Source organism: Carnobacterium inhibens subsp. inhibens DSM 13024 (assembly GCF_000746825.1).
Lineage (GTDB): Bacteria > Bacillota > Bacilli > Lactobacillales > Carnobacteriaceae > Carnobacterium_B > Carnobacterium_B inhibens.
Genome location: NZ_JQIV01000006.1, coordinates 403,700 through 519,042, shown reverse-complemented (window position 1 = coordinate 519,042; position 115,343 = coordinate 403,700). Strand labels below are relative to the sequence as shown.

Below are 115,343 nucleotides of genomic sequence, written 5' to 3'. Positions count from 1 at the left end.
CTAATTAGTTGTTTGTTAATTTGAAAGAACGGAGGAGTTGATGTGGACGAATTAATTCCTGAAATTAATTCTTACTTAGTAACGATATTTAATGAAATTATGACAATTGAAGAAGGTGCTCTTCAAAGCAGCACATTTAAAGATATCTCAATAAAAGAAATGCATACGATTGAAGCTATTGGAATGTATGGAGTTCATACGACAACGGAAGTTTCAAAAAAACTTTCGGTGACTGTAGGAACATTAACGGTTTCTGTTAATAATTTAGTCAAAAAAGGTTATGTTGAACGTATTCGTAACGATGATGATCGTCGAGTAGTTAAGTTAGGATTAACGAAAAAAGGTCGATTATTGTATCGTCTCCATAATAAATTTCACCGAGACATGGTTAAAGAAACACTTGAGGGATTAAATAAAGAAGAAGCAGAAATGCTGATCAAAGGGTTACAAAATTTACATGTTTTCTTGGACCGCACGAAAAATAACTTATAAGAACAGGGTTGGATACAATGAAAGCTAAAATTATGGGTGCTGGAAGTTATACTCCATCAAAAAAAGTTTCCAACGCTATGTTAGAGAAAATGATGGATACTAATGATGAATGGATCAGAACACGTACCGGTATAAAAACACGACACATTAGTGAAGGTGAAAACACCTCCGTTTTATGTGGCAAAGCTGCACTAGATATTCTTGAAAAGGCTGGGATTTCTGCTAAAGAAATTGATTTCATCATTGTTGCTACAATGACCCCAGATGGATTAAGTCCTTCAACGGCTTGTTTAGTTCAAGACTATATCGGAGCAAATCCTGTAATGGCTTTTGATGTAAATGCAGCATGTTCTGGTTTCATTTATGCATTATCGATTGCGGAAAAATTAATCCAAAGCGGTTCGTTTAACTATGGATTAGTTCTTGGCGGAGAGGTCATGTCAAAAATCATTGATTGGCAAGATCGTAGTACTGCTGTTTTGTTTGGTGATGGAGCTGGCGGTGTCTTGCTAGGTGCATCAGAAACTGAAAGCAGCTTTTTAGGAGAAGATATCCATTCTGACGGAAGTCGTGGAGAATCGCTTACAGCTGGCAGCCGATTCGTTTCAAATTTTCAAATAGAAAATGAAATGAAAGATAGTTATCTACAAATGGATGGAAGGTCAATTTTTGATTTTGGCATTCGTAGTGTCCCTGAAAGCATTCGAACAGTTATAGCATCTTCAAACAGCACGTTAGAAGAAATTGACTGTATCGTCGCACATCAAGCCAATTACCGTATATTAAAGGCAATTGCAAAAAAACTGAAAATTCCAGTTGAAAAATTTGCAACCAATATTGCCGAATACGGAAACACTTCTGCTGCCAGTATTCCGATTTTGTTAGATGAACTTTTAACAAACGGAGAGTTAGTTTTAGGCAGCAAGAAAAAAATCGTTCTAACTGGATTTGGTGGAGGACTCACATGGGGCTCCATGCTTATTCAACTTTAAAGAGGTTATACCAGCTTCGCTTAGGCTTAAAAAAATAAGCAAAAAAAACAACTATAATGGAGGAAATACAAAATGACATTCGAAAAAATTCAAGCAATTATCGTGGAACAATTAGACAAAGAGGAAGAAGAAGTACAATTAGAAACAAACTTCCGTGAAGATCTAGAAGCAGACAGCTTAGACTTATTCCAAATCATCAATGATATTGAAGACGAATTTGATATTAAAATTGAATCTGAAGAAGGTTTAACAACTGTTCAAGATATCGTAACTTTTGTTGAAGTTGAATTAGCTAAAAAATAAGCACTCATAAGAAAGCAGGTACTGTATGCAGTCTGAATTAATTAAAAAACTTGGAATCAAATACCCAATTATACAAGGCGCAATGTCTTGGGTTGCTAATCCTAGTTTAGTGAGTGCAGTTTCAAATGCTGGCGGTCTAGGAATATTAGCTTGTGGATATGCTTCAAGTGAAATTGTGCGAGAACTGATTAGAGAAACGAAAAGTTTAACAGATAAACCTTTCGGTATCAACGTTCTATTAACATCTCCTAACGTAGATGATGTTGTAAAAGTTGTCTGTGAAGAAAAAGTAAAAGTAGTAACTACTGGTGCGGGTAGTCCAGGAAGATACATGAATCAATTTAAAAGTGTCGGTACAGTCGTTATTCCAGTTGTGGCTTCAGTAGCATTAGCTCGAAGAATGGAAAATGAAGGCGCAGATGCGATTATTTGTGAAGGTATGGAAGCTGGAGGACACATCGGAAAAACGACCACTATGAACTTAGTGCCGCAAGTTGTCGATGCTGTTTCTGTTCCCGTTATTGCTGCAGGAGGTATTGCTGATGGACGTGGTGTTGCAGCTGCGTTTATGTTAGGCGCTTCAGCTGTCCAATTAGGAACACGTTTTGTTGTTGCACACGAAAGTACTGTTCATCAAAATTTCAAAGATGCCATATTAAAAGCAAAAGATATTGATACTGTAGTTACTGGTCAGATTACTGGTCATCCAGTACGTGTCCTACGTAACAAACTAACTCGTCAATACTTAAAAGTTGAAAAAGACATCACAAGTGACGAAAACCCAGATTTTAATCGTTTAGAAGAACTTGGAAAAGGTGCTTTGAGACGAGCTGTCATAGATGGCGATAAAGAAACTGGATCATTTATGTCTGGCCAAAGTGCCGGTTTAGTTTATAAAGAACAAAGTTGTCATGAGATCATCCAAGAATTAATGCATGAATACAAAGAAGTAATTACAGAACAAGCCAACCTAATGTCAAAATAAGGTGAACTTAAGTGAAAAATAACTAGAAAGCTAAAAGGAGTTCTTTTTGCTTCAAATGGTTTTCTAGTTATTTTTTCGATTATTTCTCTTATTTATGTTTATTAAATGGATGGTTTTTTTAATAGCCATATTACCGGTATAAAGGAGATTGAATGTGTATGAAAATAGCCTTTGTGTATAGTGGACAAGGAGCTCAATACTTTGGTATGGGACAAGAACTGTATGAAAATTACAGTGTGGTCCGAGACATTTTTAATCAAGCTGGTGAGTCTCTAGATTTAGATATGACTAAACTATGTTTTGAAGAAAATGACTTATTGCATCAAACAACCTACACTCAGCCTGCTATCTTAACGGTTAGCCTAGCTATTGATGTATTGCTAAAAGAAAAAGGGATTCAACCTGATATTGTAGCTGGTTTGAGCTTAGGTGAATACAGTGCATTTGTTAAAGCTGATGTTCTTTCTTTTAAAGATGCGGTTAGATTAGTTAAAAAACGCGGACAGTACATGACAGATGCTGTTCCTTTAGGTGAAGGCGCTATGAGTGCGGTAATGGGATTAGATCGTCAAACAATTAAAGCAGCATGTGATGAAGCTAGTGTATTAGGTGTCGTTTCTCCAGCTAATTATAATATGCCTGGACAGATTGCAATCGCAGGTGTCAAAGAGGCTGTTGAAAAAGCAGGAGAGCTTTTACTCGAAAGAGGAGCTAAAAGAGTTGTTCCATTGCAAGTTAGTGGACCGTTTCATACACAGTTATTAGAACCTGCTTCTCTTCAATTAGAAGAAGCACTGAAATTTGTTTCTGTTAATGAACCTTCATTACCAGTTGTGAGCAACACAATTGCAGAGGTGTTCAAAGACAAAGAACAGATCAAAAATATGATGGTCAAACAAGTGATGTCTCCCGTGTATTGGGAAGACAGTGTACGAACAATGGTTGATTTAGGTGTGGATACATTTATTGAAGTTGGTCCTGGAAAGACATTAAGTAGTTTTATCAAAAAAATCGATAAAACAGTTACCACTTTAAATGTTGAAAATGAAAAAACTTTAAAAAAAACATTAAAAAAACTGGCAGAGCTAAAAGCTTTAGCCTAATACATTAAAAGGAATGAGCACATGACTTTAAAAAATCAAACGGTTATTGTCACAGGGAGTTCAAGAGGTATTGGAAAAGCGGTTGCTGTAGAATTTGCAAAAGCTGGTGCGAATATCATTTTAAATGCTCGTAAACCTTTTTCAGATGAGCTTATTAGTGAATTAGAAGGTTACGGAGTTAAAACGCACACTATTTTAGGCGATGTTAGTGATTTTGACTTTGCCAAACAATTGATCGAAGAATCAAAAGAAGTTTTTGGAAGCGTCGATATCTTAGTGAACAATGCCGGTATCACAAATGACATGCTTTTAATGCGGATGTCGGAAGAAGACTTTGATCAAACGATTTCAGTTAATCTAAAAGGAACCTTTAATACGACCCGTCATGCATCTAAAGTTATGTTAAAACAAAAAAGTGGCACTATTATTAATATGGCCAGTGTGGTCGGTCTTGTTGGAAACGTCGGACAAGCCAACTATGCAGCTAGTAAGGCTGGTGTTGTTGGGTTAACAAAATCCGCAGCTAGAGAATTAGCTGCTAGAGGTATAACAGTCAATGCGATTGCTCCAGGATTTATCGATACAGAAATGACAGATGTGTTATCTGATAAGATGAAAGAACAAGCGGTTAGTCAGATACCTTTGAAACATTTAGGTAACGTAGAAGATGTTGCAAGAGCAGCAGTTTTCTTAAGCGAAAATAAATACATTACAGGTCAAGTCATCAATGTAGATGGCGGAATGGTTATGAATGGTTAAAAAGGAGGAAAAACAATGACGAATCGTGTAGTTATTACTGGAATGGGTGCAGTTACGCCTTTAGGAAATACAGTAGACGAATTTTGGGATGGGCTTAAAGCTGGAAAAAACGGTATTGCTCCTATTACAAAATTTGATGCAACTGAAACTGGCATTACTGTTGCTGGTGAATTGAAAGATTTTGATGCAACAAACTATATGCAACGTAAAATTTCAAAACGAATGGACGAATTTTCAAGATATGGTGTTGCAGCAGCTGTTCAAGCTGTAGAAGAAAGCGGCATTGATCGTGAAAAAACAGACATGAACCGTTTTGGTGTCATCGTTGGTTCTGGTATTGGTGGATTGAATGCTATGCAAGAACAAATCATTAAGATGAACACAAAAGGACCTCAACGTGTAGCACCTTTCTTCGTGCCAATGGCGATCGGAAATATGGCCGCTGGAAATATTTCAATTGCGATTGGAACTAAAGGGATCAATACGTCTATCGTAACAGCTTGTGCTTCTGGAAATAATTCTATTGGTGAAGCATACCGTAACATCAAACATGGATATTCAGATGTGATTCTTGCTGGAGGAGCAGAAGGTACGATCAATGAGATCGGTATTTCTGGTTTTGCTGCATTAACGGCTCTATCAACGAGTACAGATCCTGACCGTGCTTCAATTCCTTTCGACAAAGAACGTACTGGTTTTGTTATGGGTGAAGGCGCAGCTGTCTTAATGCTTGAAAGTCTAGACCATGCATTAGAACGTGGAGCAACAATCTACGCTGAAATAGTTGGTTACGGTTCTACAGGTGACGGTTATCATATGACTGCGCCAACACCAGATGGTAGTGGGGCAGGTCGTGCAATGCAAGACGCAATGGCTGAAGCTGGTATAACACCTGCTGATGTGGGCTATATCAATGCTCATGGAACAAGTACTGGAGCAAACGATTCTGCTGAAACAATGGCAATTAAATATGCATTTGGTGATGAAGCTAAAAACGTTGCGATTTCAAGTACGAAAAGTATGACAGGACACTTATTAGGTGCTGCAGGAGCAATTGAAGCAGTAGCATGTGTGAAAGCTCTTCAAGACGGATTTTTACCACCTACTATTGGCCTTCAAGTACCGGATGAAGCGTGCGATTTAGATTACATTCCAAATGTTGGACGTAAAGCAGATATTAAATACACACTAAACAATTCTTTAGGTTTTGGCGGACACAATGCCGTAACCTGCTTTAAGAAATGGGAGGGTCAGTAATAATGGATTTCAATCAAGTTAAGGAAATTCTAGATCTAGTAAATAAATCAGAATTAACTGAATTCGATTTGCAAATGGATAATGTTAATTTACGAATGAGTAAAAATACATCTAGCCAACAAATCAGCAATCAAACTGTTCTTACTGATTCAGATACAAGATTTAACGAACCTGTTCGTAAAGAGAATCTACAAACTTCTTCTCCTGTTTTCGAAGAAATTTCCAATTCAGCTCCAATTGCTGAAACTGTTGCCGATGGTGCATTAGTTCACTCTCCAATTGTGGGAGTAATCTACACTTCGCCTTCACCAGATCAACCTGCCTTCAAAAAAGTTGGCGATAAAGTAACGGTTGGAGAAACACTTTGTATTGTAGAAGCCATGAAATTGATGAATGAAATTAAAAGTGAAGTAGATGGAACGATTACTGAAATACTAATAGAAGATGAACAAGTCGTTGAATTTAATCAACCGTTGTTCAGAATTGCCTAGGAGGAAACACCAATGACAAAAATGAATATTAAAGAAATTCAAGAATTGATCCCGAATCGCTACCCAATCTACTTTATTGATCGTGTAGACGAAATGATTCCTGGTGAACATGTTGTAGCACTTAAAAATGTAACAATCAACGAAGAAGTATTCCAAGGTCACTTCCCAGGAGAACCCGTATTGCCCGGAGTATACATTCTAGAGGCTTTAGCTCAAGCAGGATCGATTCCTTTATTGACGCTAGACCGTTTTAAAGGGCAAACAGCTTATTTAGGTGGAATGAATAAGGTGAAATTCCGTAAAAAAGTTGTTCCTGGTGACCAATTAATGTTACAAGTTGATATTGTTAAATTAAAAGATTATGCTGGTATCGGAAAAGGCGTAGCTTACGTAGATGGAAAAAAAGTTTGTGAAGCTGAATTAACTTTCATCATTGGTAGATAAGCCTATGTTTAATAAGATATTAATTGCCAATCGAGGAGAAATCGCTGTTCGCATTATTCGAGCTTGTCGTGAGATGGGAATCAAAACAGTTGCTGTTTATTCTGAAGCGGATCGTGATGCGTTGCATATGCAATTAGCTGATGAGGCCATTTGTATTGGCCCGGCAAAAGCTACAGATTCTTATTTGAATATGCAAAGTATTTTAAGTGCAGCCGTTGTGACGAATGCACAAGCTATTCACCCAGGTTTTGGTTTCTTATCTGAAAATAGTACGTTTGCCACTATGTGTAAAGAAATGAATGTTACTTTCATAGGACCAGATGCGGATACTATTGATCAAATGGGAAATAAAGCGAATGCACGTGCTCTTATGATTGAAGCAAACGTACCAGTTATTCCGGGAAGTGAAGGCTTTATTACCGATACTAATGAAGCTAAACAACTGGCAGATAAATTAGGTTATCCAGTCATGGTTAAAGCCTCAGCTGGCGGAGGCGGAAAAGGAATGCGAAAAGTTCTTAAAAGCGACGATTTAGTTGCTGCATTCAACAGCGCCAAAAGTGAAGCTAAAGCGGCTTTTGGCGATGACCAAATGTATATGGAAAAAATCATTGAACATGCACGACACATTGAAGTACAATTACTAGGTGATCACTATGGAAATGTTATCCATTTGGGAGAACGTGATTGTTCTTTACAACGAAATAACCAAAAAGTTATTGAAGAATCTCCTTCTGTTGCCATCAATGAAGAACAACGCAAAGCGCTTGGAGAAACAGCCGTACGTGCAGCAAAGTATGTTGGATATAAAAATGCAGGTACGATTGAATTTTTATTGGATCAAAATGGACAGTTTTATTTTATGGAAATGAATACGCGTATTCAAGTTGAACATCCAGTAACGGAGATGGCTACGGAGTTTGATATCGTAAAAGAACAATTGTTAATTGCAAGTGGAGAAAAGTTATCTATTAAACAAAGTGATGTTCGTTTAACTGGACACACGATCGAATGCCGAATAAACGCTGAAAATCCTGCTTTTAATTTTGCGCCTTCACCTGGAACCATTAATTATTTATTGATGCCTAGCGGAGGAAATGGATTACGAGTAGATAGTGCGATGTTTGCTGGAGCGGATATTCCGCCTTATTATGATGCGATGATTGCGAAGATTATTACAAAAGGCGCTAATCGTGCTGAAGCAATCGCTAAAATGCAGCGTGCTTTAGGTGAAATGGTTATTGATGGTATCATTAGCAATCAATTTTTCCAAGAAGATTTATTAATGGATAAACGATTTGTTAATGGTGAATACGATACAAGCTTTTTACAAGATGTTTTTCTTAAAGAATGGAAACCACGTGTTGAATAAGTTTGTTTTGGATTAACAAAAACATCTCACTAAAAAAGCCGCAAATAAAAGAGGTGACAAGGTGCAGTTATTTAAAAAAAGAGCGTATATACCCATTACCAAACACACACATATTAATGAAGAAAATGATGCCCCTATGGTACCAGATGGCATGTTTGCACAATGTCCAAGTTGTAAAAAGGCTATTTATACCAAAGATTTAGGAGCGGAAAAAATCTGTCCTCAATGCGGCTATTCATTTAGAATACGGGCACAAAAGCGGATTGAATTAACGGTTGATGAAGGCAGCTTTGAAGAATGGAATCAAGATATTCCTTTTGAAAATCCTTTGAACTTTCCAGATTATGATAAAAAAATAGAACAAGCTAAGAAGAAAACAAACCTTCATGAAGCTGTTTTAACTGGAAAAGGATTAATTGATGGACTAGAAACAGCTATTTGTGTGATGGACTCTCATTTTATTATGGGAAGCATGGGAAAAGTAGTCGGTGAAAAAATTACCAGAACATTTGAAAAAGCAATTGAAGAAAAACTACCTGTCATTATTTTTACTGCCTCAGGTGGAGCTCGCATGCATGAAAGTATTTTATCGCTTATGCAAATGGCTAAAATCAGTGGAGCTGTTGCTCGTCATAGTGACGCTGGTCTATTGTACATTACCGTATTAACCGATCCAACAACTGGTGGTGTAACAGCCAGTTTTGCCATGCAAGGGGATATTATCTTATCTGAACCTCAAGCTTTAGTTGGATTTGCAGGCAGACGGGTTATCGAACAAACTATTAATGAAAAGTTGCCTGATGATTTTCAACTTGCTGAGTCTGTTTTAGAAAATGGATTTATCGATAAGATCGTTTCAAGAAAAGAATTGAAACAGACACTGAGTCATATCTTACGCATTCATCAGTAAAAAACAGGCAGGTAAGTATTTTTATAAAGAAGGTGAACAAGTTGAAAGAAGCTATGGAAATCGTTGCTTTATCAAGAAAAACATCACGATTATCAACTTTAGAAATAATGGAATCTGTTTTTGACGGTTTTATTGAATTCCATGGCGATCGATCTTTTCATGATGACAAAGCTATTGTAGGTGGAATAGCAACCTTAAATGGACAACCTGTAACGGTTATAGGGAATCAAAAAGGACACGAAGTACAAGAAAATGTTCTTCGTAATTTTGGTTCTCCTCATCCAGAAGGGTACCGAAAAGCATTGCGTTTAATGAAACAAGCAGAAAAATTTCATAGGCCTGTAATAACCTTTGTCAATACTTCTGGTGCTTATTGTGGCGTAGAGGCTGAAAATAGAGGACAAGGTGAAGCTATTGCACGCAACCTAATAGAAATGAGCAAGTTAAAAGTACCTATTCTTTCTATCATTATAGGAGAAGGCGGTAGTGGTGGAGCATTAGCTTTAGCTATGGGAAACCAAGTCTGGATGATGGAACACACCATGTATTCTGTTCTTTCACCTGAAGGTTTTTCTTCTATTTTGTGGAAAGATGCTTCGAGAGCGAAAGAAGCCGCAGAACTGATGAAATTAACTGCGCAAGATTTATTTGGGCTTGATGTGATTGATTACATCCTACCAGAAACAAATTCAGAAGGATTACTCTCTCATGAGCACATCTTGGAAGAGTTGAAAAAAAATATCGGTTCGACAATAAAAGAACTCTCAAAAAAAACACCTGAACAACTTGTTGAAGAACGCTATCAACGCTTTAGAAAATTCTAAATGTTATTAAAAAAGATAGAAAAGCAGCTAGATTTTTTACATCTAAAGCTTTCCTATCTTTTTTTATTCAGGTAAATTGATTTCAGGTATCTTAACTGTAGAAGATTGATAAAGATATTTGCTGTCATTTGTTTCAATTAAAATATTATAGCGATGTTCATCTAAAAGTAGCGCTCCTAACATTTCTCTAGAATAGATCCGGCCCAATGGAAATTTGTCCGGCAAAGCGGCAGTTACTTTTTTTAATTCATAGAAACCATTGGCTATAGTTTCCACAAAAATAATATTTGCTATAGATTGTAATTCAGTTTGTTCTTCAGTTGTAAGATCTTTTACATAACCTTGGTTCATTACGGATCCTCCTTAAATAGTCAACGATTGTTTTAAATTAAACATAACAAAAATAGTTTACCATATGTTTGTATAATCTAATACAAAATTTTTTTTGAATCGTGATTATTTATGCCGTTTATTGTATAAATTAATTTTTTAGTTTTGAATCTTCTTTAAGTTAAAAAGGAAAGCGTATTCTCTATTTTAATAGACTTTAATAAATAAATGTATGCTAAAATAGATACCGAGCACAAAAAAAGAATGGACTAGTTAACGTTGAACGACATGAATGCAGGAGAGTGACACCATGGGAGAAACAGTACCCTTTCCAAAAAATTATGAGTGGTACAAAAAAGAAGCGATGGAATGTTTTCTATCCGGTAGAATGGAAGACTCCATTCCGTTTTTTGAGGAAGCTTACCGATTGGAACAAGATGAGTTGCTTAATACAAATTATACAACTGCTTTATACCAAATTGGGGAGTATGAAAAAGCTAAAGAGATTGCAGATGATAAATACTCTTTTTATGAAAGTGAAGAATCGTTAGCCCTTTTTTATACCGCAATTTTGATAAAGTGCCATCTATTTCTTCAGGCTGAGCAAGCTTTATTGTTCCGCAAGAAGAAATATCCACTAACAGATACATCTGAAGCAAATTGGACAGCTGTTCAATCGTTGTTAGAAGAAGAACAAGCTAAAATTGAATTAGAAAAACAACAAAGGATTCAATATCTTTTAAAAGAGTCTTATTCCTTAGGCGACAAAAGTTTTGCTAAGCAATCGGCTATTATGAAAGAACTAGAAGAAATTCCATTAGAACTATTCATAGAAGCAGTAAGACCCATATTGGCAAATCCATATGTAAACGGGATCGTTAAAGCAACTGCTATCGAACGTTTAGCGTTTGAGAAAGTACAGGGGTCTTTCGATATTTATTGGATGAAAGAAAAAAGATCTATCCAACCTTGCACCCTTACTTCTATTAAGAAGCATAAAATTGTTCAAGAAGTCATGTTTTTGCTATCTGAACGCATTGAACAAACAAATCCTTCATTATATCAAGCAATGGTACAAGAAGTTTCGCTTCATTTCTTTATGTTATATCCTTTTATTGAAGAAGTTATCACTTCTCCAACAGAGTGGGTTGGTCTTTATCAAAAACGTTATAGTGAATCCAATCAGATAGAAGAATCTGATTATGAGACCAATGAAATGAATCGATGGATGCAAAAAGTTGAACAAGAATTGATGGATCTAACTTAAATGTTCATTCGTTACTTAATATAAAATGAAGTGAAAGACAATCTGTTTTACCTTTAATTCGTTGTTTTTATTTACAAATTTATGCCTTTAGTGTACTATTAATGAGTATGCAATTGCTTTTTTATTGCGAAAAATAGAGTGTTTCGGAGGGAAATATAACATGACTGCTAATTGGGAAAAAAAAGGCACAAATGATGGTGTCTTAACATTTGAAATTTCAGAAGAAAAAATTAAAGAAGGTTTAGATACTGCTTTTAACAAAGTGAAATCTACACTAAGCGTACCAGGATTCCGTAAAGGAAAAGTTCCTCGTGCTATTTTCAACAAACAATTTGGTGAAGAAGCTTTATATGAAGATGCATTGAATGCTGTATTACCTGAAGCATATGACGCTGCAGTAGTAGAAGCTGGAATCGATCCAGTTGCTCAACCAAAAATTGACGTTAAATCTATGGAAAAAGGCGAAGCTTGGGTTATTGAAGCTGAAGTTACTGTAAAACCTGAAGTTGAACTAGGGGAATACAAAGGCTTAACAGTTGAAAAACAAGACCGTGAAGTAACAGATGAAGATGTTGAAAAAAATATTGAAGAAAAACGTGCTGCACAAGCTGAATTAGTATTGAAAGAAGATGCTGCAGTTGAAGGCGACACAGTTGTTATCGATTATGAAGGATTTAAAGATGGCGTTGCTTTCGAAGGCGGAAAAGGCGAAAACCATTCATTAGAATTAGGTTCAAACTCATTCATCCCAGGTTTCGAAGAAAAACTTGTTGGCGTTAAAGCTGAAGATGAATTAGACGTTGATTTAACTTTCCCTGAAGATTACCATGCTGAAGACTTAAAAGGTGCTGCTGTTACATTTAAAGTAAAAGTACACGAAGTTAAAGCTAAAGAATTACCAGCATTAGATGATGAATTCGCTAAAGACGTTGATGAAGAAGTTGAAACATTAGCTGAATTAAAAGAAAAAATCAAAACTCAATTAACAGATGCTAAAGTTGCATCTGCTGAAGAAGCGGTTGAAGAAGCAGCTATCCGTCAAGCGGTAGATAATGCTAAAATCGAAGATCTTCCATGGGCAATGGTTCACGACGAAGTTCACCGTCAAATGGATGTATTCTTAAATGATATGCAACGTCAAGGTGTTTCTCCTGAAATGTACTACCAAATTACTGGTACAACAGAACAAGACTTACACAAACAAATGGAAGCTGATGCTGACTTAAGAACACGTACAAACTTAGTTCTTGAAGCTATCGTTGAAGCTGAATCTTTTGAAACTTCTGAAGATGAAGTTAATGAAGAAGTCAAAAACTTAGCAGAACAATATGGTATGGACGAAAAAGCTGTTCGTGCTGCATTGACTCCAGAAATGTTGAAACATGACATTTCAATGAAAAAAGCAATTGATCTAATTACTGAAACAGCTAAAGAACAATAATTGCTGATTTGTTAAGCATAAATTAAAACAAACAAAAAAGGACTTCAAAAGTTATTCTTTTTGGAGTCCTTTTTTGGCTAAATGAGAAGCGGTTTAAATTCTAGCTTTAGAGCATAAATTATGCTATGCTATTTAAGATTTGAACGATTCTCATTGTAATATGAGCGGCAAATCTGCTACTATTATAAGTGGTACGAATGAGAATAGAGGTGGACAGGAATGTTTAATGATGAAGAAACAAAAGGACCTGTGAGCTGCTCTTTTTGCGGCAAGTCTCAAGACCAAGTGAAAAAAATTGTTGCTGGTCCAGGTGTATATATATGTAATGAATGTATCGATTTATGTAAAGAGATTATTGACGAAGAATTTAGTGATGCGGGATATGGCGAGTTTTTAGAAGTGCCTAAACCTCAAGAAATTAGAGGCATCTTAAATGATTACGTCATTGGACAAGAACAAGCTAAAAAATCTTTATCTGTAGCCGTATATAACCATTATAAACGTGTAAATCAAATTGGTGGCGAAGAAAAAGACGGTGTCGAATTGCAAAAAAGTAATATTTGTTTAATTGGACCAACAGGATCTGGGAAAACGTTCCTTGCTCAAAGTTTGGCTCGTATTCTAAATGTTCCATTTGCTATTGCTGACGCTACAAGCTTAACAGAAGCTGGATATGTTGGAGAAGATGTTGAAAATATCCTTCTAAAACTAATGCAAGCAGCTGATTACGATGTAGAACGTGCTCAAAAAGGAATTATTTATATCGATGAGATCGATAAAATCGCTCGCAAAGGTGAGAATGTTTCCATTACACGTGATGTTAGTGGAGAAGGGGTTCAACAAGCCTTGCTTAAGATTTTAGAAGGTACTGTTGCTAATGTTCCTCCACAAGGTGGAAGAAAGCACCCACATCAAGAATTTATCCAATTAGATACAAGCAATATTCTTTTTATCGTTGGTGGAGCTTTTGATGGAATCGAAACGATCGTTAAGAATCGTATGGGCGAAAAAGTCATTGGTTTTGGTTCTGCTAAGAAAAAAATAGAAGAAGGCCAAAGCATTATGCAACAAATCATTCCTGAAGACTTATTGAAATTTGGATTGATCCCAGAATTCATCGGACGTCTTCCAGTTATGGCTGCTTTAGAAAAATTAACTGAAGATGATTTGGTTCATATTTTAACGAAACCTAAAAATGCTCTTGTAAAACAATACAAAAAATTATTAGCATTAGATGAAGTTGAATTAGAATTTGAAGACGAATCTTTAACAGAGATTGCAAAGAAAGCAATAGAACGCAATACTGGTGCACGTGGATTACGTTCTATCATAGAATCTATTATGTTAGAAATCATGTTTGATTTGCCAAGCCGTCCAGAGATCGCTAAGTGCTTGATTACAAAAGAAACCGTAAGCGGCTCAGGGTTACCAGAATTCTTTGATACTAAAGGTAATAAAATCAGCTAGAGTGAGATAACAATAGTCTTAATAGAATAAGTAAACGATAGGAGGCTGGGACAAAAATCCCAGCCTCTTCTTTTTATACGAATATTTATTCTAAAACGTGCTCCAAAAAGCAGACCTAACGCCTAAGTGCATTTATTCAATGCTCGATGGTCGATGACCATACTGCGCTTATTCGTTCCAGTTGCCCTAGCTCTTGCGGCTTTAACTCTCTTTTTAGCTTATTTGAGTAATAATTATGTAATAGTTTCATTAGACCTTAAGAATAAACTAAAGAAGGTTTTAAAATTGGAATGTTATTGGTTGCTTTAATATGTTAGAATGGTAAAAGAATTTATAATTAGAGATGGAGATTAAAGTATGAAAGTAAATAAAGCTGATATTGTGATCAGTGCGGTTTCGCCTGCTCAATATCCAAGTACTGGACTCCCTGAGATAGCTTTAGCAGGACGCTCAAATGTAGGGAAATCATCTTTTATCAATACGATGATCAATCGAAACGGACTAGCTAGAACTTCAGGAAAACCAGGAAAAACACAAACGTTAAATTATTACATTATCGAAGATACTTTTTATTTTGTAGATGTTCCAGGATACGGTTATGCTAAGGTATCAAAAACTGAACGCGCAAAATGGGGTCAAATGCTTGAAACGTATTTTACTCAAAGAGAAACATTAAAAGTAGCTCTTTCTGTAGTAGATCTAAGACATCCGCCAACAGAAGATGATGTACAAATGTATGAGTTTTTAAAATATCATTCTATTCCTGTAATTGTTATTGCTACAAAAGCAGATAAAATCCCACGAGGTAAATGGAATAAACACATAAAAATTGTAAAAGATAAGTTGAATTTAAGAGAAGAAGATGATTTCGTTCTTTTTTCTTCCGAAACTGGCGAAGGAAAAGAACAAGCATGGAAATTGATTGAGTCTTACATTAAAAACTAACTTCTTTTTAGAATAAATGAGTAAATCAAGAATAATTGATAGATTTAAAGAATAGAAAGGGTAGAAGAACGATGGATTCTATCTTTTTTCTATTTATTTACAATTATAATGATGAAAATAAGAGGATGGTAGTAGTGAAAATCTTATTATATGGGGTAAGTCATAAAACGACACCGATAGAAATTAGAGAGAATTATACAATTGAAGAACAAAAAGTACCTGAACAGCTCGCTGTGATCAAATCCTTTTCGGGAGTTGAAGAAGCAGTCATTCTTTCGACTTGCAATCGAACTGAATATTATCTTTACATTGATCAAGATGAATTTAAGCATGGGGATATGCTTCATTACCTTTCAAAACATACAGGATACGAGATTTCTGAAGTTATCTCAACAAGCTACGGAAAATCAAATCAGGATGCTGTTGATCACCTTTTTAAAGTGGCTACTGGACTTGATTCATTGATCATTGGAGAGACACAGATCTTAAGCCAAGTTAAACAAGCCTTTGCGTTAGCAATTGAGCAAAAAACATCCGGACCGATCCTAAACTCGTTATTTAATAAAGCCATTTCTTTTTCTAAAAAAATGCATACGAAAACGAATTTAGATCAATTGTCTTATAATCCCGGAACTGCTGCGGTTAAACTATGTAAAGAGGAATGGGAAACGATAACAGATAAGCGATTCCTTTTAATAGGGACCGGAAAAATGATCCGTTTAACAGCTAAAACCTTATTTTATCAAGGAGTTACCCATATTACTTTAACGGGCCGCAATGAACAAAAAGTGAATGATCTGGCACATGAACTAAATCTATGGGCACAGAATGCGAAAAAAGCGGATCAATTGACTCGTTATTTCTTTACAGCTGATTTTAATCACTTGCCAATGTCCTTGGCAGTGGCTGATGGAATTATTGCAGCTACAAAAGCACAGCACTATCTTGTAACGGAGAGAATAATTGAGGAAGTAGCTACGATTCGTTTAACGAAGAAAAGACAATTGTTTATGGATCTAGCTGTTCCAAGAAATATTGAACCTAGTATTCAATATAGGGAAGATATCCAAGTTTTTGATATGGATCAAATTAGTTTCAGACTAGATGAGGTAGATGCTGACAAAGATAAAATCGTGAAAAAAATCTTAGCAGATTTGAGTGAAGAAGTTGCAGACTTTAAACAGTGGTACCAAGAAAGAAAAGCTGTTCCGTATTTGCAAGAATTGGCTCTTCAAACGATAGAAATCAAAGAAGATACTCTAGCTAGCTTAGAGAGGAAATTGCCTGAATTAACGGAACATCAACTTCTTTTAATTGGTAAACACTTGCAAAGTGTCATTAATCAAATGAAACGAAAACCAATTGATTCATTAAAAGAGTTTGCCCGGAAAAAAAGTTCAAACGATCCAAAAGACACGAAAAATGAACTGAAGTCATTTGCACGAGCTTTAGGTTTTTCTGTTGAAATAGAAAATACAGAAGAATCTCCAGAAGTACTTGCAATCGAAAGTGAGGAGATCAGCATTGAGAGAAACTAGACAATCTGAACAAGCTTTTGAAAAAGCACAGCAATTAATGCCTGGAGGAGTAAATAGTCCTGTAAGGGCCTTTAAATCGGTAGATGTGCCTCCTGTATTTATTCAAAAAGGAAAAGGCAGCCACGTATATGATATTGACGGAAATGAATACATTGACTATGTTTTAGGATGGGGCCCTTTAATTCTAGGTCATGCTAATGATGTAGTGATCCACGATATCCAAAGTACGGCTAGTTTAGGCACGAGTTTTGGTATGCCAACTCTTATGGAGAATCAATTAGCTGAACTAGTAATCCAACGTGTACCATCTGTAGAAATGGTTCGTTTTGTAAACTCGGGTACCGAAGCTACCATGAGTGCATTGCGTTTAGCAAGAGGGTTTACGGGTAGAGATAAGATCATAAAATTAGAAGGAAGTTATCATGGTCATGATGATGCATTGTTAGTAAAAGTAGGATCTGGAGTTGCGACTTTAGGATTACCTGATTCACCAGGCGTTCCGAAAAGTACAACATCTAATACTTTAGTTGCTCCTTATAACGATTTAGAAGCCATTCAAGAGCTATTCCGAAAATTCCCAGGCGAGATTGCAGCCGTGATTATGGAACCTGTAGCAGGAAATATGGGCGTTATACCGCCATTGAAAGGATTTTTAGAAGGAGTACGGACGTTGACTGAAAAAGATGGAGCTTTATTGATATTTGATGAAGTTATGTCTGGATTTAGAGTTGGCTACTATAGTGCTCAAGGTCACTATAATGTCATGCCTGATTTAACTTGTCTAGGTAAAGTTATCGGGGGCGGTGTTCCCGTAGGAGCTTATGGCGGAAGAAGAGAGATCATGGAAAATATTGCTCCAGCTGGCAGTGTCTATCAGGCAGGTACGTTATCTGGAAATCCTATTGCCATGTCCGCTGGAATTGCTACACTATCTCAATTGACTGAAAAGCATTACGCTCATTTTGAAGCTTTAGGTGATGAATTAGAAAAAGGGATTCTTTCATTAAGTGCCTTATTTGATATCCCAATTACAATCAATCGAGCTGGCAGTATGATTGGCTTATTCTTTAATGAAGGACCGGTAACCAATTACCAACAAAGTAAGGCAAGTGATACAGCTTTTTTTGCTGAGTATTATAAAGAAATGATCAATCATGGCATATTGTTGCCTCCTTCTCAATTTGAAGGAATCTTCTTATCCACTACTCATACCCTAGAAGATGTTGAGCGTACTTTAGATGCTATGGAAGCTAGTTTTAATGCCTTGAGAAATAGAGAATAGAGACTAAAGGAGTTATTTTCAAAATGGAATTTAATGAATATCAAAAATTAGCCAGCCGTACTTTATACGGAAATGAACAAGTTTTGACTAATTGCGCATTAGGATTAGCTAGTGAATCCGGTGAGTTAGTGGATCTAATTAAAAAATATACTTTTCATGGTCATGATTTAGATAAAAAGGAATTAACCAAAGAACTTGGGGATGTCCTTTGGTACTTATCTCAAATTGCGGAATGGGCTGACATTCCTTTTGAAGAAGCAGCAGTACAAAATATAGAGAAGTTAAAACGACGTTATCCAGACGGGTTTTCTGCTGAAAGAAGCCGTAATCGAATCGAATAAAAAAATAGAAACGCTGAATGCTGATTAGCTATTCAACGTTTCTATTTTTTTTATTATTTTTAGCTAAAAGAGCTTCTTTTTCATCTTCATCTATAAAAAATTTTTCTTCAGGGTCAGGAAAAAGAGTTTCTTCTTCAGGATCAATAGCAAACTGGCTAAATAAATCGTCCAAGCTTGTCTCCGTTTTATGAATTTGTCCCATACTCAACCTCCTTTTTATGTAATCCAATAGTAGACTGAATAGACAAAGAAAACAAGACTTTCTCGAAAAAAATATTTTTAATATTCATATATACATTTAAAATGCATAAAAGGGGAGCAAAAGACTAATTTAATTAATATTACTGAAATATATTGTATAAATATTCTTAATCTGTTATGATATTTTATAAGTAAAAAAGTAGCGTTGACTAGAAAAGGGGAAGAAGTATGAGAAAGAAATCATTTTATTTGATTGTATTAAGTTTAGTAACTGTACTTAGTTTGTTTATACCAATAGATTCGGTATTTGCAGCTGATACAGCTTTAGAGGATATTCAAGAAAAAGGAACACTAGTGATTGGTACGAGCGCAGATTTTCCGCCTTATGAATTTCATAGTACAGTAAACGGTAAAGATACTATAGTGGGAATGGATATTTCTATTGCTCAAAAAATCGCTGAAGATTTAGGAGTAGAATTAAAAATTGAAGACATCGGTTTTGACAGTCTTCTGCCAGCTTTAGAATCAGAAAAAGTTGATATGGTTATTTCTGGTATGAGCCCTACTGAAGAACGTAGACAAAGTGTTGATTTTTCCGATGTTTACTATACAGGTGGTCAAAATATCGTTGTAAGAGAAACAGACAAAGAAATTTATACAAATACGGATGATTTAACAGGTCTGAAAGTTGGCGTCCAAACAGGTTCATTACAAGAAACACTCGCTCAAGAACAAATGCCTGATTCAGAGATATTGAGTTTGACAAAAACAACCGATCTGCTTTTAGCTTTAAAGACAAATAAAATTGAAGCTATCTTAATGGAAAAACCTAGTGCAGAAGCTTACGTAGGAAATGACAATCAAATCGTAACGTTTGATGGTGGTTTTCTTTTAGAAGAAGGAGAACAAGGTAGTGCCATTGCTTTTAAAAAAGACACACAGTCTTTAGTAGAAGTGGTAAATGCTTCTTTAACAGAGATTAATGAGCAAGATTTAATTCCTAGTTATCTAGAAGAAGCTGGATCTCATTTGAAAGCTGCGCAAACTGGGACAGATGAAGAAACTGAGAGCAGCAACAGTATTTTTAATTATTGGAAATACTTTTTAAATGGGACAGGATATACGATTCTGATTTCAGTTGTGAGTGTCTTCTTTGGGTCAATACTTGGAGTTGGATTATCCTTTATGAGAATGAGCAAAAATAAAATTATGCATTATGCTTCTACCGCTTATGTTGAATTTGTTCGTGGAACACCTATGATGATTCAAGTCATGTTCATTTACTTTGCAGTGGGTTACTTAGTTAATATTCCAGCTTTAGCATCTGGTATTATTGCCGTTTCACTAAATAGTGCAGCTTATATTTGTGAAATTATTCGTTCAGGTTTAAATTCAGTACCTAAAGGCCAAGCTGAGGCAGCAAGAAGTTTAGGAATGAGTAAAAATATCGCTATGCGTCAAATTATTTTCCCTCAAGCACTTAAGAACATTTGGCCAGCATTAGGAAATGAATTTATAACGGTTATTAAAGAAAGTTCAATTGTTTCAATTGTTGGTGTAAGTGATTTAATCTTCCAAACAAGAGTTGTGACTTCTGTTTCATATAGAGGAATTGCTCCTTTAGTGGTTACAATGATCATCTACTTTATTTTAACATTTAGTTTAACTAAGCTATTAAATCATTATGAAGGGAAGATGAATCATGATTAAAATCAATCATTTAAAGAAAACATTTGGCACTAATGAAGTTTTAACAGATATCAATCAAGAAGTTAAAAAAGGAGAAGTAGTGGTGATCATAGGTCCATCGGGATCTGGAAAAAGTACATTGCTTCGCTGCTTAAACTTATTGGAAACACCAACGAGTGGTGAAATTATTTTTGAAGGAACTGCTTTAACTGGTTTAAATGAAACAAAAATGAATCAATTGCGTGAAAAAATGGGAATGGTTTTCCAAAACTTTAATTTGTTTCCTCATATGACAGTGTTAGAAAATTTAAAAGTAGCACCTATAAAAGTTAAAGGTATTCCAGAATCTGAAGCGCATCAAACAGCTATCAAATTATTAGAACAAGTTGGTTTATCTGACAAAGCGGAAGCTTATCCTTCTAATTTATCAGGCGGTCAACAACAACGGGTTGCAATTGCTCGTGCTTTAGCTATGAATCCTGATGTTATGTTGTTTGATGAACCTACTTCTGCCTTGGATCCTGAAATGGTGGGTGAGGTGCTTAAAGTTATGCAAGATTTAGCTGAAATTGGTATGACGATGGTTGTCGTAACACATGAAATGGGATTTGCAAAAGAAGTGGCTGATCGTGTGATTTTTATGGATGGTGGCTATATTGTTGAAGAAGGCGAACCAGAAGCTGTTTTTGATAATCCTCAACACGAAAGAACGCAAGATTTTTTAGCAAAAATATTATAATAAAGTATTGGGATTAGTTCATATAACCTAACTTATTAAAAAAGAAGGGCCTACAGTATTTTCTGTAGGTCCTTTTCATAATAAGAATAGAATCTAGTTTATCTATAATCCATTTAACTAACCAGTAGTTAGTTATTTAGATACAAAAAAAGCTTATGGAAGTAATAAATCCCATAAGCTTTTTTGATTAGTAGATCAATTAGTCATTTGTAACTGGTTTTCTCCAAAGACCAAGAATAACAGCTGAGATGACAGCACCGATAGCTAATGCTCCTAAGAACAAGAAAGGATGATTTGAGAGTGTTACAACGAAAATACCGCCATGTGGAGCAGGAATCGTAACATCCCATAACTGAGTTAATCCACCAGCTATAGCAGCTCCAACGACTGAAGATCCAATTGTACGAAGAGGATCAGCAGCAGCGAAAGGAATAGCTCCTTCAGTAATAAACGATAATCCCATAACATAGTTCGTAATAGCCGATTTTCTTTCATCTTCATTAAATTTATTTTTGAAGAATGTGCTAGCTAATGCGATTGCTAATGGTGGAATCATACCACCGGCCATAACAGCAGCCATCAAGCTACCATCACCTGTATCAGTAAAGATCCCAATTGAAAAGGCATAAGCCGCTTTATTAAAAGGACCACCCATATCAATAGACATCATTCCACCTAATAATGCACCTAAAAGGACTGCATTACCTGTACCAAGATTTTCTAAGAAAGTAATCATTGCAAGGTTGATTGTTGCGAAGATTGGTCCAACAATAAAGAACATCAATGCACCAGTAACTAATAAACCAAGAATAGGATAAAGTAGAATAGATTTTAAACCGTTAAGTGATTGAGGCAATCCTTTTAAGCCTTTTTTCAATGCTAGAATCGTGTAACCAGCTAAGAAACCAGCTGCAAGACCACCAAGGAAACCGGCGTTGCTGTTTACAGCAATGAGTCCACCAACCATACCAGGCATTAAACCAGGACGATCAGCAATACTTAACGCAATGTAACCAGCTAAAATAGGGATTAAGAAATTAAATGCGTTATTTCCGACAGTATTTAAAAATAGATAAATGGCATTTGTATCACCTAACGTTCTTTCTAATAGGAAAGAAATAGCCATTAATATTCCGCCACCTACAACAAAAGGCAACATAGTTGAAATACCATTCATTAAGTCTTTATAAACTCGATTAATCCATGAACCAGATTCATCATTATCAGCTGATTCGTCTTTTTGTCCATCTGATGAGTAAATAGGTGCTTGTTTGTTCATTGCTTTTGTAATGAGTTCTTCAGATTTACGGATACCGTCACTAACAGGGCGTTGCAACATAGGTTTTCCATCAAAACGAGCTAATTCAACTTTTTTATCGGCAGCTATAATAACGCCACTTGCTCTTTTAATATCCTCAGCAGTTAAACGGTTTTTGATTCCGTCAGAACCATTAGTTTCAACTTTTATATCAACACCCATTTCAGCTGCTTTTTTCTTTAATGAATCTTCAGCCATGTAAGTGTGGGCAATACCTGTAGGACAAGCTGTGACTGCGATAACAAAAGGTCTATCGGAATGATCAGTTGAACTTTCTACAGTTGCAATCGTTTTGTTTTCTTCTTCAGCCTCTTTTTCTTGTACTTCTTGAGCAGCTGCAAAAAGTGAACGAACTTCTTCAGGTGTTTTAGCTTCTTTTAAAGATAAAACAAAATCAGGATGGATCAATAAGCGAGAAAGGTTTGCCAAAGCTTGTAAATGTGTGTCGTTTGCGCCTTCTGGAGCAGCAATCATAAAGAATAAGAAAGCAGGTTGACCATCTAATGAATCATAGTCGACACCTTTTGCACTTTTAGCAAATAAAACAGTAGGGTGGTTGACTGCAGTTGTTTTAGAATGCGGCATCGCAATTCCATCACCTAAACCTGTAGAAGTAAGCGATTCGCGATGCATAATACCTTCTTTAAATAAAACAGCATCGTTAATACGATCGTTTTCTTTTAAACTAGCGATCATTTCATCAATAACGCCTTCTTTAGTTGTTGATTTTAAATCCATGATCATGACTTCTTTAACCAATAAATCATTAATATTCATTATCTTTCCTCCTAATACGATTTTATAAAGCTATTTCAGTTACGATAACTTCTTTTAATAATGCGTTGATTTCGGCTTGAGTTGCTAAATCGTCAGAAAAAGCCGTGGCACTTCCAGTAGCTACACTTTTTTGGAAAGCTTTTAACGGATCTTTAGTATCGACTAGAGCACCGATAAAACCAGCGATCATTGAGTCACCAGCTCCTACTGAATTTTTCACAGTACCTTTAGGAACAGTAGCTTGATAAACTTTTTCGCCTGTAAAGAATAGAGCTCCATCACCAGCCATTGAAACAAGTGCATGTTGAGCGCCTAAAGCAATAAGTTTTTTACCATAAGGAATAATATCTTCAACAGACTCGAATGTTGCATCGAAAAGTTCAGCTAATTCATGATGGTTTGGTTTAACCAATAATGGTTTATGAACTAAAGCGTTCTTCAATTCTGGTCCAGTTGTATCGATCACGAAGTCAGCATTACGTGAAACAATTTTTCCAATCATATTTTGATAAAAATCTTCAGGTAGAGAAGGGGGCTTGTTTCCAGAAAGAACTACAATATCCTCATCTGTCATTAAATCCATTTGTTTCATTAATTGATTTGCTTCAACATCTGTAATAGCAGGGCCTTGGCCATTTATTTCAGTTTCTGAATCAGATTTCAATTTTACATTGATTCGTGTGTCGCCTTTAATTGAGACAAATTGTGTATGAACACCTTCTTTTTCCAACCAATCAGAGATAAAGTTTCCAGTAAAACCACCTAGAAAACCTAAAGCTGTAGAAGGCTGACCGATATGGTTTAGAACACGAGAAACGTTAATACCTTTACCACCTGGAAGTTTAATATCTTTATTCATCCGATTCAATTCACCTAGTTGTACGGATGAAACGTGTACAATATAGTCGATTGATGGATTTAATGTTACCGTGTAAATCATTTTTTTGCCTCCAATATTGTTGTTTTAGTAAAATAGCTTTCATAATTTTTAGGATTTAGATGATCTGTAATAATAACAGCATCTTCTATATTACATACCTTTACAAAAGTGACTTTATTAAATTTTGTTTCATCAGCTAATACATAAACTTTTGAACTATTTGCAAAAGCTTGTTGCTTAACTGTCGCTTCTTCTGGATCAGGAGTGGTAAATCCATACTCTCGATCAATACCGTTCATACCTAGAAAGGCTTTCGTAAAACGATAACGGGATAATTGCTCTAAACTTGTAGCGCCTACAATAGCTTGAGTTGTATTTTTCAACTTTCCACCTATTAATAAAACGTCATTATCTTGATCAGCAAGTAAAAGAGCATGCTGTACAGCATTTGTTACAATGCGTACATTCTTACCTTTTAAGAAAGGGACCATAAAAAAGGTAGTAGACCCTGCATCTAAGAAAATGACATCATCTTCTTTAACTAAAGATGCTGCTAATTCTGCGACTTTTTTCTTGTCGTGAACGTTTTTGACTGATTTCTCACTAAGGGTTTGTTCCTGTTCAATTGTATAAACTCGTTTAGCGCCGCCATGGACACGAACAAGTTTTCCTTGTTCTTCTAAAGTTGCTAAATCACGTCTGATAGTGGATTCTGAACAATTCATTTCTAACATGAGTTCTTGGGATTTGATTACTCCATTAGTAGTTAACTGTTCTAATATGAAATTATAGCGTTCTTCAGTAAGCATACCATCCCTCCATTAACGCTACTTTACCACCAAAAACAGTCAAAAGCAATCAAAAGTAAACCGATTTCATCGTTTTTTAATTGCATGAGAAAAGAGATAAAAGAGAATAAAAAAACGAAATGGACTGTACCAATTTATTCAAGGAAAATAAAAGTTCTTTATTTGCAAAAAAGTAGGTGCTATACCACTTTTCACTCTAACAGATACAAGATACAAAAGGGTTTCCATTAAAAAAAAGTAGATTAAATAAAAATAAGAAAGAAGTCATTTTGACTTCTTTCTTATTTTTATTAATCGTTAGGTAAACTAATAAGATGAGTTGATTACTTCTATTGATTCTATTGTAATCTCTTGTAATGGTTTATTGTTTTGGTCAGTTTCTGTTTTACTAATAGCATCTACAATATCCATCCCTTCAATAACTTGGCCAAAGACCGTATAGTTTTGGTCTAGAGAAGGGTATCCGCCGTTTTTGTACGCTTCGATGATCTCTTTTGGAGTAATAGTAGGGTCTGCAGTTTCACTCATATCTGCAGGGTTCTGGACAATGTAAAATTGACTTCCGATTGAAACAGGTGCATTTGTTTTAGCCATAGCGATTGCGCCGCGTATATGGAACAGTTGATTTGAGATCTCAGTTTCAAATGGTTCACCCCAAATACTTTCGCCTCCAGTGCCATCGCCTTCAGGGTCACCAGCTTGTATCATGAAATTAGGAATAACACGATGAAAGACAGTTCCATTATAGTAGCCTTCACTCCCATGAGTGAGGAAATTTTCAACAGCTTTAGGTGCCAATTCAGGAAAAACTTTCGCACGAATCGTTCCTAAAGAAGTCGTTATTCTAACTTCTTTTTCATTTTCCTTCACTTCTTTAGTCAGCTGTGGTAAATTTGTTGGTTCCTCATCAAGAGTAGAAGATTGAATTAAAGAACTTTCAGGAGTAAACACTGTACTGAGGCTTGCTCCAGTACTTTTTGATAATAAATGAACGCCAAAAATCATTAATCCCATAGCTATAAAAAATAATATACTGCCAATAACAATATTTTTCTTTCTTTTCACGGTGCACGTCCTTGTAATTTATAAGCAATATTGCTTAATTATTATCATTCATTTTTCTACGTTATTGTATAACTTAATAGAAAAAGTTCCTTGTAAATTATACTGCAAATGAGAAAATAATTAAATAGTTAAAATGAAATGATGGTATAATGAGTGAAAGGAATTTATTGACTATTTAAAATCATACTCTTATAAAAGTGACATTATCCTCTTAAAAAAATAGACAAATACATCAAATAGACGTACAATAGATAATGGACTAAAATGGGGTATACTGAACGTATGTCATTTTTAGAGGATATGTGATAATTTGGCTTTCTTGTTTACATCTTGGAACAAATGTAATATGAAAATAAAGTGCCAGATCCATTAAGTAACCTAGAAAATAGTTGAATCTCATACACTCAAAAATGAGGAGGAAAATATAAATGTCAATGTTTTTAGATCAAGTGTCAATCAATGTAAAAGCGGGAGATGGCGGAAATGGAATGGTCGCTTTCCGTCGCGAAAAATTCGTACCAGATGGTGGCCCAGCTGGTGGAGATGGTGGAAAAGGTGGAGATGTCGTTTTTATCGTAGACGAAGGTCTTCGTACGTTAATGGATTTCCGATTTAACCGTCACTTTAAAGCTGAAGACGGCGAAAACGGTATGAGTAAAAACATGCATGGCCGTGGAGCTGGAGACAATGTTATCAAAGTTCCGCCAGGCACTACCGTTATCGATTCTGAAACAGGTAAAGTATTAGGTGATTTAGTTCATCATGGACATAAACTGGTTGTGGCTAAAGGAGGACGTGGTGGTCGAGGAAACAGCCGTTTTGCGACACCTAGAAATCCAGCTCCAGAAATTGCTGAAAATGGTGAACCCGGAGAAGAACATAAAATTGAAATGGAATTAAAAGTTCTAGCTGACGTTGGATTAGTTGGCTTTCCTTCAGTAGGAAAATCAACCTTGCTTTCAGTTGTTTCTGCTGCTCGTCCTAAAATTGGTGCTTATCATTTTACGACTTTAGTGCCTAATTTAGGTATGGTTCAAACACCAGATGGCCGCAGTTTCGTTATGGCTGACTTGCCAGGATTGATTGAAGGGGCATCTCAAGGAATTGGTTTAGGAACACAGTTCTTACGTCATATTGAGCGTACTCGTGTTATCTTGCATGTCATTGATATGAGCGGAAGCGAAGGACGTGATCCTTTTGAGGATTATGTGGCTATCAATAAAGAATTAGAAACGCATAATCTACGTTTATTGGAACGTCCTCAAATTATTGTGGCCAATAAAATGGATATGCCGGATGCTGAAGCAAATCTTGTTGCCTTCAAAGAAAAAATTCAAGCTCTTAAAGAGAATGAATTTGAAGAAGACATCCAAATCTTTGCAATCTCAGCTATTACTCATCAAGGTACTGCTAATCTATTGAATGCAACAGCTGACGTATTAGATGTGACTTCTGAGTTTCCAATCTATGAATTGGATCAAGAAGAAGATACTGTTCTGTACAAACATACTGCTGAAGATAAAGGTTATGCAATTACAAGAGACCCAGATGCTACATGGGTATTGAGTGGAGAAAAACTCGAAAAATTATTCAAGATGACGAATTTCGATCACGATGCTTCTGTATTAAGATTTGCTCGTCAATTACGAACAATGGGTATAGACGAAGAAATGCGCGAACGGGGAGCTAAAGACGGCGACTTGGTCCGCATAATGAAATATGAATTTGAATTTGTTGAATAAAAAATAAATCAGAAACTCCAAGCAATGAATAATTAAATTGCTTGGTTTTTTTGTTTCATCTCATTATCGCTTATTTAAGAAATATTTGTTAAAATAAACAAAACACGTGTACGCAAATAATGAGTGTACGGATGTTAACTTAATGGTTAGGACAGGATAAAATGGAATTATTATTTTTAGGAACAGGTGCAGGCGTTCCAGCTAAGCATAGAAATGTAACTAGTATTGCTTTGAAACTATTAGAGGAACGCAACAGTATTTGGCTCTTTGATTGTGGAGAAGCGACACAGCATCAAATTTTACACACTACTTTAAAACCTCGAAAAGTAGATAAAATTTTCATTACTCACTTACATGGAGACCATATTTTTGGTTTACCTGGTTTTTTAAGTAGTCGATCTTTTCAAGGAGGCGATGGTCCGTTAACAATATACGGCCCTGTTGGGATAAAAAATTATGTTCTGACTTGCTTAAAAACCTCAGGAACCGGTTTAAAGTATACGTTGAATTTTCATGAAATTACTGAAGAAGGACTTTTATTTGAAGATCATCAGTTCAAAGTATTTTGTCGTAAATTAAAACATGGAATCCAATCTTTTGGGTACAGAGTCGAAGAAGCAGACCACCAAGGAATGTTACAAGCAGATAAGGTTAAGGAAGCGGGTATTCCATTTGGACCTTTATTCGGAAAATTAAAACAAGGCGAAACCATTAAACTTGAAGATGGACGTGTATTCAATGGAATGGATTTTATTGGGGAAAGTCAAAAAGGTCGCATAGTAACGATTTTAGGAGATACAAAAAAGACGCAAAACAACATTCTTCTTGCTGAGAATGCTTCTGTATTGGTCCACGAAAGTACATTTGATGGATCAAATCGTAAAATGGCTAGAGATTACAATCATTCTACTAATTTAGATGCTGCAGAAGTAGCTAAAGAAGCGAACGTCGATAAATTATTGTTGACTCATATCAGTGCCCGTTATTTAGGCCGTGATGCTTACTTATTAGAAAAAGAAGCTCAAAAAGTATTTCCTAATACTCGAATTGCCAATGATTTCGATGAAATCGATGTCCCTCTGATTCGAACAGATAAATAAATAATCAAATTTTTTTGTACTGTTTAACCTTGGTAAAATTGAATCATCAACACAATTATTGCTCGTCCAATAACTCAACTAAAGGAGCTTATCATGAAAAAGAAGTTAACTACACTTAAAGATAAAGTTGTTTTTATTACTGGTGCTTCAACGGGATTAGGAGAAAAAATAGCTTATGAAGCAGCAAAAAAAGGAGCTGTCGTCATTGTAAGTGCTCGAAGAGAAGACATGCTGTTGCAAGTTAAAGAAAATTGTGAAAAATTTTCCGGTAAGGAAGCTTTTGCTTTCACTTTGGATGTGTCGAAACCTGATCAAATAAAAAAAGTTATTAAAGAAATTTATCAAACTGTTGGTGTTGTGGACGTTCTAGTTAACAATGCTGGATTTGGACATTTTGAAGAAGCTCTTTCATTTAAAATGGATATAGCTGAAAGCATGTTTCGTGTAAATGTTTTAGGTTTAATGTATGTCACTCAATTAGTAGCTATCGAAATGGCAGAAAGAAAACAAGGTCATATCATCAATATTGCTTCTCAAGCTGGAAAAATAGCTACTCCTAAATCAACTGTTTATTCCGCAAGCAAATTTGCAGTACTTGGCTATTCAAACGCTCTTCGTCTAGAGTTGAAGCCATTAAATATTTATGTTACAACCGTAAATCCGGGTCCGATAGAGACAAACTTTTTTGATATTGCGGATGAAAGTGGAACTTATCTTGATAATATAGGACGCTATGTATTAAATGCTGAAGTTGTGGCTAATCGTATTGTGAGCTTAATGGGAACACCTCGAAGAGAATTAAATATGCCTGCTATGATAGAAATCGCTGGTAAATTGTATACTCTTTTCCCTAGAATTGGTGATTATTTAGCTGGAGATCTATTTAACAACAAATAGAAGATTAGGCATTTTTATAGTGTTTTTTCACAACTCTGTGTTAAAATAACTGTAGTAAAAATTGAGGAAATTTGGTTTGTTGAAGGGAGATTAAGGTATATGAAAAAACAATGGGGAACAATCGTAGCACTTATTTTAATCGTTATCGTTGCATTCTTTGCTGTTTTAAATGTTGAATCCGTTCCAGTTAGTTTTGGCTTTACAGAAGTTGCTTGGCCTTTGATTATGATTATTTTAGGATCTTTATTTATTGGAGCTCTAACCACTGTACTGATTTCTGTGAGTACAACGTATAAAAATAAAAAAGATTTAAAAAATAGTCAAAAAGAACTTGAAAATGCTGAAAAAAGAAAAGAAGAAGCGTTAGCACAACTTAGAGCAGATTACGCTGAAAAATTATCCGAAAAAGACCAAATAATTAGTGAAAAGGCAGATAAAATCAGTAGTTTAGAAAAAGAATTGATTAGCAGAATGACACAAACACCAGCCAATTCTACTGAACAAATCAAATAATTTATTCTATGAATACAAAAAAATGGTACACTGGTGTTAAAGTAACTTGATTCTCAGTAAAAGTTGCAAAAAGAAGAACAAACTATATGGTTTATTCTTTCTTTTTTTTGCGTAAATGTATTCGTTTTCTATTATAATCATATAGATTATTGACGTCTAACAATCTAGTCTAAGAAACTAGATTGTCTAGTAAGTGAAATTGTGTTACACTATTTTTAACAGAAATGAGTGAAAAAAGGTGATCTAATGGATAAACTTGAAGAAGATTTGGTAGCATGGTCAAATGAAATCAGCCAGTATACCTTCCCAAGATGGAAAGAACTACCTGATTTTGACCTTTATATGGATCAAGTTTTAAACTTAATTGAACGATACTTAGCTATTTTTAAAGTTAGCGATCAAAAACACATCATTACTTCTTCTATGATCAATAACTATGTAAAATTAGGTTTGATTCCTCCTCCTGTAAAAAAAAGATATACTAAAAAACATTTGGCTTATTTAATTGCTATCTCTATTTTGAAACAAGTAGTGACGATTTCTGAAGTAAAAGAAGGCATTCTTTACCAAGCTTCAATAAGTGGAATCAGAGAAGCATATGATTTATTTTGTACTGAGCAAGAATACGCTTTAAGAGCGGTTGCTTCACATATTCAGCAAAAAGACAGAAAGCCCTTATTACCCGATAGCACGGATAATACGACGTTTATCGTGCGTACAGCTACGATAGCAGTTGCAACAAAAATTGTAACTGAAAAATTGTTATTTTTAGCTGAAACACAGAAACATGATGAAAAAAAGAAATAAAACCATAAAGTTGGAGGCATTATTATGAACAAACAAAAAATAGGTTTCTTAGTTGACTCTGGATCAGATGTCCCCTTAGAAACCATCACTAAAGCAAATATGAAAGTCATTCCTTTAAAAATCATTTATTCTGATAAAGAGTATACTGATAAAGTAGATATTCATGCTCAAGATGTTTACGATTGTTTAGAGCAGGAGATTCCAAAAACTTCTTTACCAAGTGGAGAAGTTATTAGTGAAATGCTGCAAGAATTTAAAGATGAAGGCTATGAAAAAGTGATAGCTGTAACTATTTCTAGTGGATTAAGCGGTACAAATAACATGGTCCGTTTGATGGCTGAAAATGTTGATGGGTTAGACGTTTTCACTCTTGACACGAAAAATATTGGTATCGGAAGCGGATTTTTAGCTATTAAAGCTGCAGAATATGTTGAAAAAGACCTAGAATGGAACACGATCAAAGAGAAACTACAAGCGGACGTTAAAAAATCCAAAATATTTTTTCATGTTCCAACATTAGAATATTTGCAAAAAGGAGGACGTATCGGTTTAGTGTCTTCTATTTTAGGAAATGTTTTAAATTTAAAACCGGTTATTTCTTGTAACGATAATGGGATCTATCATACTGTTGCTAAAGTTCGAGGAAATAAAAAGAGTATTCAAAAAGCTATTGATTTAGCAGCTGATTTTGCGGGGAATGCCAAAAAATATCATTTAGCAATTGCTTTTGGTGGTAAAACGGCTGAAGTACAAGTTGACGATATTCGAGTAGAAGTTAAAAAGAAATTACCTAATTTCGTTAAAATATTTGAAGATCAAATCAGTCCAGCTTTAGGAGTCCATACAGGGCCAGGATTAATCGGAATCGGTGTACAGATTATCGAGGATTAAAAAAATAAATAAAGAGTGAAAGGAATTGAGGCGTAACAGCTTTGATTCCTTTTTTTGTGTTTTAACGTCTGCTCAAACTAGTGAATGAGCCCATTATTTTCCTGATTTTGTTCATAGATAAAGGAAGAAAAACTATATCTACAAGACCAATTTTGATATAATGGTACAGTTAGGAGTGATATGATTTGTTGAAATCACGGACAAAATGGAAATTAAATGCACCTGTAAAGAATACCGAAAAAGTAACTGAATTAAGTGAAGCATTAAAATTGTCGCCTTTGTTTATTGAACTGTGTTTACAAAGAGGACTGGATTCAAAAGATAAAATCGAGCGCTTTTTGCAGCCTGATCAAACTTGGATCTATGATCCTTACTTGATGCATGACATGGAGCGAGCTGTTTCTCGTATTACTGAATCTGTTGAACGAGGAGAACAAATCACAATTTATGGTGATTATGATGCAGGTGCGATACGTTCACAAGTGAAAAGCTTGTGCTCATCTCTTTAAAGAAATGAAGAACTGATAAAATGAAAGCTGGAATGATAAAGTAACGTTTTGAAACGGCTTCCCTAATCCTCCGATATGCTTTTAATAAGGCAGATGATCAAAAGTATAAAGCTCGGTGAAGTCAGCTGAAAGGTGCCGTAAATAAGACACGTTCTTATACGAAAAAGGTCCAGAGGTGGATCTCGCATCCCATAGGCTGGGGGTCTTATAAATTACCTATGGTTAGAATGTTCCTAATAATGGAACTGACGAATCTTTGAATGTACGAGTCGACACATAGACGGTGTAGAAATGCAGTGTGAGATTGCACCTAAAATCAATCTTTTTGCATATGGTAGAGTAAGAATCTGGCGTTATGAAATACCATATTATCTTACAGGGATAATCAAGTGCAACGGCTCATAGAAGAAATCTAAGGGTATATAGAACAAGATAATTTTATTGGAACGTATGAAGCTTAGAATGTTGATGCCTTTGCCGGCAGATGAAGCAGTTTAGTCGAAAAGCTCAAGAGAGTACAATAAGCTAATTTGTCTAAGTGAAAGTAGAGCCATAGTACCAGTGAAACTGTGATAATAAGCAGTGGAGGGAGGGGCTCAAGTCGTTTTTGGAAAGCTTATATGCTTTTAAAGTGTAGATTCGAATGAGATGGGTGAATGAATCCTATTAAAATAGAGAATAGCCATTATTTTATTTGCCGCTATCCTTATTCGTTATCTAAAATGCTTAAATAAAAAACGATGGAACGCCGTGTGAGATGAAAGTCTCACGCACGGTGTGGAGTGGGGGAAAACTCGGAGAGAATCTCAAAGGGTTACCTATCACTATATGGTGTAACAAGTACGGCCGTTTTAAAAGAAACCATTGAAATGATCGGAGGAGAAGTTAACTATTACATCCCTAATCGATTTAACGATGGTTATGGACCAAACACAGCTGCTTTTGAACGATTGATTGAAGAAGGTACACAATTGATTGTGACTTGTGATAATGGTGTAGCAGGGCATGCTGCTATAGATCGAGCAAATGAGTTAGGCATAGACGTAATCGTGTCGGATCATCACGAATTACCAGATAAACTGCCTGATGCTTATGCAGTGATTCATCCTAGACACCCACAAGGTTCTTACCCTTTTGGCGATTTATCTGGTGTGGGAGTAGCCTTTAAATTAGCGACAGCGTTATTAGGAGAAATTCCTATTGAGTTATTAGATTTAGTTTCCATAGGAACCATAGCCGATCTCGTTTCTCTAACAGATGAAAATAGAGCTTTAGTCATGCAGGGTTTAGTCATGTTGAAAAGTACTCAGCGCATCGGTTTATCCGCTTTGTTTAAATTAGCAAAAATAAAACGTGAAGAAATCGATGAGGAAACGATTGGGTTTATTATTGCTCCTCGTTTAAATGCTGTAGGTCGATTAGGCGATGCTTCTCCTGCAGTAGAATTACTAACAACTTTTGATGATGAAGAAGCCGCTTCTTTAGCACAAATGGTACAAGAAAAAAATATAGAACGCCAAGGTTATGTATCGACTATCACTAACGAAGCTTTTGAGATGATTGACAAAATGGATACCGCAATGGATGTTTATGTTTTAGCAAAAGAAGAGTGGCATGAAGGCGTATTAGGTATTGTTGCCAGTAAAATTGTTGGCAAAACTGGTAAACCTGCTATAGTCATGAATATTGACAAAAACAAAGGTCTGGCAAAAGGGTCTGGCAGAAGCATACCAGCATACCATTTATATAATGCTTTGGACAATGTTCGTCATCTTACGACTACTTTTGGCGGACATCATATGGCTGCTGGTCTAACTATTCCAATAGAAAATATCGAACACATTCAAAATGAGCTGAATCAATATGCTGTAGCGAATGGTCTATCTGAAGAATTAGGTGAAGAAACACTTATAGATGGGCAACTGAAAATTGAAGAAGCTACGGTTGAAGTAGTAGAAGAATTGCACCGTTTGGCACCGTTTGGTACAGATAATACTAAACCTATTTTTCTATTCAAAAACGTTGAGTCTCAAGAAGTGCGACGTATTGGAGGAGATCAAGCGCATTTGAAAATGAAGCTTGCTGAAGAAAATGCCTTTTTAGATGTGATAGGTTTTCAATTTGGTCCAATTGCTGATGAGATAGGCTTGCATTCTGAAGTCTCTGTAGTTGGAAAATTAGCGATAAATGAATGGAATGGTTCTCGAAAAACGCAATTGATGTTAGAAGATTTAGCCATTGAAGGCATTCAAGTCTTTGATTCAAGAAGTACCAATATTCCGGCAGCTTTATGGACCACAGAACAGGCTGATTTTGTCTTTTTTGATTCAAAAAACTTCGAAAAATTTGTAAGCAATGTGCCTACTACCAGCTATGCTCACCAATTGACTAATCTAGATGCATTGGAACAATTTACGATGAAAACCAATCAACTTATTTTCGTCGATTGTCCTTCTGATGTTGACTGGGTAAAAGATCTGTTAAGTGGATCTAGTCCAGAAAAAATCATCGCTTGTTTTTACAGTCGAGAAGAATTGTATTTAAATGGTATGCCAAGTCGCAATCAATTTGGCCAAGTTTTTAAATACACAGCGACTCATGTTAATATTGATATTAGAAATAAGTTAAAGTTATTGGCAACCCACTTAAATATAAAAGAAAATAATTTAATTTTTATTATTTCAGTGTTTTTAGAGATCGGATTTGTTACAATAAAAGATGGTGTAATGAACGTTGTTAAAGATGTTCATAAGAAAGAATTAGAACAAGCAGCAGCTTATCAAAAAAGATTAAAACAAATTCAGTCTGAAAACTTTTTTGTTTACAGTCATTTTTCTGAGTTGGAGAATTGGATGAAACAACAAGTAAACGCATCACTTTAATTTTGAATGGAGGAAAACTTTTAATGGATTTAAAAAATTATATTGCAGATGTTCCTGATTTCCCGGAAAAAGGCATTGTCTTTCGTGACATTTCACCTTTAATGGCTGATGGAGAAGCCTATCGCTTTGCGACAAGTGAAATTGTAAAATATGCACAAGATAAAGGCGTTGAAATGATTGTAGGACCTGAAGCACGTGGATTTATCGTAGGCTGTCCAGTAGCTTATGAAATGGGTATTGGATTCGCTCCTGCACGTAAAAAAGGAAAACTACCTCGCGAAACTATCGAAGTTACGTATGGTTTAGAATACGGAAAAGATACGTTGCAAATTCATCAAGATTCTATTAAACCTGGTCAAAAAGTCTTGGTTTGTGATGATTTATTAGCAACAGGCGGAACAATTGCCGCAACGATCGAGCTGATTGAAAAACTTGGTGGAATAGTTGTTGGAACTGCTTTTCTAGTTGAATTAAAAGACTTGAATGGCCGTGAGAAGATTAAAGGTTACGATATTTTAGCTTTAATGGAGTATTAATCGTTCATCTACTATCACATTTATATACAATGAACTCTAGAAGATTTTCTTCTAGAGTTTTTTATTAAAATTTTTTTCTTTGTTTTGCGGAAGTTACCATTAGAAGAGTTAACGATCTTGCAATGACAAAGGAGCGTATAGGATGCAAACAACAAAACTCAATCAAACGTTATTTCATTTAACATTATGTAAAGGGATAGGTGCTACAAGTCGCATCCGGATGCTCTCATCTTTAATAGACAATCCTTATTTGACCCCCTATGATTTAGCCCACTGTGCGCAGTTAAATGCTGCTAATACAAAATTATTTATGAATAGTTTTTCAGCAATCTGCCTAGAAGAAAAACTAAGCGAATACAAAAATAGACACATCAAATGGGTCACTATTTTAGATTCAAACTATCCAGAATATCTTAAACACACCTATAACCCACCCGCACTTTTATTTTATCAAGGAGACCTTAATTTACTAAACCGCAATTTGTTAGCGGTTGTAGGCTCTCGACAGAATAGTGTTTATGGAACAAAAGTATTGTCGCTATTATTACCAGACTTAATTCGTCAAAATTTTGTTACTGTGAGTGGGTTAGCAAAAGGAATCGATCAGGAAGTTCATAAACAGACTATAGCATTAGGTGGCCAAACAATCGGAATAATTGGAACAGGACTAGATCAATATTATCCATTTGAAAATGAAAAACTGCAAAAGGAAATGGGACGAAACCATTTGCTTCTATCAGAATATCCTTTAGGAACAAAGCCGCTAAAACAACATTTTCCCATACGGAATCGGATTATCGCAGGCGTATCCTTAGGTACTCTGGTCATAGAAGCAAAATACCGAAGCGGAAGCTTGATTACTGCTAATTTGGCGCTTCAAGAAGGAAGAGAAGTTTTTGCGATTCCTGGAGATATTACAAAACCCTATTATGAAGGAACCAATGATTTGATTTTAAATGGTGCAAAATGTGTGTTAAATGCAAACCATATTTTAGAAGAATTGATGAACTAAAACGAATTAAAAAGAGAAACTTTGAAAGAATTGGAACTGTTTTTTCAAAGTTTTTTTGTATGCCACAAAAAAAGAGCCTTAACCACTAGTAAAGTAAAGGTTTTCAATAAAAAAAACGATCTTTTTCTTCTATTATATACTCCTTTTCTCACTAAAAATAAATAAGGAGAGTTGACAAAGTACCTAAAGATGGAATAAGATGATTAACGATTTCTATTCTAGCTTAGAAAATAAACGAATCAGTAAAAATTACGCTCATTTGAGAGGAGCATTTCATTGGCATATAAATACCTGGTGATTGTTGAATCGCCTGCTAAAGCAAAAACAATTGAAAAATATTTAGGTCGAAATTATAAAGTAGTCGCTAGCTTAGGACATATCCGTGATCTTCCTAAAAGTCGGATGGCAGTGGATGTTGAAAATAACTACCAACCTGAATATATTTCTATTCGAGGAAAAGGCCCATTAATCAAAGAGTTAAAAAAATATGCAAAAAAAGCTGAAAAAGTTTTTCTCGCAGCTGACCCGGATAGAGAAGGGGAAGCTATTGCTTGGCATTTGAGTTTTTTACTAGGGCTAGATGTAACAGATAAAAACCGTGTAGTGTTTAATGAAATTACCAAAGATGCCGTTAAAAATGCATTTAAAGAACCTCGTTCCATTGATATGGATTTAGTAAATTCACAACAAGCTCGAAGAATATTAGATCGACTTGTCGGATATACCATCAGTCCTATCTTATGGAAAAAAGTAAAAAAAGGATTAAGTGCTGGAAGAGTTCAATCCGTAGCGCTAAAATTGATTTGTGATCGAGAAAATGAAATCAATCAATTTAAACCTGAAGAATATTGGTCAATCGGTGCCAACTTTAAAAAAGACAAAAAGAAATTTAAAGCCAATTTCTATGGACTAAAAGGCAAGAAAAAGGATTTAAAGAATGCCCAAGACGTACAAGAAATTATCAAACAACTAGATGGTGATCAGTTCGAAGTGCTGTCTGTTACTAAAAAAGAACGGATGAGAAACCCGGCTCTTCCTTTTAAAACAAGTAGTTTGCAACAAGAAGCAGCAAGAAAATTAAATTTCAGAACGCGTAAAACGATGATGGTTGCACAACAACTCTATGAAGGTATCTCAATGGGGCGCGGGGGTGCTGTCGGTCTGATCACTTATATGCGTACGGACTCTACTCGAATCGCTGCTTCCGCAAAAAGTGAAGTTGCAGAATACATTATAAAAGAATTTGGACCGGAATACGCAGCTTCTAAACCTCGAACAGGGAAAAAAGCTGAAGGTGATCAAGACGCCCATGAAGGTATTCGACCATCTAGTGTGTTACGGACACCAAAGGAAATTGAAAAATTCCTGACAAAAGATCAATACAAATTATACAATCTTATTTGGTCACGATTAGTAGCTAGTCAAATGACACCAGCCGTTTTTGATACTATGAAAGTAGATATTGCACAAAATGATGTGTATTTCAGAGCAAATGGTTCGAAAATCAAATTTCCTGGTTACCAAAAAGTTTACATTGAAGGTAACGATGAAGGAAAAGAGGAAAAAGAGAATCTTTTACCTGATATGAAAAAAGGTGATCAAGTTAAATCAGTAGATATTGAACCAAAACAACACTTCACTCAACCGCCTGCTCGTTTTTCCGAGTCGACTTTGATTCGTGTGTTAGAAGAAAATGGTGTAGGTAGACCCTCTACTTATGCTCCGACTTTAGAAACGATTCAACGTAGATACTATGTTAAACTACAAAGCAAACGGTTCGAAGTAACGGAATTAGGCGAGATCGTTAATGGACTCATTAATGAATTCTTCCCTCAGATTGTTGATGTTCACTTTACAGCAGATATGGAAAAAGATCTGGATGAAGTTGAAGAAGGGAATAAGGAATGGCCTAAAGTTATTGATCAATTCTACAAACCCTTTGCGGTTGAAGTTGAAAAAGCGGAAGAAAATATGGAAAAAGTCCAAATCAAAGATGAACCTGCTGGATTTGATTGTGATCTTTGTGGCCATCCAATGGTAATCAAACTTGGACGATATGGAAAATTCTATGCCTGCAGTAATTTCCCGGATTGTCGCAATACCAAACCAATCGTAAAAGAAATCGGCGTTACTTGTCCTGTATGTGGTGAAGGACATGTCATTGAACGAAAATCTAAGAAAAACCGTATTTTTTACGGATGTGATCGTTACCCAACGTGCGAATTCGTTTCATGGGATAAACCGGTTGGTCGTAACTGTCCTAAATGTGAGCATTATTTAGTTGAAAAGAAAGCAAAAGGCAGCAAACAAGTGGTCTGCAGTCATTGTGATTATAAAGAAGAACTGCAAAAATAACTAAAGCATAAAAGAACTAGTTAAGCAGAGTGATACTCCTCTTGCTTAACTAGTTCTTTTATACATATCTAAAGGTAAAAAATAAAAGATTATTCATTTAACAGCAAAGATTAAAGCAGAAATGAATTGTTTTAAAATTCAATTAATTTAATTCTTTATCGATTGTAATCTAAATATTTGTATGATAAAGTAGCTTTGTTGTAAGAGTGGAGGGATCATTTTTGGTAGATCAAACAATTAAAAAAACTTTTTTGCAATATTTGATTACCGAAAGACATTATTCTGAGCTGACAAAAAAAGCTTATGAGGAAGATATCACTCATTTTGAATTATTTTTAAATCAAACGGGAGATGCTGATTTTAGTAGCGTAACTCTTCAAGATGTCCGGATCTATTTAGGTGAATTAAACGAACAAGGATTAAGCCGCAATAGTGTTTCAAGAAAAATTTCTAGTTTACGAGCATTTTATCAGTTTTTATTAAAAAACCAATTGACTCAAGATAATCCATTTTCTTATATTCATTTAAAAAAGAAAACGCTTCGTTTGCCTAAATTCTTTTATGAAAAAGAAATGGATGCTCTTTTTGAAGCTGTAAAAGGAGAAAGGCCGCTTGATTTTAGGAATGAAGCCATCCTCGAGGTCCTTTATGGAACAGGAATACGTGTGAGTGAATGCAGCGGGATTACATTGAAAGATATTGATTTTGATTTAAGTGTGCTGTTGATCCATGGTAAAGGGAATAAAGAACGCTATGTACCTTTTGGACATTATGCAGCGGTTGCTATACGTGAGTATATGGAAAAGAGCCGTACTCCATTAATGGCAAAATACCAAAAGGATCATTCCTTTTTATTTGTGAATCATCATGGCGATCCAATAACGTCTACTGGAATTGAATATATATTAAATCAAGTGATTAAAAAAAGCAGTTTAACATCTGATATTCATCCGCATATGCTGCGTCATTCTTTTGCGACCCATTTATTAAACAATGGAGCAGACATGCGAACCGTTCAAGAATTGCTTGGTCATGCTAGTTTATCATCAACTCAAATATACGCTCACGTAACAAAGGAACGATTACAAAAAAATTATCGTCAATTTCATCCAAGAGCTTAGGAATGGATAACTGACTGGAGGAAAAAATAATGACAGAATTTCATGCAACAACTATTTTCGCGATTCAACATAATGGAAAAAGTGCAATGGCAGGAGATGGCCAAGTAACCATGGGTGAACAGGTCATCATGAAAGGCACGGCACGCAAAGTTCGCCGCATTTACAATGATGAAGTACTTGTTGGATTTGCTGGTAGTGTAGCGGATGCCTTTACGTTAGAAGAAAAATTTGAAAGCAAATTACACGAATATAAAGGGAACCTCACTCGCGCTGCAGTAGAATTGGCTCAAGAGTGGCGTTCAGATCGTGCAATGCAAAAATTGGAAGCTTTATTAATCGTGATGAATAAAGAAGAAATGTTAATGGTTTCGGGTGGCGGTGAAGTCATCCAGCCAGATGACGGAATACTTGCGATCGGTTCAGGCGGAAACTTTGCACTTGCAGCAGGAAGAGCCTTAAAAAAACATGGTAAAGAGCTAACAGCAGCCCAAATAGCGGAAGAGAGTTTAAACACAGCTGCTGATATTTGTGTTTTCACGAATCATAATATTATTGTGGAAGAATTATAAGGAGTGAACGAAATGATGACTAAAGATAATATGACTCCAAAAGAAATTGTAGCCGAGCTAGATAAATACATTATTGGACAGGCAACCGCTAAAAAATCGGTTGCTGTAGCTTTGCGCAATCGTCAAAGACGCCTAAAACTAAATGAAGATATGCAAAAAGAAATCACACCCAAAAACTTATTGATGATTGGAGCAACGGGTGTAGGAAAAACAGAAATTGCACGTCGTTTAGCAACGATCGTTCAAGCACCTTTTGTAAAAGTTGAAGCAACTAAATTTACAGAAGTCGGGTATATCGGAAGAGATGTTGAATCTATGGTTCGTGATCTAGTGGAAGCGTCTATTCAAATCGTAGAAAAACAACAATATTCTAATGTCTACACTCAAGCAGAACGAAACGCCATCGAACGGATTGTAAAACTATTGATACCAGGGATCAAAAAAGAAAAGAAACAAAATACTAATGCTAATCCTTTTGAAAGCATGTTTAAAAATATGGGTATTGATCCTAACCAAGTTAACCCACAAGCAGCAGAAGAAGAGGAAGAAGAAGTAACCGAAACTATTTCTAACGACCGTGAAAAAATGAAACAACAAATTCGTAATGGTCTATTGGATGATAGAGAATTGACTGTTCAAGTTGAAAGCCAAAAGAAACCAATGAATTCTTCTATGGGAGCCGGATTGGAACAAATGGGTATTGACTTGAACGAAACATTAGGTGCTTTACGTCCAAAACAAAAAACCAAACGTACCGTTACCGTGAAAAAAGCGATTGAACTCTTTATTCAAGAAGAATCTTCAAAATTAGTCAATCCAGAAGACATTCAATCCATGGCTGTTGACTTAGCTCAAAACGCAGGAATCATTTTTATTGATGAATTTGATAAAATTACGTCTAAAAATGAAAATAGCGGAACCGTTTCTAGAGAAGGTGTTCAACGTGACATTTTACCGATTGTAGAAGGGTCTCAAGTGACTACAAAATACGGTCCTATTCAAACAGATCATATCTTGTTTATTGCTTCCGGTGCTTTTCATGTCGCTAAACCAAGTGATTTGATTCCTGAATTACAAGGAAGATTCCCGATTCGTGTAGAGTTAGATGACTTAACAAAAGAAGATTTTGTCAAAATTTTAACCGAACCGAATAATGCATTGTTAAAACAGTATATTGCTATGCTTGAAACTGAGAATGTTACCATCACTTTTACGTATGAGTCCATTGAACGATTAGCAGAGATAGCTTATCATGTTAATCATGAAACAGATAATATTGGGGCAAGACGCTTGCATACAATTTTAGAAAAATTATTAGAAGATTTATTGTTTGAAGCTCCAGATATGCAAATGGGAGAAATCACCATCACAGAAAGCTATGTAAATGAAAAAATTGAACACATTGTAGCAGACAAAGATTTAAGTCGCTACATTTTATAAAAGATCGATGGAGGCTTCACATGAATGATTTACTGCAAAAAATGCGTAAAATTAATTATTTGTTACAAACTAAAGGCGGCGTAGTAAAATCCGAGTCTTCACCCGAAGGAGTATTAGCGTTTAATGATATGGCAATCGTGTTAGGGGATATTCTTAATGCCAACACGTATCTGATCGACGACGCTGGGACACTTTTAGGCTACCATGAGAAACACGAAATCAATAACGAGCGTGTTAAACAAATGCTTATTGATGAAAAATTTCCTATGAAGTATACCCGCAGCATGCTAGAAATCTATGAGACCAGAACAAATATTGGCATCGAAAGCGATTATACCGTCTTTCCTATCGAAACAAGAGATATGTTTGTAGAAGGTTTAACTACGGTTATCCCTGTTTTTGTGGCAGGAGAACGGTTAGGGACTTTGTTGCTTGCACGCTTGAACCAAGTATTCGATGACAATGATCTCATACTCGGCGAACATGCCGCAACTGTTGTTGGAATAGAAGTCTTGTATAAAAAGTCTACACAGATCGCAGAATCAGCTCGAAGTATGGCTACAGTTCAAATGGCGATCAAAACGTTGTCTTATAGTGAACTAAAGGCGATAAAGGCGATTTTTGAAGAATTAGACGGTACAGAAGGTCGAATCACTGCTTCCAATGTTGCGGATAAAGTAGGAATCACCCGTTCTGTCATTGTTAATGCTTTGCGTAAGCTAGAATCAGGTGGAATTATTGAATCTCGGTCTTTAGGCATGAAAGGAACGTACATCAAAATACAAAACACAAAGTTTATTGAGGTATTAGAAAAAGAATCGATTTATTGATGCGTCATTCATCATAGAAATAATCCTTTAGTTTGTATAATTAAAGGATTATTTTTTAAACACATCATGCAGTTGAACAAACTAGGAGGCTATTAACAATGATTACATTAAAAAATGACGCATTAACTGTTCACATTTCCCAAGAAGGTGCAGAATTGCAAAGTATTAAAAGTACTAGTGAAGAAGTAGAATACTTATGGCAAGGTGATCCAACTTTTTGGGGTAGAAAAGCTCCTGTTTTATTTCCCATTGTTGGTCGGCTGAAAAATGATGAATATGTCTACCAAGGAAAAACCTATTCATTAAATCAACATGGATTCGCTAGAGACCTTGTATTCCAAGTTGAAGAACAATCAGACGTATCCGTTTGTTTCACTGTATCATCTACTCCGGAAACAAAAGTAAGTTACCCGTTTGATTTTAAACTAACCCTTACGTACACGTTGGATAAAAACGATATTAAGGTCAGTTATGGCGTCTACAACACTCACCCAACAGAGGATATGTATTTTTCAATTGGCGGTCATCCAGGGTTTAATGTTCCTATGACAAGCGATACAACATTCGAAGATTACTATTTAACTTTTTTACCTAGAGAAACACGTAAAAAGATTCCGTTAATCGGTTCTTATTTGGATTTAGAAAATAAAACGCTTAGTCAAACCAATACGGAAATCGATTTAAAAAGACCGTTATTTGATCATGATGCACTTATCTATGAAACAAAAGGAAAAAATATTTTTTCGATTTCTTCTGAAAAAACGGCTCGTTCAGTAGCGTTGACGTTTGAAGGCTTTCCTTATACAGGTATTTGGTCACCACCTAATAAAGAAGCTCCTTTTGTATGTATCGAGCCATGGTTCGGAATAGCAGATACACAAAATGCCAGTGGTGAATTAACTGAAAAATTAGGTATTCAACACTTAAAGGGTATGGAGACATTTGCTGCACACTACACAATTTCGTTGACTTAAATCTTTTTAGTATAAACAAATAAAACAAAAGGGCTTGAGATCATCGTCTCAAACCCTCTTGTTTTTTGTTTTGGCGTGTTACTTTTTATCTTTTTTGTAGCCTAAACCGAAAGGAACTTTGCTTTCTGTACCGTTACGAATTCGTTTGATATTTTCTCTATGTCTGTAAATAATAAAAAGCGTTAATAAAAATGCAATGGTCGTTAAGATCCAATCCCCAATAAATAATGAGGAAAGAGTAATAAGAGGTAACGAAATCATACTTGAAAAGCTGACCATACGGGATAAAAATAAAAGGGCTATAAATATACAGACGCTGTAAACAAAAAATACAGGGTTATAGGCTAATAGTACTCCAGCACTAGTGGCAACAGCTTTTCCGCCTTTAAATCCTGCAAAAATGGGGTAAGTATGACCAAGGATAGCGCCTAAACCAATAACCATAGGATTAATGGGGACATTGAACAGTAAAGGCAAGCTTGCAGCCAGTGTACCTTTTAATACATCTGCTAATAGTACAGTGGTTCCGGCCGTTTTTCCTAAAACTCTAAATGTATTTGTCGTCCCAGAGTTGCCGCTACCAAATTGACGGATATCTTTCCCATAAAATTTCGTTCCTATCCAAACACCTGAAGGAATCGAACCTAATAAATAAGCAATAATGAACATAATTATGATTTTAATCAACAAACTTCTCTCCTTGACTTGCAGTATACATAGATACACTAACGTATTCATCATTTTAACACTTATCGTAATAGAAGGCTAGAAAAAAAGCGTTTTATCTGTCGCTCCAGCAGGTAGGTAAAGGGACATTATATTTCTAACAAACTTGCATTTCAAAAAAATAAATAGTTTAATAAAAAAGAAAAGCTTATTATTTTAAGGCGAACATATTTTCGGTTTTTGTTAAAAATCTGTTGTTTAGTGCTTTCTATTCCTTAAAAGATAGAGTATGATTAAACAGGTGCTTATGAAACTGAAGCAATCAATGAGTCTATTTGTGACTTTACTCATAATTGCAAACTAATAAAAAGAGATCAGAAAAACTTTAGAATGAAGAAAGAACCTTCTTTGGTTCCATTCAAACAAGAATGAGCATTGTTTTGGTGGATAGGTAAGCAGGAATCACTTTATTTTAATGCATTAAGGAGTTTTAGTATGCCAAAAGAATTAAATAAAGATTACAACGATGAGTCGATCCAGGTCCTAGAAGGATTAGAAGCGGTACGAAAAAGACCGGGTATGTATATTGGATCTACTGATGCACGAGGATTACACCATTTAGTCTATGAAATAGTCGATAATTCAGTCGATGAGGCTTTATCGGGCTTTGGAACTGAGATTAGTGTGACTTTGCATAAAGACAACAGCATTAGTGTAAAAGATAATGGGCGCGGAATGCCGATTGGGATGCATTCATCTGGGATCCCTACTGTACAAGTTATTTTTACAGTGCTGCATGCTGGTGGGAAGTTTGGACAAGGTGGCTATAAGACTTCCGGTGGATTACATGGTGTAGGTGCCAGTGTCGTTAACGCCCTTTCTGAATGGCTTACTGTTACGATCATCCGCGAAGGGGTTCATTACCAACAAAAATTCGTAGATGGTGGAAAACCTAAAGGATCATTAAAGAAAATAAAAACGAATAATGAAAAAAACGGAACCATTGTCCATTTCAAACCTGATGCGACTATTTTTACTACGACTAATTTGTCTTATGATATCTTAGCAGAACGTTTAAGAGAATCTGCGTTTCTTTTAAAAGGATTACGCATTGAATTAAAAGATGAACGAAATGACCAAGCCGAAGTTTTTTATTATGAAGAAGGGATTAAAGAATTTGTCGGGTATTTAAATGAAGACAAAGATTTATTAACCTCTGTAGCTTACTTTGAAGGCGAAACCAATGAGATCGAAGTTGAATTTGCTTTTCAATACAATGATGGTTATTCAGAAACGATTTTATCGTTTGTTAACAATGTACGAACAAAAGACGGCGGTACTCATGAATCGGGTATGAAAACAGCCATTACCAAAACGTTCAATGAATATGCGCGTAAAGTAAGCCTATTAAAAGAAAAAGACAAAAATTTAGAAGGTACCGATTTTAGAGAAGGTTTAGCAGCTGTTATTTCAATTCGGATACCAGAGAATCTTTTGCAATTTGAAGGCCAAACAAAGAGTAAACTAGGAACTCCTCAAGCAAGATCAGCGGTAGAGACCGTTGTAAGTGACCAACTTAGTTTTTATTTAGTGGAAAACGGTGATTTAAGCCAACAATTGATCCGTAAAGCTCTTAAAGCACGCGAAGCCAGAGATGCTGCTCGAAAAGCACGTGAAGAAAGCCGTAATGGGAAAAAACGCAAAAAAAATGACACCCTTTTATCTGGTAAATTAACACCAGCTCAAAGTAAAAATGCCAAACGTAATGAACTTTATTTAGTAGAGGGAGATTCTGCGGGGGGTTCAGCTAAACAAGGCAGAGACCGTAAGTTCCAAGCCATATTGCCTCTTCGTGGGAAAGTTATCAATACTGAAAAAGCTAAATTACAAGATGTAATGAAAAATGAAGAAATCAGTACCATGATCTATACGATCGGCGCTGGTGTAGGACCTGAATTTGATATTGCTGATTGCAATTACGATAAGATCATCATCATGACCGATGCGGATACCGATGGTGCTCATATTCAAACATTATTATTGACGTTCTTTTATCGTTACATGAAACCTCTTTTTGAAGCAGGTAAAGTTTACCTAGCATTGCCGCCACTGTATAAGCTATCAAAAGGTACTGGCAAAAAAGAAAAAATTGCTTATGCATGGACAGATGATGAATTGGTTCAAGTCACCAAAGATTTTGGTAAAAATTATATCTTGCAACGATACAAAGGTCTTGGTGAAATGAACGCTGATCAGTTATGGGATACAACTATGAATCCAGAGACCAGAACATTGATCCGAGTAAAAATAGATAATGCAGCTCAAGCTGAAAAACGTGTGTCTGTCTTAATGGGCGATAAAGTAGAACCTAGACGGAAATGGATCGAGTCTCACGTAGAGTTTACGTTTGAAGAAGGCGGCAGCATTTTAGAAAATAGTCAAATTATGGATCAAATTGAAACAGTAGATGAAGGAAGTGTCGAAGATGGAGAATAGAGCGGATATTCAGGAATTAACCCTGGAAGAAGTAATGGGAGATCGTTTTGGACGCTATTCAAAATATATTATTCAAGAACGAGCTTTACCAGACATTCGTGACGGTTTAAAACCGGTTCAACGCCGAATCTTATATGCGATGAACGTAGAAGGCAACACGGCAGATAAAGGCTTTAGAAAATCCGCAAAAACAGTCGGTAATGTGATTGGGAATTACCACCCTCATGGAGACAGCAGTGTCTATGAAGCTATGGTACGATTAAGTCAAGATTGGAAACAACGTGAGGTCTTGATTGAAATGCATGGGAACAACGGGAGCATGGATGGAGATCCTCCAGCAGCTATGCGGTATACCGAAGCTCGTTTATCAAAGATTTCTGCTGAACTTGTGCGAGATATCGATAAAGAAACGGTTGACTTCATTTTAAACTTTGATGATACTGATGAAGAACCTACAGTATTCCCAGCTAGCTATCCTAACCTAATGGTTAATGGAGCTACAGGGATATCAGCCGGTTACGCAACAGATATCCCACCTCATAATTTAGGAGAGGTGATTGATGCAACCGTTCATTTAATTGATCACCCATCTGCAGATGTAACTGATTTAATGAAACACATTAAAGGTCCTGATTTTCCGACTGGAGCTATTGTACAAGGTGTAGATGGCATTCAGAAAGCTTATGAAACAGGAAGAGGAAAAATTATTGTTCGCTCAAAGACTAGAATTGAAGAAGTTAGAGGCGGAAAAGAACAAATTGTGATCAATGAAATTCCTTACGAAGTAAATAAGGCTGTTTTAGTCCGCAAAATGGATGAAATTCGGTTGAATAAAAAAATCGATGGAATTGCTGAAGTACGTGATGAGTCTGACCGTAATGGGCTTCAAATCGTAATTGAGTTAAAAAAAGAAGCAAATGCACAAGGAATTTTAAATTATTTATTGAAAAATACTGATTTACAAGTAGCTTATAATTTTAATATGGTTGCTATTGATAAAAAACGCCCTAAGCAATCCGGTATCGTTAGAATGTTAGAAGCCTACTTAGAGCATAAAAGAGAAGTCATTACCAGAAGAACGAAATTCAATTTGCGAAAAGCTGAAAGCAGACAACACATCGTTTCTGGTCTAATTAAAGCTTTATCTATTCTAGATCAAGTAATCAATGCCATTCGAAGCAGTAAAGATAAGAAAAACGCAAAAGAGAATTTAGTAGAACAATTTGATTTCACTGAAATCCAAGCAGAAGCTATTGTTTCTTTGCAACTTTATCGATTAACGAATACCGATATCACGGCATTAGAACTTGAAGCAGCTTCATTAGATAAGGATATTGCAAGTTACAAAAAAATCTTATCTAGTCCTAAAGAGCTTGATAAAGTCATGAAAAAAGAGTTAGTTGAAGTGAAGAAAAACTACGCTTCTCCCAGACTTACTGTTATTCAAGATGAAATTGAAGAGTTGAAGATCGATACTGAAGTCTTGATTGCTTCTGAAGAAGTCTTTGTATCTGTTACTAAAGAAGGTTACATTAAACGAACAAGTTTACGTTCGTACAGTGCATCTAAACCTAATGAAATCGGCATTAAAGAAGGAGATTACCCAATTTATATTCAACAGCTAAATACGTTGAATCATTTATTGTTGTTTACCAGCAAGGGAAATATTATCTATCGTCCAGTTCATGAATTGTCTGACTTGAGATGGAAAGATATGGGAGATCATTTATCTCAAAATATTGCTTTTGAAGCAGATGAAAAAGTAATAAAAGTCTTTGGCATTGAGAAGCAATCACCGAATGCTACCTTCACATTTATCACCAGAGAAGGCTATATTAAACAAACGGCTGTTTCAGATTATGTCATTGGACGCAATTATAAAAATAAATCTTTTTCTGCTATCAAGCTAAAAACCACTACTGATGAATTAGTAAATATTGTCTATACAGAAAATCCTTTATTGAAAGACGTATTTTTAGTGACTCATCGAGGGTTTGGTTTGCGCTATTCTTTAGAAGAGGTCCCTGTTGTGGGTTCAAAAGCTGCTGGTGTAAAATCAATTAACCTTAAAGAAGGCGATTATGTTGTCAATGGAGTCTTGCTTGACGTTGAAACTGGTAAAACCGAATTAATGATCTTAACTCACCGCGGTTCAATCAAAAAAATGAATCTTCGTGATTTTGAAACATTAGGAAGAGCCAAAAGAGGATTGCTCATTTTGAGAGAGTTGAAGAAAAATCCTCATCGTGTAGCATTTGCTTTTGAAGCTTCTAAAGAAGATGTCTATACTATCCTAACGTCTAAAGGAAAAGAAATTCCTTTATCTAGTGCTTCTTATTCAATAAGTGATCGCTATTCAAATGGATCATTTATCGTAGATGAAGTTGAAGATGGGACACCAATTGAAGTAAAAAAAGATTTATTATCTAATGAAAACAAGTAAATGAGTAGAAGTGCAACTTACGGGTTGCACTTTTTTTGTTCTTTTTATTAAAATTAACAAATTCACAACTAAGTATGTGAAAAGTAGTTCAAATATTTTTTTTATCCTTTTTATTAATTTCGAATAAAATCATTTTAATAAAGGCGATCGAACTAAAAACCATCTTTTTAAAAGACGGAAAACAATTGATTTATGAAAAGTTAGTGTTATAATGAGCATGAAGAAACTGTTAGATTGCTTGACATGATAAAAGGAGGAATTTAGTTTATGGAACAATGGAAAGGCTTTAAAGGGAAGATGTGGCAAGAAGAAATCAATGTGCGGGATTTTATTCAACAAAATTATAAACCATATGATGGTACGGATGAATTTCTAGAAGGACCTACAGACGCAACAAAAGAACTCTGGAAACAAGTTATGGAATTAAACACAAAGGAACGTGAAGCTGGTGGCGTATTAGATATGGATACGAAAGTAGTCTCTTCTATCACTTCACATGAAGCCGGTTACTTAAATAAAGAATTGGAACGTATCACAGGGTTCCAAACTGATAAACCATTTAAACGTGGTTTACAGCCTTTTGGTGGTATTCGAATGAGTGAACTAGCTGCTGAATCATATGGTTATGAAATTGATCCAGAAGTATCTCATATTTTTAGAGACTACCGTAAAACACATAATCAAGGAGTCTTTGACGCTTATACGCCTGAAATTAGAGCTGCAAGACGTAGCGGAGTAATCACAGGTCTACCAGATGCATACGGTCGTGGACGTATCATAGGTGACTATAGACGCGTAGCTTTATATGGTGTAGATCGCTTGATCCAAGAAAAGAAAAATGATTTAGCGAATAAGGGTTACGGTACGATGAGTGAAGAGATTATACGTGATCGTGAAGAGCTAAATGAACAGATTCGTGCTTTAAATGAATTAAATGAGTTAGGCAGAATTTACGGCTTCGATATTTCTCAACCAGCCCAAACAGCTCAAGAAGCTTTCCAATGGTTGTATCTAGGTTATTTAGCAGCAGTAAAAGAACAGAATGGAGCTGCTATGTCTTTAGGGCGCACATCTACTTTCTTAGATATCTATATCGAGCGTGATCTAGCCAAAGGGTTATTGACTGAAGTTGAAGCACAAGAAATCACAGACCATTTTATTATGAAACTGCGCTTAGTAAAATTCGCACGTACTCCTGATTACAATGATCTATTTTCAGGTGATCCAACTTGGGTAACAGAAGCTATCGCCGGGGTAGGTGACGATGGTCGTCATATGGTAACGAAAAACAGCTACCGCTTCTTGCACACTTTATCTAATCTTGGCCCAGCTCCAGAACCTAACTTAACAGTACTATGGTCTACTCGTTTACCAGAAAACTTCAAAAAATTCTGCGCTAAAGCATCTATCGCTTCAAGTGCTATCCAATATGAAAATGATGACATCATGCGTTTAGAATGGGGAGACGACTATGGAATCGCATGTTGTGTATCTGCTATGCGTATTGGAAAACAAATGCAGTTCTTTGGAGCACGAGCTAACGTAGCTAAAGCTCTTTTATATGCAATTAATGGTGGAGTAGATGAAAAATCAAAGGTTCAAGTTGCTCCAAAATATCAACCAATTACTTCTGAATACTTGGATTATGATGAAGTAATGGAAAAATATGATGTTATGCTGGAATGGATTGCTGGCTTATATTTAAATACGTTAAACATTATCCATTTTATGCATGATAAATACTCATATGAACGCATTGAAATGGCTCTCCATGATAGTGATGTTGTAAGAACGATGGCAACCGGTATCGCTGGTTTTTCAGTAGCAATCGATTCACTAGCAGCTATCAAATACGCAAAAGTAAAGACAATTCGTGATGAAGATGGATTAGTAGTTGATTATGCGATTGAAGGAGATTATCCTAAATATGGCAATAATGACGATCGTGCGGATGATATTGGGATTTGGTTATTGAAGACATTTATGTCAAAAGTTAAGAAACATCCTGCTTACCGTAATGCAGTTCATACAACATCTATTTTGACGATTACTTCTAATGTTGTTTATGGTAAAAAAACAGGGAATACACCTGATGGACGTCGTTCTGGCGAGCCATTTGCACCCGGGGCTAATCCAATGCACGGCAGAGACACTCATGGAGCATTAGCTAGTTTAACTTCAGTAGCTAAAATACCCTACAAATACTCATTAGATGGTATTTCAAATACATTTTCTATTATTCCTAAAGCATTAGGTAAAGAAGATGACATTCAACAAGAAAACTTAGCAAGCTTATTAGATGGATACGCAAAAAAAGGTGGACATCATTTGAATGTGAATGTCTTTAACCGAGAAACATTGGTTGACGCAATGGACCATCCTGAAAACTATCCACAATTGACAATTCGTGTATCTGGTTATGCCGTTAACTTTATCAAATTAACACGTGAACAACAGTTAGATGTCATTAATCGTACAATGCACGAAAGTATGTAGAAATATGAAAAATAAAGGAGCCGTCAATATGACTACACCAGCAATTGGATATGTTCATTCAACGGAAAGTTTTGGATCAGTAGATGGACCAGGTATTCGTTTTGTTACATTCATGCAAGGGTGTCGTATGCGTTGTGAATTTTGCCATAACCCTGATACCTGGAACATGGGAGGCGGAACACCTTATACTGCTGATGAATTGCTAGCTGAAGCTTTATCTTATCGTGATTACTGGGGTAGTAAAGGCGGCATCACAGTGAGTGGAGGAGAACCTTTACTGCATATCGACTTTTTGATTGAATACTTTAAAAAGGCGAAAGAAGAGGGAGTCCACACAACTTTAGATACGTGTGGTCAACCATTCACTTATGAAGAACCCTTTTTTAGTCGCTTTGAGAAACTGATGGAGTATACTGACTTACTGTTATTTGATATCAAACACATTGATAATGAAAAACATAAGCGATTAACGATGCATGGCAATGAAAACATTTTGAATATGTCAACTTATTTATCTAAAATCAATAAACCCGTTTGGATCCGACACGTATTGGTTCCAGAGCGTTCTGATGATGATAATGACTTAATGAGATTAAGCGACTTTATTCAATCACTAGGAAATGTTTACAAAGTCGAAATATTACCGTATCATAAACTTGGTGTTTACAAATATGCGGCTTTGAACATTCCGTATAAACTAAAGGATATTGAACCGCCAACTCTTGAACGTGTAGAGAACGCCAATCGGCTATTGAAGGTACAAAATTATAAAGATTATCAAACAAACTAATATAGACTAATATATAAACTAAAGAAGAAATAAGCTGAAAAGAGGGTATAAATACTTTTCAAGCGCTATTTCTTCTTTTTTTATCCAATCTTTTTTGTGAAATCTAACATAATACTAGCTAAACAAGCCCATTTGAGATAAAATTTTATAGTAGTTATAGTTTTAAAAGGAGAGATAACAGTCATGAGTAAAGTATTAGTTTTTGGTCATAAAAATCCGGATACAGATGCCATTACATCTGCCATTTCGTACGCTTACCTTCAAAATCAATTAGGATTTGAAGCTGAAGCTGTTGCATTAGGAGAAGTAGGAGAGGAAACACAATATGCTTTAGATCACTTTAGTGTTCCTGCACCACGTGTAGTAGAAACAGTAGCTAACGAAACAGATAAAGTTATGCTAGTGGATCACAATGAATTTCAACAAAGCGTAAATGACATTGCAGATGTTGAAGTTTTATCTGTAGTCGATCACCATCGTGTTTCTAACTTTGAAACAGCTAATCCATTGTATTACCGTGCAGAACCTGTAGGATGTACAAATACGATCATAGCTAAATTATATAAAGAAAAAGAAGTGGCAATACCTAAAGAGATTGCAGGATTAATGTTATCAGCAATCGTTTCAGATACGTTATTATTTAAATCTCCAACTTGTACCGATGAAGACGTTGCAATTGCAAAAGAACTTGCTGCAATCGCTGATGTTGATATTGATTCATATGGTCTTGAAATGTTAAAAGCTGGAACTGATTTAAGCAATAAGTCAGCTGCTGAATTATTAGACATGGATGCTAAAAGTTTTCCAATGGGAGATAAAAATGTCCGTGTAGCACAAATCAATGTTGTAGACGTAAATGATGTACTTTCTATACAAGCTGAATTAGAACAAGAGATGCTAAATGAAAATCATTCTAAAAATTATGATTTATTCGTATTAATCGTTACAAACATCTTAGACAGCGATTCAGTTATCCTAGCATTAGGAAATCCAATCAATGCAGTAGAAGAAGCTTTTAATGTAGCTTTAGAAAATAACAGTGCATTATTAAAAGGCGTTGTTTCTAGAAAGAAACAAGTTGTACCACAATTAACTGAAGCATTAACAAAATAATAATCAAAACAACATTCACAACGAATACAGAGTTGCGAATGTTGTTTTTTTATAGTTAAGTAAATAAACACGATTAAAATAGTCGAATTGAATAATAGTAGATTCAAAACTCTATTAAAAGCATTTAATAGATAGTTAATCACCAAAAAAATGCTAACTGAGCTTAAAAGTGTCCAAAATCGACGTAAAAAGATAAGAAACAGGAAAACTACACTTTATAACTACTTTGTATAATATATATTATGTAAACTAGGAAAAATGATAAAAAGACACTTTTATTAAAGACAGCTATTTTTGTCTATTTCCTCTCTTTTTAGATTGGTCTTACTTTTTTATTAGATATATTGATTTTTATCTTTTTCTTTATTCTTTTTCTTCGTTTTGTGTGTTTATATTTTTTTATTTATATTCATTCTTTTTTTCGCTTGTACTTAAATTTTAATCAGTTGATTTTATTGCTGAATGAATTCTTTACGAGACTATTTTTTTAAATTAGTTTAAATGAAATATAAAAAGTATTTTTGGTTTAATTTTAGTGTCAGATATAAAATTTCTACAAACTAAAAAAGTTCGTAAAAAAAACCGAAATAAACAATTATTTCGGTTCAATGATTAGTTATTTATTTTGAGTTTAAAATTAGTCGATTTATCATTATTTATTTGATTTTTTTCGTTGGGTTAACTTTTTGAAATTACTCATAAGTTGATCTTTTTTAGATTGTTTTTTTAATTCATTTGTTTCTTTAGGTAAATCTGTTGTTAAATCAAGGTTTTTACTGATTTTAGCGCCTTTTTTAAGACGTTCTTGAAATTTTGCTTTCATTAACTGTTCAATGTTTTTTAAATCGGGGTATTTTCCATCTTTTTCTCCGGCTGCTATGATTGCTAACACTTCAATATAGCTCATAGAAAGCGCCGTTGTGATGATTGAAGCTGTTGTACCGCTAATGAGACCTCCAACAACTGTACCTGCTCCAGGAATCAATTTTATCACATTTGAAACGATGTACCTTCCCGCAAAAGTAGCTCCCCCAGTCCCTCCTATTGCTGCTACAAGACTTGCAATAGTGGCTTTGTCCATTGAAATACCAAAAATAGCCGTAATATGAGCCAATAACGTTACCTGCATGGGCACAAGAACGGATGCGTCAGAAAAAGGGATCGGTAAAAATCCTACTCCAAATGAAGTAGCGATATACCTTGTCGCCCAACTGCGAGCAGAGTTCGCTTTTCGTGCAATATCTACTTGTTGGGCATTGTTAAAAGCCTTTTTTGCTTCTTCAGGTATGATTTCAAAACTTAATTCAAGTAATTCTTTTAATCCAAACGCTGGAATCGACATTTCTTCCGTTAATTTGAAATTTTCAGCCATAAGAGATACTACACCATAAATCGGTAAATTAAGGTTTTCAATATATGTTTTAAATGTTGCTGCCGGTTCACCAATTGATTGAGTCAAAACGATCACAACTGGAAGTTTTTCACTCAATTCTCTTATGAGTTCAAGTTCTGTTGGCTCTATTCGTGAAGAATTTGCATTAATACAGTAGTAAGCAAGGTGTATTTCTCCTTGAATACCTAGTTTTTTATTTTCTTTGATCGTGTCAAAAATCTCACTTTTGATTTCTTTTTGTACTTCAAGACTTAATTCCAGTCCTCTAGTATCATATAACACTAATGGGACTCCTTCTTTAGAAATACGCCTTAAGTGTTTCGTAATCGGTCTTCCGATACCGGTTAAGGCAAGATTTTCTCTAAATAAATTATTGATCAAGGTACTCTTGCCTACCCCTGTCTTTCCTACTACCATGATATTGACTGGGTTCATTTTTTTTAATTCTTCTTCTGTTTTATTTAAGATGTCTTGTACCATATTAAAGTTCTTATCTAAATTTTTCATCTTAACCTCCGTAGTTTGACTTTACACTGAAATCTAGAAACTTTTTATGGAAGTTTAAATTTAGCATTCCCGTCAAATGTATCTCCATCTTCTAAATTACCAGATTCAAATCCGTGTTCAAACCAATACATTCTTTGCTCAGAAGTACCATGAGTAAAACTTTCAGGAACAACGTATCCTTGTGCTTGTTGTTGAAGACGATCATCTCCTACTGCACCTGCAGCATTGATAGCTTCTTCGTAGTCTCCTTCTTCTAAGTAGCCTAACCCTTGAGCATAGTTTGCCCAAACACCTGCAAAATAATCTGCTTGTAGCTCAAAACGAACTTGGTATTTATTAAATTCTGTTTCACTCAGCTCGTTCCGTAAGATATTTAGTTGCTCTGTCAGTCCTAACTGAGTTTGAACATGATGACCTACTTCATGAGCAACGACATACGCCATTGCAAAATCTCCTGGAGCATTGAACTGTTGGCTTAATTCATCATAAAAGCTTAAATCAATATACAAATTAGCATCTCCTGGACAATAAAACGGACCTGTTGAAGAACCTGCGACACCACATGCTGACTGAACTGATCCAGAAAAAAGCACTAAAGTTGGTTCTTGATACTCATATCCATACTCTTGAAAAACATCCGTCCAAACATCTTCTGTATCTGCTAGGACTACCGAAACAAAATCAGCTCGCTCAGATTCTGTTTCGGTTTCTTGATAGGAACCAGTCGCTGTATTTCCACCAGGATCTGATACAACGGAGTTTAAAAAATCACCAAAATTTCCGCCACTTAAAAAAGTGAACGCCAACAGAATAAGGACCCCGCCTATTCCACCCCCAACTAACGTCTTACCACCAGTACTTTTTCCTCTGCGATCTTCTACATGATTACTTTTTCTTCTATCTTTCCAACGCATAGTCTCATTCCCCACATATATTTAAGTTATTGATACTTAAGACTATCATATCATCTTTTCTACTCAGAACAGAAACGAAAAGCGCTTGTTAAGCTACTTATTATCCCTATTCAATAAATCAGATTAAAATACACGAAAAAAACTGGTACTAAGCAATCATTCGCTTTAATACCAGTTTTTGAATTTAATTTTTAAGTTTATTGTTTATCATTTTCTTTTAAGTGTTCGACTTTCGTTGGTTGCCATCCTTGATCATCTACCCATTTTAAATAAACACGATAATTTTTGGTTTGGGCACTATCTGAAACAGTAGCTACTACCTGTCCTTCCCCACTATTTTCGACCCACCATTCAATCATATCTGACTCATTTAAGCCTGTTGCAACTGAAGCAGCTTTTTTGATTTCAATACGATCTTGAGATCCATCATTAAAATTTGTGGTGTGTTCCCCTTCTTGCTCTGTTTCAACTGGTTTCCAGTCACCAGTATATGCTTCTGTTACATTTTCGTCAGTTGGTTCTGTTTCTTTTGTTTCAACAGATTCTGATTCTTGACTTTCTTCGGACTCGCTTGACTCGCTTTCAGATGATTCAGAACTAGCTTCAGAACTTGTCAATTCACTTTGTTTTGAGCTTTCTGTATCTTTTATTATCACACTTGAACTTTCTTTTGTTACCTCTTGTGGCTCATCTCCACCACTAAAAAGTGACATAACTACCAATCCGATTACAACTAATGCTGCAATAATCACTGCTACGGTTAATATCTTTATCGTTTTTCTTTCTTTATCGTATTTGTTTGAACGAGTATTCTTTTTATTATCTTTAGAATCTTTCATGTTCATGCTCCAATCTATAAATGTCATTGACTTAGTTTTGTTACTGAAAAACTTCTTAACCAGTATAACATTGAAATAGATTAAAAACGTTAAACTAGTATTACTATTCTGTTTCGTTTTTATTTTTTTCTTTTTGTTTGTCATACGGTTAAAATAGTGATTTTATTTGAAAAAGCCAAAGATCCATGCTAAACTAGATATGAAAAGAGAGATATGCGTCAACATACCCCTCTTTAGAATAGAACCGTTAAAGACGGCAGCTACTATAGAACTTAATACAAAAAGTAATCGTCCTACTCGCTAAAGCTTAGACGGTTACTTTTTTTTGTTTGACGAGATTTTTAAAACAAGAGTTGCAAAAGCTAATGCAAACATCAGTGCCTCATAAATGCTCATGAGTTTTCCTTTCTAGGGAAAGCCCAAACAAAAAACATTGGCATCACCCCATTTTACAAGAGTTAGCCACCGCCTTAAACTTTTCTACGCTTTAAATTATACCATATGTGAAAACAAAAAAGAAATGAAGATGAAACGTTTGTTCTTTTTTATCCATTTATTGGAATCTGTTCTAATATCGATTATACTAAAAGTGAACGATGACATTTCAACTATAGATTGGAGATAAATAAAATGACTCAAAAAATTAGAATCGGTTTAGTTGGCTACGGCAATATTGGCAAAGGTGTCGAACTAGCAATTAAACAATTTAAAGATATGCAAGGTGTTGCAGTCTTTACTAGACGTAATCCTGCAACTGTAGACTCAAACTTGCCTACAGTTAGTATAGACGATATTTTAGATTACAAAGATGCTATTGACGTTTTACTATTATGTGGTGGATCAGCTACTGACTTGCCAGAGCAAGGGCCAGAACTAGCAAAACATTTTTCAACAATTGATAGTTATGACAACCATGGAAAAATACCGGACTACTTTGCAATTATGGATAGTTCAGCTAAAATTGGCCAAAATGTCAGTATTATCTCTGTAGGTTGGGATCCAGGTTTATTCTCAATCAACCGAGCATTATTTGAAGCTGTTCTTCCTGTAGGACAAACATATACTTTTTGGGGCAAAGGATTGAGCCAAGGTCACTCTGATGCTATTCGACGTGTAACTGGCGTGAAAAAAGGTGTTCAATACACTGTACCATTGGATAAAGCTTTAGAAGAAGTTCGTACAGGTCTGAACCCTGAGCTATCTACTCGCGAAAAACACATGCGTATTTGCTACGTTGTTTCTGAAAAAGGCGCAAATCAAGCAGAAATTGAACAAACAATCAAATCAATGCCAAATTATTTTGAACCTTATGAAACAGTCGTCCATTTTATTGACGAAGAACAATTTGAAACAGATCACCAACAAATGCCTCATGGCGGATTCGTTATCCGTACGGGAGAATCAGAAACTGGAAGCAAACAAAAAGCTGAATTCCAACTTGAATTAGAAAGTAATCCAGAATTTACGTCTTCTATTCTAGTGGCTTACGCAAGAGCTGCAGTTAAGTTTAAACAAGAAGGAAAAACAGGTGCATTTAGTGTATTGGATGTTCCAATGACTTACTTGTCCGATAAATCTCCTGCACAACTAAGAAAAGAATTATTATAAGAGAAAATCCCATTAGATGGCCAACTGCTTCTAATGGGATACTTTTTTATTTTTGAGGCCTAAATTTCTTTAATGGGCGTGCGATGATTGGTGCAATAATAGCAGCGGCTATCGCCTCGCCTATTCCGCTCGTTAAAACAACAGTTCCTAGCACACCTAAAAGATTTGAAAAATCAACTTCTAAAAGCGATGCATAAGTCTCACCGTAAATAATATAAATCAGTCCGAGTACCATAATAGTATTCGTTAGTGACGCCAAAACAGAAGAAATAATCATAGCGGTTGAATCATTTTTCATTCTTTTTTTACATATATTATAAACATATCCAGCTACTAAACCTACCATAATGCGAGGAATAACAGCTATAATCGGGTTTCGCCATAAAAAATAGTCAAATGGCGAAGCAGGCATTGTAAAGGCTTTGACCATTCGTGTGATACCCCAAACAGAACCAATAATCATACCATCTTTTGTTCCCAGTGTAAGAGAAACAACAATAACTGTAATATGGATGATAGTAGGATTTAAAGGAGGAATAGGAATATACCCCAGTAATGGAACAAAATTTTGAATAATAATGATAGCTGTAAGAATACCTAAAATAGCGGTTCTATAAGCGCTTTTATTTTTTTGGTACACCTTAATCCCTTCTTTCTATCTAAATGTATACATTGTTATTTTACATTATTTGATTAAGAATATCATTATAATTCTTTTTCTTCTTAACGAAAAGACAGAGATTTTCCTATTGGAGAAAGTATGCTGTTCCTTGAAAGGCAACTATGATTTGTTTTTTTTTAGTAAGGTTATTTCGTATTTATTTGTATAAGACGATACCAATGAACAGCAAATTAAACCAATGGTATCGCCTTTTTTTCAACAGCTTCTTTTAACCTCTTATGTAATACATTCATTTTTATTAATTCTAAAACGTGCTCCAAAAAACAGACCCGACATCCACTTCACGAACAATGCTCGATGGTCGATGACCATACTTCGCTTATTCGTTCCAGTGATTCGGGTCTAAACGCTTTTTTATACGAAAACTTAAGTACAAAAAATGCAAAAAAAAATTCTCCTATGCTAAAATAAAGATATAAAAAATTTTTATTTAGTTGAAACGTTCTAGCTCGCCTCTAGGACGTTTTTTTTCTTGTCATAATCTTCCCCAAATTCTTGGTAATGTTGTTTTGTCGATAATAGAGTATAAATGGTTTTTAATAGGGAATGAGCGGTCGCTACAACGGCTTTTTGTGTTCCTCTATTTTGTTTTATACGATAAAAATGTGCTTTAAACTTTGTGTTCTTAGATCGGCTGGCCGCAAAAGCTGCCTGACAGAGCACTTTCTTCAGATAAGCGTTCCCTTTAGTAATATGCGTACTCTTTCTTTTTCCTGAACTTTCATTGTTTCCTGGACATAATCCTGCCCACGAAGCTAGGTGTTCCACAGAAGGAAACTGCGTCATATCTGTTCCAATTTCCGCAATGATGACCGCAGCGGCCTTGCGGTCGATGCCAGGAAGTTCGTCCAAAACGGCTACTTCTTCTTGATAATTTTCCAATACTTGATCGATCCGTTCTTCCATGTTCTTTATCGTTTTTTCATAGGCAAGAATCATGTCATATTCTTGTTCTAACATAAATCGATGATGAGAACGGACGAATCCATTCAGCGCATCCACTAATTGAGGGATTTTTTTCTTTAAGGAAGTATAGACGTTAGCCGCTATGGTTTCCTCTGTCAGAATTTCCCCATTAATTAACATTTCAAGTAAGTTACGTCCCGATGCTCCAAAGATATCTTCGATATAAGTAGTCATCTTTATACCCGCCGTTTGTAGAATCTTATGAATTTTGTTTTTTTCTTTATTACACGATTCAACTAGTGATTTTCTAGACCGTGTTAAATCTCTCAAATCTTGAATCGTTTCTTCTGGAACGAAACTAGCAGGAATCAAGTCAATTCTCATTAATTTCGCGATCCATTCAGCATCCTTTTTATCGGTCTTATGACCTGGGATAGCTTTAATTTTTCTTGGATTGGCCAAAATCAACTGAAAATCAGCTTGAAGAACATGCCAGATGGGTTTCCAGTAAACGCCTGTGCTTTCCATGGCGACAACTTGACAATCGAATGAAGAAAGCCATTCTTTAAGTGCGTTCAAACCTGAAGTCGTTGTATCGAATCGCTTTTCTTCTTTTTTTGGGCGAGTAGAGGTAAGCGGACCATACAAGACACAGGCAACTACATTATTTTGGTGAACATCCAACCCTGCACAACTTTCATACATGTATTCCATCTTGTTTTCCTCCTAAAAAATAAATTAAGAAGGACTATTCTATTCTAAAGAAGATGTAATTTTATACTCATGCTCTAGGCAATAATTCAGGGTGCTCAAGAATAGAACCGGTCAGTTTGTCCCTCGATATCTTACATCAAAAAAGCGACGACCTCCAATCCTTCACTGCTATTTTAGCGTAAAAGGACCGGAGGCCGTTACTGTTTTGTTTTCATTTTTCAGGGTGTGGGCAGAGCACACATGTCCGTTTGTCCCACTCTCTCAATAAACAGTTTTATTCAAATGCAGCAATGTATTGTTTCATATATTCAGGAAGATCTGGAGGTCTGCGACTTGAAATGATGTGTCCATCTGTTATAGTTGGGATATCATGCCAAATAGCTCCTGCGTTCGTCATATCGTCTTTAATGCCTGGTGTACTCGTAACATTGACACCATTAAGGATTCCAGCTGAAATCAACACCCAACCAGCATGACAAATTTGTCCAATCGGTTTCTTTTGTTGATTAAAATATTGAACAAATTCAATTACTTTCGGGAAGCGTCTTAATTTATCTGGTGACCAGCCCCCTGGTACTAAGATTCCGTCATATTCTTCTTTGGTCACTTCGTCAAAACTATAATCCGAGGTCACTGGTACACCATATTTTCCGTGATAAACAGTTTCTTTTTTCTCAGCTACTAAATGAACCGTTGCTCCAGCTTCTCTTAAACGTAAAACAGGATACCATAATTCTAAATCTTCAAAATCGTCACTAACTAACGCAATGATCTTCTTATTTTCTAAAGGCACATTTATTCCTCCTAAATTTTTAGTTCTTACTAGCAGTCTATCAATTCTGCTAAAAGAGTGCAAACATCTGTAAAATCAAATATGATCTTCGGTAAATTCCTCGATTAGTTCACGAACGGGTTCACCACCATAGTCATTAATGAAATCTTCTAAAATGCCTAAGAAAATGCTGCCTTTTTTTGCTGTTCCTTCACTCTCGTCTTCAAAAAAACGGATAAAATAAGATTGGTAATCTTTGTATCCATCTACAAACCCAAGGCTTTTTATAAACCGATTTTCTTCAACTTCAGCCTCTAAATGAACATCTTGTTCTTTTAATTCTTCACTTTGACTGATGACAAGTTCTACTAACTCTTCTTTCGATAAATTATTAAGCGTTTTTGAATCCATCTCTTAACCACCTTTTATCCATTTTCTCTCTTTAATTGTAAAGATTTTAAACTGTCTTGTAAAATACTTCTGCTTCAACTATTAAAAGATTGAATGCTTCGATTAACTCTGCCCATCAGCACTAGTAAAAGTTGTTTTTCATCTGCTGGCCAGCTTTTAAAAATTTGACTATAAGCATTTTCAAGTTCAAATGAGACAGTTAATATAAGTTGACGAGCTTCTGAAGTTAAAGAAAGAAAACTATACCGTTTGTCAGTGCCTAGTTCTTTGATAAGCAGCTCTTTTTTTTCTAAACTTTTCACTTGTCTGCTTAAAGTCGATTTATCCAACTCAGATAGATTTACTAACTCTTTTAACGTTATTTTTTCATCTTTAATAACTGTCATAATTGAATAACCAGACTTTGTAAGGTTGTGTTTTCGGAGCAACTCTTTTTCCAATTTCGAATAATTCTGGTTAAATTCTGTAAAACGTTGAATTAATAAAAAAATCGGTGTTTCTTGTTGGGATTCCATTAAAAGCCACCTTTCTCAACATCGTTGCAATATACAATTAATTTATATGTATTATACAACTATCTAATTAAAAAGTATAGTTATACAAAAAAAGACTGAGACAGCAGTCTCAATCTCTTCTATAAATTAAACTCATCTTGCGTTATCGACTTAATAAAAGTTCATCTGTTAATTGACTTGAAGAATTATTTTTATCCGTAGCCTTTTGGAAAAGAACCAACACATCAGCAACCGTCAGATTTATTTTTTCTTCACCAGAAAGATCAACAATGACTTGTCCTTCATCTAACATAATCAATCGATTTCCATACGTTAAAGCGTCATTCATATTATGAGTAATCATTAAAGTTGTTAACTGTTCTTGTTCTACTCGTTTTTTAGTAAGTTGTAAGACTACTTTAGCTGTTTTTGGATCTAAAGCTGCTGTATGTTCATCTAACAATAAAAGTTCCGGTTTATTCATGGTAGCCATTAATAATGCAATAGCTTGTCTTTGACCACCTGATAATAAGCCCATTTCACTATCTAACCTATTTTCTAAGCCTAGACCTAATTCAAATAAAATGCTTTTAAAATACTCCCGCTCTTTATCCGTTGTACCTTTTCGTAAAGATCTCTTCTTGCCTCTTCTATAAGCAATAGCTAGATTTTCTCCAACTGTCATTCGAGGAGCAGTTCCCATTACTGGATCTTGGAAGACGCGTCCGATAAAACCAGCTCTTTTTTCTTCTTTTACTGTAGTTAGTTCTTTATCGCCTAACAAGATTTTTCCATTATCGATCATAAAATTTCCAGCAATACTATTTAGTAAAGTAGACTTACCAGCACCGTTTCCACCTATGATTGTAATAAAATCGCCTTTTTTCACTTCTAAATTCAACTTGTTTAATACAGTATTTTGATTAGCTGTACCCTTATTGAATTGTTTCGTAATTTCCCTTAATGATAAGACTGGTTTGACGGTCATTTTACATCAGCTCCTTTTTATGAAAGAAATTCAAATTAAATCTCGTACGTATGCTCGGTAATGCCAGACAAATAGCTAAAATAAACGCTGAGATGAGTTTTAAATCATTTGGCTGTAAACCAATCAACAAGACAAACATGATGATAAAACGATAAATAATAGCGCCTAAGATCACACAGATAAGTCGATGTACAAAAGAGAGGTTTCCAAAAACAACTTCACCAATGATAACTGAAGCTAAGCCAATCACTATTGTACCGATTCCCATACTGATATCCGCATAACCATTGTCTTGAGCAATAAGTGCCCCAGCAGCAGCAACCAAACCATTAGAAAGCATCAGTCCTATCATTTTTGTTTGGTTAGTAGAGATACCGAGCGAACGGGCCATTTTTTCATTGTCTCCTGTAGCAATAACGGCTTGACCAATTTCTGTTTTAAAGAATAAAACAAGTAATGTGATGATAAGCACCACAAGAATGAGCCCCATAAAAATTGTATCAAATTGATTTGGTAAGTTTAATCGATTAAAAAAGTCTGTTACTTTAGCTTTTCCAAGTAAACTTAAATTGGCACGCTTCATAATTCGTAAATTAATAGAATATAACCCGGTCATTGTCAAAATCCCCGCTAGCAAACCAGGTATATGAGCTTTTGTAATTAAGAACCCAGTAATAGCTCCAGCCAAAGACCCTATTAAGAAAGCCACAGCCGTTGCAGCTAAAGGATGCATACCTGAAATGATTAGTTGAGCACATACAGCTGCTCCTAAAGGAAATGATCCTTCTGCTGTCATATCTGGCAAATCTAAAATCCGGTAAGTAATAAAAATACCTAAAGCCATCATTCCCCATAATAGCCCTTGTGCTGTTGCAGTAACGATTAAATCCATTTACTTTCCTCCGCTCTAATAAGTGATCTAGTTTATTTCATTTGTTCTAATAAATGAGTGGGTATCGTAATACCTAATTCCTTAGCTTTTTCTTCGTTGATAATAATATCACCTTGGTCTAAATATTGAATGGGTGTAGTCGATGGATCGGATTCGCCATTTAAAATAGCTACAACCATTTCCCCAGTCAAACGCCCTAATTCATATTGATCTAATCCTACAGTAGCTAGACCGCCTTCTTCCACCATAGTATCTACAGCTGGAAAAATAGGAATCGTGTTTGAATCGGCAGCCGTTACCAATGTATTCATTGCACTGGCTATCGTGTTATCTGTTGGCACCCAGATAGCATCTACTTGAGAAGCTAGAGTTGCACCGACTTGAGCAACATCATTTGTAGAAGATACTGTCATAATTTGGGTTTCAAGACCCATCTCTGTCGCGATATCTATTGCTTGTTCGGCTTGAACAATAGAATTATCTTCGCTAGATGAATATAAAATTCCAATTGTTTGAGCATCAGGTAAAATTTCTTTGATCAAAGAAAATTGTTCTTTAATCGGAGTAAGGTCACTAACACCCGTGATATTTCCACCAGGCGCTTCATTGCTTTCAACTAACCCAGAACCTTCAGGATCGGTAACAGCTCCAAGAACAATTGGTATTTCTTTTGAACTATTAGCTAAGGCTTGTGCTGATGGAGTAGCAATACCCACCATAACATCTGCCCCTCGGCTAACAAAACGGGTACTCATAGAATTTAAATTACTTTGATCTCCTTGAGCATTTTGAAAATCCAATAGCACTGTTTCTCCGTCGATATAACCTGCTTCATTTAAAGCGTCTACCGTTCCTTGATAAATAAGATCTAGAGCCGGGTGACTCGTTAATTGTAAAATCCCAACCATTGGTACATCATTATCAGGAGTTGTTGTTTCATTTGAAGTAGTAAAAAAAGCAACCGTTAGAAGTGCCGTCAAACAAATAATAAAACCAAACATTTTTTTCATTTTTTATCCTCCAGTAGTTATTCATTCTTATATGATTATGCTCAACAAAATCGCCATCGTTTCTTTTCCATTCTAATCATCACCCCAAAAGTAGATTATAAAAAAAACAGCTGCCACAAAATGCGTGGTAGCTGTTTTAGCAAACAAAAACCACATAGAAATAGAATAACTATTCTCTCTATGTGGATCGGAAGTAAAATATATCTTCAAATAAACCAACATAGATACATACATTCAGTATACTGAAGGTTGTATCTATGAGCGTTCTCATGGATCAACCTATCTATCTTGGCTTTGCCAACTGCTATTCATTTGTACACGATTAGATAGGTGGATACGCATCATCAGAACTCCTTTGTCGTTTTTCTATTAAAGCAATCTTACTAGTTGATTGCTTTTGTGTCAAGAGAAATACAAACTTTTGCTAACTATTCGTCAATCGATAAATAAATAGGTCTATTCTTTATTGGCTGTAATGGTCGGTTTGTTTTTCCGATATTCTTCTTGAAAGCTTGAAGCAATCCTTGCCTCATAAAAGATTGCTGACGGAATACGATCCATTCAACTGGACCTGAAGTTGGCGGCGTTGTTAACGATCCTGTGTAGTGATAGAACTGTTTGTTTTCAGGTAACAAACGATCTAGATCAATTGGAACACTCAAACCTCCTCCAGCATTTAAAGCTTTGTCATCTAATGCTGCTAAAGTTGTGTTTATAGGCCGTTCAGAAGGCAACACGGTTACTCCAACAACAAGAAGCTCATTATGTACCGAACGATGAACAAGATGAAATTCAAGTGGAAATGATTTTTGATTGATTTCGTGTTCACTTGGCAAATGAAAATGTAGGTCTTCTAAAAAATATTTTTTATGATTAAATTCAATAATATTTGTTTTTTCTTTTGTTTTTGGTGACAAATGAACTGTGTGATTAAAAAAAGACGTTTCAAAAACCGTTTTACTGTAGTTAAAAGTTAATAGATCCTGACTGATAGATAATAGTTGCGGATCGTCATTGAGCGCTATTGGCGATTGCAAACTTCCTGTTTCTGCTTGATAAAAAGCTGAACAAATATTTTTCCACTTATCTGGTCCTCTATCTCCTTCATAATTCCATTCCATAAGTTTCCCTCCTAAAGCTCCCAAAATATATTGTAGCTTTTTTTATTAAATGATTGCAACTAATTGACCTGAATTTTCTCCCAACTATTTTTATCTAAAAAATGGTATAATGATAAATACAGCACTATTAGTATGAATTGACTCTATTAATACTCTAGAATCAATCGAACCAATTGATTAGGAAAGAAGGGAAACAAATGTCATTTGATGGTATTTTTACCCATGCGATGGTAGATGAATTAAGTAAAGCACTAAAAAATGGACGAGTATCAAAAATCCATCAACCTTATCCAAATGAACTCATTATAATTATGCGTGCAAATGGAAAAAATCATAAGTTGCTCTTATCCGCTCATCCGAGTTACGCACGGATTCAGTTAACAGAGATTCCTTACGAAAATCCTAGCTCACCTCCAAACTTTTGCATGATCACCAGAAAACATCTTGAAGGAGCTATCTTAGAAGACATTCAACAAGTCGGAAATGATCGTGTCATCCATTTTAGGTTCAAAAGCCGAGATGAGATTGGAGATGTACAAAACGTTATTTTGATTGTCGAGTTAATGGGACGCCATAGTAACATTTTATTGATTGAACAAGATACTCAACGTATTCTAGACACGATCAAACACGTTCCTGCCAGTCAAAATTCGTATCGTTTTATTATGCCTGGTGCAACGTATCAAGCACCGCCCCACCAAGATAAATTAAATCCTTTTGAAACAAGCAGTTCAGAATTAGAGGAGTTGTTGACCTCTTTTGAAGATCCTGAATTGTCTTATGAAAAGAGACTCCAACACGTGTATCAAGGTATTGGTGCAGATACAGCTAAAGAATTAATGCACCGTAGTGAAAACAATGTTCAAAACTTATCGGTCCTATTTGATTCATTTATGGAAAACATTCGAATTGGAAATATCGATCCTACGTTAACGATCGGACCTAAAAAAGAGTTTTTTACTCCCCTTCCCTATTTAAGTATCGAAGGAGAACATGTCAGCCAGCCTTCTTTAAGTGAATTATTGGACACTTATTATGAAAGTAAGGCCGACAGAGATCGTGTTCAACAACAAGGGTCAGACCTCATTCATTTGATTCAAACCGAGCTCCAACGGAATAAGAAAAAAATGAAAAAACTTAAAAACACTTTAGACGAGACAGAATTAGCAGATGATTATAGAGTTAGAGGTGAACTGTTGACGGCTTATCTTTATAAAATGACTAAGGGACAAAAAGAAGTTACCTTAACAAATTTTTATGATGATGAAACACCGATGACTATTCCGCTTGACCCTAGAAAAACACCTTCTCAAAACGCTCAAAAATATTTTTCGAAATATCAAAAATTAAAAAATGCTATTGCATTCGTTCATGAACAAATGCGTTTAACTGAAGCTGAAATTAATTATTTAGAATCAGTATCCACTCAATTAGAACTTGCTACTCCAAAAGATATCGCTGAAATTAAAGAAGAGTTGATCCAACAAGGATACATGAAGAAAAAGAAAACAAAGAAAAAACAAAAACAAGCGAAATTGAATCAACCTGATCACTATCAAGCTACAGATGGGACTACTATCTTAGTTGGGAAAAATAATTTGCAAAATGATCAACTAACCTTAAAAACGGCTCGGAAATCAGATATTTGGCTGCATACAAAAAACATTCCAGGATCACATGTTATTATTCAAGATGCTGACCCAAGTGAAGAAACGCTTTTAGAAGCGGCTAATATTGCTGCTTATTTTTCTAAGTCTCAGCTGTCTGCATCTGTTCCAGTAGATTATGTTGAAGTAAAAAAAATACGAAAACCAAATGGTGCAAAGCCTGGTTTTGTTATTTATGAAGGTCAACGTACAGTCTATGTTACCCCAGATAAAGAATTAGTGAACCGTTTAAAAGTATAAGATCTGATCATGGATCTATTGAATTAAAAAGAAACACTTGCCCTTGAAATTAAAGAGGCTGGTGTTTCTTTTTTTGTTAGTTTATTGACCATTGTGTAGGGTCTTTTTTCCATTCTCCTAAAGAATCTCTCTCTTTTGCTGTAATAAATTGTTTGTCTAAAGCAGTTTCAATTAAGGTCGTATAGTTGGTTAAGGTTGTTAACTCGATTTGATTTTCTTTAAATTTTTTGATCCCTATTGGCAATTCATAAGTAAAAATGGCCGCAACTCCTAAAACTTGTGCACCTTCGTTTGAAGCAGCTTGTGCTGCTTCAAGAACACTACCGCCAGTAGAGATCAAGTCTTCAATCAAAACCATTTTTTGATTGTCTTGTATGCGGCCCTCAATTTGATTCCCTTTACCATGATCTTTTGCTTTGCTTCTAATGTAAACCATCGGCAAGTCTAACAATTCTGCTACCCACGCAGCATGTGGAATCCCGGCAGTAGCTGTCCCTGCAATGACTTCAACGTCTGGGTAGTGCTGTTTGATCTTATTTGCGAGCCCTTTTGCTATATCTCGACGTATAGCCGGATAGCTCATTGTAATGCGGTTATCGCAATAAATAGGACTCTTTATTCCGCTGGCCCATGTAAACGGTTGAGTGGGGTTTAGACTGACTGCTTTAATAGTTAATAATTGTTCAGCAATTTTTCTTTCACTAATCATGTTACTTTCCCACTCCATTCCATTGTTCTTTTATAGCATGGTACATATGAACGGGGTCTTCTGCTTGGGTGATAGGTCGTCCGACGACAATATAAGAAGCTCCTTCTTTTTTTGCAACAGCTGGAGTCGCAACTCTTTTTTGATCTCCACTATCTGTTCCCTCTGGACGTATCCCCGGTGTCACACATAAGAAATTATTCGAGGTTTGTTGTTTGATCGTTAAGGCTTCCAATGCCGAGCAAACAACGCCATCTAAACCAGCCATATGTGTTAATTTTGCGTAGTGAACGACGCTCTCCATTAATGAAGCAGAAATGAGTTGTTCTTGTTGCATACTGACTTCTGTGGTAGAAGTCAGTTGGGTAACGGCGATTAATTTAGGGCGTTTCTTTCCTTCATTTGTTCCTGCAATAAGGCCTTCCAGCGCAGCTTCCATCATAATTTGTCCACCAGCTGCATGAACATTTACCATATCAATTCCTAGTGAAGCTAATCCTTTCATTGAACGGTAAACCGTATTTGGGATATCGTGTAATTTTAAATCTAAGAAAACGTCATGACCTGAGTTTTTGATCATTGTAACGATCTCTGGCCCATTTTGATAAAATAATTCCATTCCTACTTTTACAAACAAAGGCTCATTGTCAAAATGACTTAGAAAGTCTTTAGCTTCAAGGACAGTTGGAAAGTCTAATGCAATAATCGGCTTGTTAGTCATTCCTTTGACCCTCCTTGACTTCTTTTATTAATGCTTCAATCGATTCAATCCCTAATTCATCCATTCGCTTAGGTAATGCTTCAATGAGCTCTTTACAAATCATTGGATTAGCATAATTAGCCGTTCCAATCGCTACTGCGTTGGCTCCAGCCATAAACATTTCAAGTACATCATCAACTGTTGAAATGCCACCCATGCCGATAATCGGAATGGAGACTGCACGAGATACTTGATAGACCATACGGATAGCAATCGGTTTTATCGCTGTACCTGAAAGACCGCCTGTTTTGTTTGCTAAGATAGGTCTTTTGGTGTTTAGATCAATACTCATTCCTAATAACGTATTGATCATGCTGATTCCATCCGCTCCGCCTCTTTGGGCAGCTTGTGCTATTTCTACAATGTTGGTTACGTTTGGGGTTAACTTAATATAAATAGGCACAGTTGCAACTGCTTTTACCGCTTTTGTCATTTCGTAAACTGATTCTGGATCAGCTCCAAAAGTTAAGCCGCCTTCTTTCACATTCGGACAAGAAACATTGATTTCGAGTGCTTTGATTACAGGGGACTGACACAATTTTTTTGCTACTGCACAATAGTCTTCAATGGTTGCTCCGGCAACGCTTGCTATCACAGGTGTAGCGTACTGAGCAAGTGACGGAAGCTTTTCAGTTACAATAACGTCCACTCCAGGATTTTTCAATCCTACAGCATTTAAAACCCCTGTATCTAAATGATGATAACGCGGATCAGCATTTCCTACCTTTGCATCAATAGTAGTAGATTTAATGATGATAGCTCCTAAGATAGAATAATCATATTGATCCATATAGAGTTCACCAAAGCCAAAAGTTCCACTGGCTGGCATAATAGGATTTTTTAAGTTTAATCCTGGTAGTTTTACTGCTAAGCGATTCATTTATTAACCCCCATTTAGTTCTATTCTTACTAGTCACTTATTTTATTACAGCGGATTAGTCATAAAGTTACGTGATTCAAGTACATTCAGGATGGCTGATACCGTATCAAGCGACGTTAGCAAAGGAATGCCTTGTTCAATCGCTGTTTTCCGAATGAGTTCTCCATCGTTTACTACACCGATTCCTGTGGTCATAGTATTGATGACCATTTGAACGGTATTTCCTTGAATCAAATCTAAGACAGTCTCAGATGTTTGTTGTTGAATTTTTGCAACTTTTGTTACTGGAATGTGATGCTCTGCAAAATAATCTCCGGTTCCTTCAGTAGTCACGACATTATAGCCGATCATATAAAAGCGTTTGGCTAATGTGAGCGCCTCTTCTTTGTCCTCATCAGAAATGGTAAACAGGACAGTTCCATAATCGTATAAGTGCATATGACTTCCTTCAAAGGCTTTATAAAGAGCTTTTTCTAGTGTAACATCGCTTCCCATCACTTCTCCAGTGGATTTCATTTCTGGTCCTAAGAGTGCGTCTACTTTTTGCAGCTTCGTGAAAGAGAATACGGGAGCTTTGACATGAATCAATTTTGATTCTTTAAACAGTCCATTACCATATCCTTGCTCTTTGAGTGACTGGCCTAAAATGGCTTTAGTTGCAACTTGAGCCATCGGAATACCGGTTACTTTGCTTAAGAATGGCACTGTCCGACTGGCACGAGGATTGACTTCGATGACATAGACTGTATTGTCATGGATAACAAACTGGACATTCATCATTCCCATACAATTTAATCCGAGCGCCAAACGTGTGGTGTAATCGACAATCGTCTCTTGCAGTTCTTTTGACAATGATTGTGGGGGATAAACCGCCATTGAATCACCTGAATGGACACCTGAACGTTCGATGTGTTCCATAATGCCAGGAATCAGAACGGTCTCTCCATCACAGATTGCATCTACTTCAACTTCTTTCCCAACTAAGTAGCGGTCGATCAATACTGGGTGTTCTGGAGAAGCTTTCACAGCATTACGCATGTAGCTTTCTAAATCGGGTTGCGTGTCTACGATTTGCATACCGCGTCCGCCTAAAACATAGCTGGGACGAACCAACACAGGATAACCGATTCGATCGGCAATCACTACCGCATCTTTTTCATTGGTGGCCGTATCTCCTAAAGGTTGAGGGACTTCAAGTTCATTTAACGCTTGTTCGAACAAATCACGATTTTCTGCTCTATCCAAATCTTCTACGCTCGTCCCTAGTAAGGTTACTCCCATTTTAGTCAACGGTTCGGCCAAATTAATGGCTGTCTGTCCACCAAATTGGACAATCACTCCAATCGGTTGTTCTAGACGAACGACATGCATCACATCCTCTAAGGTCAACGGTTCAAAGTACAACTTATCCGAAATAGAGAAGTCTGTTGAAACCGTCTCAGGGTTGCTGTTCATGATAATGGCTTCATAACCCGCTTGTTGGATCGCTTTCACAGAATGGACCGTAGCATAATCAAATTCAACCCCTTGTCCGATTCGGATCGGCCCTGATCCTAAAACTAAGACGGAAGGTTTAGGTGAAACGATGCTTTCATTTTCTTCCTCATAGGTACTGTAGAAATAAGGTGTATTAGAGTCGAATTCTGCAGCACATGTATCAACAGTTTTGTAAACTGGAATAATGTCATGCTCATAACGTAAGGCAGATACAGCTTGTTCATTGGTGTCCCATAACTGCGCAACAGCTTTGTCTGAGAAACCATATTGTTTAGCTGTAGTCAGCACATCAATATCTTCCTTATTTTCTTTTAGTTCATCTTCAAGTTCTACGATATGGAGCAGTTTATCTAAGAAAAATAAATCGATTTTGGTTAAGTTGGCTAAATCTTCTATCGTATATCCGCGGCGGATGCCTTCTACCACATAAAATAAGCGATCATCTTCAGCTTTGATCATTTTTTCAATCAAGTCTTCATCCGTAGCTAAAGTAGCTTCTTCTAATAAGACATGAGATACTCCTATTTCTAATGAACGAACAGCTTTTAATAAAGATTCTTCAATTGTCCGTCCAATTGCCATCACTTCTCCGGTGGCTTTCATTTGCGTACCTAGCTTGCGGTCGCCTTGTTCAAACTTATCAAATGGCCATCGAGGGATTTTCGCAACAACATAGTCTAACGCTGGTTCAAATTCAGCATACGTTGTTCCAGTTACTGGATTCTTCATTTCATCGAGTGTAAGTCCTACTGCGATTTTTGCGGCTAATTTAGCAATCGGGTAGCCTGTTGCCTTACTCGCTAACGCTGAGGAACGACTAACACGAGGATTCACTTCGATGATGTAGTAGTTGAAACTGTCTGGATCAAGCGCTAGTTGAACATTGCACCCTCCTTCGATACCTAATGCTCTGATGATCTTTAATGATGCATCACGCAACAGTTGGTGTTCCTTATCCGTTAAGGTTTGTGTGGGAGCAAACACGATCGAATCTCCTGTATGAATCCCAACCGGATCAAAATTTTCCATATTGCAGACAACAATCGCATTATCATTTTTATCACGCATCACTTCGTACTCGATTTCTTTGTATCCTGCAATACTGATTTCGACTAGACACTGGTTAACTGGTGATAATTTCAATCCATTCTTAACGATTTCTTTCAGCTCTTCCTCGTTATCACAAATTCCTCCACCAGTCCCACCCATTGTAAATGCCGGACGAACGATCAAGGGGAATCCAATTTGTTCTGCGAAAGACAAAGCTTCTTCAACAGAATGAACAATCTCGCTTTCTGGGACAGGTTCATTTAGTTTATTCATCAATTTCCGAAATAAATCTCTGTCTTCTGCTTGATCGATGGCACTTAATTTTGTTCCTAATAATTCAATGTCTAACTCTTTAAGAATGCCTGAGTTAGATAATTCCATTGCCATATTCAATCCTGTTTGTCCGCCTAGCGTTGGAACAATGGCATCTGGTCGTTCCTTACGTAATATGCGTGAGACAAATTCTAATGTAATCGGCTCAATGTAGACTTTATCCGCAATTTCTTTATCGGTCATAATGGTAGCCGGGTTTGAGTTGACCAGTACGACTTCATAACCTTCTTCTTTTAATGCAAGACACGCTTGTGTTCCTGCGTAATCAAATTCAGCAGCTTGTCCAATAACAATTGGGCCTGATCCAATGACCATAATCTTCGTTAAATCTGTCCGTTTAGGCATTCTTTTTTGTCTCCTTCCAAGCATCCATTAATTCCATAAATTGATCAAACAAGTGATCTGCATCGTGCGGTCCAGGTGCAGCATCCGGATGATATTGGACACTAAACACTGGAAGATAGCGGTGTTTTAGTCCCTCTACTGTTTCGTCATTCAATTCGATATGAGTGATGATCAATTTATCTTTATCGACAGAACCAGCTTCTACTGCATAACCATGATTTTGCGAAGTAAAGTCGATTCTTCCTGTTGCGATCTCTTTTACTGGATGATTAAACCCGCGGTGACCAAATTTCATTTTAAAGGTACTGGCTCCATTTGCTAAAGCAATCAATTGATGCCCTAAACAAATACCAAAGACAGGCAGCTTATCTTGTATCCCTTGAATCATCGTTAGCACATCTGGTAATGATGAGGGGTCTCCAGGTCCATTAGTCAACATCACGCCATCAGGATTTAAACTTAAGATGGTTTCTGCAGTCGTATGATAAGGCAATACAGTCACATGACAATCTCTTTTGTTTAATTCGTTTAAGATACTGTGTTTTAACCCAAAATCGATCACGACGACATTTTTCCCTTTTCCAGGACTCACGTATGAACGCGTTGTGGAGACTTGTGCAACTTGATTCGTTGGTAAAACGATGGCTTTTAATTGGTCAAAAGCATGTTTGATGTCGTCCTCTGCATCAATGATCATCCCTCGCATAGTTCCATGTTCACGAATCGTCCGTGTTAGTTTACGTGTATCCACACCAGCTATTCCTGGGATGTTTTTATGTTTTAAAAATGCATCTAAACTCATTTGGCTCCTCCAATTTGAAGGAACCCGTGCAAATTCTTTGACGATAACGGCTTTTGTTGTAGGATCAATCGACTCATAATCATCACGGTTGATCCCTGCATTTCCAATCAATGGATAAGTAAACACCAGCATTTGACCATTGTATGACTGATCCGTAATCGATTCTTGGTAACCCGTCATGCCCGTTGAGAAAACAACTTCTCCAGTTGCATCATTTGCCGAACCAAATCCAGTCCCTTTAAAAATACTTCCATCTTCTAATAGCAATAAACGTTTCATTTTATTGGTCCCTCCTTATACACTAATTTCCCACCGACAAACGTCATTGTCGTTGTCCCTTTAACGTTCCACCCTATAAATGGTGTATTCGTTGCTAAAGAAAGAAACTCTTCAGCCAAGATTTCTTTGGTCGTTGCTAAGTCAAAGAAAGCTAAGTCTGCTTTTTGTCCAATTTCTACTGCTCCGCCTTCTAATTTAAAAACAGTGGCTGGTTTGATCGTCATCCAATCAATAAGCTGTCTAAGAGTTACGACTCCCGGCTCAACTAAAGACGTGTATAGTAATGAAAAAGCTGTTTCGCTGCCCACGATTCCAAATGGAGAACCAATCATGCCACCCATTTTTTCTGTTTTGCTATGCGGTGCATGATCTGTCGCAATCATGTCGATTGTGCCATCTAATAATCCCTCAATCAGTGATTGTCGATCTTCTTCCCCTCTTAGTGGTGGATTCATTTTATAGATACTTGAATCATTAGGAATATCATCCTCCGTTAATAGGAGATGATGTGGTGTTACTTCCGCAGTAACCAATATTCCCGCACGTTTTGCATCTCGAATGACCCGTACACTTTCTTTCGTTGACACATGGCAGACATGGTAATGAGCACCTGTTGCTTCGCTGATAAGAACATCACGAGCAATTTGACTGGCTTCTGTTAGCGCTAGAATTCCTGGCAGTCCTAATTCTTTATTGCGTTTTCCTTCATGCATCACACCGCCAAATAACAAAGAGTCATCTTCAGTATGAGCAACGATCGTTGTTTTGTTTTTAGCCGCTTCTTTCATTGCCAAGTACATCGTACCTGCTGATTGCACCCCTACTCCATCATTGGTAAATGCAAAAGCTCCAGCTGCTAACAATTCTGTTTGATTGGTGAGCATTTCGCTGCGTAACCCCATCGTAATTGGAGCATACTGTTTGACATTAACCACGGCATCTCGTGCTATTTTTTCTTGAAGCTGTTTCATTTTTTCAGCCGTATCCGGTTCTGGATCAACATTCGGCATTGCACATACAGTCGTAAATCCGCCACGGGCTGCTGCCATCGTGCCTGTTTTGATCGTTTCTTTATAAGAAAACCCAGGTTCTCTTAAATGAACATGTACATCGATCAGTCCTGGAGTTACCAATGCTCCACCAGCATCAATGACCTCATATGCTTTTAAACTTAAAGATGCAAGGTTTTCTCCTATGGCTTGAATGGTATCTTGATGGATCAGCAGTTCGATTGGCTGCAACTCTTCTTTATGGTTCACTATTTGGGCATTTTTTATCCAGATCGTCATGGGTTCATCTCCTGAGGTAACAGTATTGTTGGTTTATTTTTTTATCCAGCCTTGTTCCTTCCAGCAATAATAGCTTCTAAAATCGCCATCCTGGCGTATACACCATTAGACATTTGTGTCACAATGCGTGATCGGTCGCATTCCACAAGTGAGCTTTGCAACTCGACATCTCGGTTTACTGGAGCCGGATGCATCAAAATAGCTGTTGGCTTCATTTTCTTTTCACGTGTTTCGTTAAGTCCGTATTTATCAAGATAAGTATCAATTAGAGACGCATGGGTTGACTGATGACGTTCGTGTTGGACGCGCAAAAGCATGATGACATCGACTTGCGTAACTAAATCATCCATTTCGACATACTGTCCATATTGATCAAAAGTCTCGTCCATCCATTCTGCAGGGCCAGAGAGAAGAACTTCTGCGCCTAGCCGTTTCAGCATATGCATATTTGATTTGGCTACTCTTGAATGCTTTAAATCTCCTACAATGGCTATTTTCAAGCCTTTAAAATAACCATATTCTTCATAGATCGTCATCAGATCAAGTAAACATTGACTGGGGTGTTGACCAGTTCCGTCTCCTCCGTTGATAATTGAGCAGTTAATGGATGGACTGTTGATGAGTTCAGTATAGAAAGATTCTTTACTGTCGCGAATAACTGCGATATCTGTACCGATAGCTGACATGGTCAATACAGTGTCGTAGAGACTTTCACCTTTTTTGATGCTGCTAGTTGAAGGTTCAAAGTCAATGATGTCTATCCCTAATTTTTTTTCAGCCATTTCAAAACTCTTATGTGTTCGTGTGCTGTTTTCAAAGAATAAATTGACAGCGTATAGGTTTGGATTTGCTTTCGGAGAAACGGAACCCTTTTTTAATTGTGATGCCCGTTTAATCAATTGTAAAACCTCGTCGTTTGTTAGATCCTCCACAGAAACAAAATGGTCTAAAAGAATGGATGTAGACATTTCCGTCATTTCTTGTTCCTCCCTTATCCAGGTTAGTTTAGTTCATTTAGCGAATGGTACAAAAAAAGAACCTAAAGTTTTATGAGAACTTTAGGTTCTAGAATAATCCCCCTTCTGCTGGCTGCACTCACCAGTAGTGATTCAGGGTACAATTATAGTAGTGACCTTATTAGTCTCACAGGGCTAATTTAAAGTTTCACTTAAATAGTTATTTAATTTATTTTTTGAATCAGCACATGGTCTTCTCCATCTAATTCTGCTACACCGACCTTGATTTGTTCTTCTAGTGAAGTAGGGATGTTTTTTCCCACAAAGTCAGCACGGATAGGGAGTTCTCGATGTCCTCGATCAACTAATACGGCTACAGAAATTTTTCTCGGGCGGCCGATGTCCATCAAAGCATCTAGCGCAGCACGAATGGTCCGCCCAGTGAATAAAACGTCATCCACTAATATCACTTGTTTGCCTTCAATAGATACTGGAATATCTGATCCATTTATCGTAGGGTCATTATTCCCATCACTTGCATGAACATCATCTCTATAAAGCGAAATGTCTAATTCACCTACTGGAATCTCAACATTTTCAAGTTGTTTCATACGTTCAGCAATTCTTCGAGCCAGATAAATGCCTCGTGTTTTGATTCCAACTAAAATCAAGTCATCGATTCCTTTGTTTCTCTCGATGATTTCGTAGGTGATACGAGTTAAAGCACGTTTTACAGCAGCTTGATCGACTACTTCTACTTCTGATTTGATTGACATGTTTTCCCCTCCACTTTTCATATCGCTTTAATAGGATTGGCAAAAAAAATGCCCTCCTAACCTTTAATGGTCAAAGAGGGCATACATTACCGTTGAGTAAGTTTAAGAAAAGGTGCGGTCACCTTTCTTAATATGCTCCTTCTTAGTCTCACAGGACTAGGATTAAAGGATAGTTTATTTTTCTGTCATTAATGACTATACAGAGCTGGATTATAAAAGTCAAATAAAAAAATTAATCCTGTCTTAGTTTCGTTAATGTATCTTCAAATAATTTTGGCAACGGTGCTTCAAACGTCAAGAATTCTTCTGTTGTTGGGTGTTTAAAGCCTAGTGTTTTAGCATGTAAGAATTGACCCTTGCCTTCTAACGTTTTTCTTGGTCCATAGACAGGATCACCAGCTAAAGGATAACCGATATATTTCATATGAACTCTAATTTGATGGGTTCTTCCAGTTTCTAATTTCAAAGAAACCAATGTAAAATCTTTAAAGCGTTCAAGTACTCTAAAATGAGTCACCGCTGCACGACCGTCATCAATAATATCTTGTTTTTTACGGTCTTGTTTTGAGCGTCCAAGAGGAGCATCGATGGTTCCTTTTTCGTGTGGAATCACACCATGAACAAGTGCAACATATTCTCTTAAAGAAGTCTTGTCTTTTAATTGAGCAGCTAATTTTTCATGAGCAGCGTCATTTTTAGCAACCATCAATAATCCAGATGTATCTTTATCGATACGGTGAACGATTCCTGGACGAATGGTTCCATTAATACCAGACAAATCATTGATATGATACATCAACGCATTAACTAATGTTCCTGTTTGGTGACCAGCTGATGGATGAACGACCATTCCTTGAGGTTTATTTACCACTACAACGTCTTCATCTTGATAAACAATTTCAATGGGAATATCTTCAGCAAGGACTTCTAAAGAAACAAGTTCGGGTTCGATGATATGGATGTGGTCTTCTGTTTGTACTTTGTAATTGGCTTTTAACGTTTCTCCATTTACAGTCACATGTCCTTCTTTGATCCATTGTTGGATGTGTGAGCGAGTAACGGACGGCATCAATTCAGACAACACTTTGTCTAAACGGCCTGTTTTTTCTTTGATCGTAAAATTATGTTCCTGTACCATGTTGGGTCTCCTTTTTTTAAACCGCCTTTTTAGTTATAAAACGGTGGTTTAGTGTTTCTTTTTTTCATTTCTTTCGTCCATGAAAACAAAAATAATCATTAAGACAACGCCGATGCTCAAAGACATATCGGCTACATTAAAAATTGGAAAATTGATAAATTCCAAGCGAACCATGTCGATAACGTATTCAAATCGAATACGGTCAATAAAATTTCCCAGTGAACCAGCTAAAATAAGGGCCAAAGCAGTTGAAAATAAGCGACTTTGTTTGCCGAATTTTTGCAAGTAATAAACAACCACACCTACGACTACAATGGTTATAATATAAAAGAACCACATTTGTCCTTCTAAAATACTCCAAGCAGCTCCATCATTTTGAATATACATCCAAGATAAGATATTTGGTATAACTTCAACTATTTCATATAAGTCAATGTTTTGCACGGTTAAAAATTTAGTAAACTGATCAACGGCTACTATGATAGCAGCTAAGATATAATATATGAACATATTAGCCCTCTCTTTATTTCATTCTGTTTTACACTTACTCTACCATTTTACATGATTCTCCAGTTAAGAGATAGTTTTTTATTTTCCTCGTCTTGTCTCTTGGTTTATTAAATAACCAACCGTATTGCTTTAGAAACTAGTAAACGTTTGCTATAATGTAAAGGGCTTATCTATTTACGATTGAATGAAAGTGTGTAATGTTATTCAATCGTTAAATTGATTTTAGTTAAATCAAAAAAGGAGTTTTGCAAAAAATGAAAAAAAGATATCTAGCAACAAATCTATTTGCAGTATCATTGTTCTTAACTGCTTGCGGAAATGATGACGTAGCGGAAGCTTTAGAATCAACTACATCTGTTAAGACACAAGAAGAACAGATCGTGAGTGACTTAAATGCCATTACAGAGCAAGAAAAGAATTTACAAGGAACTTTTGAAACTACGCTTTCTGAAGATGAATCATTAAGCACATTAGCAGACGGAACTTCTGCTGTTTTTGAAAATGTTGGTGCACGTTCCACTTCGCTTTCTGAACTAAAAGAAACAACTACTGCTATGAAAGAAGAACAAACCCTTTTAGACGAAAAAATGAGTGATGAATTGCCGCAAGATGAATTGGATCAATTAACCACTAATATAGAAACTTTAACTGCTTCATTAGATGAATATGTCACTCATTATGAAACAGTACTAGAAGAACAAAAAACTTACTTTACGGAATTAGGTAAAGAAGAAGCAACTTATGATACCCTTACTGAAGGTATGGAAACTATCAATGAACACGATACAAAAACCAAAGAATTACTTTTACAATTAGACAAAGAGCTAGTGGAAGTACAAAATTCTCAAACTGCTACAACCGAGTCTTTGAACAAATTAAACGACTCATCAAAATAAGCTTATAGTAAAGGAGTACTTAAAACATGAAAACTATCTTACTTGGTGTATCCCTTATGAGTGCACTTGTCTTAAGCGGCTGTCAACCTTCCGCATCATCTGAATCTGATAACGACACTAGCAGTTCACTTAATTCTGAGGTAACTGAAAGTCAATCTAGTAGTACAGATGAAACAGAAACCAGCGAAGCAAGCAGCTCAGCTCAAAGCTCAATGGAATCTACAGAAGAAACACCTGATGAACAACAAGCATTTCAGTATAAAATAAACCCTGTTACCTCAGTTGTAGAACCAATTGATGCAGAAACTGAGTCAAAAGTAGCTTTATTAACTTTTGATGATTCTCCTGATCAACATGCAGTAGATATAGCTGAACAATTAAAATCTATTAATGCCCCTGCCATCTTCTTTGTAAACGGTATGTACATAGAATCAGATGAAGGAAAAGACAAATTGAAACAAATTTATGATATGGGATTCGAAATTGGAAACCATACCCAAACGCATCCCAATTTAAGTACGATCAGCTCTGAAGAACAACGAGAAGAAATTTTAAAAACCAATGAATTGATTTATGAAGTCACAGGTGAAAAGCCACACTTCTTCCGCGCACCACATGGTGTAACAACTGAAACATCAGATGCTATTATGGCTGAAGAAGGAATGGTTTCAATGAACTGGACTTACGGATACGATTGGGAAGCAGATTACCAAACTAGTGAAGCCTTAACAGATATCATGTTAAATACAGAATATTTGAATGATGGGGCTAATTTATTGATGCATGATCGCACATGGACTAATGAAGCCGTCTTATCAATTGCTGAAGGCTTGATTGACAAAGGGTATACATTAGTTGACCCTAAACTTATTGAAACACCTGAAAGAGAGGACTAAACAAGTATGAAAAATAAAACAGCATTCTGGCTAGGATTATTAGCAACAGCAAGTATCGGTTTCTCCCCTCTTGCTGTATCAGCTGAAGAGAATCCTGAACCAACTTTACTAGAGATCAATACAGAACCTATTCTAAGCACACCAGCCGAATTCCCTTCAAAATTCACTTACGATAGTGGAATTAATATTGAGTATCCTGAAAATGGCGTAAAAGGTATTTACGTTACAGCTTATTCAGCCGGCGGAACAGATAAAATGAAAGAGCTGATTAATTTTGTCAATTCTAGTGGTTTAAATTCAATGGTTATCGATGTCAAAGATGATGTTGGAAATATGACAATGGATTTGAAATCTGAAAACAAGATCGTCCAAGACAGCACAAATGATTATGTAACTGATCCAGCTGCTATGATGAAACAACTTGAAGAAAATGAAATCTACCCTATTGCCCGTGTAGTGGTCTTTAAAGATACTTTACTAGCTGAAGCTAGACCTGAATTGTCCTTTAAAAAAGCTGACGGATCCGTTTGGAAAAATGGAAATGGCGATGCGTTTGTTAATCCTTTTTCTAAAGAAGTGTGGGATTACAATATAGAAGTTGCTAAACAAGCGGCAAAAATGGGCTTCAAAGAAATTCAATTTGACTATGTTCGTTTCCCGGAAGGTTTTGAGAACGAAAGCAAATCGTTAGATTACACTCTTGGTGATTACGAAACAAGCGATCTTGATGACATTCAACAACGAGTTTCAGCAGTTAGTGACTTTGTGGCCTATGCCCGAGAACAACTAAAAGCTTATGACGTAGAGGTTTCTGTTGATATCTTTGGGTATTCAGCAACTGTTCCAGAAGCTCCCGGAATCGGTCAAAACTTCTCTAAAATCTCTGAAAATGTTGATGTTATTTCTTCTATGATCTACCCAAGTCATTGGAACTCTTACTTCGGTATCAGTAAACCAGACTTAGAACCTTATAAATTAGTCGCTGAGTATATGAAAGTAGAAAATAAATTACTTTCAGGTTTAGAAACGCCTCCGAAATCAAGACCTTGGTTGCAAGATTTCACCGCTTCTTACTTAGGAGCTGGAAATTACCAACAATACGGCGCAGCACAAGTTGAAGATCAAGTAAGAGCGTTGCACGATGCTGGAGTAAATGAATTTTTACTTTGGGATGCTTCTAATAGTTATACAACAGGCGTAAATTACAATATGGAATAGCCTATCAGGCAAAAATTTTAATACTGAATCAAACTGGAAAAACCAAGTCTTATCAGAAAATAACAATATGTAAACAAAGGGGCTGGGAAAAAACTAGCCTCAAATAAAAAAATCGTAATGAAATAATCAAAATTCTGATTGTTTCATTGCGATTTTTATTTTTGACTGATTTTTTGTAAAAAGCATCCGCTTTTCTTCTAGCCTCAAGGGCTAGTTTTGTAAGATTCATGCTCATAAGCATGATCCCGATGTCATTATGAACGGGCTTGCTTGCCTCTGACATGGGTTCTGCGCATGCCAAATAAACCTTTCATACGACCAAAAACAGTTTCTACGTCAACTTTTCGTTGTGCGTAGATGGCTTTGCCACGATCGCTTTCAAGGTTCTCTTTTGCATGCTGCTTGAAGTATTCCCAGTTATAGTTGACCGCTGTCTGGCGTTGGGCACCTTTGGGTGTCTTGGCTAGTTGCTTGCGTGTCTCGTCCAGTTGTTCCACATCAGCCTTGTATACTTTAAATTGTCTGCGGAAACCATTCTTATCATTTTGCGTACTATATGTGAGAAACTAAAACGGACGCCGTCTAAATCCGTATAAGCATCTTCAATCTCGTCATAATCCCAGTTGGCGCGTTGTTTAGGGTTAGAGCGATAGGCTTTACTGTTCTCTTACTGATACATGCCATATGGGATGAGCGGTACTTTCTGAAAGGTATCCATAACCGCCTCGTAATTTTCTTCACTGCCATAGCCGGCGTCTGCGGCGATGTATTTAAATAAATCTAACGTTTGAATGGATTCTAAAAAAGGGATAAACGTGCGTGTATCCGTCGGATTGGAAAAAATATCATAGGCAATGACAAACTGATTGCTCGATGCGACTTGAAGATTATAACCCGGTTTTAACTCACGGTTCTTCATCGGATCTTCTTTCATGCACATGAATGTTGCGTCTGTATCTGTTTTTGAGAAACTGTTGCGGCCTTCAAATGTGGCGTTTGCTTCTTCATAGCGTTGCTTACGCGGCAAGAAATCTTTTTCGCATTTATTTCGATGTTTCTTGAGGATGCGACGACGTCGCTTCTGTTTCGAACCACCTTTGGGAATCACTTTTTCTTCTGTAATCGCAGCTTCAACGGCCACAAGTTCTTTGTCCAGGGAAACGATTATTTCTTCAATACCTTTCGAAGTTTTTAATATCTCTTCCGATAAAGCGAGGTTTACTTTTGCCTGGATAAGTTCATCATACAATTCCGAAACGTTGGCATTGAGTTTTGCTTCATAGCGTTCGATTGCTTTCTTCCAAGTGAAACTATAAATATTTGCATCGGCTTGTATCTTTGTACCATCGATATAGAGCGCGTCTTCGTGAATCAAGCCGTTGTCACTTAAGAGTGTTGTGAAAAGAATGAATGCATACTTGATGAGTTTTGATGCGTGCTCGCTTGAACGGAAGTTATTGATTGTCTTGTAGCTAACAGAAGTATCGCCCGTTAACCACTTCATAGGAATGGATTCTTCATTCATCCGTTCCATTTTGCGTCCAGAAAAGGTTGTGCGACTATAGGCAAACAAACACATCTTTAAAAGCATGGCGGGATGAAAGGCAGGGCGTCCCGTATGAGACGTCTCTTCAAGAAGAAATTCCGAAGGAATAGAATCGACAAAACGGCTAATGAGGCGGGCTTCATGATCATTCGGGATTGTAAAATCCAATTGTAGTGTTAAGGCCGTTTCCATTGTGTTATAATTTTGATACATGGTGAGTCACTCCTTTGGTTTTTGGTCGTACTTAAATTATAAGGTATTTGGCTCACTGTGTCTTTTAAAACGATAAAAATCCCCAACTCTTCCAAAATGAAAGAGTTGGGGATTTTCTTTATTCAGAGACTGAGTTTTCCCCCAGCCCCTTGATTTTAAAAATTTTTTATAAGTGTACTCCCTGATTTTAAAATTAAATCATACCTAACAGTTTGCCTAAGAAGAATACAATCAAACAAATAACACCCAAATACAAGGCAAAGTATTTAAATACTTTTTTAGTGATTGCACCTTCTTGTCCAATCAAACCTGTAGCTGCAGTTGCTACAGCTATACTTTGAGGAGAGATCATCTTACCGGCTGTTGCTCCTGCCATATTAGCTGAAGCTAACCAGTATTCATTCGCACCTAACGATTGAGCAGCATTAACTTGCAACGATCCAAAGAGAACGTTCGCGTTCGTATCGCTACCCGTAATAAATGTACCAACGGCTCCAATTAGAGGAGATATCAATGGGAATAAAGATCCTGTAAAGGTAACAAGTGAAGTTGATAGTACACTGATCATACCACTATATCCCATTAATTTAGATAGGGCTACGATTGCGCTTACAGTCACAGCGGTATTTTTAAGCTGCTTGATCGTACTCCAAAGAATGCCAGTAATTTTGCCAAAAGAAACACCTTGAATCAATCCACCTAAATAAGTAGCTAAGATAATCAATGTCCCTGGAGTAGTCAACCACTTGATCACATAAGGTTTTGCACCTTCTCCAGAATAAATTACAAATGAAGACTGTACTTTTCCCAATGTACCACTGATGGCCGGGAATAAAGATGAAGATAAAATGATAAATAGAAAAACAAAAATATAAGGCAGACAAGCCCTAAAGGCTACCGAGAAGGTAATTGATGACTTCCCTACGTGATTATTATCTTTGATCAAGTAAGGAGAATTTTCTGACGTTTTTACAAAACGGGCCGCCAAGACCGTGACCAAAATACAAATTAAAGAACCAATAACAGCCGGCAACTCAGGGCCAATGTAGCGAGCCACAAAAATCTGAGGCAAACCAAATGCAAGCCCTGATAGTAAAGTAATGAGAGTAACACCTTTTAATGCTTTTATACTTTCGCCTGATAGCATAATTAAAATAAAAGGAACGATTAGAATAAGCAAAAATAACTGCAATGAGACTATATAAGATGTTTGCATAACCTCTAGCCCTCCTGCTTGAGCTAATGATGTCACAGGCAATCCTATTGCTCCAAATGCTGTTGGAGTAGTATTCGCAATCAAACAAATAACAGCTGCCATAACTGGGCTTACACCTAATGAAGCTAGAATTCCAGCCGGGATTGCAACTGCCGTACCAAATCCAGCAATTGATTCCAAAAATCCACCAAATCCCCAAGCAATCAGTAAAACTAATACTCGCATATCTTTGGAGACTCCTGTCAACAATTGGTTGATAATTTTCATACTTCCAGAATAAGTAGCTAAATTATACGTAAATAAAGCGGCTACAATAATATAAACAATTGGCCAAATGCCATTAGTAACGCCTTCTAATGTTGCTGTAAATGCATCTATGATTGGGAAATCAAAACCAACGATGCTGATTCCAAGTGTAAGAAGCAGTCCGATCAAGCAGGCTTTTGTACCTGGCATCTTTAATACGCCAAGTGAGATAATCAGCCATGCAATAGGCAGTACTGCAAGTAATGTCTGTAATATCATAATTTTTTTCCTTCCATTATCCGTTTTTTATTAAGTGAGTTTCAGAGCTTGATTCTTTTGTATAAGTGCATTTTTTTCATCTTCCATAAATCCTCTGATCCACTTAATATATAGCGGCGCCGTTTAGTCGGCACCGCTCCCGCAAATTCACATAAATTTATTTTTTCATATCAAACAAACGAGCATTTTTAACGTCTTCAATCGTTTGGGTTCCAGCTAATTGCATAACACGTTTCAGGTCTGTTTCGAAGTAATCTAAAACAGATTTAACGCCTTTCCATCCGCCTAAAGCTAATCCGTATAATACAGGACGACCTAGAGCCACGATATCTGCACCGCTTGCTAAAGCTTTGAATATGTGTTCTCCACGACGAATACCACTGTCAAATACGATTGGAACGCGACCAGCAACAACTTTAGAAATGCTTTCCAAAGTATCAAATGAACCAGGCGCACCATCTAATTGACGTCCACCATGGTTGGATACCCAAATACCAGCTGCTCCTGCACCAATCGCTAATGAAGCATCTTCAGGCGTTTGAATTCCTTTAACAAATACTGGCAAGCCAGAGTAATCTGAAATGAACTTCACATCTCTTGGTGTGATTTTTTGTTTGGATTGAGCATAGATATTGTTCAAAGACATATTCTTTCCTGATCCAGTCAAGTAACGAGAAACAATTGGCATACCGAATGGGTAAACAAATTTATTCAGCATATCTTTCTCACGATTACCACTTAACGTTGAGTCTGCTGTTAAGATAATCGCTGTCGCACCATCAGATTTAGCTTCATCAAGAATATTTCTATTCATTTCATCATCTTTACTCATATAAATTTGGAACCAACGAGGATTGCCTTTCAAGCCATCTTCGATTTCTTCAAATGTAGCTCCTGAATAAGCACTGATAGACATAATCGTACCGCCAAATTCAGCGATTCCTTTAGCTGTTCCTGCTTCTTTTGTTTCATGAGCTAACCCATGAGCTGCAATAGGCGCCATAATAAAAGGTACTTTAATGTCATGTCCTAAAATAGAAGTCGATGTATCCGGATTTTCTACATCAGCTAATACACGAGGCAGAATTCCTTTGTGTGACCAAGCTTCATTATTTTGTTTTAATGTGAATTCATCTCCTGAAGCACCTGACATATAATCAAATCCGCCAGCTGGAACGACTTCACGAGCTCTTTCTTCAAGTCGGTAAGTGCTTACTACTTCGATTTCTTGTTCTACTGTTGGTGCATCGTATTTTATCGTTTGTTCAATTGCCATATATTGTCAACCATCCTTTTTATATAATGAGTTTTAAATTTTATACCTAAGTTTAAAACAGCTATTTGGCGATCATTACAATTAACGGAACTATAATTTTTGCTACAATTCGCCATTACTAAAGAGTAATCTAGACATTGCGACTTGATTATCCCCCCATTTTAATTTATGAGAGGAGCTTCCTAAAGCGTCTCTCGAGCAACTAAGTCATCCAATGTTGAATACTTTTTAAACTGTTTAATCGTTTTAAAAAATGTCACACCTTTCACAATTATTTTGGAAGCGCTTCAGTGGTTCGGTACATGTATTACTTTATCACGTTCCTTTACACTTAGAAAATATCGTTTTTTTATGGTATGATAAATAATATTTATGGAAAGATAGTTTAGTATACGTTTTACTTATGTTATTAAATTCACAAAAGCTTACAGGAGGACACAATGAACCTACAAGATTTAGTATACTTTAATCAATTGGCTGAAACCTTGAACTTTACTGCAACAGCAGAACATTTTTACGTCTCTCAGCCTTCCATTTCGATGGCTTTACAACGCCTTGAAAAGGAACTTGAAACGGTATTAATAGATAGAAAAAGACTTCACAAACAATTGCGTTTGACAGAAACCGGTGAAATTTTAGTTAAGCATTCAACTCATATTTTACAAACAGTCGAACAAGTTAAAGAAGAAATTCATGATTTAAAAAATCAAGTCGTATACTTTGGCTTCTTGCCAACCATTGGCGGCCATTTTATGGCGCAATTAATGCCACGCTTAACAAAGTTTTCGGCCTCTATGAAGCTCATTGAAAAAGAAAGTTCCGATGCGATGTTGGATTTGGTATGTAAAGGTCAAGTTCCATTGGCCATTATTGGAAGCGACTGCCCTACTTTTTCAGCAGAAAATTTATTGCAAATTCCTTTGCGAACAGAAGAAATAGCGCTTTGGGTATCCCCTGACAATCCCTTAGCCAAGAAAAGCATCATCATGGCATCGGAGCTTCAAGATGAGCTTTTTATCTCCTTAGCGCAAGGTTACACCCACCAACGTATTTTTGAGGAGTGGACTAAAGACAACCAAATTAAACAGCCACAAACTCTTTATACCAAGGAAATCCAAACGGCATTGTCCATTGCTTCTTCCACTAACATGGTTGCTTTTATGAGCGATATTTTAGTAGATAATCGCCCACGGCTAGTCAGAGTTCCCATTGAAAATGCGCCGCGCTTTTACATTAGCCTCATCGTGAATAAGGACCACAACAACATCACCTATTTCCAAAAGGAATTTAATGAAGTAATGATTGAAATCGCTAAGAACTTCAATAATCGTTGAATTTAAATTTATGTAGCAAAAAGTTCTACTTAATTTTAGCACAAGTATTTTAGCTATTCACATATTAGGTTTATTTTATGAACGCTATCACGTTTCTTATCAGAAATAAAATTTCCTAAAAAGAATATAACTCCTGAATAATTCATAGACCTAATTTTTTTTGGAAAATAACGTTTATACATCGATTTGAGTTGAATTTTCTTTTTTTCAACCAGTTTGTACTTTCGAAAACAGATTTCCTTTTGGTTTTTTAACGAAGATAGGGAATCTGGAGCCGTTTTTGGGCGCACGAATCCCTTAGTGATTCCATGTCTTTTTAAAAGCTGATTGCTGTTTTACGCTTGCCAACTGAGTTGCTGGATTTTGTCCAGTGACTGATAAAACAAGTCTTGATAGACATGGGAGGAGCTCATCCGTAAAAGCAATCTACGGCCACTGCGGACCAATTTACCCGCCACCTTGAACAGGCGGAGCCGCAATGTGTCGACTTGGAATGTCGCTTCCTTTTCAGGTAGACAGATGGTCTTCATGAAGTTGACCAGGTTGTAAGCCAACAGGCTTACCATCATCCGCGCATGATTTTCCAAGAAGCTTGAGCTATCCGTCTTGTCGAAATAGAACCCATTTTTCGCTTCCTTGATGAAGTTCTCCATGGTGCCACGTTTATGGTAAATCTGGAAGATGGTTTTCGCGGATAATTCATCGTGAAGATTAGTGACTACGTACTCGTGACTGAACACCAGATGATTCGCTTCCCGAGTCGATTTGATACAGATTCGACGTTTTTGAGACCAGCTATTGGCTTGATAGAACGCGGAATAGTAGTGGACTTCCCTTTCCTCCCAGGGATGGTCGTCCCCAACCAGGACAAAGGATTCAGCTAGTTTTTCCACGACTTTATTTGATTTCAGGCGGATGGCATAGAAACTTCCGTTGCATTCACACGTATCATAGACCTCGGGCGTCGCAAAGCCGCTGTCTCCCCGGACCAAAATATCAGTGCTGGGAAGGACTTGACGGTAATGTGTGAGCATCGGTGCCAGAAAATCTTTTACACCTTTTGACGTATACACATTGCCAGAACGAAGTTCTGCTTTCAGAAAGTCTCCTGTGAGGCCATCGAAGGCCACCAACGGATGATAGCCCTGTGTGCCATAATGGGCATTGTAATCAGTCTTTTCTTGGTTCCCGAACGTATCCGAATGTGTGGAATCTAAATCGATGATCATTTGGGTATTATTCCGTTCTATGCGGACCTTGTCCAGCATAGCTTGGTTCAGTTCCTGGAACTGTGCAATGTTCTCCTCGCTGATCCGATCCCAGAAGCGGGATAGCGAGGCCTGGGAGGCAATAGCTTCCTTATCCAAAACCAACCGAAAAATGGGATCTTCCTTCAAGAGATTGGCGGACGAATCCGCGGAATATCCGGCAATCAACTGGAAGAGCAGCTGTTCGAGCAAGGAGATGCTGTCATGGGTCCAATAAATACGGTCCTCTTTGAAGTGGAGGAATTGCTTCGCGAACGAATAAAATCCAAGCGAATCCATGAATTCCTTCACCAAGATGAGACCGGCATCCGACGAAAGATTACCACCGGTGTTTGACACCACCATTTTAGAGTTGAATTTTACGTGTTTTTCCTGTAATGTAGCCATTGAGAGAACCCCAATCTGCTATGGTTTAGTTTAGTCACTTTAACCATAGCAGATTGGGGTTCTTTTTGTACACCCAAAGGGTGCGGAAAAAGAAAAGAAGAACCGCGCGTTAATAGGCTTTTAATAGAGTTTCAGAAATTCTATGAATTATTCAGGTAACTACTGTTAATATAATTAATTTGAAAATATTTTCCTTAGAATCTTTTAAAAAATATAGAAAGGAATTTTTTACTAATTTCACACCAAAAAATTGGAACTAATTCCTAACAAAAAACTACTACGTAATGATTTTGAACATTGATTTTGAATACAGTGGTAATGGTAAAACTAATAGTAACAATAAATAAAAAATGATTATAATTTTTATTCGGCTTCTGTATATAATTTAAGTAACCGTTAAAATATAAAAAAAAGGAACCTTATTTTTATAAGGTTCTTGATATACGTTTTAAGCAGTTCAGCGTTTTTACAAAATTTTGACGTACCTAAATAAGTACGTTTTAATAAACGGAATTAAAAGAAGGTATAACTTATGTCGATCGTAAACCCTAGCCCAGATCAACTACAAAAGACCTAAGACATTTAAAAGGAGCTCATTTAGATCACGAATTTAAAGATTTAATGGAAGTAATAAAAAAGAACCCTTTTCAAAATCCACCGCCTTATGATAAGTTAGTTTGAAATTTAAAAGACAAGTATTCACGCCGTTAAAATATCCAGCATCGGGTAGTTTACTCTGCTGATACTGACGCAAAAAAAGCCATCATGTGGTCTGCTTGGACACATGATGACAGATAAAAACTTATTTTTTTCAAAGTAAGTTTCTATCTTTTTTATCTAAAATAATGAGACAAAAAGCTCTGGTCAAAAATGGTCCTTAATACAGAACTTTATGAAATTGCATGTGTCGCTTTCTTATATTGCTTTTACGAAGTTAAGTGGTTATTTTGTCATTTTATAACTTGTACCAATCAAACTATATATTTCTTCATCCGAAACAGTTCCGTTTAAAATAACCGTTAACCAGTGTTCCTTATTCATATGGTATGCACGGGAAAATCCTTCTCGTGATGACAAAGGCGCAACCATTTCAGGTTCACACTTTATGTCTAATATATCAATAACTTCATCGCCTTCTAAGCCAACTTTATTTTTAGGCACATTCATGATAATCGCATACCATTTTTCATTATGCTTATGTCGTAACACTTCATAACTTGGATATTTATCCCACAAATGCTCTGAAATAGTTTTATAGATTTCTTCTGCATATCTTAAAACATCTGAACGATTGACCATACAATTACCTCCCACAAATTTAATTATGTACTATATCTCAGTTTGACAAAATGGAAAAGTATTCAATAAATTTTAACATAGAAAAACCAATCAACCTCTGCACAAATAATCCCTATACTGACCCCAAAATGTTAGATTTTTGATCTAGCATTTGGGTTCATTATTCTTTTCTTACGTCGTATAATATTAAAAACAGGAATAATCCAAGTACTAAACTACCCAAATTAAGTAAACCGTAATCAAATGAATTCAGCATACTAATCTCCTTTTATCGCTTTTTATTATGTAATTGCTTATAAAAACAGTATAAATTTTTATTATAATTCAAGAAAAAAACAAGCCCTAAATTTAATTTTATATATATGTCCATCTTTAAACCAAAAGTAACTACCATATTCAGCAGTTGGTTTAATTTTTTTATCCATGAAAATTACCAGTTTGAGAATCTACTGTAACATAAGGCATCTCGCCAGTATCAATTTCATTTATATAACACCATACAATCCGTCTCCTAGATCCTCATATTTCTTAACCGTAACATTGTAAGATTCTTTAAGTTCTTTTTCAAAAATAATTTTCCAATTCGGTTGAAGATCTTTTCTTTTATTTTCTATAGAACTAGTAGTTGTATCACTAAATTCTGATATACTAGTGGATTCTGTTGGATTAACCGATGAGCTGTTTACTTCAGTATTACTATCCGCTGTATTATCTAATTCGGAATTTATATCTGTTTCAAGTGAGTTACTTGCTTCTCTAGCAGAGAAAGTTCCTGTTGAGATGCTGTTAGGGTTATCACTAGCTTCTGATGGGTTATTGGATAAGGTGTTATTATTGCCAATTAAGTAAAAAATACATCCTACTGCACATCCTATAAAAAAAATAATTAAACTCTTTCTAGTTTTCATTTTAAAACCTCCCATGAATTAGGCTTTCACACTTTTAAAAGAGTATTTTGTATGTCATCGTCTTCTTTAGTTAAAACTGCAAATCTTTGCGAAGCAGGGTCTAAATAAACTTTCAGTTTTTCTGAAATATAAAACTTATAATCAAAAAATTCAAACATAATTTTTTCTCCTAGTTCAATTATTAAATACGTTAATTTACATAATTTCTTGTATTAATTTTAATGTTAACTACTATGATTCATACGTTTTAAAATAATAACAATCAATTTTTAGTTTGATCGTTATTATTTTTTTTTACAGCCATTTCCCAAATTCTAATTACATTAACAATAATTATTAGCGGCAAAAAATAAAGGGTTTGTTTAGCAGAAGGAATAATAAATAAGAATACTATTCCAATAAGAATAGCTATTATTATGGATATTTTTGTTATTTTCATTGTTATACCCCCTTATGCTTACTCAATCTATTAAATAACCTAGAATAGATGTACCAATTAAAACAAATACCAAAAAAGTATAAAATACCTGGAATCCACAATAAGCTACCATCACGTTTGACATATGCGGCATACAAAAATCCAAGGAAGATTAGCATTGCAATTGCAAACAAATGAACTAGTATTTTCATTGTTTTCATATTGATTTTCTCCTATTCCCTTTTAAAATAATTTAAGCAGATCTTATTATTTTAGTTAGTGAAAAAAATACCGGATATAATACTTACGAATACTATTATCTCTTATTTTAATTGAAAAGTAACGCACCATTTGATTTACATCTAGCAACCATTGGTTTACATTTAGTGCACGCACGACTTTATCCAATTTTATATATTGTAATTGAATTTTTTACCATGTCAATATCACTTACTGAAAAAGAGAGGAGATCCTATTAAAAAAATCTCTCACACTCCTTTTCAACAAAGGAGTGTAGGAGATTTTTCTAGTTGTCGTTTCTTATACAAGACTGTCGTTCAATGATTTGATGAGGCAAAATGATTTTGACTGCTAACGTTTGTTTACCTACCATCAATTCAATCAATTGATAGACGGTCTGAGAAGTTAATGAATCTGTATGCAGATCGATTGAGGTCAATTCTGGTCGGGATTTTTCAGCAAAAATCGAATTGTTGAATCCGATGATCGAAACATCTGTTGGTATTTTCAAACCAAATCCACTAAGTAAATAACTCATATTCAAAGCAATCAAATCATCACTGGCAACGATGCCCGTTGGAAAATCATTGTTCCCAAAAAGCTGCTCCATTTTTCTTCGATAAGCTGCTTCGGGGAGAGTGACATCCAGAATCAAATCTTGGTCTACTTGAATTCCAGCATCTTCTAAAGCTTGCGTGTAGCCTTTTAAACGCTCTCGAATCACCATTTGATGGGCATCTTCCCCTATGAACGCAATTTTTTTATGTCCCAATTGCAACAAATAATTTGCAGCATCTTTTCCAGCAATAACATTGTCATTGTCTACATAAAGCATCTCATTTTCGTATTTATACGGTTTTCCGATCATAGCATAAGGCACTTTCTCTTGATGCAGGTATTCAATGATCGGATCGTCTTTCTTGGAATACAAGACGATAAACCCATCAACACGACCACCTTCAGCCATCGTTTGGATACTTTCCAGCAACTCTGCTTCTGTAGTTCCAGAAGCAAGCGACACCATATATTTCTTTTCGTTGCACGCTTTGCTGATTCCACGAATCATACTGAGGAAAAAGGTGTTTTGAAAACCTTGCCCTTGAGATACTGGTAAAATGACTCCAATCGTTTGAGTAGCCTGATTAACCAACCCGCGTGCCGTTAAATTTGGACGGTATCCGATTTCTTTCATCACACGCCGAACATTTTGTTTTGTTTTTTCACTTATACTGGGAGAATCTTGGATGGTACGCGATACAGTTGAAGTGGCTACTCCAGCTTTTTTGGCTACATCTTTGATTGTGACTGACATCTACGCACATCCTTTCTGCCTTCATTTTAAGCTATACCTATTGAGTTGTAAACATGTACTTTGTCCAATAACGATAGGTCTTTTCGGGTTCGATGACAATAGTGCGAAACTCAGGATGATTTATTGCATCAGGTAATTCTTGTGTTTCCAATGCTATTCCTCGATGACTGCTCATTTTCTCACCATCCACCAAGTAATCTTCTTCCATACCCGTCGTTGAAAAAACCACTACCGCTTCTCGGTCGGTTTCCACCACTAAAGTACGGCCATTGTCTGGATCATGAAGTTGAATCGTTTTACCTCCTGTTAATTTGAAGGGTGTATCAAATCCTTCAGGCCGTTCTTTGATCGCTGTTGTCATTTTTTTAGCCCTTCTAAAATCGAAAGCTGTATTCGCAACCGGCAGTAAGCACCCGGTCGGTAATTTAGACTCATTCGTTTCCGCATAATTTTGTGCATCCATTTGAAGCGTATGGTTCAATATGTCTCGTTTTGTGTGTCCGCTCAAATTAAAATACGTATGATTGGTCGGGTTAAACAGTGTTTTTTGGTCCGATTCGGCAGTAACTAGCATCTCCCAAACATTATCATTAGTCCAGTAATAAGTCACCGTCACATTGAGATTACCTGGATATCCATTGTCTCCGTCTGGACTGACCAACAAAAAAGCAACACCGATTTTATCTTGTTCTTTCACCACTCGACTTTCCCAAACACGTTGACTGAAGGTATGATTTCCGCCATGAATATGGTGTTGTCCTTCGTTTTTAGTTAGTTGATAATCAGACCATGCACCATCAGCGATACGCCCTGCTACTCTTCCGACAAAAGCACCAAAATAAGGCGAATCATTTACATAATTTTCAAACTGTTTAAAGCCAAGCACAACATTTTCTATTTTTCCAAACTGATCAGGCACTTCGATCCCTGTTACTACTGCTCCATAATCGATACAACGAAAAACAGCATGGTGATCATTGGTAAGGACGTATTCAAAAACTTCTTGTTCTTCATACCAACCGTAATGTTGTTTACGCGCGTCCAACAGTATCACTCCATACATCTTCTAATAATCCTGCTGTCAAATCAGCAGTACTTGGTACAACTTTTGTAGCTTTGCCTAGATTCTTAGCTTCACCAACACCAATGGAAACCATATTGGCAGCATTGATAGAATCCACACCAGCAGCCGCATCTTCTACGCCCACACATTCGCTCACAGCAACACCTAGTTGTTGAGCACCAGTCACAAAAATTTCCGGATCTGGTTTGCCCGCTTTTAATTTGGCTGGATCAACAATTTCATTAAAGTAGTCGTTAATTTGTAATTTATCTAAGATCACAGGTCCGTTTTGACTAGCAGAAGCTAGCCCGATCAAGGTATCCTTTGCTTTTAGTTCGTCTAGCAAGTTTTTGATCCCGGGTAACAAATCCGCTGGAGACATTTTTTCAATCAATGTTTTGTACAGATCATTTTTTTCAGTAGCCATAGCTGTTTTTTCTGCTTCTGTATAAGCATTTTGTTTGTTCCCTTTTTCTAAGATAAGGTTCAATGAGTCTGTCCGGCTAACACCTTTTAATTGTTCATTGAACTCTTCGTCGATGTCGATACCAATCTTAGTTCCTAATGCTTTCCATGCTTCATAGTGGTAAACAGCTGTATCTGTGATAACACCGTCTAAATCAAATAGTACTGCTTTCATACTTTATCTTCCTCTCTGTTTGTTAGTTAGTAGCTTTTTTGGGTGTTTTAGTTGTAGAAGTATAAACATCGTTCAATACGATTGATTCATCATAAACAGATAATTCCAATGCTTCGCCTTCAAGCAACACGATCGATACTTCTTCACTTGTTACAGAGATCTTCAGTAAACGTCCGCGGTAGTTGATATGGAAAGCATAATTTGTCCAGTTTTCTGGCAAATAAGGTCTAAACGATAACTGTCCGTTAACGGTCTGCATACCGGCAAATCCTTGAACAATCGTCAACCAACTGCCTGTCATAGATGTGATGTGCAATCCATCTTCTGTGTCATTATTGTAGTTGTCCAAATCTAAACGAGCCGTGCGAGCATAAAACTCTACTGCTTTGTCCATTTTACCGATATCAGCTGCTAAAATCGCATGAATACTTGGAGACAAACTAGATTCATGTACCGTCATCGGTTCGTAAAAGTCGAAATTGCGTTCAATTTCTTCTATCGAGTACATTTCCTTAAAGAAGTAGATTCCTTGTAAGACATCTGCCTGTTTGATAAATGGCGAACGTAGAATTTTATCCCATGACCATTTTTGGTTCAATGGTAGATCAGATGGATCCAATTCAGAAACTGGACGCAATTCTTTGTCTAGGAAGGTATCGTGTTGAACAAAAACTTGCTCTTCTTCATCATAAGGATAGTACATTTTCTCAATGATTTCTTGCCATTTTGTGGTCTCTTGATCTGTTACTTGTAAACACTCTTTTTTATCTGCTGACAACAGCAAAGATTCTAAAGTATACTTCAATGTCCAAACTGCTAACTTATTTGTATACCAGTTGTTATTGACATTATTTTCGTATTCATTCGGACCGGTCACACCATGCATCATATATTGGTCTTTTCTGCGGTTGTAATGTACGCGGTCTGCCCAGAAACGGCTGATGCCCACTAGAACATCCAATCCTTTTTCTTTTAGGTAGCTTTCGTCGCCTGTGTAGTTTGTATAGTTGTAAATGGCATAAGCCATCGCACCATTCCGGTGGATCTCTTCAAAAGTGATTTCCCATTCATTGTGGCACTCCACTCCTGTGAAAGTCACCATTGGATATAAAGCACCTTTCAACCCTTGCTGTCTTGCATTGTGTTCTGCTTGAGGTAATTGATTGTGACGATACGTCAATAGGTTTTCCGTTACTTTTGGATCCGCCAATGCTAAGTATAACGGCACAGCATAAGCTTCGGTATCCCAATAGGTTGCTCCACCATATTTTTCACCCGTAAAGCCTTTAGGTCCAATGTTCAAACGAGTATCCTCGCCATAATAAGTAGAGAACAATTGGAATAAGTTGAAACGAATACCTTGTTGAGCTGCAGGATCGCCGCCAATTTCAATATCGGCCTTTTTCCACCGTTCCAACCAAAGAGATTCATGACGCATCCGCAATTCTTCAAATGATAATTGATTAACTAGTTCACTGATCGTCTGACTTTGCTTCTCCACATCTGTTTTGCTGTAATCACGTGAAGTCGTTAATACAATACGTTTTTCAATGACTGCTTTTTCTCCAACTGTTAAGATTCCAGTGTATGTTTCTGTTACTTTCATCTCAGACACTTCATCAGATGTTTTCTCAACGTTTATAACGCGGTTCGACATCACAGCGCCTACTGTAAACTGTTCAATTCCAAAATCATTTGCTTTTGTTTCGATCACTAAACGATTCGTTCCTTGAGAAACTGGAAGCCAAAATTGTTCGTCGTAATTCGAATCTTCATTGGTCACATTCCCATCAAGAGCTGGGATCAATTCTACTTTCACTTCATCTGATAGACTAGTAACTTCCATTTTTATGGCACACAGTTCTTTTTGATCCAAGCTGACAAATCGCTCTATAACAACTTGCACTTCTTTACCGGCTTTTTCTACTACGTAACTTCTTCTCAAAATTCCGTGTTGCATGTCCAATTCCATTTCAAAATCAGATACCTTATCCGTATACAAATCAACTTTTGCTCCATCGATCAATAGATCTAATTGAATAAAGTTCATTGTGTTGATCACCTTACCAAAGTATTCTGGATAACCGTTTTTCCACCATCCGACACGTGTTTTGTCTGGATACCAAACGCCTCCAATATAACTACCTTGATGATGGTCACCTGAATATGTTTCTTCAAAGTTACCACGCATCCCCATATAACCATTTCCAATACTCGTTAAACTTTCTTGTAAGCGACGTTCCTCTTTGTTCAATTCAGTTGTTTTAACTTTCCATTCATCTATTTCAAATAATCTTGTATGTGACACTTTTTTTCCTCCTGACGCAGGGATTGCGTAAAAATATCTTAGTGCAATTCCTGCTTTCTTTATTAGCTAACGCAAGTTTAAACGCAAACGATTGCATTGTCAATTTGAAATGGTTTATTTCTCTGTCTCCAAGAAATCATTAGTAAAAAAAGCTTGATATAAAGGAGTTTCTGAAAAATGTTACCGATAACAATTTTTCGAACACTAAAAACGCTTGCAATTTTTTAAAGCAAGCCGTATATTTAAAGCAATCGTTTGCATAAACGAATTTAGATTCATAAGGAGGATTTAAAAATGAAAAAACTTTTTTCATTTGATTTTTGGCAGAAACTAGGTAAAGCGTTAATGGTCGTTGTGGCTGTTATGCCTGCTGCCGGATTAATGATTAGTATTGGAAAAATGATTGCCATGTTCAGCGGGGATATCACTCTTGTGTTGACCATTGGTAGTGTGATGGAAAATCTAGGTTGGGCTGTTATTAGCAATCTACATATCTTGTTTGCGGTTGCTATTGGTGGTTCTTGGGCTAAAGAACGTGCCGGTGGAGCCTTCGCTGCTCTTTTAGCTTTTATCTTAATTAATATGACTTCAGGTGCTGTCTTCGGAGTAACCTCAGATATGTTAGTAACTGAAGGCGCTACAACATCCACTCTATTCGGACAAGTAATCCCTGTAGATGGTTACTTCACTTCTGTTCTAGGCTCACCTGCTTTGAATATGGGTGTATTCGTCGGAATTATTTCTGGATTTGTGGGAGCGGTTATTTTTAACAAGTATTATAACTACCGCAAATTACCGGAAGCCCTTTCTTTCTTTAATGGAAAGCGTTTTGTACCTTTCGTAGTTATTTTATGGTCTGTAATTATTTCAGTAGGATTGGCTCTTGTATGGCCGGTCATTCAAACAGGAATCAACAACTTTGGGCAATGGATCGCAACTTCTAGCGAAACTGCACCCGTATTCGCACCATTTATTTATGGAACATTAGAACGTCTATTGCTTCCATTTGGTTTACACCATATGTTGACGATTCCAATAAACTATACTGCTCTTGGTGGTACTTATACTGTCTTAACAGGCTCTGGTGCTGGTGGACAAGTATTCGGACAAGATCCATTATGGTTAGCTTGGGTCAGCGACTTAGTGAACTTGAAAAACGCTGGCGATACTGCTGCTTACAATGAATTATTGACTTCTATTACTCCTGCTCGTTTCAAAGTTGGACAGATGATTGGTGCAGCAGGTACTTTATTAGGTATTGCATTTGCTATGTATCGTCGTACAGATAAAGACAAACGTTCAAAATACAAATCAATGTTTCTATCTGCTGGTATAGCTGTTTTCTTAACTGGTGTTACTGAACCTCTTGAATTTATGTTTATGTTTGCTGCTCCTGCTTTATACGGAGTATATGCTGTTCTTCAAGGAATTTCATTTGCGCTGGCAGATGTGATTGCTTTACGTGTTCACTCATTCGGTACCCTTGAATTCTTGACGCGTATTCCGATGTCTATCAATGCCGGATTAGTCTGGGATGTTGTCAACTTTATTATCTCTTGTGTGGTCTTCTTCTTCTTAGCTTACTTTATTTCTTACTGGATGATCGGCAAATTCAAAATTGCTACTCCAGGTCGTTTAGGTAATTATATTGAAGAAAGTGCTACCGAAGATGGTGTTGCAACTGAAGGAATTCCTGCAGTTGCAATGAGTACTGCAGATGCACAAGTTAATGGGATTATCGAAGCTTTAGGTGGAAGAGAAAACATTTCGGATGTAGATGCTTGTATGACACGCTTGCGTGTAACGGTTAAAGATCCTGAGGCAGTTAAAGACGAATCTGCTTGGAAAAGACTTGGCGCTTTAGGATTAGTAAAAAAAGGAACTGGTATTCAAGCGATTTATGGACCAAAAGCTGATGTTTTAAAATCAGATATCAATGATGTATTAGGAGTGTAATTTTTGAAATTTTTAACGTTAAACACACACAGTTGGATGGAAGAGGATCCTTTAATAAAATTGAACAACTTATGTGATGCGATTACTCGCTATTCATTTGATGTGATTGCACTGCAAGAAGTCAATCAACTTATGACTTCTCCTATAGTAGATCAATCATTATTGATTACTTTTTCACCTACGAACAATGAGCACCCTATCAAAGAAGATAACTTCGCATTCTTGTTGCAACAAGAACTGCAGAAGAATGGATTGGAGTACTACTGGACGTGGGAACCTTCACATATCGGTTATGATCGGTATGATGAAGGTGTGGCTGTTTTGAGTTTGAAGCCTATTCAAGAAACTCGCTCTTTCTTCGCTTCCGAAAATACGGCTTATACTGACTATAAGAGCCGAAAAGTTATTGGCATCAAATCAGAAAATCAGTGGTTCTTTAACTTGCATTTGGGTTGGTGGCAAGATGAACACGATTCTTTTCCAGGTCAATGGGAAAAATGCACTGCACTTTTCGATACTTTAAAAGGACCAATTTTTTTATTGGGTGATTTCAATAACCCAGCTCATATCAGACACGAAGGTTATGAACTAGTCACACAAAATTGGTTCGATACCTATCATTTAGCAGAACAAAAAGACAACGGTTTGACAGTTGCAGAGGCTATCGATGGATGGGCAGAAAATCAAAGTGGGTTAAGGATCGATTATATTTTTGCCAATCAACCGGTAAAAACAACTTCTTCTCAAGTGATTTTTAATAACATCAATGAACCGATCGTTTCTGATCACTTTGGCGTTGTCGTCGAAATAGCGTCGTATACTTAAAAAGTGTTTCGTTGAATAACTATAAAAAAGACTGACTCAATATTCGAGTATTCCTCGATTTTTGAATCAGTCTTTTTTTAATTGTTCATGTGGAGTCAGCTTAATTTTCTCTGGATAGTTCTTTCCGGAGACTTAAAAAGACAACTGAATGTTTTTTATGATGGAACGGATACGATCTCTCCTGTTTCAAGTAAACAAAGATACGTTTCAGTAACTTTTTTATCTAGAATAGATTCTAATGCAGAGCGGTATAAATTTAATTGCCCTTTGTACTTCTCTAACATCTTTTCTCCAGCTTGTGCTCCATAAGGGCTGACCCTATCTGTTTTGTAGTCAAACAAAACAATGTGGTCTTCCAACTCAATATACCCATCTATGATTCCGTGGATTAAGATTTTATCATTCGCGTCCCCGTTCATATCGGTAAATATTTTTTCAGCCTCTAGTAAAAGTGAGAACGGTTCTTCACGATGAACCACTTTTGAATTGGCCAAAATCATTTTTCCTAACGGTGTGGTAAAAAATTGAACCAATTGTTCTATTTTGATTTTTGAAGCAACGTCTTCTTTTAACACACCCATTTTAATCAATGAAGCAATCAACGTTTCAAGTGACTCTCTCGTAGGTAAAGTAGTCAAATCAACTGCTTGCATAACTGAGTGAGTAGCAGTCCCTATTTCAGCGCTTGAAGGAGCGGTCAGTTCAGCCATAAACAAAGGTCTATCTAATGTTTCTTCGACATACCGATTGCGGCTGCGCGGTTGATTAACATCAATTTTAACCATTTGATCACTACCTGGTTCTTCAAATAACCGTTTGATTTCTGAAACCGATTGGTAACTGGTCGTGTGTGTTGCTCCTTCATGTTCATAGGTATAATTCATCAATTCAACAGCTTGTTTGATGGTCTGCGTAGCAACATCATTTGCGGTTACCTTCTCCTGCTGCTGATCTAACTTTTCCAACCAATCTTCATCTGGTTCAGTGTCTGTTGAATGCATTTGTTCTTGAATCGCAGTCTCATTATAAAATTGAATACTGAAATGTGCTGAATGGTTGGTAATAGATCCGTTTCTGGCTGTAAATGAGGTATAGTCGTTTTTGCTTGAAGGATGGCGGACAAGAGATAATCCGATCCATTTCATTAAACTGCTTGCTGTAAACCGGATATCGGCTGGTAAAACAGTAGAGGCATGCGCAGTAACAACACCCCATTCTTTCCAAGCTGTTTCCTCATCTTTATACGAACCCACTAAGAACAGTTTTTCTTCTGCTCTAGTTAAAGCCACGTATAATTTTCGCATTTCTTCAGATAATAATTTTGTTTTCTTTTCTACTTTTAATGCCGTTTCGGGTAAAGATGGATATCGGATACGGCGGTCTAGATCTTTAAAATCCGTTCCTACTCCATATTGTTCATTAAACACATAGCTTTTTTTGATATCTTGTAAATTGAATTTCTTCGTTAAATCAAGAACAAACACAACTGGAAACTCTAATCCTTTACTCGCATGAATCGTCATGACACGAACAGCGTTTTCATCTTCAGAGATGGCAGTCGGTTCGGCTAAGTCTTTATCTTTTTCTTGCATCTTTTCAATAAAACGGACAAATTGAAACAATCCTTTAAAACTCGTTTTTTCGTAACTCGCTGCACGCTCATATAACGCATGTAAATTAGCTTTTCGTTGTTTCCCTGAACTCATTCCTCCAACATAGTCTAAAAACCCTGTATCATCATAAATCGTCCAAATAAGTGCAACCAGATGGTCTCTGCGTGCAAGTTCGCGCCACTTATTTAATAGATTCAAAAAGACATCGACTTTCTTATATAAGTGGGAAGTAAATCGACTGGCTTTTTCTTCACCGGCATACGTTTGATAAAAAGTTTTGAGTGCTTCATAATAATCACCCGTTTTTTGGCTGATCCTGATTGAAGCCAATTCATTTTCATCCAATCCAACTATTGGAGAACGCAAAACAGCAGCTAAAGGAATATCTTGATAAGGATTATCGATTACTTTTAGTAAAGACATCATAATCGTGATCTCTGTTGTTTGGAAATAATTCTGCGTGTCATTTACCTGAAGTGGAATCGACAAACGCTTGAACATTTCCATCAACACCAGATTGTTTTTCTTGGTAGGAGTCAACAGCACGATATCACGATAGCTGATTGGTCGAGTCGTTTTAGACCGTTTATCATAAATCGGGAATTGTGATTGGATGAGTTCTTGTATTTTTTGCCCTACCATCAACAATTCGCCTTCCGTTTTGTCTTCGATCCGCATATCCCAATTGACCGATTCTGTGTTTTCTTCCTCATCTTCACGGTCATTAGTGCCTTTCTCATAAATCAAAATTTCAGGTTGATGCTTTTGCAGCTCTGGAAAATCAGTAAAACCTTGAATGAGCTGAGCAGCTTCATCATAGTCCATTTGCCCCACTGCTTTATCCATCAATTGCTCAAAAATCAAGTTCGTAAACTGCAGAACTTCACCCCTTGAACGAAAATTTTCGGCTAAAATAATCCGTTCACCCGATTGATGATGCTCATACTGTTCGTATTTCTGTAAAAACAACCCTGGATCAGCTAACCTGAAAGAATAAATGGATTGTTTCACGTCTCCTACCATAAATAGGTTTCCTTGGTCGGCTTGATCATGAGCTAACCAACGTAAAATATTTTCTTGCAATTGGTTGATGTCTTGGTATTCATCAACCATGACTTCTTTAAATTTATCTCGGTAATGCATAGATGCTTCTGTAGGAATCCATTCTTCGTCTTTGATTTGAGCAAGGATTTGAAGAGTCAAATGTTCTAAATCGTTAAAATCTAGTAGATTACGTTCATCTTTACGTTGACGGTAAGCATCCGTAAATAGCTGAGTAACACGTGCCATTTCCTCTACCAGCGGAGCAGCACTCAACATAAGATCAATTTGTTCTTGAGGCGATGCTGAAAAATAATCATTGATCAATTCTTTGAACCGATTTTTGTACTCATCTCTCAACAACTTCATTTCTTCGGCCGTTTCTTTGATTGCTTCATCAGTACCTTTTTTTACAGCTTTCCAACGAGCAAATTCAATAGACTTGCAGCAATTGTACGCAGCTTGATAGTTGTCTTGTTGAATGTGATTTTGGATCTCTTGTAACGCGGTCCATTCATTTTTTACTAATTCCGTTTGTTTGTCGAGTTCATCAGTGCCTTCTCCAAGTTGACCAGCCGTTTGTGACAATTCTACCAGACTATCTAACACCGATATTATTTGCGGTTTTAACAGTTCTTTGTATAGAACTCCTTTTGTCAGATCATTGTCTTCTACCTGATACAAATAAGAAAGCTGTTCCAACCATACAGCTGGTCTAGGATTGGCTCTTGAAAATTCGTATAATGAGAAAATCAAGTCGGTTAGACCGGCATCACTTCGATCGTTCGAATAAGAGGCTGTCAAAGATTTGAATAAGCTTTCTTCTTCACCATATAGTTCTTCTCGTACTTCTTCCCAAACACTTTCTTTCAACAGCAGTATTTCTGTCTCATCTGTCAGTAATCTGAAAATTGGATCTAGATTAATCAAATAGTAGTAACGACGGATCACTTGCAGACAAAAAGCATGCAGCGTACTGATAGACGCTTGATGGATCAAAGTCACTTGTCTGGTGAGATGTTTCTTCAGTTCCATATCGCTTTCAGAAGTAACAGATTCCTGGATAGCAGTCTGGATACGAGCTTTCATTTCTTTTGCTGCAGCTTCGGTATACGTCACGATCAACATTTCATCAACATTTGTCCCAGATTTTATTTTTTCGATCACACGTTGGACAAGAACGGTCGTTTTACCAGAACCAGCTGAAGCAGAGACTAAGATATTATGACCTGCTTCATAGATTGCTTGCCATTGTCCATCTGTAAAACGACTATTATCAGGTTTAAGCGGAAGTGGGCTCATCATTCTTCATCTTCCTCCTCTTCTTGCATTTTTTTAAGAATATCTTCTCTTTTTAAAGCATCCATTCGTCGGTAGTTATTTTCAGGCAACATGGCATCGAATTGAGAAACCGCCCGTAACGGACCATTCACAGTAGGAATAAACTGTCTTTTTTCATAGAACGGGTTTAATGTAGTCACACCGTCCACTATTTTATTTCCTGCCTCTATAATCAGTTTTTGATTGTGCTGACGCAAAGCAGTCATTTCATCTAATGTAACAAATTTATTTGACTTTAAAGCTTCACTTTTCAATTGATTGAATGGATAAACCAATGAAGCCTTTGTCGGCTCGATTGTCGGATCCAATGAAAGCAGCATTTCTTCATCTTCAAGCAGCAGGCCATCCATTTTATAGGATTTTAATAACTCATTGATATAAGCTGTTTCATCTAAGAACGTTCCTTTTTTCATAAAAGGATTCGATACATGCAGATAAAAAGCTCCAGCAGGTTTAGCTTTATGACCGATCAGATCAACGGCATTTTGAAGGGCTGTATCTAGGTACGTGATCATTTGCATAGCTAAGCCATAATAAGCATCTTGATAATTGAATTTATGCGCACTTGATTTATAATCAACGATGCTTAAATAATGATCATCGCCTAATGTCATAGCATCTACACGATCTATTTTCCCACGCAAATGAAGAGTCCCGCCATTGTTCAGCGGAAAAGACAATCCTTTGATCCCTTGTTGATTCGCAACTTGTCCAAACAATACTTCTGTTTGAATATTTTTCATATTGGTACGCCGGCTTTGATTTCCAATGACCCACACCATTTTTTTGATGGTTGCGCCTAATTGATCGCGAATGTATTTCATACGGTTAGACGCCGTTAGAATTGAGAACTTTGGTTTGCCGTAAAGTTCATTTAAAACCTCTGTTGTCAGTTGTTCAAGGGTTTCTTCGTTTAACTGATCTAGAGTTAGATTTTTTTGAATGACTATTTTAAAAAGATGGTCCAGGGCATCATGGAAAAATTCTCCTGTACCTGCTGGAGAAAGTTCAAAGACATCTCGATCTTTCAATTTCAATCCATAAGTTAAAAAATGTCCGTAATGATCTGCATAAAAAGCTTCTAAACGTGAAACCGATAAATACAGATCTTTTCCATATAGATCCGTTGCGATTTCGGGTTTAAGCGGTTTTGGCAAATTCTTTTTGACTAAACTGACCAGCAAATGATTAAACGTTCGGGCAACTTGTTTATCTCTTTTAAACTCATAGTACAAGTGTTGCCAAAAAGCAGTTAATTGGCCTCTTTGATCTTGCTCTTTGCGTAAGACCATTAAGAGCTGACTCATTGTTGTTTTCTTTGTCCCAACAAAATCCATTAAGTCTCGCTCACTAGGCGTTTCTACTGACGTAACATCCATTAATTTCGATTGGATCGGCAGAGCAAATGCTTTAGCAATTCGATCCACATAAGGCGATAATTTCGGTCCATTTTTTGTTTCGTCGCTCGTTGGGTAACTGAATATTAGTTTTTCTGAAGAATCTAAAAATGCTTGATAAGCAATAAATGGTTCTGATGCCATAACAGCTTCAACAGTTGGTTTTAAATACTGCGTTTCATCTAAGAAAAGTGAAAAGAAATCACGGTCCTCTTCCGTTAAAATACTTTTATTTTCTGTTTTAGCAGGTAAATGAGCATCTGTAACCCCCAACATAAAGGTAACTTTAGCCGTTCCAATACGAGTTCCTTCGATCCCAGAAAATGTAACTTGATCGATACTTGGCGGAACCATACTATAAGTAGCATTATCGAACCCAGTCATCAATATGGCATGGAAACTATCTAAATCGAAAGGTTCATCCCCTAATACTTCCACATATTCATCTAGCAACTGTAAAAATGTCTGCCATGTCTGTTCATGTTTACGTGCTTCTTCAAGATCATTATTTTCAATTGCTTGATCTCTCCAAAAACCTATTTGATCTTTTATACCAACTTTTTCCATAAATAAATACAGCTCTTTAGCGGCTTCTCTACTCGTTTGAGCTTTTTCTAAACGTTTAAAAAAGGGAACAATTAATGCTGTAAGATCTGTTTTGACGGAGTTAGCTATTTGCTCAATACGTTGATCATTATCCGATTGAAATTCTGCATCTTCATAGAAATAGCGTGTGTAATGCCATGGATCGGTTTTCGTCCACTGGTAGCCTTCATATCCATACGCCAATAGAACATTCTCAGTTATGTCTACGCGTTCTCTAAATTTTTGCGTATGGTATACCAATTGACTCACTCGTTGACTTCGTTCTTTAGAAAGTGATTCTTCCCCTTCAGTTATTGGAATGACCAGCTCTGTTCTGAGCAGTCTCATAACATCTGCATACCGCCAATTCCGTTTATAAATATTGACTAAAGCATCAATAACTTCTATTAACGGATGCTGATTCATCAATTCTGCACTATCAATAAAAAGTTCAATTGCATGATTCGTAAATAGTGGTTCTATAATAGATAAATAATCATCCATATTTCGAGTAAGAACGAGAATATCCCTATAGCGATAGTTGCCAGATGCGACTAATTTACGAATTTCTTTAGCCACATGTGTTACTTCAGCTTGTTTATTTTCTGCTGCCCATACCTCAATACAGTTGCCCATCGAGTGAGTTGAGTTAATAGCATCCGTATTCGTCGGTGTAAGTTGACTTGACTCAACCCAAAACTCTTCCAGTTGATTCAATTCCTCACAATAAGCTTGGTCTTTTACTTGAATAATTTTGTCTTTATAGACTGGAACATTATTCTGGCGAGCTAATTGATACAATTTATAGTAAGTCATACCTGTCGTCTGGAACAAATTATACATTTCAGGTCTTTCAACGGCGTACGCCTTATCTATGGTCAAGGCTATTGTCACGTTTTTAGCAGCTTTCATTAAAGCTAACACAAGACTTTGTTCTTGAGCTGTAAATTGATAGTAACTTTCAATATAAATAGTCGTTTGAGATAAATCCAATTCTTCCACTTTTTGGATCAAAGCAGAAACAATGTCTTCCGATTCAATATATTTATTCAATAAAGCTGCATCAAATGCTTGATAAATCAAAGATAAATCTTGTAATTTTAACTTAAAATCCGCTTCTTTAGGTGTATTCCCTAAATTAATCATCATTTGATCCAAATCTTCTTGTCTAATGCGTCCACCACGCAACTCTAAAAACAGATCTGTCATCTGTTGCACAAAGCCTTCTTTTCGAACTTCACCACGGTAAATGGTCAATTTTTCTTCATGTTCGATCAACAATTTACGGATCAGCATCGATAATCCAGTGTTCGTCAATTGTGGTTTAGCATAAATATCTGTATCTTTTAACCAATACCAAGCTAAACGTGTAAAACTGAATACTTGTAAATGCATCATACCCATTATGGGTTTCTTTTTAAAATAAGGATATTGACTTAAATTTTCCAAAACAGTCATTTCCGCTTGGAATTTAATATGGTCCGGAACTAAATAAAAGATAGACTCTTCACTATTTTTTGTCAGACTTTCTGCTATTTCATCCAATAGTACAGATCGTTTATCTCGGTTCGCACGGCCTAATACAAATTGCAATCCCATTGTATTCACACATCCTCTCATTCAACTCAATTCTCTCTTATTTTAACATACGCAAAATAATAATGAGGAGAGAAATAGGTGTCATTTCCATTCTTTAATTTATGAATCAGAAAATTAAGTTCTCTTCAAAAATAAGACAATTCAACTTTTTTTGTGAAACTACAGTTGACGAAAGAGTGACGTTAGTTTTGAAGCCCACTTTTACGTGATGGGCATTCCACATAAAAATGAGCACGTTTTAGGCTAATGATTCATAACACAGCAAAAAGAGGTTGAGACTTGTGTCTCAACCCCACTACTATTAATAATTAACATACACCAACATTAAAACAGCTAAAAGCGTTCCTAAAGCAAATGTAAACTTAAAAGAAATTTTTGTCGTTTTATGTCGAAACAGTCGCATCCCTAAGATACCGCCTATTCCACCACCAATGAGGCCTAAAAATAAAAGTGTTTTTTCAGGGATTCTCCATTGATGTTTTATGGCTTTTTGTTTATCTACACGCATCAGTACAAATAATAAACTATTGCACAAAAGCAGATAGATCCATAAAAAAATCATCTTTATGCTCCTTTTAAAGCGTTCAAACGAGCGATCTCAACAATAACAGCAGTCGCTTTTTCCATGCTTTCCACTGCTACAAATTCATAGCGGCCATGGAAGTTTTCTCCACCGGCAAAAATATTTGGTGTCGGAAGACCCATGAATGAAATCTTAGATCCATCTGTACCGCCACGAATCGGTTCAATGATCGGCTCGATAGAAAGATTTTTCATCGCTTCTTCAGCTATATCAACTACAGTCATATCTTTTTCGATGATCTCACCCATGTTGTAGTAAGAATCATTTAATTCGATCGTGATTCGTTCACTGCCATATTCTTTATTTAATGTTGCAACTTGTTCCAACATAAAGGCTTTACGCGCTTCAAATTGCTCACGGTCATGGTCGCGAATAATATAAGTCAAAGTCGCTTCGTCTACTTCACCAGTGATTCCAACTAAGTGATAGAATCCTTCACGTCCATCTGTTTTCTCTGGTACTTCATCTTGAGGCAATAAAGCATCAAAAGCCATTCCAATTTTTACTGCATTGACCATTGTATTTTTAGCCGTTCCAGGGTGAACATTTTTACCTTGAATCTTTACAATAGCTGAAGCTGCATTAAAACTTTCAAATTCTAATTCGCCAACAGGTCCGCCATCCATTGTGTACGCAAATGTTGCATTAAAACCCGGAACATCAAAACGATCTGCCCCGATCCCAATTTCTTCATCTGGTCCAAACCCAACACGAATATCACCATGCTCAATTGAATCATCATTGATCAATACTTCCATAGCTGTCATAATTTCAGCGATTCCTGCTTTGTCATCGGCTCCTAATAACGTTGTTCCATCTGTTGTGATCAATGTTTGCCCAACGTAATTTTTCAGATTAGGAAAATCTTTTGGATCTAAAACAACTTGTTGTTCTTCGTTTAAAACGATTGCTGTTCCATTATAGTTTTCATGAAATTGTGGATTCACATTTTCAGCATTAAAATCGGCCGTATCCATATGAGCAATAAAGCCTACTGTGGGAACTGTTTTTTCTGTATTGCTAGGCAAAGTTGCCGTAACGTAACCATTGGCTTCATTATAGGCAATATCGCTTAAACCAAGGTCTTTTAATTCTTCCATTAACGTTTTAGCAAATGCGACTTGGCTTTGCGTAGATGGAATGGTTGTGCTATTTTCATCAGAACGTGTTTCTGTTTTTACATAACGAATAAAACGAGGGACTAAATTTTCATACATAAGAATTAACTTCCTTTCAACATTGTTTTTAAATGAACTCATAAGGATTAGTATTTATTGATGACTGAATAATATCAAAATTCCAATTTGCTTCGGTTTTCCATTGTGTAAACAAGTCAGCTAATCTTGGCTTGCAAATACTTTCAATGTGATGCCCAGGATCGATAACCGTCAAACCATCCGCTAACATATCGTGTGCCGTGTGGTAATAAACATCTCCAGTAATGAAGACATCTGCTTTTTTTCTAAGAGCCTCTGGATAATATTTCCCAGCGTCTCCCCCACAAACTGCTACGCGTTGGATCAATTTTTGATTATCCGGTGTAATGTAGCGCAAACCAGTCACACCAAAAACATCTTTTACCTTTTGAGCAAATTCCTGAACTGAAATCGGTTCTGCTAGATTTCCGACCCTTCCCAATCCGTATTCATCGACAAAGTTCTCAATGGTATACAAATCGTAAGGTGGTTCTTCATAAGGATGAGCCTCAAATAAAGCTTTCTCAATTGTTTGTGTCAAATGTTCTGGAAAAACGACTTCAATACGAGCTTCAGATACTTGTTCAACTTGATCGATTTCGCCAATAGTCGGATTAGCGTGATTGATTGGTGTAAATCGTCCAATACCTTCAAATGTATACGTGCAATCTTTGTAATTCGGCCCAATTTGACCCGCTCCAGCAGCTGTTAATGCTTTTCGAACTTCTTCTTCATTTTCTTTCGGGACGAATACTGCAATTTTTTTATAAGAAAGTCTTTTTGTTACGTGCATGATTTCTGTTTCTTTTAACCCAATTTCATCAGCTAACCATGTATTCATACCATTTGTTGCCACATCTAAATTTGTATGCGCGGAATAAACCGTTATATCATTTTTAAGTAAATCAGCAAGCATTTTATTTTGTGCATCATCAGTTGCTAAGTTTTTTAAAGGTCTAAAAATAGGCGGATGATGAGCAAAGATAAAATCGACATGTTGTTCGATCGCTTCTTGCACCACTTCAGGACGTACATCCAATGTGATCATCATTTTTTTTATCGGTTTATTTAATGTTCCGACAGCTAGTCCAACTGGATCTCCAGATTCAGCTAGTTGTTTTGGAGCAAATGATTCAAATTTTTGAACAAACTCATTTCCATAGGTCTCGGTCATTTTAGCACCTCTTCTATTTTTTGAATTTCTGCTTGGAACTGTTTTATTTTAGCTTGTTGATCTGTACTTGATTTTGTTAAACTATTTAAAATATATTGGTTTTTTTCAAGTTCCCGTTGCCATTTCTTTTTAAAAACAGCTGACTGTTCATCTTTTAAATAAAAGCCAAATGTTAAATCAGTTTCTGTTGCGGTTATTTTTTTTGAAGGTACTTTTTTGGCAACCATCAACTCATAAATCTTATCATTTTCTTCAATGATCTCTTCAGATATGACGGAATATTGATGGTTTACTAACCACTCACGCAAGGTTCTTTCTCCTACGTTAGGCTGCAAGACCAAGCGTTCGGCCCCTGTTAAATGACCTTTATTGAACCCATTATCTAAGATAGAAGCAATTAACGATCCTCCCATACCACAAATCGTAATCACACTCACTTCATCTTTTGAAGAGAGAACTTCTAAACCGTCTCCCAACCGAACGCTGATTTGATCTGTTAATCCAAGACGCTGAACTTGATTTTTCGCTGCTTGAAATGGTCCATCCACAACTTCACCTGCTATGGCAAAAACAGTAGGGTCTTTGCTAACGATAGCGCAAGGTAGATAAGCATGATCAGAACCGATATCCGCTAAACGATCTCCTGGTTCAACATAAGCCGCAGCACTACTTAAACGCAAGGATAGTTGACTTTCGTCCATACTCAACACTTCTTTCATTTAGTGATTTTTCTTTATCCTTCGAAGAATTCCTCATCCATCAAATAGCCTTCTGCGGCATCTTTAGTATTAAAAACTCCTTCAACTTGATCATTTGGTAAGGCAACCACCCATGTCGGATTATCATAAACCAACCGTAAAATGTCGCCTTTATTGTCAAACCATAATTCAGTATAGCCTTCTTCATATCCATCAGCTGTTTTCTTTAAGTGAGCAATTGCTTGATCCACCATAGAACGAATCGTTTCTTCCGTTTCGTCTCTAACAGAAACATATCCTTTATCTGTTTCCTCTTTAGGCAAATAACCTGCATAAATCAGCGCATTTCCATTCGGGTGAAGGAAACGTATCGCCATTGTTTTAGGTACTGCACTGTCTTTAAAATGGTAGTTCAATCGATTCATCGATACTTTTGTTGCCGTTAATTCCTCGTAACTATCAAAGATAGCCTTTTTTTCTTCAAATGATAACATGTCATTCATCCCTTCATTCCTACATCGTTTATTATACCAGTTTTTCTTATTAAACGTACAATTTATCTGTTCCCATAGAAAAAGGCCACCTAATAAACGAACTTATTTAGGCGGCCTTCACTCATTTTATTCTAAAAAGTCTTTTAATTGTTTAGAACGACTAGGGTGACGTAATTTACGAAGAGCTTTAGCTTCGATTTGACGAATACGTTCGCGCGTAACGCCAAATACTTTGCCCACATCTTCAAGAGTACGATTACGTCCATCATCAAGACCAAAACGTAAACGTAATACATTTTCTTCACGGTCTGTCAGAGTATCTAGTACATCTTCTAATTGTTCTTTTAACAACTCATAAGCAGCATTTTCAGCTGGACTAGTTGCATCGTGGTCTTCGATAAAATCGCCTAAATGAGAATCGTCTTCTTCCCCAATAGGTGTTTCTAAAGAAACAGGTTCTTGAGCAATTTTTAGAATTTCACGAACTTTTTCAGTTGGCAGATCCATTTCTGCTCCAATTTCTTCTGGAGTTGGTTCGCGGCCTAAATCTTGCAACAATTGACGTTGGATACGAATCAATTTGTTGATTGTTTCAACCATATGAACTGGAATACGGATTGTACGAGCTTGGTCGGCAATTGCACGCGTAATGGCTTGACGAATCCACCAAGTTGCATACGTTGAAAATTTAAATCCTTTTTTGTAATCAAATTTTTCAACAGCTTTCATTAATCCCATGTTACCTTCTTGGATCAAATCTAGGAATTGCATTCCGCGTCCAACATAACGCTTGGCAATACTAACAACTAAACGTAAGTTAGCTTCCGCAAGACGTTGACGAGCTTCTTGGTCGCCTTCTTCGATTTTAATTGCTAATTCAACTTCTTCAGAAGCTGTTAATAAGTTAACTCGTCCGATTTCTTTCAAATACATTCTAACCGGATCATTGATTTTCACACCAGGAGGAGCTGTTAGGTCTTCAGGTTTCTCTGCATCTTTTTCTGCTTTTAATTCTTTCAGTTTCAATTGACGAGCTGTTGGGCCACCATCGTCTCCAACTACCCCAACGCCTGCATCTTCAACAGTTTGGATAAGTTCATCCATTTCATCTACACTTAAAGAAAAAGGAGTTACTATTTTATTTGTTAACTCATCGTAATGAATCGTTCCTGCTGCTTTATACTCTTTAATTAACA

At 36.4% G+C, this 115,343-nt stretch carries 97 protein-coding genes and 2 pseudogenes (1 of these 99 cut by a window edge); 50 read left to right on the top strand and 49 right to left on the bottom strand.

The window, feature by feature from the left end:
• The first annotated feature begins 42 nt into the window (after positions 1-42).
• The 12 genes from fabT to BR65_RS03505 all read left to right on the top strand — a co-directional run bounded on the left by fabT (position 43) and on the right by BR65_RS03505 (position 9,932).
• Positions 43-492 (top strand): fatty acid biosynthesis transcriptional regulator FabT, encoded by a 450-nt coding sequence (gene fabT / locus BR65_RS03560; protein WP_023178060.1) that lies wholly within the window; start codon positions 43-45, stop codon positions 490-492.
• Between the two features lie 17 nt (positions 493-509).
• Complete coding sequence (locus BR65_RS03555; RefSeq protein WP_034536761.1) at positions 510-1,484, top strand: beta-ketoacyl-ACP synthase III; 975 nt, start codon at positions 510-512, stop codon at positions 1,482-1,484.
• A 72-nt stretch (positions 1,485-1,556) separates the two neighbouring features.
• Positions 1,557-1,787 carry an acyl carrier protein gene (locus BR65_RS03550; protein ID WP_034536759.1) on the top strand — a complete coding sequence of 77 codons (231 nt, stop codon included), beginning with the start codon at positions 1,557-1,559 and terminating at the stop codon, positions 1,785-1,787.
• 25 nt (positions 1,788-1,812) lie between these two features.
• The gene (gene fabK / locus BR65_RS03545) at positions 1,813-2,772 is read left to right on the top strand and encodes an enoyl-[acyl-carrier-protein] reductase FabK (protein ID WP_034536756.1); all 960 of its coding nucleotides are present in this window, start codon (positions 1,813-1,815) and stop codon (positions 2,770-2,772) included.
• Between the two features lie 158 nt (positions 2,773-2,930).
• Positions 2,931-3,875 (top strand): ACP S-malonyltransferase, encoded by a 945-nt coding sequence (gene fabD, locus BR65_RS03540; RefSeq protein ID WP_034536754.1) that lies wholly within the window; start codon positions 2,931-2,933, stop codon positions 3,873-3,875.
• A gap of 21 nt (positions 3,876-3,896) precedes the next feature.
• Complete coding sequence (fabG, locus tag BR65_RS03535; protein ID WP_034536751.1) at positions 3,897-4,634, top strand: 3-oxoacyl-[acyl-carrier-protein] reductase; 738 nt, start codon at positions 3,897-3,899, stop codon at positions 4,632-4,634.
• A gap of 15 nt (positions 4,635-4,649) precedes the next feature.
• A complete protein-coding gene (gene fabF, locus BR65_RS03530; RefSeq protein ID WP_023178054.1) occupies positions 4,650-5,891 on the top strand; it encodes a beta-ketoacyl-ACP synthase II in 1,242 nt (413 codons plus the stop codon).
• 2 nt (positions 5,892-5,893) lie between these two features.
• The gene (gene accB, locus BR65_RS03525) at positions 5,894-6,382 is read left to right on the top strand and encodes an acetyl-CoA carboxylase biotin carboxyl carrier protein (RefSeq protein ID WP_023178053.1); all 489 of its coding nucleotides are present in this window, start codon (positions 5,894-5,896) and stop codon (positions 6,380-6,382) included.
• Positions 6,383-6,403: 21 nt separating this feature from the next.
• Positions 6,404-6,826 carry a 3-hydroxyacyl-ACP dehydratase FabZ gene (gene fabZ / locus BR65_RS03520; protein WP_176944148.1) on the top strand — a complete coding sequence of 141 codons (423 nt, stop codon included), beginning with the start codon at positions 6,404-6,406 and terminating at the stop codon, positions 6,824-6,826.
• A gap of 4 nt (positions 6,827-6,830) precedes the next feature.
• Positions 6,831-8,198 carry an acetyl-CoA carboxylase biotin carboxylase subunit gene (locus BR65_RS03515; RefSeq protein WP_034536749.1) on the top strand — a complete coding sequence of 456 codons (1,368 nt, stop codon included), beginning with the start codon at positions 6,831-6,833 and terminating at the stop codon, positions 8,196-8,198.
• A 61-nt stretch (positions 8,199-8,259) separates the two neighbouring features.
• Entirely contained in the window at positions 8,260-9,108 is an 849-nt protein-coding gene (gene accD, locus BR65_RS03510) for an acetyl-CoA carboxylase, carboxyltransferase subunit beta (RefSeq protein ID WP_034536744.1), read from the top strand.
• 53 nt (positions 9,109-9,161) lie between these two features.
• Positions 9,162-9,932 carry an acetyl-CoA carboxylase carboxyl transferase subunit alpha gene (locus BR65_RS03505; RefSeq protein WP_034538600.1) on the top strand — a complete coding sequence of 257 codons (771 nt, stop codon included), beginning with the start codon at positions 9,162-9,164 and terminating at the stop codon, positions 9,930-9,932.
• Between the two features lie 63 nt (positions 9,933-9,995).
• Here the strand turns inward: BR65_RS03505 and BR65_RS03500 are convergent, their stop codons facing one another.
• A complete protein-coding gene (locus tag BR65_RS03500; protein WP_023178048.1) occupies positions 9,996-10,283 on the bottom strand; it encodes a hypothetical protein in 288 nt (95 codons plus the stop codon).
• Between the two features lie 289 nt (positions 10,284-10,572).
• Here BR65_RS03500 and BR65_RS03495 point away from each other — a divergent pair, with 289 nt between their 5' ends.
• From BR65_RS03495 to BR65_RS03465, 7 genes are all read left to right on the top strand, one after another.
• On the top strand, positions 10,573-11,529 hold the full coding sequence (locus BR65_RS03495) for a hypothetical protein (protein ID WP_023178047.1): 957 nt from the start codon (positions 10,573-10,575) through the stop codon (positions 11,527-11,529).
• Between the two features lie 160 nt (positions 11,530-11,689).
• Positions 11,690-12,970, top strand: a complete 1,281-nt coding sequence (gene tig / locus BR65_RS03490; protein WP_034536742.1) for a trigger factor — start codon at positions 11,690-11,692, stop codon at positions 12,968-12,970.
• A gap of 219 nt (positions 12,971-13,189) precedes the next feature.
• Complete coding sequence (gene clpX, locus BR65_RS03485) at positions 13,190-14,437, top strand: ATP-dependent protease ATP-binding subunit ClpX (protein ID WP_023178045.1); 1,248 nt, start codon at positions 13,190-13,192, stop codon at positions 14,435-14,437.
• Positions 14,438-14,794: 357 nt separating this feature from the next.
• Positions 14,795-15,382, top strand: a complete 588-nt coding sequence (gene yihA / locus BR65_RS03480; protein WP_023178044.1) for a ribosome biogenesis GTP-binding protein YihA/YsxC — start codon at positions 14,795-14,797, stop codon at positions 15,380-15,382.
• Between the two features lie 125 nt (positions 15,383-15,507).
• A complete protein-coding gene (gene hemA / locus BR65_RS03475; RefSeq protein ID WP_051932817.1) occupies positions 15,508-16,920 on the top strand; it encodes a glutamyl-tRNA reductase in 1,413 nt (470 codons plus the stop codon).
• Entirely contained in the window at positions 16,907-18,202 is a 1,296-nt protein-coding gene (gene hemL / locus BR65_RS03470) for a glutamate-1-semialdehyde 2,1-aminomutase (protein ID WP_034536740.1), read from the top strand. The genes hemA and hemL overlap by 14 nt, the downstream gene beginning before the upstream one ends.
• Positions 18,203-18,225: 23 nt before the next feature.
• Positions 18,226-18,543 carry a nucleoside triphosphate pyrophosphohydrolase family protein gene (locus BR65_RS03465; protein ID WP_023178039.1) on the top strand — a complete coding sequence of 106 codons (318 nt, stop codon included), beginning with the start codon at positions 18,226-18,228 and terminating at the stop codon, positions 18,541-18,543.
• Between the two features lie 28 nt (positions 18,544-18,571).
• On the opposite strand, the gene BR65_RS13945 is transcribed toward BR65_RS03465, so the two are convergent.
• On the bottom strand, positions 18,572-18,745 hold the full coding sequence (locus BR65_RS13945) for an SPJ_0845 family protein (RefSeq protein ID WP_023178037.1): 174 nt from the start codon (positions 18,743-18,745) through the stop codon (positions 18,572-18,574).
• Between the two features lie 227 nt (positions 18,746-18,972).
• Between BR65_RS13945 and BR65_RS03460 the strand changes: the two genes are divergently transcribed.
• Both BR65_RS03460 and BR65_RS03455 read left to right on the top strand, forming a co-directional pair.
• Positions 18,973-20,454, top strand: a complete 1,482-nt coding sequence (locus tag BR65_RS03460; protein ID WP_034536738.1) for an ABC transporter substrate-binding protein/permease — start codon at positions 18,973-18,975, stop codon at positions 20,452-20,454.
• Positions 20,447-21,172 carry an amino acid ABC transporter ATP-binding protein gene (locus tag BR65_RS03455; RefSeq protein WP_023178034.1) on the top strand — a complete coding sequence of 242 codons (726 nt, stop codon included), beginning with the start codon at positions 20,447-20,449 and terminating at the stop codon, positions 21,170-21,172. Before BR65_RS03460 ends, BR65_RS03455 begins: the two co-directional genes overlap by 8 nt.
• 199 nt (positions 21,173-21,371) lie before the next feature.
• Here BR65_RS03455 and BR65_RS03450 read toward each other — a convergent pair whose 3' ends face one another.
• The 4 genes from BR65_RS03450 to BR65_RS03435 all read right to left on the bottom strand — a co-directional run bounded on the left by BR65_RS03450 (position 21,372) and on the right by BR65_RS03435 (position 25,970).
• Positions 21,372-23,267: a PTS fructose transporter subunit IIABC gene (locus BR65_RS03450; protein WP_034536736.1), complete on the bottom strand. Its 1,896-nt coding sequence runs from the start codon at positions 23,265-23,267 to the stop codon at positions 21,372-21,374.
• 22 nt (positions 23,268-23,289) lie between these two features.
• Positions 23,290-24,207, bottom strand: a complete 918-nt coding sequence (gene pfkB / locus BR65_RS03445; protein WP_023178030.1) for a 1-phosphofructokinase — start codon at positions 24,205-24,207, stop codon at positions 23,290-23,292.
• The gene (locus BR65_RS03440) at positions 24,204-24,956 is read right to left on the bottom strand and encodes a DeoR/GlpR family DNA-binding transcription regulator (RefSeq protein ID WP_023178029.1); all 753 of its coding nucleotides are present in this window, start codon (positions 24,954-24,956) and stop codon (positions 24,204-24,206) included. The genes pfkB and BR65_RS03440 overlap by 4 nt, the downstream gene beginning before the upstream one ends.
• Positions 24,957-25,262: 306 nt before the next feature.
• Positions 25,263-25,970 carry a peptidylprolyl isomerase gene (locus BR65_RS03435; RefSeq protein ID WP_043945639.1) on the bottom strand — a complete coding sequence of 236 codons (708 nt, stop codon included), beginning with the start codon at positions 25,968-25,970 and terminating at the stop codon, positions 25,263-25,265.
• A gap of 479 nt (positions 25,971-26,449) precedes the next feature.
• On the opposite strand from BR65_RS03435, the gene obgE reads away from it, so the two are divergent.
• The 16 genes and pseudogenes from obgE (at position 26,450) to BR65_RS03355 (ending at position 44,199) form a co-directional block, all read left to right on the top strand.
• Positions 26,450-27,763: a GTPase ObgE gene (gene obgE, locus BR65_RS03430; RefSeq protein ID WP_023178027.1), complete on the top strand. Its 1,314-nt coding sequence runs from the start codon at positions 26,450-26,452 to the stop codon at positions 27,761-27,763.
• 161 nt (positions 27,764-27,924) lie between these two features.
• Entirely contained in the window at positions 27,925-28,863 is a 939-nt protein-coding gene (rnz, locus tag BR65_RS03425; RefSeq protein WP_023178026.1) for a ribonuclease Z, read from the top strand.
• A 93-nt stretch (positions 28,864-28,956) separates the two neighbouring features.
• The gene (locus tag BR65_RS03420) at positions 28,957-29,760 is read left to right on the top strand and encodes an SDR family NAD(P)-dependent oxidoreductase (protein WP_023178025.1); all 804 of its coding nucleotides are present in this window, start codon (positions 28,957-28,959) and stop codon (positions 29,758-29,760) included.
• 99 nt (positions 29,761-29,859) lie between these two features.
• Complete coding sequence (locus BR65_RS03415; protein ID WP_034536733.1) at positions 29,860-30,273, top strand: LapA family protein; 414 nt, start codon at positions 29,860-29,862, stop codon at positions 30,271-30,273.
• Between the two features lie 246 nt (positions 30,274-30,519).
• A complete protein-coding gene (locus BR65_RS03410; protein ID WP_023178022.1) occupies positions 30,520-31,080 on the top strand; it encodes a DUF1836 domain-containing protein in 561 nt (186 codons plus the stop codon).
• A gap of 24 nt (positions 31,081-31,104) precedes the next feature.
• Positions 31,105-31,971, top strand: coding sequence for a DegV family protein (locus tag BR65_RS03405; protein WP_034536732.1), 867 nt, complete (start codon positions 31,105-31,107; stop codon positions 31,969-31,971).
• A 188-nt stretch (positions 31,972-32,159) separates the two neighbouring features.
• The gene (locus BR65_RS03400) at positions 32,160-32,480 is read left to right on the top strand and encodes a single-stranded DNA exonuclease RecJ (protein ID WP_236620707.1); all 321 of its coding nucleotides are present in this window, start codon (positions 32,160-32,162) and stop codon (positions 32,478-32,480) included.
• 830 nt (positions 32,481-33,310) lie between these two features.
• A pseudogene (recJ, locus tag BR65_RS03395) lies at positions 33,311-35,362 on the top strand (single-stranded-DNA-specific exonuclease RecJ); the annotation flags it as partial.
• Between the two features lie 23 nt (positions 35,363-35,385).
• On the top strand, positions 35,386-35,898 hold the full coding sequence (locus tag BR65_RS03390; RefSeq protein WP_023178018.1) for an adenine phosphoribosyltransferase: 513 nt from the start codon (positions 35,386-35,388) through the stop codon (positions 35,896-35,898).
• Positions 35,899-36,040: 142 nt separating this feature from the next.
• On the top strand, positions 36,041-36,910 hold the full coding sequence (dprA, locus tag BR65_RS03385; RefSeq protein WP_034536728.1) for a DNA-processing protein DprA: 870 nt from the start codon (positions 36,041-36,043) through the stop codon (positions 36,908-36,910).
• A gap of 276 nt (positions 36,911-37,186) precedes the next feature.
• Complete coding sequence (topA, locus tag BR65_RS03380) at positions 37,187-39,265, top strand: type I DNA topoisomerase (RefSeq protein ID WP_023178015.1); 2,079 nt, start codon at positions 37,187-37,189, stop codon at positions 39,263-39,265.
• Between the two features lie 221 nt (positions 39,266-39,486).
• Positions 39,487-40,386: a tyrosine recombinase XerC gene (gene xerC, locus BR65_RS03375; RefSeq protein WP_034536726.1), complete on the top strand. Its 900-nt coding sequence runs from the start codon at positions 39,487-39,489 to the stop codon at positions 40,384-40,386.
• Positions 40,387-40,415: 29 nt separating this feature from the next.
• The gene (gene hslV, locus BR65_RS03370; protein WP_034536724.1) at positions 40,416-40,955 is read left to right on the top strand and encodes an ATP-dependent protease subunit HslV; all 540 of its coding nucleotides are present in this window, start codon (positions 40,416-40,418) and stop codon (positions 40,953-40,955) included.
• A gap of 15 nt (positions 40,956-40,970) precedes the next feature.
• Positions 40,971-42,395, top strand: a complete 1,425-nt coding sequence (gene hslU, locus BR65_RS03365) for an ATP-dependent protease ATPase subunit HslU (protein ID WP_034538596.1) — start codon at positions 40,971-40,973, stop codon at positions 42,393-42,395.
• Positions 42,396-42,415: 20 nt separating this feature from the next.
• Positions 42,416-43,225, top strand: a complete 810-nt coding sequence (codY, locus tag BR65_RS03360) for a GTP-sensing pleiotropic transcriptional regulator CodY (protein WP_034536721.1) — start codon at positions 42,416-42,418, stop codon at positions 43,223-43,225.
• A 98-nt stretch (positions 43,226-43,323) separates the two neighbouring features.
• Positions 43,324-44,199, top strand: coding sequence for an aldose 1-epimerase family protein (locus BR65_RS03355; RefSeq protein WP_034536718.1), 876 nt, complete (start codon positions 43,324-43,326; stop codon positions 44,197-44,199).
• Positions 44,200-44,277: 78 nt separating this feature from the next.
• Here the strand turns inward: BR65_RS03355 and plsY are convergent, their stop codons facing one another.
• Positions 44,278-44,883, bottom strand: a complete 606-nt coding sequence (plsY, locus tag BR65_RS03350; protein WP_034538595.1) for a glycerol-3-phosphate 1-O-acyltransferase PlsY — start codon at positions 44,881-44,883, stop codon at positions 44,278-44,280.
• Positions 44,884-45,360: 477 nt separating this feature from the next.
• Between plsY and parE the strand changes: the two genes are divergently transcribed.
• The 5 genes from parE (at position 45,361) to BR65_RS03325 (ending at position 54,203) form a co-directional block, all read left to right on the top strand.
• Positions 45,361-47,361 (top strand): DNA topoisomerase IV subunit B, encoded by a 2,001-nt coding sequence (gene parE, locus BR65_RS03345; RefSeq protein ID WP_034536717.1) that lies wholly within the window; start codon positions 45,361-45,363, stop codon positions 47,359-47,361.
• The gene (parC, locus tag BR65_RS03340) at positions 47,351-49,804 is read left to right on the top strand and encodes a DNA topoisomerase IV subunit A (protein WP_034536715.1); all 2,454 of its coding nucleotides are present in this window, start codon (positions 47,351-47,353) and stop codon (positions 49,802-49,804) included. The genes parE and parC overlap by 11 nt, the downstream gene beginning before the upstream one ends.
• A gap of 267 nt (positions 49,805-50,071) precedes the next feature.
• A complete protein-coding gene (pflB, locus tag BR65_RS03335; RefSeq protein ID WP_034536712.1) occupies positions 50,072-52,300 on the top strand; it encodes a formate C-acetyltransferase in 2,229 nt (742 codons plus the stop codon).
• A gap of 28 nt (positions 52,301-52,328) precedes the next feature.
• A complete protein-coding gene (pflA, locus tag BR65_RS03330; protein WP_023178003.1) occupies positions 52,329-53,090 on the top strand; it encodes a pyruvate formate-lyase-activating protein in 762 nt (253 codons plus the stop codon).
• 183 nt (positions 53,091-53,273) lie between these two features.
• Positions 53,274-54,203, top strand: a complete 930-nt coding sequence (locus BR65_RS03325; RefSeq protein ID WP_034536710.1) for a manganese-dependent inorganic pyrophosphatase — start codon at positions 53,274-53,276, stop codon at positions 54,201-54,203.
• A 652-nt stretch (positions 54,204-54,855) separates the two neighbouring features.
• On the opposite strand, the gene BR65_RS03320 is transcribed toward BR65_RS03325, so the two are convergent.
• The 3 genes from BR65_RS03320 to BR65_RS03310 form a co-directional block, all read right to left on the bottom strand.
• A complete protein-coding gene (locus BR65_RS03320; protein WP_023177999.1) occupies positions 54,856-56,103 on the bottom strand; it encodes a GTPase in 1,248 nt (415 codons plus the stop codon).
• Positions 56,104-56,147: 44 nt separating this feature from the next.
• Complete coding sequence (gene ypfJ, locus BR65_RS03315; protein WP_023177997.1) at positions 56,148-57,017, bottom strand: KPN_02809 family neutral zinc metallopeptidase; 870 nt, start codon at positions 57,015-57,017, stop codon at positions 56,148-56,150.
• Between the two features lie 197 nt (positions 57,018-57,214).
• A complete protein-coding gene (locus BR65_RS03310; protein WP_023177996.1) occupies positions 57,215-57,856 on the bottom strand; it encodes a YrrS family protein in 642 nt (213 codons plus the stop codon).
• A 630-nt stretch (positions 57,857-58,486) separates the two neighbouring features.
• Here BR65_RS03310 and BR65_RS03305 point away from each other — a divergent pair.
• On the top strand, positions 58,487-59,464 hold the full coding sequence (locus tag BR65_RS03305) for a diaminopimelate dehydrogenase (RefSeq protein ID WP_034536707.1): 978 nt from the start codon (positions 58,487-58,489) through the stop codon (positions 59,462-59,464).
• Positions 59,465-59,510: 46 nt separating this feature from the next.
• On the opposite strand, the gene BR65_RS03300 is transcribed toward BR65_RS03305, so the two are convergent.
• The 9 genes from BR65_RS03300 to BR65_RS03260 form a co-directional block, all read right to left on the bottom strand.
• Entirely contained in the window at positions 59,511-60,104 is a 594-nt protein-coding gene (locus BR65_RS03300; RefSeq protein ID WP_023177993.1) for an ECF transporter S component, read from the bottom strand.
• Between the two features lie 486 nt (positions 60,105-60,590).
• Positions 60,591-61,766, bottom strand: coding sequence for an IS110 family RNA-guided transposase (locus tag BR65_RS03295; RefSeq protein ID WP_034536706.1), 1,176 nt, complete (start codon positions 61,764-61,766; stop codon positions 60,591-60,593).
• A 274-nt stretch (positions 61,767-62,040) separates the two neighbouring features.
• Positions 62,041-62,559 (bottom strand): type 1 glutamine amidotransferase domain-containing protein, encoded by a 519-nt coding sequence (locus BR65_RS03290; RefSeq protein ID WP_034536703.1) that lies wholly within the window; start codon positions 62,557-62,559, stop codon positions 62,041-62,043.
• 75 nt (positions 62,560-62,634) lie between these two features.
• On the bottom strand, positions 62,635-62,949 hold the full coding sequence (locus BR65_RS03285; protein WP_034536702.1) for a hypothetical protein: 315 nt from the start codon (positions 62,947-62,949) through the stop codon (positions 62,635-62,637).
• 74 nt (positions 62,950-63,023) lie between these two features.
• A complete protein-coding gene (locus tag BR65_RS03280; protein WP_023177988.1) occupies positions 63,024-63,464 on the bottom strand; it encodes a MarR family winged helix-turn-helix transcriptional regulator in 441 nt (146 codons plus the stop codon).
• A 142-nt stretch (positions 63,465-63,606) separates the two neighbouring features.
• Entirely contained in the window at positions 63,607-64,431 is an 825-nt protein-coding gene (locus BR65_RS03275; protein ID WP_023177986.1) for an ABC transporter ATP-binding protein, read from the bottom strand.
• Between the two features lies 1 nt (position 64,432).
• Positions 64,433-65,323, bottom strand: a complete 891-nt coding sequence (locus tag BR65_RS03270) for an ABC transporter permease (RefSeq protein WP_034536699.1) — start codon at positions 65,321-65,323, stop codon at positions 64,433-64,435.
• 32 nt (positions 65,324-65,355) lie between these two features.
• Entirely contained in the window at positions 65,356-66,333 is a 978-nt protein-coding gene (trpX, locus tag BR65_RS03265) for a tryptophan ABC transporter substrate-binding protein (protein WP_034536698.1), read from the bottom strand.
• Positions 66,334-66,761: 428 nt separating this feature from the next.
• Positions 66,762-67,454: a carbonic anhydrase family protein gene (locus BR65_RS03260; protein ID WP_023177980.1), complete on the bottom strand. Its 693-nt coding sequence runs from the start codon at positions 67,452-67,454 to the stop codon at positions 66,762-66,764.
• A 197-nt stretch (positions 67,455-67,651) separates the two neighbouring features.
• Between BR65_RS03260 and BR65_RS03255 the strand changes: the two genes are divergently transcribed.
• Positions 67,652-69,361, top strand: a complete 1,710-nt coding sequence (locus BR65_RS03255) for an NFACT RNA binding domain-containing protein (protein WP_034536696.1) — start codon at positions 67,652-67,654, stop codon at positions 69,359-69,361.
• Between the two features lie 76 nt (positions 69,362-69,437).
• On the opposite strand, the gene pyrE is transcribed toward BR65_RS03255, so the two are convergent.
• From pyrE to lspA, 10 genes are all read right to left on the bottom strand, one after another.
• The gene (pyrE, locus tag BR65_RS03250) at positions 69,438-70,070 is read right to left on the bottom strand and encodes an orotate phosphoribosyltransferase (RefSeq protein ID WP_034536695.1); all 633 of its coding nucleotides are present in this window, start codon (positions 70,068-70,070) and stop codon (positions 69,438-69,440) included.
• 1 nt (position 70,071) lies between these two features.
• The gene (pyrF, locus tag BR65_RS03245) at positions 70,072-70,788 is read right to left on the bottom strand and encodes an orotidine-5'-phosphate decarboxylase (RefSeq protein ID WP_034536694.1); all 717 of its coding nucleotides are present in this window, start codon (positions 70,786-70,788) and stop codon (positions 70,072-70,074) included.
• Positions 70,781-71,707: a dihydroorotate dehydrogenase gene (locus BR65_RS03240; RefSeq protein ID WP_023177977.1), complete on the bottom strand. Its 927-nt coding sequence runs from the start codon at positions 71,705-71,707 to the stop codon at positions 70,781-70,783. The genes pyrF and BR65_RS03240 overlap by 8 nt, the downstream gene beginning before the upstream one ends.
• Positions 71,708-71,752: 45 nt before the next feature.
• Positions 71,753-74,932 (bottom strand): carbamoyl-phosphate synthase large subunit, encoded by a 3,180-nt coding sequence (gene carB / locus BR65_RS03235; protein ID WP_034536691.1) that lies wholly within the window; start codon positions 74,930-74,932, stop codon positions 71,753-71,755.
• Positions 74,925-76,013 (bottom strand): carbamoyl phosphate synthase small subunit, encoded by a 1,089-nt coding sequence (locus BR65_RS03230; protein WP_023177974.1) that lies wholly within the window; start codon positions 76,011-76,013, stop codon positions 74,925-74,927. The genes carB and BR65_RS03230 overlap by 8 nt, the downstream gene beginning before the upstream one ends.
• Complete coding sequence (locus tag BR65_RS03225) at positions 76,010-77,302, bottom strand: dihydroorotase (protein ID WP_034536689.1); 1,293 nt, start codon at positions 77,300-77,302, stop codon at positions 76,010-76,012. The genes BR65_RS03230 and BR65_RS03225 overlap by 4 nt, the downstream gene beginning before the upstream one ends.
• Positions 77,303-77,343: 41 nt before the next feature.
• The gene (locus tag BR65_RS03220) at positions 77,344-78,279 is read right to left on the bottom strand and encodes an aspartate carbamoyltransferase catalytic subunit (protein WP_034536688.1); all 936 of its coding nucleotides are present in this window, start codon (positions 78,277-78,279) and stop codon (positions 77,344-77,346) included.
• Positions 78,280-78,482: 203 nt separating this feature from the next.
• Positions 78,483-79,034: a bifunctional pyr operon transcriptional regulator/uracil phosphoribosyltransferase PyrR gene (gene pyrR / locus BR65_RS03215; RefSeq protein WP_034538593.1), complete on the bottom strand. Its 552-nt coding sequence runs from the start codon at positions 79,032-79,034 to the stop codon at positions 78,483-78,485.
• Between the two features lie 232 nt (positions 79,035-79,266).
• On the bottom strand, positions 79,267-80,172 hold the full coding sequence (locus BR65_RS03210; RefSeq protein ID WP_034536686.1) for an RluA family pseudouridine synthase: 906 nt from the start codon (positions 80,170-80,172) through the stop codon (positions 79,267-79,269).
• A 48-nt stretch (positions 80,173-80,220) separates the two neighbouring features.
• Positions 80,221-80,682 (bottom strand): signal peptidase II, encoded by a 462-nt coding sequence (lspA, locus tag BR65_RS03205; protein ID WP_034536683.1) that lies wholly within the window; start codon positions 80,680-80,682, stop codon positions 80,221-80,223.
• 254 nt (positions 80,683-80,936) lie between these two features.
• Between lspA and BR65_RS03200 the strand changes: the two genes are divergently transcribed.
• Genes BR65_RS03200 through BR65_RS03190 form a run of 3 tightly spaced genes read left to right on the top strand, consistent with a single transcriptional unit; the run spans position 80,937 to position 83,692 of the window.
• Positions 80,937-81,578 carry a YkyA family protein gene (locus tag BR65_RS03200; protein ID WP_034536681.1) on the top strand — a complete coding sequence of 214 codons (642 nt, stop codon included), beginning with the start codon at positions 80,937-80,939 and terminating at the stop codon, positions 81,576-81,578.
• Positions 81,579-81,604: 26 nt separating this feature from the next.
• On the top strand, positions 81,605-82,474 hold the full coding sequence (locus BR65_RS03195) for a polysaccharide deacetylase family protein (RefSeq protein WP_034536680.1): 870 nt from the start codon (positions 81,605-81,607) through the stop codon (positions 82,472-82,474).
• A 6-nt stretch (positions 82,475-82,480) separates the two neighbouring features.
• A complete protein-coding gene (locus tag BR65_RS03190) occupies positions 82,481-83,692 on the top strand; it encodes a putative glycoside hydrolase (RefSeq protein WP_034536679.1) in 1,212 nt (403 codons plus the stop codon).
• Between the two features lie 52 nt (positions 83,693-83,744).
• Here BR65_RS03190 and BR65_RS03185 read toward each other — a convergent pair.
• The 3 genes and pseudogenes from BR65_RS03185 to BR65_RS03175 all read right to left on the bottom strand — a co-directional run bounded on the left by BR65_RS03185 (position 83,745) and on the right by BR65_RS03175 (position 88,468).
• Positions 83,745-85,451, bottom strand: a pseudogene (locus BR65_RS03185) (IS1182 family transposase).
• Positions 85,452-85,644: 193 nt separating this feature from the next.
• Positions 85,645-87,192 carry an L-lactate permease gene (locus tag BR65_RS03180; RefSeq protein WP_211251482.1) on the bottom strand — a complete coding sequence of 516 codons (1,548 nt, stop codon included), beginning with the start codon at positions 87,190-87,192 and terminating at the stop codon, positions 85,645-85,647.
• A gap of 157 nt (positions 87,193-87,349) precedes the next feature.
• Entirely contained in the window at positions 87,350-88,468 is a 1,119-nt protein-coding gene (locus BR65_RS03175) for a lactate oxidase (RefSeq protein WP_034536677.1), read from the bottom strand.
• A gap of 440 nt (positions 88,469-88,908) precedes the next feature.
• On the opposite strand from BR65_RS03175, the gene BR65_RS03170 reads away from it, so the two are divergent.
• Entirely contained in the window at positions 88,909-89,802 is an 894-nt protein-coding gene (locus tag BR65_RS03170) for a LysR family transcriptional regulator (protein WP_034536675.1), read from the top strand.
• Between the two features lie 335 nt (positions 89,803-90,137).
• On the opposite strand, the gene BR65_RS03165 is transcribed toward BR65_RS03170, so the two are convergent.
• The 9 genes from BR65_RS03165 to BR65_RS03130 all read right to left on the bottom strand — a co-directional run bounded on the left by BR65_RS03165 (position 90,138) and on the right by BR65_RS03130 (position 99,645).
• Entirely contained in the window at positions 90,138-91,457 is a 1,320-nt protein-coding gene (locus BR65_RS03165; RefSeq protein WP_034536674.1) for an IS1380 family transposase, read from the bottom strand.
• A gap of 942 nt (positions 91,458-92,399) precedes the next feature.
• Entirely contained in the window at positions 92,400-92,756 is a 357-nt protein-coding gene (locus tag BR65_RS03160; protein ID WP_034536672.1) for an MmcQ/YjbR family DNA-binding protein, read from the bottom strand.
• Between the two features lie 485 nt (positions 92,757-93,241).
• The gene (locus BR65_RS03155; RefSeq protein ID WP_034536671.1) at positions 93,242-93,664 is read right to left on the bottom strand and encodes a hypothetical protein; all 423 of its coding nucleotides are present in this window, start codon (positions 93,662-93,664) and stop codon (positions 93,242-93,244) included.
• Between the two features lie 26 nt (positions 93,665-93,690).
• A complete protein-coding gene (locus BR65_RS14145) occupies positions 93,691-93,822 on the bottom strand; it encodes a hypothetical protein (RefSeq protein ID WP_280512908.1) in 132 nt (43 codons plus the stop codon).
• 104 nt (positions 93,823-93,926) lie between these two features.
• Positions 93,927-94,103, bottom strand: coding sequence for a hypothetical protein (locus BR65_RS13940; RefSeq protein WP_169741890.1), 177 nt, complete (start codon positions 94,101-94,103; stop codon positions 93,927-93,929).
• Between the two features lie 505 nt (positions 94,104-94,608).
• Positions 94,609-95,634 carry a LacI family DNA-binding transcriptional regulator gene (locus tag BR65_RS03145; protein WP_023177941.1) on the bottom strand — a complete coding sequence of 342 codons (1,026 nt, stop codon included), beginning with the start codon at positions 95,632-95,634 and terminating at the stop codon, positions 94,609-94,611.
• A 37-nt stretch (positions 95,635-95,671) separates the two neighbouring features.
• Entirely contained in the window at positions 95,672-96,697 is a 1,026-nt protein-coding gene (locus BR65_RS03140; protein WP_244877142.1) for an aldose epimerase family protein, read from the bottom strand.
• Positions 96,666-97,337 carry a beta-phosphoglucomutase gene (gene pgmB, locus BR65_RS03135; RefSeq protein WP_023177938.1) on the bottom strand — a complete coding sequence of 224 codons (672 nt, stop codon included), beginning with the start codon at positions 97,335-97,337 and terminating at the stop codon, positions 96,666-96,668. The genes BR65_RS03140 and pgmB overlap by 32 nt, the downstream gene beginning before the upstream one ends.
• A 22-nt stretch (positions 97,338-97,359) precedes the next feature.
• Positions 97,360-99,645: a glycoside hydrolase family 65 protein gene (locus BR65_RS03130; RefSeq protein WP_034536666.1), complete on the bottom strand. Its 2,286-nt coding sequence runs from the start codon at positions 99,643-99,645 to the stop codon at positions 97,360-97,362.
• 294 nt (positions 99,646-99,939) lie between these two features.
• Here BR65_RS03130 and BR65_RS03125 point away from each other — a divergent pair, with 294 nt between their 5' ends.
• Together BR65_RS03125 and BR65_RS03120 are read left to right on the top strand one after the other, a co-directional pair.
• A complete protein-coding gene (locus BR65_RS03125; RefSeq protein ID WP_034536664.1) occupies positions 99,940-101,601 on the top strand; it encodes a PTS transporter subunit IIBC in 1,662 nt (553 codons plus the stop codon).
• A 3-nt stretch (positions 101,602-101,604) separates the two neighbouring features.
• Complete coding sequence (locus BR65_RS03120) at positions 101,605-102,426, top strand: endonuclease/exonuclease/phosphatase family protein (RefSeq protein WP_023177933.1); 822 nt, start codon at positions 101,605-101,607, stop codon at positions 102,424-102,426.
• A 155-nt stretch (positions 102,427-102,581) separates the two neighbouring features.
• On the opposite strand, the gene addA is transcribed toward BR65_RS03120, so the two are convergent.
• The 8 genes from addA to rpoD all read right to left on the bottom strand — a co-directional run.
• Positions 102,582-106,385 (bottom strand): helicase-exonuclease AddAB subunit AddA, encoded by a 3,804-nt coding sequence (gene addA / locus BR65_RS03115; RefSeq protein ID WP_211251481.1) that lies wholly within the window; start codon positions 106,383-106,385, stop codon positions 102,582-102,584.
• Entirely contained in the window at positions 106,382-110,002 is a 3,621-nt protein-coding gene (gene addB / locus BR65_RS03110; RefSeq protein ID WP_034536663.1) for a helicase-exonuclease AddAB subunit AddB, read from the bottom strand. The genes addA and addB overlap by 4 nt, the downstream gene beginning before the upstream one ends.
• Positions 110,003-110,303: 301 nt before the next feature.
• Entirely contained in the window at positions 110,304-110,564 is a 261-nt protein-coding gene (locus BR65_RS03105; RefSeq protein ID WP_023177928.1) for a DUF1294 domain-containing protein, read from the bottom strand.
• A gap of 2 nt (positions 110,565-110,566) precedes the next feature.
• The gene (gene pepT / locus BR65_RS03100; protein WP_034536661.1) at positions 110,567-111,802 is read right to left on the bottom strand and encodes a peptidase T; all 1,236 of its coding nucleotides are present in this window, start codon (positions 111,800-111,802) and stop codon (positions 110,567-110,569) included.
• Between the two features lie 28 nt (positions 111,803-111,830).
• The gene (locus BR65_RS03095) at positions 111,831-112,955 is read right to left on the bottom strand and encodes a Nif3-like dinuclear metal center hexameric protein (RefSeq protein ID WP_034536660.1); all 1,125 of its coding nucleotides are present in this window, start codon (positions 112,953-112,955) and stop codon (positions 111,831-111,833) included.
• Entirely contained in the window at positions 112,952-113,656 is a 705-nt protein-coding gene (locus BR65_RS03090; protein ID WP_034536659.1) for a tRNA (adenine(22)-N(1))-methyltransferase, read from the bottom strand. Before BR65_RS03090 ends, BR65_RS03095 begins: the two co-directional genes overlap by 4 nt.
• 32 nt (positions 113,657-113,688) lie before the next feature.
• Positions 113,689-114,156 (bottom strand): hypothetical protein, encoded by a 468-nt coding sequence (locus BR65_RS03085; RefSeq protein ID WP_236620742.1) that lies wholly within the window; start codon positions 114,154-114,156, stop codon positions 113,689-113,691.
• Positions 114,157-114,273: 117 nt separating this feature from the next.
• A protein-coding gene (gene rpoD / locus BR65_RS03080; protein ID WP_023177919.1) for an RNA polymerase sigma factor RpoD crosses the window boundary here: on the bottom strand, positions 114,274-115,343 show its 3' portion. 55 nt of this gene lie beyond the right edge of the window; 1,070 of the gene's 1,125 nt are visible here — the last part of the coding sequence; the start codon falls outside the window, past its right edge — the gene reads right to left on this strand; its stop codon occupies positions 114,274-114,276.

Coding starts and splice junctions, on each gene's coding strand:
- BR65_RS03555 (WP_034536761.1), top strand. CDS start 510: ATGAAAGCTAAAATTATGGGTGCTGGAAGTTATACTCCATCAAAAAAA.
- BR65_RS03550 (WP_034536759.1), top strand. CDS start 1,557: ATGACATTCGAAAAAATTCAAGCAATTATCGTGGAACAATTAGACAAA.
- fabK (WP_034536756.1), top strand. CDS start 1,813: ATGCAGTCTGAATTAATTAAAAAACTTGGAATCAAATACCCAATTATA.
- fabD (WP_034536754.1), top strand. CDS start 2,931: ATGAAAATAGCCTTTGTGTATAGTGGACAAGGAGCTCAATACTTTGGT.
- fabG (WP_034536751.1), top strand. CDS start 3,897: ATGACTTTAAAAAATCAAACGGTTATTGTCACAGGGAGTTCAAGAGGT.
- fabF (WP_023178054.1), top strand. CDS start 4,650: ATGACGAATCGTGTAGTTATTACTGGAATGGGTGCAGTTACGCCTTTA.
- accB (WP_023178053.1), top strand. CDS start 5,894: ATGGATTTCAATCAAGTTAAGGAAATTCTAGATCTAGTAAATAAATCA.
- fabZ (WP_176944148.1), top strand. CDS start 6,404: ATGAATATTAAAGAAATTCAAGAATTGATCCCGAATCGCTACCCAATC.
- BR65_RS03515 (WP_034536749.1), top strand. CDS start 6,831: ATGTTTAATAAGATATTAATTGCCAATCGAGGAGAAATCGCTGTTCGC.
- BR65_RS03505 (WP_034538600.1), top strand. CDS start 9,162: ATGGAAATCGTTGCTTTATCAAGAAAAACATCACGATTATCAACTTTA.
- BR65_RS03500 (WP_023178048.1), bottom strand. CDS start 10,283: ATGAACCAAGGTTATGTAAAAGATCTTACAACTGAAGAACAAACTGAA.
- BR65_RS03495 (WP_023178047.1), top strand. CDS start 10,573: ATGGGAGAAACAGTACCCTTTCCAAAAAATTATGAGTGGTACAAAAAA.
- tig (WP_034536742.1), top strand. CDS start 11,690: ATGACTGCTAATTGGGAAAAAAAAGGCACAAATGATGGTGTCTTAACA.
- clpX (WP_023178045.1), top strand. CDS start 13,190: ATGTTTAATGATGAAGAAACAAAAGGACCTGTGAGCTGCTCTTTTTGC.
- yihA (WP_023178044.1), top strand. CDS start 14,795: ATGAAAGTAAATAAAGCTGATATTGTGATCAGTGCGGTTTCGCCTGCT.
- hemA (WP_051932817.1), top strand. CDS start 15,508: ATGGTAGTAGTGAAAATCTTATTATATGGGGTAAGTCATAAAACGACA.
- BR65_RS03465 (WP_023178039.1), top strand. CDS start 18,226: ATGGAATTTAATGAATATCAAAAATTAGCCAGCCGTACTTTATACGGA.
- BR65_RS13945 (WP_023178037.1), bottom strand. CDS start 18,745: ATGGGACAAATTCATAAAACGGAGACAAGCTTGGACGATTTATTTAGC.
- BR65_RS03460 (WP_034536738.1), top strand. CDS start 18,973: ATGAGAAAGAAATCATTTTATTTGATTGTATTAAGTTTAGTAACTGTA.
- BR65_RS03455 (WP_023178034.1), top strand. CDS start 20,447: ATGATTAAAATCAATCATTTAAAGAAAACATTTGGCACTAATGAAGTT.
- BR65_RS03450 (WP_034536736.1), bottom strand. CDS start 23,267: ATGAATATTAATGATTTATTGGTTAAAGAAGTCATGATCATGGATTTA.
- pfkB (WP_023178030.1), bottom strand. CDS start 24,207: ATGATTTACACGGTAACATTAAATCCATCAATCGACTATATTGTACAC.
- BR65_RS03440 (WP_023178029.1), bottom strand. CDS start 24,956: ATGCTTACTGAAGAACGCTATAATTTCATATTAGAACAGTTAACTACT.
- BR65_RS03435 (WP_043945639.1), bottom strand. CDS start 25,970: ATGGGATTAATGATTTTTGGCGTTCATTTATTATCAAAAAGTACTGGA.
- obgE (WP_023178027.1), top strand. CDS start 26,450: ATGTCAATGTTTTTAGATCAAGTGTCAATCAATGTAAAAGCGGGAGAT.
- rnz (WP_023178026.1), top strand. CDS start 27,925: ATGGAATTATTATTTTTAGGAACAGGTGCAGGCGTTCCAGCTAAGCAT.
- BR65_RS03420 (WP_023178025.1), top strand. CDS start 28,957: ATGAAAAAGAAGTTAACTACACTTAAAGATAAAGTTGTTTTTATTACT.
- BR65_RS03415 (WP_034536733.1), top strand. CDS start 29,860: ATGAAAAAACAATGGGGAACAATCGTAGCACTTATTTTAATCGTTATC.
- BR65_RS03410 (WP_023178022.1), top strand. CDS start 30,520: ATGGATAAACTTGAAGAAGATTTGGTAGCATGGTCAAATGAAATCAGC.
- BR65_RS03405 (WP_034536732.1), top strand. CDS start 31,105: ATGAACAAACAAAAAATAGGTTTCTTAGTTGACTCTGGATCAGATGTC.
- BR65_RS03390 (WP_023178018.1), top strand. CDS start 35,386: ATGGATTTAAAAAATTATATTGCAGATGTTCCTGATTTCCCGGAAAAA.
- dprA (WP_034536728.1), top strand. CDS start 36,041: ATGCAAACAACAAAACTCAATCAAACGTTATTTCATTTAACATTATGT.
- hslV (WP_034536724.1), top strand. CDS start 40,416: ATGACAGAATTTCATGCAACAACTATTTTCGCGATTCAACATAATGGA.
- hslU (WP_034538596.1), top strand. CDS start 40,971: ATGACTAAAGATAATATGACTCCAAAAGAAATTGTAGCCGAGCTAGAT.
- codY (WP_034536721.1), top strand. CDS start 42,416: ATGAATGATTTACTGCAAAAAATGCGTAAAATTAATTATTTGTTACAA.
- BR65_RS03355 (WP_034536718.1), top strand. CDS start 43,324: ATGATTACATTAAAAAATGACGCATTAACTGTTCACATTTCCCAAGAA.
- parE (WP_034536717.1), top strand. CDS start 45,361: ATGCCAAAAGAATTAAATAAAGATTACAACGATGAGTCGATCCAGGTC.
- parC (WP_034536715.1), top strand. CDS start 47,351: ATGGAGAATAGAGCGGATATTCAGGAATTAACCCTGGAAGAAGTAATG.
- pflB (WP_034536712.1), top strand. CDS start 50,072: ATGGAACAATGGAAAGGCTTTAAAGGGAAGATGTGGCAAGAAGAAATC.
- pflA (WP_023178003.1), top strand. CDS start 52,329: ATGACTACACCAGCAATTGGATATGTTCATTCAACGGAAAGTTTTGGA.
- BR65_RS03325 (WP_034536710.1), top strand. CDS start 53,274: ATGAGTAAAGTATTAGTTTTTGGTCATAAAAATCCGGATACAGATGCC.
- BR65_RS03320 (WP_023177999.1), bottom strand. CDS start 56,103: ATGAAAAATTTAGATAAGAACTTTAATATGGTACAAGACATCTTAAAT.
- ypfJ (WP_023177997.1), bottom strand. CDS start 57,017: ATGCGTTGGAAAGATAGAAGAAAAAGTAATCATGTAGAAGATCGCAGA.
- BR65_RS03310 (WP_023177996.1), bottom strand. CDS start 57,856: ATGAAAGATTCTAAAGATAATAAAAAGAATACTCGTTCAAACAAATAC.
- BR65_RS03305 (WP_034536707.1), top strand. CDS start 58,487: ATGACTCAAAAAATTAGAATCGGTTTAGTTGGCTACGGCAATATTGGC.
- BR65_RS03295 (WP_034536706.1), bottom strand. CDS start 61,766: ATGGAATACATGTATGAAAGTTGTGCAGGGTTGGATGTTCACCAAAAT.
- BR65_RS03285 (WP_034536702.1), bottom strand. CDS start 62,949: ATGGATTCAAAAACGCTTAATAATTTATCGAAAGAAGAGTTAGTAGAA.
- BR65_RS03280 (WP_023177988.1), bottom strand. CDS start 63,464: ATGGAATCCCAACAAGAAACACCGATTTTTTTATTAATTCAACGTTTT.
- BR65_RS03275 (WP_023177986.1), bottom strand. CDS start 64,431: ATGACCGTCAAACCAGTCTTATCATTAAGGGAAATTACGAAACAATTC.
- BR65_RS03270 (WP_034536699.1), bottom strand. CDS start 65,323: ATGGATTTAATCGTTACTGCAACAGCACAAGGGCTATTATGGGGAATG.
- trpX (WP_034536698.1), bottom strand. CDS start 66,333: ATGAAAAAAATGTTTGGTTTTATTATTTGTTTGACGGCACTTCTAACG.
- BR65_RS03260 (WP_023177980.1), bottom strand. CDS start 67,454: ATGGAATGGAATTATGAAGGAGATAGAGGACCAGATAAGTGGAAAAAT.
- BR65_RS03255 (WP_034536696.1), top strand. CDS start 67,652: ATGTCATTTGATGGTATTTTTACCCATGCGATGGTAGATGAATTAAGT.
- pyrE (WP_034536695.1), bottom strand. CDS start 70,070: ATGATTAGTGAAAGAAAAATTGCTGAACAATTATTAACTATTAAAGCA.
- pyrF (WP_034536694.1), bottom strand. CDS start 70,788: ATGACTAACAAGCCGATTATTGCATTAGACTTTCCAACTGTCCTTGAA.
- BR65_RS03240 (WP_023177977.1), bottom strand. CDS start 71,707: ATGAATCGCTTAGCAGTAAAACTACCAGGATTAAACTTAAAAAATCCT.
- carB (WP_034536691.1), bottom strand. CDS start 74,932: ATGCCTAAACGGACAGATTTAACGAAGATTATGGTCATTGGATCAGGC.
- BR65_RS03230 (WP_023177974.1), bottom strand. CDS start 76,013: ATGAAACGTTTATTGCTATTAGAAGATGGAAGTATTTTTAAAGGGACT.
- BR65_RS03225 (WP_034536689.1), bottom strand. CDS start 77,302: ATGACGATCTGGATAAAAAATGCCCAAATAGTGAACCATAAAGAAGAG.
- BR65_RS03220 (WP_034536688.1), bottom strand. CDS start 78,279: ATGACGGAAATGTCTACATCCATTCTTTTAGACCATTTTGTTTCTGTG.
- pyrR (WP_034538593.1), bottom strand. CDS start 79,034: ATGTCAATCAAATCAGAAGTAGAAGTAGTCGATCAAGCTGCTGTAAAA.
- BR65_RS03210 (WP_034536686.1), bottom strand. CDS start 80,172: ATGGTACAGGAACATAATTTTACGATCAAAGAAAAAACAGGCCGTTTA.
- lspA (WP_034536683.1), bottom strand. CDS start 80,682: ATGTTCATATATTATATCTTAGCTGCTATCATAGTAGCCGTTGATCAG.
- BR65_RS03200 (WP_034536681.1), top strand. CDS start 80,937: ATGAAAAAAAGATATCTAGCAACAAATCTATTTGCAGTATCATTGTTC.
- BR65_RS03195 (WP_034536680.1), top strand. CDS start 81,605: ATGAAAACTATCTTACTTGGTGTATCCCTTATGAGTGCACTTGTCTTA.
- BR65_RS03190 (WP_034536679.1), top strand. CDS start 82,481: ATGAAAAATAAAACAGCATTCTGGCTAGGATTATTAGCAACAGCAAGT.
- BR65_RS03180 (WP_211251482.1), bottom strand. CDS start 87,192: ATGATATTACAGACATTACTTGCAGTACTGCCTATTGCATGGCTGATT.
- BR65_RS03175 (WP_034536677.1), bottom strand. CDS start 88,468: ATGGCAATTGAACAAACGATAAAATACGATGCACCAACAGTAGAACAA.
- BR65_RS03170 (WP_034536675.1), top strand. CDS start 88,909: ATGAACCTACAAGATTTAGTATACTTTAATCAATTGGCTGAAACCTTG.
- BR65_RS03165 (WP_034536674.1), bottom strand. CDS start 91,457: ATGGCTACATTACAGGAAAAACACGTAAAATTCAACTCTAAAATGGTG.
- BR65_RS03160 (WP_034536672.1), bottom strand. CDS start 92,756: ATGGTCAATCGTTCAGATGTTTTAAGATATGCAGAAGAAATCTATAAA.
- BR65_RS03155 (WP_034536671.1), bottom strand. CDS start 93,664: ATGAAAACTAGAAAGAGTTTAATTATTTTTTTTATAGGATGTGCAGTA.
- BR65_RS14145 (WP_280512908.1), bottom strand. CDS start 93,822: ATGTTTGAATTTTTTGATTATAAGTTTTATATTTCAGAAAAACTGAAA.
- BR65_RS13940 (WP_169741890.1), bottom strand. CDS start 94,103: ATGAAAATAACAAAAATATCCATAATAATAGCTATTCTTATTGGAATA.
- BR65_RS03145 (WP_023177941.1), bottom strand. CDS start 95,634: ATGTCAGTCACAATCAAAGATGTAGCCAAAAAAGCTGGAGTAGCCACT.
- BR65_RS03140 (WP_244877142.1), bottom strand. CDS start 96,697: ATGTATGGAGTGATACTGTTGGACGCGCGTAAACAACATTACGGTTGG.
- pgmB (WP_023177938.1), bottom strand. CDS start 97,337: ATGAAAGCAGTACTATTTGATTTAGACGGTGTTATCACAGATACAGCT.
- BR65_RS03125 (WP_034536664.1), top strand. CDS start 99,940: ATGAAAAAACTTTTTTCATTTGATTTTTGGCAGAAACTAGGTAAAGCG.
- addA (WP_211251481.1), bottom strand. CDS start 106,385: ATGATGAGCCCACTTCCGCTTAAACCTGATAATAGTCGTTTTACAGAT.
- addB (WP_034536663.1), bottom strand. CDS start 110,002: ATGGGATTGCAATTTGTATTAGGCCGTGCGAACCGAGATAAACGATCT.
- BR65_RS03105 (WP_023177928.1), bottom strand. CDS start 110,564: ATGATTTTTTTATGGATCTATCTGCTTTTGTGCAATAGTTTATTATTT.
- pepT (WP_034536661.1), bottom strand. CDS start 111,802: ATGTATGAAAATTTAGTCCCTCGTTTTATTCGTTATGTAAAAACAGAA.
- BR65_RS03095 (WP_034536660.1), bottom strand. CDS start 112,955: ATGACCGAGACCTATGGAAATGAGTTTGTTCAAAAATTTGAATCATTT.
- BR65_RS03090 (WP_034536659.1), bottom strand. CDS start 113,656: ATGGACGAAAGTCAACTATCCTTGCGTTTAAGTAGTGCTGCGGCTTAT.
- BR65_RS03085 (WP_236620742.1), bottom strand. CDS start 114,156: ATGAATGACATGTTATCATTTGAAGAAAAAAAGGCTATCTTTGATAGT.